General features: G+C 57.7%; 108 protein-coding genes, 3 tRNA genes and 1 riboswitch (2 of these 112 cut by a window edge). Of the genes, 59 read left to right on the top strand and 52 right to left on the bottom strand.

The features are described 5' to 3' along the window. The 3 genes in view from GS632_RS01985 to mutT are tightly spaced (at most 6 nt apart) and all read left to right on the top strand, a layout consistent with a single transcriptional unit that may run on beyond the window. Positions 1-398, top strand: the final stretch of a protein-coding gene (locus GS632_RS01985; protein ID WP_171721596.1) for a peptidylprolyl isomerase. It extends 451 nt beyond the left edge of the window; 398 of the gene's 849 nt are visible here — the last part of the coding sequence; the start codon falls outside the window, past its left edge; it ends in the stop codon at positions 396-398. A 6-nt stretch (positions 399-404) separates the two neighbouring features. Then, positions 405-1,631 carry a bifunctional glutamate N-acetyltransferase/amino-acid acetyltransferase ArgJ gene (gene argJ / locus GS632_RS01980; protein ID WP_171721597.1) on the top strand — a complete coding sequence of 409 codons (1,227 nt, stop codon included), beginning with the start codon at positions 405-407 and terminating at the stop codon, positions 1,629-1,631. Further along, positions 1,628-2,026: an 8-oxo-dGTP diphosphatase MutT gene (gene mutT / locus GS632_RS01975; RefSeq protein WP_171721598.1), complete on the top strand. Its 399-nt coding sequence runs from the start codon at positions 1,628-1,630 to the stop codon at positions 2,024-2,026. Before argJ ends, mutT begins: the two co-directional genes overlap by 4 nt. Before the next feature lie 101 nt (positions 2,027-2,127). On the opposite strand, the gene GS632_RS01970 is transcribed toward mutT, so the two are convergent. Beyond that, positions 2,128-2,493, bottom strand: coding sequence for a cupin (locus tag GS632_RS01970; RefSeq protein ID WP_171721599.1), 366 nt, complete (start codon positions 2,491-2,493; stop codon positions 2,128-2,130). A gap of 344 nt (positions 2,494-2,837) precedes the next feature. Between GS632_RS01970 and GS632_RS01965 the strand changes: the two genes are divergently transcribed. The 10 genes from GS632_RS01965 to GS632_RS01920 all read left to right on the top strand — a co-directional run bounded on the left by GS632_RS01965 (position 2,838) and on the right by GS632_RS01920 (position 13,762). Continuing rightward, entirely contained in the window at positions 2,838-4,781 is a 1,944-nt protein-coding gene (locus tag GS632_RS01965) for an AMP-binding protein (protein WP_171721713.1), read from the top strand. Positions 4,782-4,833: 52 nt separating this feature from the next. Then, positions 4,834-5,652, top strand: coding sequence for an ABC transporter ATP-binding protein (locus tag GS632_RS01960; protein WP_171092927.1), 819 nt, complete (start codon positions 4,834-4,836; stop codon positions 5,650-5,652). Between the two features lie 29 nt (positions 5,653-5,681). After that, positions 5,682-6,668: a branched-chain amino acid ABC transporter permease gene (locus GS632_RS01955; RefSeq protein WP_171721600.1), complete on the top strand. Its 987-nt coding sequence runs from the start codon at positions 5,682-5,684 to the stop codon at positions 6,666-6,668. 3 nt (positions 6,669-6,671) lie between these two features. Then, the gene (locus GS632_RS01950; RefSeq protein ID WP_171178538.1) at positions 6,672-6,929 is read left to right on the top strand and encodes a hypothetical protein; all 258 of its coding nucleotides are present in this window, start codon (positions 6,672-6,674) and stop codon (positions 6,927-6,929) included. 3 nt (positions 6,930-6,932) lie between these two features. Continuing rightward, complete coding sequence (locus GS632_RS01945) at positions 6,933-8,009, top strand: branched-chain amino acid ABC transporter permease (RefSeq protein ID WP_171178536.1); 1,077 nt, start codon at positions 6,933-6,935, stop codon at positions 8,007-8,009. Between the two features lie 76 nt (positions 8,010-8,085). Then, the gene (locus GS632_RS01940) at positions 8,086-9,369 is read left to right on the top strand and encodes an ABC transporter substrate-binding protein (protein WP_171178534.1); all 1,284 of its coding nucleotides are present in this window, start codon (positions 8,086-8,088) and stop codon (positions 9,367-9,369) included. A gap of 111 nt (positions 9,370-9,480) precedes the next feature. After that, positions 9,481-10,314 carry an ABC transporter ATP-binding protein gene (locus tag GS632_RS01935; RefSeq protein ID WP_171620361.1) on the top strand — a complete coding sequence of 278 codons (834 nt, stop codon included), beginning with the start codon at positions 9,481-9,483 and terminating at the stop codon, positions 10,312-10,314. A 19-nt stretch (positions 10,315-10,333) separates the two neighbouring features. Then, the gene (locus GS632_RS01930) at positions 10,334-11,551 is read left to right on the top strand and encodes a phenylacetate--CoA ligase family protein (RefSeq protein WP_171721601.1); all 1,218 of its coding nucleotides are present in this window, start codon (positions 10,334-10,336) and stop codon (positions 11,549-11,551) included. 122 nt (positions 11,552-11,673) lie between these two features. Then, positions 11,674-13,338, top strand: coding sequence for an iron ABC transporter permease (locus tag GS632_RS01925; protein WP_171178530.1), 1,665 nt, complete (start codon positions 11,674-11,676; stop codon positions 13,336-13,338). Positions 13,339-13,411: 73 nt separating this feature from the next. Continuing rightward, on the top strand, positions 13,412-13,762 hold the full coding sequence (locus tag GS632_RS01920; RefSeq protein WP_171178528.1) for a DUF2794 domain-containing protein: 351 nt from the start codon (positions 13,412-13,414) through the stop codon (positions 13,760-13,762). Here the strand turns inward: GS632_RS01920 and GS632_RS01915 are convergent. The 3 genes from GS632_RS01915 to GS632_RS01905 form a co-directional block, all read right to left on the bottom strand. Next, on the bottom strand, positions 13,759-14,496 hold the full coding sequence (locus tag GS632_RS01915; RefSeq protein ID WP_171178525.1) for a C40 family peptidase: 738 nt from the start codon (positions 14,494-14,496) through the stop codon (positions 13,759-13,761). The genes GS632_RS01920 and GS632_RS01915 overlap by 4 nt on opposite strands. Further along, on the bottom strand, positions 14,493-15,875 hold the full coding sequence (locus GS632_RS01910) for a M17 family metallopeptidase (RefSeq protein ID WP_171721602.1): 1,383 nt from the start codon (positions 15,873-15,875) through the stop codon (positions 14,493-14,495). The genes GS632_RS01915 and GS632_RS01910 overlap by 4 nt, the downstream gene beginning before the upstream one ends. A gap of 63 nt (positions 15,876-15,938) precedes the next feature. Then, a complete protein-coding gene (locus tag GS632_RS01905) occupies positions 15,939-16,328 on the bottom strand; it encodes a hypothetical protein (protein WP_171178855.1) in 390 nt (129 codons plus the stop codon). Between the two features lie 145 nt (positions 16,329-16,473). Between GS632_RS01905 and GS632_RS01900 the strand changes: the two genes are divergently transcribed. Then, positions 16,474-17,124, top strand: a complete 651-nt coding sequence (locus GS632_RS01900; RefSeq protein ID WP_171620355.1) for a carbonic anhydrase — start codon at positions 16,474-16,476, stop codon at positions 17,122-17,124. Between the two features lie 93 nt (positions 17,125-17,217). Here the strand turns inward: GS632_RS01900 and GS632_RS01895 are convergent, their stop codons facing one another. The 5 genes from GS632_RS01895 to GS632_RS01875 form a co-directional block, all read right to left on the bottom strand. After that, entirely contained in the window at positions 17,218-18,135 is a 918-nt protein-coding gene (locus GS632_RS01895; RefSeq protein WP_171721603.1) for an endonuclease/exonuclease/phosphatase family protein, read from the bottom strand. 264 nt (positions 18,136-18,399) lie between these two features. Next, positions 18,400-19,068, bottom strand: a complete 669-nt coding sequence (locus tag GS632_RS01890) for a hypothetical protein (RefSeq protein ID WP_171721604.1) — start codon at positions 19,066-19,068, stop codon at positions 18,400-18,402. Positions 19,069-19,724: 656 nt separating this feature from the next. Next, a complete protein-coding gene (locus tag GS632_RS01885; RefSeq protein ID WP_171721605.1) occupies positions 19,725-20,747 on the bottom strand; it encodes an aspartate-semialdehyde dehydrogenase in 1,023 nt (340 codons plus the stop codon). A 103-nt stretch (positions 20,748-20,850) separates the two neighbouring features. After that, on the bottom strand, positions 20,851-21,882 hold the full coding sequence (locus tag GS632_RS01880; RefSeq protein WP_171721606.1) for a glycosyltransferase family 4 protein: 1,032 nt from the start codon (positions 21,880-21,882) through the stop codon (positions 20,851-20,853). Between the two features lie 21 nt (positions 21,883-21,903). Next, positions 21,904-23,076, bottom strand: a complete 1,173-nt coding sequence (locus GS632_RS01875; RefSeq protein WP_171721607.1) for an MFS transporter — start codon at positions 23,074-23,076, stop codon at positions 21,904-21,906. Between the two features lie 141 nt (positions 23,077-23,217). On the opposite strand from GS632_RS01875, the gene GS632_RS01870 reads away from it, so the two are divergent. Next, complete coding sequence (locus GS632_RS01870; RefSeq protein ID WP_171721608.1) at positions 23,218-24,360, top strand: DUF3095 domain-containing protein; 1,143 nt, start codon at positions 23,218-23,220, stop codon at positions 24,358-24,360. Positions 24,361-24,364: 4 nt separating this feature from the next. On the opposite strand, the gene GS632_RS01865 is transcribed toward GS632_RS01870, so the two are convergent. Next, complete coding sequence (locus GS632_RS01865) at positions 24,365-25,135, bottom strand: HpcH/HpaI aldolase/citrate lyase family protein (protein ID WP_171721609.1); 771 nt, start codon at positions 25,133-25,135, stop codon at positions 24,365-24,367. 222 nt (positions 25,136-25,357) lie between these two features. On the opposite strand from GS632_RS01865, the gene hpaR reads away from it, so the two are divergent. Then, positions 25,358-25,792: a homoprotocatechuate degradation operon regulator HpaR gene (gene hpaR / locus GS632_RS01860; protein ID WP_171178497.1), complete on the top strand. Its 435-nt coding sequence runs from the start codon at positions 25,358-25,360 to the stop codon at positions 25,790-25,792. A 589-nt stretch (positions 25,793-26,381) separates the two neighbouring features. Next, on the top strand, positions 26,382-27,080 hold the full coding sequence (locus GS632_RS01855) for a fumarylacetoacetate hydrolase family protein (protein ID WP_171237910.1): 699 nt from the start codon (positions 26,382-26,384) through the stop codon (positions 27,078-27,080). A gap of 3 nt (positions 27,081-27,083) precedes the next feature. On the opposite strand, the gene GS632_RS01850 is transcribed toward GS632_RS01855, so the two are convergent. Further along, a complete protein-coding gene (locus GS632_RS01850; protein ID WP_171721610.1) occupies positions 27,084-28,304 on the bottom strand; it encodes a winged helix-turn-helix domain-containing protein in 1,221 nt (406 codons plus the stop codon). Continuing rightward, entirely contained in the window at positions 28,301-29,326 is a 1,026-nt protein-coding gene (locus GS632_RS01845; protein WP_171092978.1) for a LacI family DNA-binding transcriptional regulator, read from the bottom strand. The genes GS632_RS01850 and GS632_RS01845 overlap by 4 nt, the downstream gene beginning before the upstream one ends. Positions 29,327-29,441: 115 nt before the next feature. Between GS632_RS01845 and GS632_RS01840 the strand changes: the two genes are divergently transcribed. From GS632_RS01840 to GS632_RS01825, 4 genes are all read left to right on the top strand, one after another. Next, positions 29,442-29,518, top strand: a tRNA-Arg gene (locus GS632_RS01840). A gap of 216 nt (positions 29,519-29,734) precedes the next feature. Beyond that, positions 29,735-30,538, top strand: a complete 804-nt coding sequence (locus GS632_RS01835; protein WP_253284410.1) for an AraC family transcriptional regulator — start codon at positions 29,735-29,737, stop codon at positions 30,536-30,538. A gap of 113 nt (positions 30,539-30,651) precedes the next feature. Further along, on the top strand, positions 30,652-31,605 hold the full coding sequence (locus GS632_RS01830) for an alpha/beta hydrolase (protein ID WP_171234694.1): 954 nt from the start codon (positions 30,652-30,654) through the stop codon (positions 31,603-31,605). 59 nt (positions 31,606-31,664) lie between these two features. After that, positions 31,665-32,174 (top strand): nuclear transport factor 2 family protein, encoded by a 510-nt coding sequence (locus tag GS632_RS01825; RefSeq protein WP_171721612.1) that lies wholly within the window; start codon positions 31,665-31,667, stop codon positions 32,172-32,174. A 28-nt stretch (positions 32,175-32,202) separates the two neighbouring features. Here GS632_RS01825 and arsB read toward each other — a convergent pair whose 3' ends face one another. The 4 genes from arsB to GS632_RS01805 are packed head-to-tail and all read right to left on the bottom strand — an operon-like array spanning position 32,203 to position 36,312. Then, positions 32,203-33,225 (bottom strand): ACR3 family arsenite efflux transporter, encoded by a 1,023-nt coding sequence (arsB, locus tag GS632_RS01820; RefSeq protein ID WP_171178485.1) that lies wholly within the window; start codon positions 33,223-33,225, stop codon positions 32,203-32,205. Continuing rightward, positions 33,222-34,487 (bottom strand): organoarsenical effux MFS transporter ArsJ, encoded by a 1,266-nt coding sequence (gene arsJ, locus GS632_RS01815; RefSeq protein ID WP_171178483.1) that lies wholly within the window; start codon positions 34,485-34,487, stop codon positions 33,222-33,224. Before arsJ ends, arsB begins: the two co-directional genes overlap by 4 nt. After that, positions 34,484-35,482 carry an ArsJ-associated glyceraldehyde-3-phosphate dehydrogenase gene (locus GS632_RS01810; protein ID WP_171721613.1) on the bottom strand — a complete coding sequence of 333 codons (999 nt, stop codon included), beginning with the start codon at positions 35,480-35,482 and terminating at the stop codon, positions 34,484-34,486. Before GS632_RS01810 ends, arsJ begins: the two co-directional genes overlap by 4 nt. Next, positions 35,479-36,312 carry a MarR family transcriptional regulator gene (locus GS632_RS01805; RefSeq protein ID WP_171721614.1) on the bottom strand — a complete coding sequence of 278 codons (834 nt, stop codon included), beginning with the start codon at positions 36,310-36,312 and terminating at the stop codon, positions 35,479-35,481. Before GS632_RS01805 ends, GS632_RS01810 begins: the two co-directional genes overlap by 4 nt. A gap of 226 nt (positions 36,313-36,538) precedes the next feature. Here GS632_RS01805 and GS632_RS01800 point away from each other — a divergent pair. Both GS632_RS01800 and GS632_RS01795 read left to right on the top strand, forming a co-directional pair. Beyond that, positions 36,539-36,613, top strand: a tRNA-Thr gene (locus GS632_RS01800). A 274-nt stretch (positions 36,614-36,887) separates the two neighbouring features. Then, entirely contained in the window at positions 36,888-37,706 is an 819-nt protein-coding gene (locus GS632_RS01795) for a DUF2189 domain-containing protein (RefSeq protein ID WP_171721615.1), read from the top strand. 257 nt (positions 37,707-37,963) lie between these two features. On the opposite strand, the gene dxs is transcribed toward GS632_RS01795, so the two are convergent. The 6 genes from dxs to GS632_RS01765 form a co-directional block, all read right to left on the bottom strand. Beyond that, positions 37,964-39,892 (bottom strand): 1-deoxy-D-xylulose-5-phosphate synthase, encoded by a 1,929-nt coding sequence (gene dxs, locus GS632_RS01790; RefSeq protein WP_171721616.1) that lies wholly within the window; start codon positions 39,890-39,892, stop codon positions 37,964-37,966. Positions 39,893-39,905: 13 nt separating this feature from the next. Further along, complete coding sequence (locus GS632_RS01785; RefSeq protein WP_171721617.1) at positions 39,906-40,772, bottom strand: polyprenyl synthetase family protein; 867 nt, start codon at positions 40,770-40,772, stop codon at positions 39,906-39,908. Then, a complete protein-coding gene (locus GS632_RS01780; protein WP_171178469.1) occupies positions 40,773-41,015 on the bottom strand; it encodes an exodeoxyribonuclease VII small subunit in 243 nt (80 codons plus the stop codon). Beyond that, the gene (locus GS632_RS01775) at positions 41,012-41,938 is read right to left on the bottom strand and encodes a histone deacetylase family protein (protein WP_171620337.1); all 927 of its coding nucleotides are present in this window, start codon (positions 41,936-41,938) and stop codon (positions 41,012-41,014) included. Before GS632_RS01775 ends, GS632_RS01780 begins: the two co-directional genes overlap by 4 nt. 69 nt (positions 41,939-42,007) lie before the next feature. After that, entirely contained in the window at positions 42,008-42,709 is a 702-nt protein-coding gene (locus GS632_RS01770) for a response regulator (protein ID WP_171721618.1), read from the bottom strand. Then, complete coding sequence (locus GS632_RS01765) at positions 42,706-43,218, bottom strand: MarR family winged helix-turn-helix transcriptional regulator (RefSeq protein ID WP_171178463.1); 513 nt, start codon at positions 43,216-43,218, stop codon at positions 42,706-42,708. The genes GS632_RS01770 and GS632_RS01765 overlap by 4 nt, the downstream gene beginning before the upstream one ends. Positions 43,219-43,376: 158 nt before the next feature. Here GS632_RS01765 and GS632_RS01760 point away from each other — a divergent pair, with 158 nt between their 5' ends. From GS632_RS01760 to GS632_RS01740, 5 genes are all read left to right on the top strand, one after another. Continuing rightward, positions 43,377-44,243: a branched-chain amino acid aminotransferase gene (locus GS632_RS01760; RefSeq protein ID WP_171178461.1), complete on the top strand. Its 867-nt coding sequence runs from the start codon at positions 43,377-43,379 to the stop codon at positions 44,241-44,243. 108 nt (positions 44,244-44,351) lie between these two features. Beyond that, positions 44,352-45,302 (top strand): AraC family transcriptional regulator, encoded by a 951-nt coding sequence (locus tag GS632_RS01755; protein ID WP_171178460.1) that lies wholly within the window; start codon positions 44,352-44,354, stop codon positions 45,300-45,302. Between the two features lie 111 nt (positions 45,303-45,413). Further along, positions 45,414-45,779, top strand: a complete 366-nt coding sequence (locus GS632_RS01750; protein ID WP_171178458.1) for a hypothetical protein — start codon at positions 45,414-45,416, stop codon at positions 45,777-45,779. 137 nt (positions 45,780-45,916) lie between these two features. Next, on the top strand, positions 45,917-47,485 hold the full coding sequence (locus GS632_RS01745) for an alkaline phosphatase (RefSeq protein ID WP_171721619.1): 1,569 nt from the start codon (positions 45,917-45,919) through the stop codon (positions 47,483-47,485). A gap of 208 nt (positions 47,486-47,693) precedes the next feature. Next, positions 47,694-47,912: a hypothetical protein gene (locus tag GS632_RS01740; RefSeq protein WP_171178454.1), complete on the top strand. Its 219-nt coding sequence runs from the start codon at positions 47,694-47,696 to the stop codon at positions 47,910-47,912. 35 nt (positions 47,913-47,947) lie between these two features. Here the strand turns inward: GS632_RS01740 and cobO are convergent, their stop codons facing one another. The 5 genes from cobO to GS632_RS01715 form a co-directional block, all read right to left on the bottom strand. Continuing rightward, entirely contained in the window at positions 47,948-48,547 is a 600-nt protein-coding gene (gene cobO / locus GS632_RS01735; RefSeq protein ID WP_171178452.1) for a cob(I)yrinic acid a,c-diamide adenosyltransferase, read from the bottom strand. A 56-nt stretch (positions 48,548-48,603) separates the two neighbouring features. Further along, positions 48,604-49,539 carry a DMT family transporter gene (locus tag GS632_RS01730; RefSeq protein ID WP_171721620.1) on the bottom strand — a complete coding sequence of 312 codons (936 nt, stop codon included), beginning with the start codon at positions 49,537-49,539 and terminating at the stop codon, positions 48,604-48,606. 45 nt (positions 49,540-49,584) lie between these two features. Continuing rightward, positions 49,585-50,247, bottom strand: a complete 663-nt coding sequence (locus tag GS632_RS01725; RefSeq protein WP_171178448.1) for an HD domain-containing protein — start codon at positions 50,245-50,247, stop codon at positions 49,585-49,587. Continuing rightward, positions 50,231-51,331: a chorismate synthase gene (gene aroC / locus GS632_RS01720; RefSeq protein ID WP_171721621.1), complete on the bottom strand. Its 1,101-nt coding sequence runs from the start codon at positions 51,329-51,331 to the stop codon at positions 50,231-50,233. The genes GS632_RS01725 and aroC overlap by 17 nt, the downstream gene beginning before the upstream one ends. A gap of 148 nt (positions 51,332-51,479) precedes the next feature. Further along, positions 51,480-51,920, bottom strand: coding sequence for a 6,7-dimethyl-8-ribityllumazine synthase (locus GS632_RS01715; protein WP_171721622.1), 441 nt, complete (start codon positions 51,918-51,920; stop codon positions 51,480-51,482). A 73-nt stretch (positions 51,921-51,993) separates the two neighbouring features. Next, positions 51,994-52,194: riboswitch (FMN riboswitch) on the bottom strand. A gap of 54 nt (positions 52,195-52,248) precedes the next feature. Here GS632_RS01715 and GS632_RS01710 point away from each other — a divergent pair. After that, positions 52,249-52,863 carry an FMN-binding negative transcriptional regulator gene (locus GS632_RS01710; protein ID WP_171721623.1) on the top strand — a complete coding sequence of 205 codons (615 nt, stop codon included), beginning with the start codon at positions 52,249-52,251 and terminating at the stop codon, positions 52,861-52,863. A 70-nt stretch (positions 52,864-52,933) separates the two neighbouring features. Further along, on the top strand, positions 52,934-53,542 hold the full coding sequence (locus tag GS632_RS01705; protein WP_171093023.1) for a glutathione S-transferase: 609 nt from the start codon (positions 52,934-52,936) through the stop codon (positions 53,540-53,542). Between the two features lie 22 nt (positions 53,543-53,564). Here GS632_RS01705 and GS632_RS01700 read toward each other — a convergent pair whose 3' ends face one another. Then, a complete protein-coding gene (locus tag GS632_RS01700; protein ID WP_171178439.1) occupies positions 53,565-54,008 on the bottom strand; it encodes a cytochrome c family protein in 444 nt (147 codons plus the stop codon). Between the two features lie 464 nt (positions 54,009-54,472). On the opposite strand from GS632_RS01700, the gene petA reads away from it, so the two are divergent. Genes petA through GS632_RS01685 form a run of 3 tightly spaced genes read left to right on the top strand, consistent with a single transcriptional unit; the run spans position 54,473 to position 57,213 of the window. Further along, entirely contained in the window at positions 54,473-55,057 is a 585-nt protein-coding gene (gene petA, locus GS632_RS01695) for a ubiquinol-cytochrome c reductase iron-sulfur subunit (RefSeq protein WP_171178437.1), read from the top strand. Positions 55,058-55,071: 14 nt separating this feature from the next. Continuing rightward, positions 55,072-56,403, top strand: a complete 1,332-nt coding sequence (gene petB, locus GS632_RS01690) for a cytochrome b (protein WP_171093028.1) — start codon at positions 55,072-55,074, stop codon at positions 56,401-56,403. Positions 56,404-56,421: 18 nt separating this feature from the next. After that, positions 56,422-57,213, top strand: coding sequence for a cytochrome c1 (locus GS632_RS01685; RefSeq protein ID WP_171721624.1), 792 nt, complete (start codon positions 56,422-56,424; stop codon positions 57,211-57,213). A gap of 144 nt (positions 57,214-57,357) precedes the next feature. On the opposite strand, the gene mtaB is transcribed toward GS632_RS01685, so the two are convergent. Further along, on the bottom strand, positions 57,358-58,614 hold the full coding sequence (gene mtaB / locus GS632_RS01680) for a tRNA (N(6)-L-threonylcarbamoyladenosine(37)-C(2))-methylthiotransferase MtaB (protein ID WP_171721625.1): 1,257 nt from the start codon (positions 58,612-58,614) through the stop codon (positions 57,358-57,360). Next, positions 58,611-59,444: a diaminopimelate epimerase gene (gene dapF, locus GS632_RS01675; protein ID WP_171721626.1), complete on the bottom strand. Its 834-nt coding sequence runs from the start codon at positions 59,442-59,444 to the stop codon at positions 58,611-58,613. The genes mtaB and dapF overlap by 4 nt, the downstream gene beginning before the upstream one ends. 221 nt (positions 59,445-59,665) lie before the next feature. On the opposite strand from dapF, the gene GS632_RS01670 reads away from it, so the two are divergent. Further along, positions 59,666-59,741 (top strand) — tRNA-Lys (locus GS632_RS01670). A gap of 418 nt (positions 59,742-60,159) precedes the next feature. After that, on the top strand, positions 60,160-60,384 hold the full coding sequence (locus GS632_RS01665) for a hypothetical protein (RefSeq protein WP_171721627.1): 225 nt from the start codon (positions 60,160-60,162) through the stop codon (positions 60,382-60,384). Positions 60,385-60,413: 29 nt separating this feature from the next. Here GS632_RS01665 and GS632_RS01660 read toward each other — a convergent pair whose 3' ends face one another. The 5 genes from GS632_RS01660 to GS632_RS01640 are packed head-to-tail and all read right to left on the bottom strand — an operon-like array spanning position 60,414 to position 64,620. Then, positions 60,414-60,956 (bottom strand): DUF3833 family protein, encoded by a 543-nt coding sequence (locus tag GS632_RS01660; RefSeq protein ID WP_171721628.1) that lies wholly within the window; start codon positions 60,954-60,956, stop codon positions 60,414-60,416. After that, positions 60,953-61,570, bottom strand: a complete 618-nt coding sequence (locus GS632_RS01655) for a DUF3833 domain-containing protein (protein ID WP_171620284.1) — start codon at positions 61,568-61,570, stop codon at positions 60,953-60,955. The genes GS632_RS01660 and GS632_RS01655 overlap by 4 nt, the downstream gene beginning before the upstream one ends. Further along, entirely contained in the window at positions 61,567-62,790 is a 1,224-nt protein-coding gene (locus GS632_RS01650) for an MFS transporter (protein ID WP_171178414.1), read from the bottom strand. Before GS632_RS01650 ends, GS632_RS01655 begins: the two co-directional genes overlap by 4 nt. Beyond that, positions 62,790-63,335, bottom strand: a complete 546-nt coding sequence (locus GS632_RS01645; RefSeq protein WP_171721629.1) for a hypothetical protein — start codon at positions 63,333-63,335, stop codon at positions 62,790-62,792. The genes GS632_RS01650 and GS632_RS01645 overlap by 1 nt, the downstream gene beginning before the upstream one ends. Then, positions 63,289-64,620 (bottom strand): NAD(P)/FAD-dependent oxidoreductase, encoded by a 1,332-nt coding sequence (locus GS632_RS01640; RefSeq protein ID WP_171721630.1) that lies wholly within the window; start codon positions 64,618-64,620, stop codon positions 63,289-63,291. The genes GS632_RS01645 and GS632_RS01640 overlap by 47 nt, the downstream gene beginning before the upstream one ends. 192 nt (positions 64,621-64,812) lie before the next feature. Between GS632_RS01640 and GS632_RS01635 the strand changes: the two genes are divergently transcribed. Beyond that, positions 64,813-65,538, top strand: a complete 726-nt coding sequence (locus GS632_RS01635; protein ID WP_171721631.1) for an SDR family oxidoreductase — start codon at positions 64,813-64,815, stop codon at positions 65,536-65,538. Between the two features lie 3 nt (positions 65,539-65,541). Here the strand turns inward: GS632_RS01635 and GS632_RS01630 are convergent, their stop codons facing one another. Together GS632_RS01630 and GS632_RS01625 are read right to left on the bottom strand one after the other, a co-directional pair. Further along, complete coding sequence (locus GS632_RS01630; protein ID WP_171721632.1) at positions 65,542-67,194, bottom strand: DUF6504 family protein; 1,653 nt, start codon at positions 67,192-67,194, stop codon at positions 65,542-65,544. A 61-nt stretch (positions 67,195-67,255) separates the two neighbouring features. Beyond that, positions 67,256-67,543, bottom strand: a complete 288-nt coding sequence (locus GS632_RS01625; protein WP_171721633.1) for an I78 family peptidase inhibitor — start codon at positions 67,541-67,543, stop codon at positions 67,256-67,258. 129 nt (positions 67,544-67,672) lie between these two features. Between GS632_RS01625 and GS632_RS01620 the strand changes: the two genes are divergently transcribed. Together GS632_RS01620 and GS632_RS01615 are read left to right on the top strand one after the other, a co-directional pair. Continuing rightward, a complete protein-coding gene (locus tag GS632_RS01620) occupies positions 67,673-68,785 on the top strand; it encodes an S-(hydroxymethyl)glutathione dehydrogenase/class III alcohol dehydrogenase (protein ID WP_171093067.1) in 1,113 nt (370 codons plus the stop codon). Between the two features lie 109 nt (positions 68,786-68,894). Further along, positions 68,895-69,608: an NYN domain-containing protein gene (locus tag GS632_RS01615; protein ID WP_171620475.1), complete on the top strand. Its 714-nt coding sequence runs from the start codon at positions 68,895-68,897 to the stop codon at positions 69,606-69,608. A gap of 9 nt (positions 69,609-69,617) precedes the next feature. Here GS632_RS01615 and GS632_RS01610 read toward each other — a convergent pair whose 3' ends face one another. The 3 genes from GS632_RS01610 to GS632_RS01600 all read right to left on the bottom strand — a co-directional run bounded on the left by GS632_RS01610 (position 69,618) and on the right by GS632_RS01600 (position 74,081). Next, on the bottom strand, positions 69,618-70,556 hold the full coding sequence (locus tag GS632_RS01610; RefSeq protein ID WP_171721634.1) for a DMT family transporter: 939 nt from the start codon (positions 70,554-70,556) through the stop codon (positions 69,618-69,620). Between the two features lie 144 nt (positions 70,557-70,700). Continuing rightward, entirely contained in the window at positions 70,701-71,114 is a 414-nt protein-coding gene (locus GS632_RS01605) for a group III truncated hemoglobin (RefSeq protein ID WP_171721635.1), read from the bottom strand. A gap of 48 nt (positions 71,115-71,162) precedes the next feature. Next, the gene (locus GS632_RS01600) at positions 71,163-74,081 is read right to left on the bottom strand and encodes an error-prone DNA polymerase (RefSeq protein WP_171721636.1); all 2,919 of its coding nucleotides are present in this window, start codon (positions 74,079-74,081) and stop codon (positions 71,163-71,165) included. Between the two features lie 110 nt (positions 74,082-74,191). Between GS632_RS01600 and GS632_RS01595 the strand changes: the two genes are divergently transcribed. Further along, positions 74,192-74,656 (top strand): DUF1203 domain-containing protein, encoded by a 465-nt coding sequence (locus tag GS632_RS01595; RefSeq protein ID WP_171234736.1) that lies wholly within the window; start codon positions 74,192-74,194, stop codon positions 74,654-74,656. Here GS632_RS01595 and GS632_RS01590 read toward each other — a convergent pair. Further along, on the bottom strand, positions 74,653-75,642 hold the full coding sequence (locus tag GS632_RS01590) for an ABC transporter ATP-binding protein (protein ID WP_171721714.1): 990 nt from the start codon (positions 75,640-75,642) through the stop codon (positions 74,653-74,655). The genes GS632_RS01595 and GS632_RS01590 overlap by 4 nt on opposite strands. Before the next feature lie 87 nt (positions 75,643-75,729). Between GS632_RS01590 and GS632_RS01585 the strand changes: the two genes are divergently transcribed. The 3 genes from GS632_RS01585 to polA all read left to right on the top strand — a co-directional run bounded on the left by GS632_RS01585 (position 75,730) and on the right by polA (position 79,328). Next, positions 75,730-75,906 (top strand): zinc-finger domain-containing protein, encoded by a 177-nt coding sequence (locus GS632_RS01585; RefSeq protein WP_170533977.1) that lies wholly within the window; start codon positions 75,730-75,732, stop codon positions 75,904-75,906. 82 nt (positions 75,907-75,988) lie between these two features. Continuing rightward, the gene (locus tag GS632_RS01580; RefSeq protein ID WP_171178392.1) at positions 75,989-76,459 is read left to right on the top strand and encodes a hypothetical protein; all 471 of its coding nucleotides are present in this window, start codon (positions 75,989-75,991) and stop codon (positions 76,457-76,459) included. 70 nt (positions 76,460-76,529) lie between these two features. Continuing rightward, the gene (gene polA, locus GS632_RS01575) at positions 76,530-79,328 is read left to right on the top strand and encodes a DNA polymerase I (protein ID WP_216601688.1); all 2,799 of its coding nucleotides are present in this window, start codon (positions 76,530-76,532) and stop codon (positions 79,326-79,328) included. A 42-nt stretch (positions 79,329-79,370) separates the two neighbouring features. Here polA and GS632_RS01570 read toward each other — a convergent pair whose 3' ends face one another. Together GS632_RS01570 and GS632_RS01565 are read right to left on the bottom strand one after the other, a co-directional pair. Further along, complete coding sequence (locus GS632_RS01570) at positions 79,371-79,601, bottom strand: DUF2798 domain-containing protein (protein WP_171178849.1); 231 nt, start codon at positions 79,599-79,601, stop codon at positions 79,371-79,373. Positions 79,602-79,663: 62 nt separating this feature from the next. Then, complete coding sequence (locus tag GS632_RS01565) at positions 79,664-80,419, bottom strand: hydroxypyruvate isomerase family protein (protein WP_171721638.1); 756 nt, start codon at positions 80,417-80,419, stop codon at positions 79,664-79,666. A 172-nt stretch (positions 80,420-80,591) separates the two neighbouring features. On the opposite strand from GS632_RS01565, the gene GS632_RS01560 reads away from it, so the two are divergent. Then, complete coding sequence (locus GS632_RS01560; protein WP_171721639.1) at positions 80,592-81,554, top strand: EamA family transporter; 963 nt, start codon at positions 80,592-80,594, stop codon at positions 81,552-81,554. On the opposite strand, the gene GS632_RS01555 is transcribed toward GS632_RS01560, so the two are convergent. Then, positions 81,537-82,112 carry a DUF1285 domain-containing protein gene (locus GS632_RS01555; RefSeq protein ID WP_245222881.1) on the bottom strand — a complete coding sequence of 192 codons (576 nt, stop codon included), beginning with the start codon at positions 82,110-82,112 and terminating at the stop codon, positions 81,537-81,539. The genes GS632_RS01560 and GS632_RS01555 overlap by 18 nt on opposite strands. 64 nt (positions 82,113-82,176) lie before the next feature. Between GS632_RS01555 and GS632_RS01550 the strand changes: the two genes are divergently transcribed. The 4 genes from GS632_RS01550 to GS632_RS01535 are packed head-to-tail and all read left to right on the top strand — an operon-like array spanning position 82,177 to position 88,854. Next, complete coding sequence (locus GS632_RS01550; protein WP_171721640.1) at positions 82,177-83,184, top strand: MoxR family ATPase; 1,008 nt, start codon at positions 82,177-82,179, stop codon at positions 83,182-83,184. After that, entirely contained in the window at positions 83,181-84,056 is an 876-nt protein-coding gene (locus tag GS632_RS01545; protein WP_171721641.1) for a DUF58 domain-containing protein, read from the top strand. Before GS632_RS01550 ends, GS632_RS01545 begins: the two co-directional genes overlap by 4 nt. Next, positions 84,053-86,815 (top strand): DUF4159 domain-containing protein, encoded by a 2,763-nt coding sequence (locus tag GS632_RS01540; protein WP_171721642.1) that lies wholly within the window; start codon positions 84,053-84,055, stop codon positions 86,813-86,815. The genes GS632_RS01545 and GS632_RS01540 overlap by 4 nt, the downstream gene beginning before the upstream one ends. Beyond that, positions 86,812-88,854 carry a hypothetical protein gene (locus tag GS632_RS01535; RefSeq protein WP_171721643.1) on the top strand — a complete coding sequence of 681 codons (2,043 nt, stop codon included), beginning with the start codon at positions 86,812-86,814 and terminating at the stop codon, positions 88,852-88,854. Before GS632_RS01540 ends, GS632_RS01535 begins: the two co-directional genes overlap by 4 nt. On the opposite strand, the gene pbpC is transcribed toward GS632_RS01535, so the two are convergent. Together pbpC and GS632_RS01525 are read right to left on the bottom strand one after the other, a co-directional pair. Further along, a complete protein-coding gene (gene pbpC / locus GS632_RS01530; RefSeq protein ID WP_371809978.1) occupies positions 88,851-90,887 on the bottom strand; it encodes a penicillin-binding protein 1C in 2,037 nt (678 codons plus the stop codon). The genes GS632_RS01535 and pbpC overlap by 4 nt on opposite strands. 36 nt (positions 90,888-90,923) lie before the next feature. Then, positions 90,924-96,350, bottom strand: a complete 5,427-nt coding sequence (locus GS632_RS01525) for an alpha-2-macroglobulin family protein (protein ID WP_171721644.1) — start codon at positions 96,348-96,350, stop codon at positions 90,924-90,926. 116 nt (positions 96,351-96,466) lie between these two features. On the opposite strand from GS632_RS01525, the gene GS632_RS01520 reads away from it, so the two are divergent. Beyond that, entirely contained in the window at positions 96,467-98,725 is a 2,259-nt protein-coding gene (locus GS632_RS01520) for a response regulator (RefSeq protein WP_171721645.1), read from the top strand. Positions 98,726-98,804: 79 nt separating this feature from the next. Here GS632_RS01520 and yaaA read toward each other — a convergent pair whose 3' ends face one another. The 3 genes from yaaA to GS632_RS01505 all read right to left on the bottom strand — a co-directional run bounded on the left by yaaA (position 98,805) and on the right by GS632_RS01505 (position 102,114). Continuing rightward, complete coding sequence (gene yaaA, locus GS632_RS01515; RefSeq protein WP_171721646.1) at positions 98,805-99,575, bottom strand: peroxide stress protein YaaA; 771 nt, start codon at positions 99,573-99,575, stop codon at positions 98,805-98,807. 133 nt (positions 99,576-99,708) lie between these two features. Next, entirely contained in the window at positions 99,709-101,748 is a 2,040-nt protein-coding gene (gene recQ, locus GS632_RS01510) for a DNA helicase RecQ (protein ID WP_171721647.1), read from the bottom strand. 78 nt (positions 101,749-101,826) lie between these two features. Next, positions 101,827-102,114, bottom strand: coding sequence for a YggT family protein (locus GS632_RS01505; RefSeq protein WP_171178365.1), 288 nt, complete (start codon positions 102,112-102,114; stop codon positions 101,827-101,829). A gap of 127 nt (positions 102,115-102,241) precedes the next feature. On the opposite strand from GS632_RS01505, the gene GS632_RS01500 reads away from it, so the two are divergent. From GS632_RS01500 to smpB, 10 genes are all read left to right on the top strand, one after another. Further along, entirely contained in the window at positions 102,242-103,609 is a 1,368-nt protein-coding gene (locus tag GS632_RS01500; protein ID WP_171721648.1) for an MFS transporter, read from the top strand. Next, positions 103,606-104,469, top strand: coding sequence for a penicillin-insensitive murein endopeptidase (mepA, locus tag GS632_RS01495; RefSeq protein WP_171620259.1), 864 nt, complete (start codon positions 103,606-103,608; stop codon positions 104,467-104,469). The genes GS632_RS01500 and mepA overlap by 4 nt, the downstream gene beginning before the upstream one ends. After that, positions 104,442-105,326, top strand: coding sequence for an esterase-like activity of phytase family protein (locus GS632_RS01490; RefSeq protein WP_171721649.1), 885 nt, complete (start codon positions 104,442-104,444; stop codon positions 105,324-105,326). The genes mepA and GS632_RS01490 overlap by 28 nt, the downstream gene beginning before the upstream one ends. Positions 105,327-105,417: 91 nt before the next feature. After that, positions 105,418-106,065 (top strand): queuosine precursor transporter, encoded by a 648-nt coding sequence (locus GS632_RS01485; RefSeq protein WP_171721650.1) that lies wholly within the window; start codon positions 105,418-105,420, stop codon positions 106,063-106,065. Between the two features lie 263 nt (positions 106,066-106,328). Next, positions 106,329-106,748 (top strand): alternative ribosome rescue aminoacyl-tRNA hydrolase ArfB, encoded by a 420-nt coding sequence (arfB, locus tag GS632_RS01480; RefSeq protein ID WP_171721651.1) that lies wholly within the window; start codon positions 106,329-106,331, stop codon positions 106,746-106,748. Positions 106,749-106,805: 57 nt separating this feature from the next. Beyond that, positions 106,806-107,552 (top strand): SDR family oxidoreductase, encoded by a 747-nt coding sequence (locus tag GS632_RS01475; RefSeq protein ID WP_171721652.1) that lies wholly within the window; start codon positions 106,806-106,808, stop codon positions 107,550-107,552. Between the two features lie 81 nt (positions 107,553-107,633). Continuing rightward, complete coding sequence (locus GS632_RS01470; protein ID WP_171721653.1) at positions 107,634-108,650, top strand: P1 family peptidase; 1,017 nt, start codon at positions 107,634-107,636, stop codon at positions 108,648-108,650. Between the two features lie 113 nt (positions 108,651-108,763). Further along, the gene (locus GS632_RS01465) at positions 108,764-109,177 is read left to right on the top strand and encodes a cytochrome c family protein (protein ID WP_171093120.1); all 414 of its coding nucleotides are present in this window, start codon (positions 108,764-108,766) and stop codon (positions 109,175-109,177) included. 198 nt (positions 109,178-109,375) lie between these two features. After that, positions 109,376-109,918 carry an isopentenyl-diphosphate Delta-isomerase gene (gene idi / locus GS632_RS01460; RefSeq protein ID WP_171234754.1) on the top strand — a complete coding sequence of 181 codons (543 nt, stop codon included), beginning with the start codon at positions 109,376-109,378 and terminating at the stop codon, positions 109,916-109,918. Between the two features lie 58 nt (positions 109,919-109,976). Next, the gene (gene smpB, locus GS632_RS01455) at positions 109,977-110,453 is read left to right on the top strand and encodes an SsrA-binding protein SmpB (protein ID WP_171178347.1); all 477 of its coding nucleotides are present in this window, start codon (positions 109,977-109,979) and stop codon (positions 110,451-110,453) included. Here smpB and glpK read toward each other — a convergent pair. The 3 genes from glpK to panB all read right to left on the bottom strand — a co-directional run bounded on the left by glpK (position 110,450) and on the right by panB (position 113,685). Then, a complete protein-coding gene (glpK, locus tag GS632_RS01450) occupies positions 110,450-111,928 on the bottom strand; it encodes a glycerol kinase GlpK (protein WP_171721654.1) in 1,479 nt (492 codons plus the stop codon). The two genes, smpB and glpK, sit on opposite strands and share 4 nt — an antisense overlap. 69 nt (positions 111,929-111,997) lie before the next feature. Further along, on the bottom strand, positions 111,998-112,849 hold the full coding sequence (gene panC / locus GS632_RS01445; RefSeq protein WP_171721655.1) for a pantoate--beta-alanine ligase: 852 nt from the start codon (positions 112,847-112,849) through the stop codon (positions 111,998-112,000). Beyond that, complete coding sequence (gene panB, locus GS632_RS01440; RefSeq protein ID WP_171721656.1) at positions 112,846-113,685, bottom strand: 3-methyl-2-oxobutanoate hydroxymethyltransferase; 840 nt, start codon at positions 113,683-113,685, stop codon at positions 112,846-112,848. The genes panC and panB overlap by 4 nt, the downstream gene beginning before the upstream one ends. Before the next feature lie 170 nt (positions 113,686-113,855). On the opposite strand from panB, the gene GS632_RS01435 reads away from it, so the two are divergent. Next, positions 113,856-114,975, top strand: the 5' portion of a protein-coding gene (locus GS632_RS01435) for an ABC transporter substrate-binding protein (RefSeq protein ID WP_171721657.1). It continues 368 nt past the right edge of the window; the window shows 1,120 of its 1,488 coding nt (coding positions 1-1,120); it begins with the start codon at positions 113,856-113,858; the stop codon falls past the right edge of the window.

Genomic DNA, 114,975 nt, shown 5'->3' with positions numbered 1-114,975 from the left:
AAGAGCTTAAGGTGCAGCTGGATGAAGGTGCCGACTTTGCCGAGCTTGCGCGCGAAAACTCGACTGGGCCGTCCGGCCCCAAAGGGGGTGCGCTGGGTTGGTTTGGCAAGGGCCAAATGGTGCCCGAATTCGAGGGCGCCGTGATCGCGCTTGAAAAAGGGCAGGTCTCGGATCCGGTTCAGACCCAATTTGGCTGGCATCTGGTCAAGCTGAATGACAAGCGCAAGACCGAAGCGCCTGAATTGGACGTTGTGCGCGAAGAACTTGTGCAGACGATCCAGCAGGACGTCATTCAGGCCCGTATTGATGAGCTTACGCAACAGGCACAGATCGAGCGTCCCGCGCTGGATGGTGCAGGCCACGAAATGATGCGCCAACTGGACCTGATTCAGGAGTAAAGACCCGTGGCCAAGATTACCAAGGTTTCACCGCTGGCCCCAGCGTCATTCCCTGACCTGCCCGCGATTGACGGTGTGCGTTTCGCAACTGTCGAGGCCGGCGTGCGTTATCAGGGCCGTACCGACGTCATGCTGGCGGTTCTGGACCCGGGCACTTCGGTGGCCGGGGTCTTTACCCGCTCGGCCACACGGGCTGCGCCGGTGCTGGACTGTCAGGACAAGATCGGTGGATCCAGTGATGGGCCCGCGGCGATCCTGGTGAACTCGGGCAATGCCAATGCCTTTACCGGTCACTATGGCCAGACCTCGGTGGCCGAGGTGACGCAAGCCGTATCCAAGGCCACCGGCGTTCCGGAAGAACGCGTCTTTACCTCGTCCACCGGGGTGATTGGTGAACCGTTGCCCCATGACCGTATCGTTTCGCAGCTTGAGACGTTGAAATCCGGCCTGAGCCGCCATGCTATCGAGGATGCAGCACGGGCCATCATGACCACCGACACCTTCCCGAAAGGGGCGTCTGCTCAGGTCGAGATTGGCGGAAAAACAGTCTCTATTGCTGGGATTGCGAAGGGGTCCGGCATGATCGCGCCCGATATGGCGACAATGCTGGTCTATATTTTCACAGACGCGCAGGTTGAACAATCCGCGCTGCAATCCATGCTAAGCGCACAGACCGACCGGACCTTCAACTGCATTACCGTGGACAGCGATACGTCGACCTCGGACAGCCTGCTTCTGTGCGCCACCGGGGCATCTGGCGTGAACGCCACTGGCAATGCCGCCTTTGCCGAAGCGCTGGAAACCGTGATGCTGGACCTCGCGCAACAGGTCGTGCGTGACGGGGAAGGGGCCACAAAATTTGTGGAAATTCGTGTGACCGGAGCCGCCAAGGACGCCGACGCCAAAACCCACGGGCTGGCCATCGCCAACTCTCCGCTGGTCAAAACCGCCATCGCGGGCGAGGACCCCAACTGGGGTCGTATCGTCATGGCCATTGGCAAATCTGGCGCGGCGGCGGATCGTGACCTGCTGAGCATCTCTTTCGGTGACATTCTGGTGGCGGAAAAAGGTTGGGTCAGCCCTGACTACCGTGAGGACGATGCGGCCGAATATATGAAGGGTCAAGACCTTGTGATCGCGGTCGATCTGGGACTTGGCGAAGGCAAATCCACCGTTTGGACCTGCGACCTGACCCATGGCTACATCGAGATCAACGCGGATTACCGTTCATGAAGACAGTGTTAGTGTCTGCTGTTGCCCTGATCGACATCGAGGGCCGTGTCCTGCTGGCTCAACGTCCCGAGGGCAAATCCATGGCCGGTCTCTGGGAATTTCCCGGCGGCAAGATCGAACCCGGCGAAACCCCCGAAGCCGCGCTGATCCGCGAATTGCACGAGGAACTGGGCATCGACACCTGGGCCTCGTGCCTCGCGCCGCTGACCTTTGCCAGCCACAGCTATGATGATTTCCACTTGTTGATGCCTTTGTTTGCTTGTCGCAAGTGGGAGGGGATACCGCAATCGAAAGAAGGTCAGGCGCTGAAATGGGTGCGCGCGAAGGACCTACGGAATTATCCGATGCCCGCGGCGGATGTGCCTTTGATCCCGATTTTGAGGGACTGGCTATAGGTTCGAGCAGCGTTTTTGTACCTAAAGAAGCGTATCCGACTTAGACCTAACGCGGATTATTTTATGATTTGTCCTGATCACGACGATCGCGCGGGCCAGGATCATTCATATTGAATAACCACCGCTTCAAAATCGCCTCGGCTGATCACCTCTGTGTGATGGCCTTTCCCGTGTTTGTCTTCCATGTGCCAAACGTCACCTGGCCAGATTTCCCGAGCTTCACCATCGCTTGCGGTAACTTTCACCGCGCCCTTCAAGCAGATGAGTCTTTGTTTGACAGGTGTAGGATGAATTGGCTCGTTCCACCCCGCCCTCAACCTGAGAAATAGAACTTGTCGGGTGGGCTCTGGTTCCGAAATCTCGATCTCTCGGGCCGGTGGGGCAAAGCTGCGTTCGTTCAGAATCACGGGCACATCTTCCCAATGGCTTTCACCTTTGTGATCAGAGAAAAGTCTGAAAAAATGCACAAGTTGATCCCTTCAAATTTAGTAATTGCTGACCACATGATAGGAGAAAATCCGTGCTGCAGATCAAGAGATCAAACCTGATTTTTCCGCCAAAAAACGCCAACCGCCAATGAATTCTGGCAGGTTGCACAGCTTGTACAGCTCGAAACACCGTGCATCCAACCCTGTTACAATTCGTAAGAATTGAGAAAACATCAGGCAAAACTTGACGTTGATCTTTCCTGCGTCCCTTATCGGGACATCGACACCCGGGGCGTGTTCCCGATCTGTCGTTTCCGGCTCGGAGGAGGGGCCGGATGGGGAGGAGAAAAAGATTGGCTCAGACGCAGTCGGGCGCTGAAGGGATGCAGTCTCTTCCGGCGCTGCTACACCGCAATGTGACCCAGTTCGGGGATGCCCCGGCCTATCGGGAAAAAGAATTCGGAATCTGGCAATGCTGGTCCTGGGCAGAGGCCGCCAAAGAGATTCGAGCGATTGCGCTTGGGTTTCTGGAATTGGGCGTTGAGAAAGGCGACCATATTGCTGTCATAGGTCGCAACCGCCCTGCGCATTACTGGTCGATGGTTGCCGCGCAGATGGTTGGCGCGGTTCCGGTGCCGCTGTATCAGGATTCGGTGGTCGAAGAGATGGCTTACGTGCTTGAACACTGCGGCGCGAATTACGTCGTATGCGGCGATCAAGAACAGGTCGACAAGGTCATCGAGATTCAGGAAAACCTGCATCAAGTCAAACATATCCTCTACACCGATAAGCGCGGGATGCGGAAGTATGACCACAGCCAGATGAACGCCCTTGATGACATCATGGCCGAGGGCAGTGCCGGTCATGCACGGTTTGACGCGGAACTGGACAAGCGCATCGCAGCGATCACCTATGACGATACCTGCGTGATGCTTTATACCTCGGGCACCACAGGCAAACCCAAGGGTGTGGTGCTGTCGAACCGCAATGTCATTGAAAGCGCAAAGAATTCTGCTGAATTTGATCACCTGACACGGAACGAGGACATTCTGTCTTATCTGCCAATGGCTTGGGTGGGTGACTTCATTTTCTCGATCGGTCAGGCCTATTGGTGCGGCTTCTGCGTGAACTGCCCAGAAAGCGCCGATACCATGATGACCGACCTGCGCGAGATCGGGCCGACCTATTTCTTTGCACCGCCGCGTGTGTTCGAAACCCAGCTGACCAACGTGATGATCCGGATGGAGGATGCCGGCAAGTTGAAGCAAGGGATGTTCCATCACTTCATGGCGCATGCCAAGAAGGTCGGCGGTCTGTTGCTGGATGGCAAACCAGTGGGACTTGGTGACAAGCTGAAATACGCGTTGGGCAATCTGCTGGTCTACGGCCCGCTCAAGGATACGTTGGGCTATGGCCGTTTTCGCGTCGGCTATACGGCGGGTGAGGCGATTGGGCCGGAAATCTTTGATTTCTATCGCTCTTTGGGCATCAACCTGAAACAGCTTTACGGTCAGACCGAGGCAACCGTCTTCATCACCGTACAGCCGGATGGCGAGGTGCGTGCCGATACAGTTGGCGTTCCCGCGCCGGATGTGGAGTTGAAGATCGACGATAAGGGTGAGATTCACTATCGCTCGCCTGGCGTGTTTGTTGAGTACTACAACAATCCCGATTCGACGGCCTCGACAAAGGATGCCGAGGGGTGGGTGGCCACCGGGGATGCGGGGTTCATTGAAGAGACCTCGGGTCACTTGCGGATCATCGATCGTGCAAAGGATGTGGGCAAAATGGCCGACGGGTCGATGTTTGCGCCGAAATATGTCGAGAACAAACTGAAATTCTATCCCGATATCCTTGAAGTTGTCCTGTTCGGAAACGGCAAGGATCGCTGTGTCGCCTTCATCAACATCGACCTGACGGCCGTTGGGAACTGGGCTGAACGCAACAACGTGGCCTATGCGTCCTATCAAGAACTGGCGGGTCATCCCCGCGTGTTAGAGACGATTCGTGGCCATGTGGAAGAGGTCAACAAATCGGTCGCGGCAGATGAAATGCTGTCGGGCTGCCAGGTGCATCGCTTTGTGGTTCTGCACAAGGAACTGGATGCCGATGATGGCGAGATGACCCGGACCCGCAAAGTGCGCCGCGGCTTTGTCGAGGACAAGTTCCACGACATCATTGCCGCGCTATATGACGGGTCCGAGAGCGTTTCGACCACCACCGAAGTGACCTATGAGGATGGCCGCAAGGGCTCGATTTCTGCAACTCTGGAGATCGTAGACGCACCGGTTGTGCCGGTCGCGCAGCACAAGGTTGCGGCGGAATGAGCGCCGCTCGACCTGCCGCCCATCTTCTCGTTTTCGTGTCAGGGAGTAACTGATGCTGGATAATTCCGAAGGATATGTCACCGAAGACGGCCGCCAGATTGGCGGTGTGGTGATGGAAATGAAGAACATCACGCTGCGTTTTGGTGGTGTGGTGGCGATCAAGGATATCTCGTTCGACATTCGCGAAGGTGAGATCCGCGCGATCATTGGGCCGAACGGGGCGGGTAAGTCCTCGATGCTGAACGTGATCTCGGGCTTTTACGTCCCGCAAGAGGGCGAAGTTTGGTTCCACGGATCAAAGCGCCCGCCAATGCGGCCTTATGAGGTTGCGCAACAAGGCATCGCACGGACTTTTCAGAACATTGCTCTGTTCGAAGGTATGAGCGTTCTGGACAATGTCATGACCGGGCGGCTGAGCTTTATGAAAACCAACATGTTTCAGCAGGCTTGGTGGAAGGGCAAGGCCGAGGCGGAAGAGACGGAGAACCGTGAGGCGGTCGAGAAGATTATCGATTTCCTTGAGATTCAGCACATCCGCAAAACACCGGTGTCCCGACTGCCTTATGGTTTGAAAAAACGCGTCGAACTGGCGCGAGCGCTGGCTGCGGAACCCAAGCTGCTGCTGCTGGATGAACCCATGGCAGGCATGAACGTTGAAGAGAAAGAGGACATGAGCCGCTTTATCCTCGACGTGAATGATGAGTTTGGCACAACGATTGCCCTGATCGAACATGACATGGGCGTTGTGATGGACCTGAGCGATCGGGTGGTCGTGATGGATTATGGCAAGAAGATCGGGGACGGCACACCGGACGAGGTGCGCAACAATCAAGAGGTCATCGACGCCTATCTGGGGGTCAGCCATGATTGATATCCAGACAGAAATTTGGGGAGGCGCAAATGCCTGAACAACTCGTATTTGCGATGGAGGTCATCCTCAACGGTCTCATGGCCGGGGTGCTCTATGCTCTGGTCGCGCTGGGCTTTGTGCTGATCTACAAGGCTTCGGGGATTTTCAATTATGCGCAGGGGGTTATGGCCCTGTTCGCTGCGATGACGCTGGTTGGGATCATGAAAGGTCAGGTGCCGTTTGCGCATCTGATCAACGCTATATTCGGCACTCATATTCATTACTTCGGCTGGAACGTGCCTGCGCTGGTGGCGATCATTCTGACGATGGCGATCATGGTGCTGTTGGCCTGGGCGGTGCAGCGCTTCGTGATGCGCCATCTGGTCGGGCAAGAGCCGATCATTCTGTTCATGGCGACCATCGGTCTGGCCTATTTCCTTGAGGGCGTGGCCGACCTGATGTGGGGGTCCGAGATCAAGACGCTTGATGTTGGTCTGCCACAAGGGATCAACCTGTGGATCGACGAGACGACCTTTAACATATTCGATTACGGCTTCTTCATCGACAATCTGGACATTGTAGCCACAGTGATTGCCGCACTGTTGGTGGCTGCGCTGGTGGCGTTCAGCCAGTACACCAAACAGGGCCGTGCGATGCGCGCGGTGGCGGATGACCACCAGGCGGCACTGTCGGTCGGGATCTCACTGAACTTCATCTGGATCATGGTCTGGTCGGTGGCAGGCTTCGTCGCTCTGGTCGCAGGGATCATGTGGGGCACCAAATCAGGCGTTCAGTTCTCGCTTTCGCTCATCGCGCTCAAGGCCCTGCCGGTGCTGATGCTGGGCGGTTTCACCTCGATCCCCGGTGCCATTGTGGGCGGGCTGATCATCGGTGTGGGCGAAAAACTGTTCGAATTCGCGCTTGGCCCGGCGCTGGGCGGCGCGACCGAGAACTGGTTCGCCTATGTTCTTGCACTGATCTTCCTGGTGTTTCGACCGCAAGGCCTGTTCGGCGAGAAGATCATTGAGAGGGTGTAGGGCATGACCAAGCTGATCGCCATCATCAACGTGATCGCATGGGCCGGGTTCTGGGCCTTCGGGTACATCGCCCTCACATCAGACGACCTGACAGAAGGCCAGCTGACCATCGCCGCGATCCTAGCCTTTGCGGGCCTGATCATGGGGGTTCTGGCCTACTTGAAACTGGTGCGCGCCTCAGAGGCGAGCGGATATGCCAAAGGATCCAACCAATTGGATGCCGCAGCCCGTAACCGGGCACAGGAAGAATGGGGAAAGTAAGACATGTTCTATCGTGAAGCCGGGGATTTCAAAACCTCGTACATTGATGACAGCCAGACCTTCCCGATCAAGTTCGACCGGTACCGGTATTACGTCGTCCTGGCGGTGGCTTTTGGTATTATTCCCTTCATCATCAACGACTATTGGGCCAACGCGCTGCTGCTGCCGTTCCTGATCTATGCGATTGCCGCGATCGGGCTGAACATTCTGGTGGGCTATTGCGGACAGGTCAGCCTGGGCACCGGTGGTTTCATGGCGGTCGGGGCCTATGCCTGCTACAAGCTGATGACCGCTTTCCCCGATGTGAGCATGTTCATCCACGTGATCCTTGCCGGGGGCATAACAGCCTTTGTGGGCGTTTTGTTCGGCTTACCGTCACTGCGAATCAAAGGGTTTTATCTGGCCGTGGCCACGTTGGCGGCACAGTTCTTTCTGGTTTGGCTCTTCAACCGAGTGCCGTGGTTCTACAACTATTCGGCATCAGGTCAGATCAACGCGCCCGAGCGGGACGTGTTCGGCATCATCATCACCGGTCCGAATGCGCCGGCCTGGGCCACATACCTGTTCTGCCTGATCTTCCTGACAGTCTGCGCCATAATTGCGCGTAACCTGACCCGTGGAACAACGGGTCGGACCTGGATGGCGATCCGCGACATGGACATCGCAGCCGAAATCATTGGAGTGAACCCGCTCAAGGCCAAGCTCACTGCATTTGCCGTCAGTTCGTTCTTTGTCGGCATCTCGGGCGCGCTGTTCTTTGCGGTTTACCTGGGTGCGGTCGAAGTGGGTGAGGTCTTTGGTATCCAGAAATCATTCCTGGTGCTGTTCATGGTGATTATTGGCGGGTTAGGCTCGATCTTTGGGTCATTCGCCGGGGCGGCCTTCCTGGTTTTGCTGCCTGTGGTTCTAAAACTGCTTGGCGTCGACCTGCTTGGCTGGCCGACAGATATCGTGGCGCACCTTAACCTCGTGATTGTGGGTGCACTGATCATCATGTTCCTGATCCTCGAACCACACGGGCTGGCCCAATTGTGGCGCGTGGCCAAAGAGAAACTCAGACTCTGGCCGTTCCCGCATTGAGGGGCCGGCCCAACGAAAAGACGGGTGCAACAAGCCCGAAAACCAACATCGGATTAATCAAGGGAGGAGACACCCGATGAACAAGAAACTGGCAACCCTGGCGCTGGGCGCCGTGATGGCCGCAGGTCCGGTCATGGCCGACCTTGTGTTCCCGTCGCTCAGCTACCGGACTGGCCCTTATGCTGCAGGCGGTATCCCGTTTGCTGACGGTTATGCCGACTATTTCACCCTGCTGAACGAACGCGATGGCGGCATCGGTGGCGTTCCCGCCCGCGTGCTGGAATGCGAAACCGGGTACAACACCGAAAAAGGTGTGGAATGCTATGAATCGACCAAGGGCGAAGGCGCGCTGGTGTATCAGCCGTTGTCGACCGGCATCACGTATCAGCTGATCCCAAAAGTGACGGCTGATGGCATTCCTCTGCACACGATGGGATATGGCCGAACCTCAGCGGCGAACGGTAAAGTGTTCAGCCACGTGTTCAACTATCCTGCCAACTACTGGAACGGTGCATCCGGCGCGATCAACTATCTGTTGGACAGCAATGGCGGAGACCTGAGCGGCAAGAAGATTGCGCTGGTCTATCACAACTCGGCTTACGGCAAAGAGCCGATCCGCACGCTCGAGACACTGGCCGAAAAGCATGGCTATGACCTGACTTTGCTGCCGGTCGATCACCCCGGTCAGGAGCAGAAGTCGCAATGGCTGCAAATTCGCCGTGAAAAGCCTGACTTTGTCATCATGTGGGGCTGGGGTGTCATGAACCAAGTTGCGGTTCAGGAAGCTGCCAACATCCGTTTCCCGATGGAAAACTTCATCGGTGTCTGGTGGTCTGGTGCTGAATTCGACGTGCAACCCGCAGGTGAAAAGGCCACCGGCTACAAGGCGCTGACCTTCACCGGTCTGGGTGACGACTACCCGGTTTATGAGGACCTGCAGAAATACGTTGTCGATTCTGGCAAGGCCGCAGGTGCAGGCGATCAGCTGGGCACGGTGCAGTATAATCGCGGTCTCTATGCGGCGATGCTGGCAGCCGAGGCGGTCAAAACTGCACAAGAGATGCATGGCACAGCAGATATCGACGCGTCGATGATGCGCGATGGCATGGAAGCGCTTGAAATCACCAACGCCAAGATGGAAGCGCTGGGCATGGCAGGGTTCGGGCCCGAGTTCTCGGTCTCATGTGACAATCACGGCGGTCCGGGTCTTGTTGGTGTTGTTCAGTGGGATGCAGCCGCTGGAACATGGAACCCTGTTCAGGATTTCAAGCCAACTGACGTCGAGGTCATCAACGCGCTGATCGAGGAAGACTCGGCAGCCTATGCGGCCGAAAACAACATCTCGCAGCGCTGCGAGTAAACCAACCCAGTGTCCCGGAACCTATCCGGGGCACCCTAACATTCGGAGTGGCGGTTTCGCTGCCGCTCCTTACAGACGCCCCAAGCTGGGCAGGCATGAGGACACGCGCTGATGCTGGATGCGGCAAATACCACTGACGTGCAGGCGGAAACCCTGCTTGAAGTCAACAATATCGAGGTGATCTACAATCACGTAATCCTCGTGCTGAAGGGCGTCAGCCTGACTGTTCCAAAAGGGGGCATCACGGCATTGCTGGGCGGCAATGGCGCTGGCAAGACGACAACGCTCAAGGCTGTGTCGAACCTGCTGCATTCGGAACGCGGAGAGGTCACGAAAGGGTCGATCAAGTATCGCGGTGTAAGCGTGCATGAAAGCGATCCGGCTGACCTGGTGGAAAAAGGCGTCATCCAGGTGATGGAAGGCCGCCACTGTTTTGAACACCTGACTGTTGAAGAAAACCTGCTGACGGGGGCCTATACCCGCAAAGATGGGTCCGCAGCGGTTCAGCAGGATCTGGAACTGGTCTATAATTATTTCCCGCGCCTCAAAGAACGTCGCAAGTCGCAAGCGGGCTATACCTCGGGCGGTGAGCAACAGATGGTCGCGATGGGTCGGGCCTTGATGTCGCGACCTGAAACGATCCTGCTGGACGAGCCCTCGATGGGTCTTGCGCCGCAGCTGGTCGAAGAGATTTTCGGCATTGTGAAGGACCTGAACGAAAAAGAAGGCGTGTCCTTCCTTTTGGCAGAACAGAATACAAACGTGGCTCTGCGGTTTGCACATTACGGATACATTTTGGAATCCGGGCGCGTGGTGATGGATGGCCCTGCTTCCGAGCTGCGCGAAAACCCAGATGTGAAAGAATTCTACCTCGGCATGTCAGATGAAGGCCGCAAAAGCTTCCGCGACGTGCGATCTTATCGCCGCCGCAAGAGGTGGCTGTGAGCGGATGGAGGATATGGCGATGACCTATTTCGATGCACTCGAAACGCGCTCGGTAGACCAACGCGCCTCAGATCAGGCGGCAGCGCTTGTGGAACAGATCAAGCGCGTGTCATCCGCGCCCGGGTTCGCGGCGCACCTGTCGGATTCAGACACTAATAAAGTAGTTTCAACGGAAGATTTGCCGCTTTTGCCGGTGTTGCGAAAGTCGGACCTGACCCGCGCGCAAGCCGAACGGCCGCCCTTTGGTGGGTTTACGGTGAAGCCCGCGCGGCATTTTCATCATGTATTCCAGTCGCCGGGCCCAATTTATGAACCGGGCAGCACGGATCACGACTGGTGGCGCATGGGTCGCTTCCTGAATGCTGCAGGTGTGGGCGTTGGAGATATCGTGCAGAACTGCTTTGGCTATCACCTGACCCCGGCGGGCATGATCTTTGAAAATGGTGCACGCGCGGTTGGCGCAGCCGTTTTGCCTGCGGGCACTGGACAGACGGAATTGCAGGTGACAGCGGCGCGGGATGTCGGTTGTACGGCCTACGCAGGAACGCCGGATTATCTGAAAGTCATTCTGGACAAAGCCGATGAGATGGGCGTTTCGCTGAACTTCTCAAAGGCCGCCGTTGGTGGCGGGGCGCTGTTTCCGTCACTGCGTCAGGAATATGCTGATCGCGGGATTTCGTGCCTGCAATGTTATGCGACAGCCGATCTGGGCAACATTGCATATGAAAGCCCAGCGATGGAGGGAATGATCATCGATGAACATGTGATCGTCGAGATTGTCACCCCCGGAACTGGTACTCCGGTCGCTCCGGGTGAAGTGGGCGAGGTTGTTGTGACCTCTTTGAACCCCGATTACCCGTTGATCCGCTTTGCAACAGGTGATTTGTCGGCGGTGATGCCGGGCGTTTCGCCTTGCGGCCGCACCAACACAAGGATCAAGGGCTGGATGGGCCGCGCGGACCAGACCACCAAGATCAAGGGTATGTTCGTTCGCCCAGAGCAAGTGGCGGCGCTGGTCGACAAGCATGACGAGATTGTCAAAGCCCGCGTCATCGCGATGCGTCAGGGTGAGATGGACACGATGACCGTCCAAATCGAAAGCGCGGGCGGCGAAAACCCCGCCTACGCCAAGTCAGTTGCCGAAGTGCTGAAGCTGAAAGGCGCGATCGAGGTCGTGGCCCCGGGTTCGCTTCCCAAAGATGGCTTGGTCATCGAGGACCAGCGGGTTTACGAATAGCCTTAGAAAATGGGTCTGCGGCATTTAATGCCGCAGATTTATTGGCCTACGTACTGGTGTTTCCGAGCTTTTTGGTCGATTAAAGGCGGACCCTTCGCCTTTGTCAGTTAACAGCCGGGATGATGGCCGAAATCGAATACTCACAAAACGGATCGCGCAATCGTGGCGTACGCGGAACCCGGCTGTTGGCGGGGATCGCGTATATCGTGGCGGGGGCTTGCCTGTTGCCCATGCTTGCCGTGGTATTGGCAGCAGTGACGGGTGGGACGGATACGATCTCGCATCTGATGCAAACGGTGTTGCCGAGTTATACGGTCACGACCCTGATCCTTGTTGTACTGGTTGCAGCAGGTACCTTTAGTATCGGCACCGGAGCCGCTTGGCTGGTTACGATGACCCGCTTCCCCGGCGTACGCTTTTTGGAAATCGCACTTGTGCTGCCACTGGCCTTTCCCGCCTATGTTTTGGCTTATGCCTACACGTTCATTCTGGACCACCCGGGGATCGTTCAAAGCACATTGCGGGACGTGACAGGCTGGGGGCCGCGCGACTATTGGTTCCCGGAAATACGCTCGACCGAGGGCGCGGCGGTGATGCTGATCCTTGTGCTTTACCCCTATGTCTATCTGCTGGCACGGGCGGCCTTTCTGCAGCAAAGCGCAACGGCGTTTTTGGCGGCCCGGGCGTTGGGCAACAACCCGTGGCTGGCGTTTCGGCGCGTTTCGCTGCCAATGGCACGGCCGGCAATTGCGGGCGGCGTTCTGCTGGCGGTGATGGAGACCATCGCGGATTTTGGCACCGTTTCGTATTTCGGCGTGCAGACCTTTGCGACCGGTATCTACACCAGTTGGTTTTCCATGGCGGACCGTGCGGCGGCGGCGCAATTGGCGCTGTGCCTGCTGGTTTTTGCTCTGGTGATGGCCGTGGCCGAGCGCACGCAACGCGGCAAGGCGAAATATTATCAGGCCGGTAAACAACATGTCGCGCAACCGGCAGCCGACCTGACGGGCCTGCGCGCCTTAGGGGCCTTTCTGCTATGTGCGATACCGGTTCTGTTCGGGTTCTTATTGCCTGTGATCATTCTGGTTGAGATGGGGCTGGAGTCGGAACAAAACCTGCTGTCGCGGCGCTATATCGGTTTCATCCAGAACTCGCTGACTCTGGCCGGGACGGCAGCGGTCATCACCGTCTTTGCGGCGATCAGCATCGGGTTCTTCCAACGTCTCAGGCCCGGGCGGGCATCCTCAGCGACGGCTTATCTGGCGCGGTTGGGATATGCTGTGCCTGGGGGCGTGATTGCGGTGGGTCTGATCGTACCATTCGCCGGGTTCGACAACGCGCTGGATGCCTGGATGCGTAAGACCTTCGATGTGTCCACCGGATTGCTGGTCACAGGTTCGATCTGGTTGCTTGTCGCTGCCTATATGGTGCGGTTCCTGGCAGCTGCTCTCAGCGCCTATGAAGGTGGGCAAAGTACGGTGCACGCCAATATGGATGCCGCTGCGCGGTCACTGGGTCAGTCACCGCTGGGGACCTTGCGGCGTGTTCATTTGCCTATTCTGACGCCTTCCCTGTTGACGGCGCTGTTGATCGTATTCGTGGACGTGATGAAAGAATTGCCCGCCACGCTGATCATGCGTCCGTTCAACTTCGACACATTGGCGGTGCAAGCCTACAGACTGGCCTCGGACGAGAGGTTGGAGGGCGCAGCCGTGCCATCTCTGGTCATTCTAGCCGTTGGTCTACTGCCTGTGATCCTGATTTGCCGTCAGGTTGGTCGCCGGTAACACTTCCGCCTGAATTCTTGGGTCATAACGCATCAGGCTTGATTCAAACGCGATTTCCGGCAAGGCTGGAGGTATGAATATGCAGCCTCCCAGCCGGTTTTCGGCAAGTGCAGCGCAGATGCCCGTCGCCTTTGACCGGCATGAGATGTCCCAAATCCTGTCCGTATATGGCCGGATGGTCGCCGCCGGAGAATGGCGGGACTATGGTATCTCGAACCTGCGCGACATGGCAGTGTTCTCGATCTTCCGGCGCACTGCTGAACATCCGATCTATCGCGTCGAAAAGCACCCGCGGCTTAGGTCCCGGCAGGGGATGTATTCTGTGGTCGGAATGGACGGTCGCATCCTGAAACGCGGCCACGATTTGCGCGCGGTGCTTAGAGTGTTGGAACGCAAGTTGATCCGGGCGGTCAACCTTGATTAGAGCCTTTTGTGAGCTGTGATCGGACCATCGCCCTGCGCCTGAATACGCTCAATGGCCTGATCCATAGGTTCAAACACAACCGCCATATGGCTGGCGTTGGCATGCAAAATCATGTTTTCTCCGGATACCCAGGCCACATGACCTTTCCAAAACAACAAATCGCCCCTTTGTGCGGCTGACCCGTCGGCGAGTGTCGTGCCCAAAGCACGTTCCTGATCACCGCTGTCTCCGGGACAGGGAATGCCGCAGGCCAGCAACGCAGCTTGGACAAGCCCAGAGCAATCGATACCAAACCGGCTGTTTCCACCCCACAAATAAGGCGTCCCCAGGAACAATTCGGCCACAGCAACCGGGTCGTGTGGCGTATCTGAGATTGGTGCGGTGTGTACCTTTGGAACAAAGCCCCACTCGGTTTCCAGATAGCGATCTGTTTCCGCCAAAACATGGATCTTGCTTCCAAAGCTGAGCGATACCAGATCGCGGCTTTTGAAGTTTGCGCTTTCATATGCATGCGTCGCCGGTGCTTTGATCCAACGGGTGGCGGGGATGTCATGGGTCAATTGATCCGTTTGCAGCCAGCCAGTGTACCCGTCTTTGTCGGCGATGACCCGGCTCCAGCCGTCCTTTTCTTCTGCGACTTGAACCGTATCACCGAAAAGCACCTGCCTGTCGCGAGGCCCTTCAGGGTCGCGCAAAAGATCGACCACAGGTTTGGATATGCGCAGGCGAGTCATAGGCCCAACATCTCGGGCAAAGCGTTCAGAATCGCGCGCGGCCCTTGACCCAGCCCACCCTTGCTGCGCCCGGGTTCCTTGCTGGGCTGCCACGCATAGATGTCGAAATGAATATAGCGGCGCGATCCCACGAACCTGCGCAGAAACAAGGCGGCGGTGATCGAACCTGCGAACCCGCCCGAAGGCGCATTGTCCAGATCGGCGATGCCGGGTTCGATCATCGCCTCGTAAGGTGTGTGAAACGGCATACGCCAGACCGGATCAGCCGAAACAACTGCGGCGTTGGACAGCGCCAACGCGCAAGTTTCATCATCCGTATAGAACGGAGCCAGATCGGGGCCCACGGCGACGCGCGCCGCGCCTGTGAGCGTGGCCATCGAGATCACCAGATCGGGCTCACCCTCATCCGCCAACGTCAGGGCATCGGCCAGGACCAGACGCCCTTCGGCGTCGGTGTTGTTGATCTCAACCGTCAGGCCCTTGCGTGAGGTCAAAATGTCACCGGGCCGGAACGCGTTGCCCGCAACCGCGTTTTCAACAGCGGGGATCAGGACACGCAGCTGCACCGGCAAATCCAGCGCCATGATCATGCGAGCCAATCCAAGCACATTGGCGGCCCCGCCCATGTCTTTTTTCATCAGCCCCATCGAGGCACCCGGTTTCAGGTTCAGCCCGCCTGTGTCGAAGCATACACCTTTGCCCACGAGCGTCAGTTTTGGGCCGCTGTTGCCCCAGTTCAGCTCGATCAATCGCGGGGCCTGTTCCGCGGCCCGCCCAACCGTGTGGATCATCGGGAAGTTCTGATCCAGCAGCGCATCACCAAGGATTGCGTCGCAAGTGGCCCCAAACTCTGCGGCCAAAGCCTCGACCGCCTGATGCAGCTGTGCTGGTCCCATATCCGACGCGGGTGTGTTGACCAGATCGCGTGTCAAAGCCTCGGCCTGCGCCATTGCTTCGATACGAGCTGCATCCACCCCATCCGGTGCGACCAGTTCCGCTGACCCACCGGTTTGGGAGGCATAGTGATCAAACGCATAACCGGCCAACAGCCAGCCGAGGCATTCAACCTCTAACTGGTCCGCGGGCACGCCGGATGCGATGTGATAGGTTCCTTCTGGCAAAGACAGAGCGGCAGCGGCCAGCGGGAACCGTTTGCGCGTGCGTTTTTCTTCGGTTCCGTAGCCTGCCAGCGTCATCGCTGCTGCGCCATTTGCGCTTGGTACCAACAAAGTCTGACCCAGGGCCGCCGAAAACCCGTTCACAGCGACCCAAGATTGCACGTGCTGCGATTGCTTTTGCAACCAGCTTTCCAGGTCCGGCTGAGCAATCACATGCAACGGAAAAGAGGTGTCAGAGGGTAGAGCGAAGGACAGGGTCATGGGCGTCTCGGCGTTAGAATTCCACGCACAGACTAGCTGCGCCTGATCCACCTGCAACCCCCGTCAGACGGAAAGATCCTGCTGGTCCCATACGGCGGTCAATGAACGTTCGCCCACTCTGATCAGCCGCCCCAAGGTCGCAGCAGCCGCCACCGCATCACCGGCATCGACGGTTTGGGCCACATCAGCGGCTACGCGCGCCAGCGCCGTCATCCCGACCTGTTCAGAGATTGCAACCAGCGATTTGGCACATTTGCGCAGATCGGCCCATTCGCGGTGCCGCCAAAACCGTTCACAGTTTGAAAGACGCACGGCCAGTTCCTCAACCGTGCGGCACAGCACGTCCAACGCGTTCTTGTCCCCCAATTGGCTATACAGCCCGCCGAGTTGATCCGGGTCCAGCCGGACGGATTCCTTGTGTTCAAGCGCGATTATCTTTTCCACCACATTCACCCTTAATTTTGACGCCCCCACGGCGTTGTTTTGATATTGGCGGGAAATTCCTTTGCAAAACCTTGCAGTGAAACTGGATAATGGCTCGAATTTTTCTTGAATTCGGTTTAGAGCGTCCTGAAGCGAGAAGAACTGGGACAACACAATGGACTTTGCCAAGCCTTTGCCGACCTATCTGGTCAAGCGCTATCACGGGTGGAAAGCCACGACATATTCCGAGAACCAGGTTTGGTACAAACGGTTGGCAGAAGAGGGGCAGCGCCCTCGTGCGATGGTAATATCCTGCTGCGACAGCCGGGTGCATGTGACTTCCATGTTCGGGGCCGATCAGGGCGATTTCTTTATTCACCGCAACATTGCCAATCTGGTGCCGCCATACGCGCCGGACGGTGATCATCACGGCACCAGCGCGGCAATCGAATACGCCGTCACGGCGCTGAAGGTCGCGCATCTGATCGTGTTGGGTCATTCGCAATGTGGCGGTGTTCAGGGGTGCATCGACATGTGCAAAGGGGAAGCACCCCAATTGGAGGTCAAGGAAAGCTTTGTGGGCCGGTGGATGGACATCCTCAAACCCAAATACGAGCTGGTTGCCGATATCGAAGACCGTGTTGATCAGGCGCGGCAGTTCGAACGCCATGCGGTTGTGGCGTCTCTGGAAAACCTGATGACCTTTCCGTTCATCTCGGAGGCGGTCGGGCAAGGCGCGCTGAGCCTGCATGGCTTGTGGACAGATATCGGTGCAGGCGGACTGGAATGCTTTGATCCCTATCAGAAGAAGTTTGTTCCCGTCTGAAGCGGCTCTTTTTTGATTTGGGCCTGCGGTGGACGGCACAATCTCTGTCGAAAACCACACCTGTTTAGCGTGTGAGCGCCCAGCCCGCGTACGTCACTCTATTCGAATCCTGGCAAGCTTTCCCAGATGGTCCGATCCCATGAAAGGGCGCAATTCGACCGTTCCGATTGTGCCTTTGGGGAAGAGTAGGTTGTCTATCGGCAGCGGCAACTTCCAACTGCCAAGATGATGCGTATTCAGGGCGGTTCCAAAGCTTTGATTGTCCGCCGCCGCAGCGATCCGCTGAACGCTTGCCCCCCATGGTACCATGTTGAAATCGCCGGCAATCAGGACAGGGCCGTCCAAATCCGCAATGCGATCAGCGATAACCTGACTTTGCTGCGCTTGATCATAAGGAAACGGCCAATTCAGGTGAATCGATACAATCCAGACTGAAGTACCGTCAGGGGCCTCGACCTGAATGCCAACCAGCCCCGAGCCTTTCAGACAGAACTCAGAGTTTTCCACGATGGGCAGGGTTGTCAGGATGGCAACGCTTTGTTCGGGTCGAAAGCCGCAAACAGTCTTGGACGGGTAGTGTTCGAACAGGTTGCTCATGTATTTCTGGTTGTGGCTGGACACTTCCTGCAATGTCACAACCTGGGCGTCGGATGCGACAATGTCGTCCGCCAATGAATAGCGCGGCCAAGCTTTGCTCATCAGGTTTTTCTGATAAAGCGTCAGGCAAGTGCCGTTGCAATCGGCAGAGGGTGCAGCATAGCTGGTGGCGATCGAACCAAGGGCCATCGCGGCAACGGCAAAAGTTGTCAAAGCGAGATACCTGGCGCGCAGGTACAGCAACAGCGCTGAATAGAGTACCAGCAAAATACCAGCTTGCGGGCGTAAAAGGGCAATCGAGTCCCCAACGGCAAAGATTTGCCCGGTAAAGCCAATGAAGACAAGCGCCATCAGAACACTCGCGCATCCGATGGTCAGAGTTCTGCCAATTCTGCGTTTGGTCGAAACCTGCATGCTCTGCCTCAGCCGCCTTGCGCGGGACACCGCCTGAGGTGTGATTGGTCACATCTGCCGCGATCAAGGTTTGTTATTTAGGTGGCAAGCCAGCCCGTCTTTGTCAACAGACCGGGCAAATTTACCTCATTGAGGGCCGCCTCGCGCCCACAGCGGTTACTTGCACGCGTTGCGTAAGGATTGTCATGGGTTAAGATCTCAACGTTATCCGGTGCGTGCACTAAGGAGGCGAGTCCCAAACCCCAAAATTCGGTATTCAAGTGGTCAAGGTAGAGGTGTGATAGCCACCTTTGTGACCGGGTTAAGGTCGCCATTTGGGTCTGTCAGGATTCCCTCTGGGAAGGATACCGAGATGGGCTGGTCTTTTGTATCCATACAGAGCATGTGGTTGTTGTCTCCATCGCCTAAGTTTGCCAGCTCTGCTGGCTTCACCTCGCGCCGGGTCCCATCCGCCGCTTCGACGGTGATCGCGTAGAGATCGCGCTCAGCCTCGCCGGGCTCGGTACCGTCTTCCAGCGTCACGCCGCCCTCCCACACAACACGGACCGCCTGAACGATGCCCTCTGTTTGGCAGAGGCTGCCCCTGACCCGAGGTGGGCCCAGCGTGCCAACAAGTGTCCAGTCTTCCACAACCTCAGCCCATGCGATCGATGGCCCGTCTTCAAGGGGTATTACTGGCGTACTGGCTCCGCGAAAATCCATCGACCCGTCGATCGAATGCAGATGACCCACGATTTCAACGCTGACTGGTGGGTCAGTGTCCGAAGGGCCCAACCGCCCGATCAAGAGTACGGTACGCAGCTCTCCCGGATCAGTGGCGGGAAGAACAGACACGCAGTGCATGATCCCAATTTCGCCAGACCTAGTCCTGACCTGAAAGTCACCCGCCTGCATCGTGGCGACGTCTATCTCGGTCGAGAAGATAACAGGCATCCCAGAATAACCCTTTGAACCTTTGCAAATCACATTGGAAAGCCGCGGCAAAGCGTCAAGCCCGTGAAAGGCCGATAGAAGATTGGCAGATTGCCCGTTTGCCTGTCTCGGCAGGCTAGCATTGGCGGTCGTATCGGAAAGTTTGCGATTGGAGATGTTACCAGTCCAAGTCCCAGGTCCATAAAGTATGAACCAAGTGACGCCTACGCCGATTACGGCTGCCACGGCAACCAATACGCCTATTGTAGTACGCTTCGAGATGCCTTTGAGCATGTCAGAAACCCCAGCACGATTTTTTAAGTATTACTGCGAACGTCATTTGCCCTAAAGTAAGTTGAGGGAGGTGCCGAACAATAAAAATGAACACATGGGAGTGAAAGGTTGTGCATCTCGAACTTCGAATGGTTCGAACCGTCGCCGATTGTGTAAACTGCGACGGGGGAATTGGGCACTGTATGAAAGACTGCTTCGTCCGCTTATGACTAATCAGGTCGGGGTGCAGTATTTGGAAGGGCAGTTCTGTGGCCTCAATGTCCTGTCCAAGAAACTGTATGCGCGACTAGAGCCCGTTTGGTTTGCAATCTAGGCTGACTGAAACAAAAAAACCCGCTGACCAAACAGCGGGTTTCTTCTTGGTGTTTATTGGGGCCGGAACGTCAGCCCTTTTTCAGAACCTCACGGCCCAGCAGTTCAGCGATCTGTACCGCGTTCAGGGCCGCGCCCTTGCGCAGGTTGTCCGAGACGCACCACAGGTTGATGCCATTTTCCACGGTCGAATCCTGACGGATACGGCTGATGAACGTAGCAAAGTCACCCGCGCATTCGATGGGCGAGACGTAGCCACCGGCTTCGCGCTTGTCGATCACCATGATGCCCGGTGCCTCGCGCAGGATGTCGCGGGCTTCGTCTTCGTCCAGGAATTCCTCGAACTCGATATTCACGGCCTCGGAATGGCCGACGAAAACCGGAACGCGGACACAGGTGGCTGTAACCTTGATCGACGGATCGACGATCTTCTTGGTCTCGACCACCATCTTCCACTCTTCCTTGGTCGAACCGTCTTCCATGAAGACGTCGATTTGAGGAATGACGTTGAACGCGATCTGCTTTTGAAACTTCTTCGGCTCAACTTCGGTTGTCGGGTTGTAGATCGCCTTGGTCTGATCCCAAAGTTCGTCCATGCCTTCTTTACCGGCACCCGACACCGACTGATAGGTCGACACCACAACGCGTTTGATCTTGGCGCGGTCATGCAGCGGTTTCAGCGCGACAACCATCTGCGCGGTCGAGCAGTTGGGGTTCGCGATGATGTTCTTGTTCTTATAGTCGTGGATCGCCTCGGGGTTACACTCCGGCACGATCAGAGGAATGTCAGGGTCATAGCGATAGAGCGACGAGTTATCGATCACCACGCAGCCCGCAGCTGCGGCCTTAGGGGCATAGGTCTTGGTGGCGTCCGAGCCGATGGCGAACAACGCCATGTCCCAGCCGGTGAAGTCGAACGTGTCGATGTCCTGGGTCGTCAGTGTCTTGTCGCCAAAGCTTACCTCTGTGCCCAAGGAACGACGGCTTGCCAGAGCAGCAAGTTCATCGACCGGGAACTGGCGTTCCGCCAGGATGTTCAGCATTTCGCGGCCCACGTTACCTGTGGCGCCGGCGACAACGACGCGATAGCCCATTTCATGTCTCCAAAGTTAAGGACGCGCGTTCATAGCTGCGTTGCGGCGAAGAAAAAAGGGCTTTTGGCGTGGAATCGAACGTTTGACGTCGAATTGAGGTGCTTCAAGCGCTCAGAAGACGCTGGTAGAGCGCAACCAACGTCTCTGCCTCACCGTGAATATCGAAATTCTGTTCGACATGGGTGCGGGCGGCCTGACCGGCCTTCGACAGGGAATCACGGTTTTCCAGCATCTCCGCCGCCGCGTCTGCCAGCGCGGGAATGTCGTCGGGTGCCACCACCCGGCCCAGCGAGGGGTCGGTCACGATCTCGGAAAACGCGCCAACATCTGTTGCCACAACCGGCGCACCGCAAGCCATGGCTTCTAGGGGGGTGAGCCCGAACCCCTCCCACCGTTGGGGCGCGATGAACAGGTCCAGAACCTGATACCATTCGGCAATCTGATCGACCGTGACCTCGGGCATGAACAGGATGCGATCAGACAAGCCTGCTTTAGCAACCTTGTCTTTCAGCTCGGCCAGAAATGCGGTGTGCTTCTCGGTGGCCCGGCCCATGACGATACCTGAAACGGTGTCGAACCGCCCACACAGATCAATCATCGCGTCAACAAAGGCATCTGTACCTTTTTGGTGCCGGATGCGGCCGTAGCATCCCAACAGCAATCCGTCCGGCAGCCGCAGTTTTGCCCGAACGGCGGCCTTGTCCTGTGGGGGCGTAAAGTCCTCAAGGTTGATGCCGTGCATGACAACCTGCGCGTCGCGCTCAAGATACCCGGCAGTTTTTTGCGACGTCGCTACAATCGCGTCCATCTTGCCGATCAACCATTTGGTATAGCCCGTGTGGGGGCGTTGGGATGCGCTGGTGAACAGCAGTTTGAGTTTCAGGCGGAACACGTTCCGCAGGATCAAGCCCAGAAGCATCTCGGTGTTGCGGCGGGCGTGCCAAACGCGTGTTGGACGGCGTGACAGAAAGGGCAGGCGACCCAGTGGGATATGCGGGATGTCGGCGGGCAGGCCCGGACCCGTGGCGGCGATGTCGATTGATTTTGCCTGAAGCGGAACCAGCCTTGCGATGGTTGCGGTCACGCCCGAAAGCCTGCGTTTCAGATTTGGGGCTATGACGACGGGGTCTTTCACCGGGCTCTCCTGATGGCTGCTTCAGTCGACACTATCCCGGCTGAATAGATAGATCACGCAACCAATGGCAAGCGATATGGCAAAAAACCCGAATATCGCCGTGTAAGGCGCGGTTGACCCAGTCTGAACGGTGGCAGCATGAATCCGACCGGTGACGAACTGGGCAACGCCGACGCCACCGATGCCGAACAGGTTCAAAAGGGTCACGCCGCGGCCAACCAGGTGCGGTGGTACAAAGGCCCGACCATGGGCCATGATGACCGGAAAGCTGGCCCCGGCAAAGCCTATGACGGCCAGCAGCAGAACAGACAGCCAGATTGCGTTGTCAATCCACAGGCACAGCAAGGTCAGCGCCACTGCCCCCAGCGCATTGCCCGCAAAAACAACCCACTTTCGGGTACCAAAAACGCGATCCAATGGCCCGTAGACAAAAGTGCCAGCAATCATTGCGGTCCCCATGATCAGGGTCGCGGTGCCGATTTGCGTCGTGCTTAACCCGAAAACATCGTTCAGATATGGCCCGGCCCAAAGGCCCCGCAAAGCGCCAGAAGGCGCGTATGCGACCAACATCAGTGGCAGGATCAACCAGAGGGCGGGCTCCTTCACAAGGTCCAACAATGACCCCTTTTGGTCCGTCTCAACCTTTTTCGGATCATGCACAGTCAGCAAAAGGCCAAGAGAAATTGCAGCCGAAATCACGGCCAGCCCAACCATCGTTACGCGCCATCCCATCCACTCGACCGCGAGTGCGGTGGGGTAGGATGCCACGAGGTTGCCAACAGACCCCACGCCAAGCATCACAGCCGCCAAAGTGGCAAACCGCGCCGGAGGGTATTCTCGGGCAAAGATAAAATATGAGGCCATCAGGACCGGCGAGCAGCCAACGCCAATCAGACCCATTGCAATGCTGATATGCATTGGCGAAGACGCAGCGGCAAAAAGCGCCGCCCCTCCTGCACCACCAATCAGCAGCAGCACCGCTGCGGTCAGGCGGGGGCCAACCCGATCCAGCGCCCAGCCTACCGGGATTTGCATCGCAGCAAAAACCAGGAACCAAAGGCCCGAGGCAAACGCCAGATCCTCGGGTGTTGCGCCAATATCCTGTTCCAGGTCGAGGCTGAGAACAGCCAGAAACGCGCGGAAAAACTGGCTGAGTACGTAGCCCAGGCATAAAACTACCAAACCTGCCTGCATAACTTGCCCCTTATTTTGCGCGCTTTAGGGAAAGGCTTGGCATGTCATGATGCAACGCACAAGCGTGTGTAGTATATTTCAGATACGGGACTTGGACTTACGCCCGCCTAATTTAAGCTCAACATAGATTAGAGGGGGACCATGAAAGACCTCCATTCCGAGTTTTATGAAAACCTCCCTCTTTTGCGGGAGTTTACTTTGGTGGCGGACCCGACGCAGTTTTCAGCTGTGCCGGATGAATGGGTCGTCGGCGTTGCCGACATAGTTGATTCAACCGGAGAAATCGCTCGGGGCCGATACAAAACCGTTAACACGGTTGGGGCGGCTGTGATTTCAGCCATGATCAACGCCATGAACGGTAAGCTGTTTCCCTATGTTTTTGGTGGCGACGGTGCTGGCTTTGCAGTTCCGCCCAGTCAGGTCGAAGCCGCGCGTGATGCATTGGCTGCTTTGCGACGCTGGGCAGAAGAGGAGTTTTCCATGCCTCTGCGTGCGGCCATGGTATCGATGGCCGAAGTCCGAGCCGCCGGTCGGGATGTGCGCGTGGCCCGCTATGCACCATCTACCGGCGTGGACTATGCCATGTTCTCGGGGGGTGGGCTGGCCTGGGCCGAAGCCGAGATGAAGGCTGGCCGCAACATGGTTGATCAAGCAGATCCGGGCGCACAGCCGAATCTGACAGGCCTGTCGTGTAGATGGTCCAACAGTACGGCTCGGCATGGCCAGATCGTCTCGCTGGTTGTTGAGCCCACTGCATCAGCGTCAGAGGGTGATTTTGCCGATCTGGTGCAATCCGTTCTGTCCATGTCGGAAAAGCTGGAGCGTGCAGGGCACCCCGTGCCCGAGAACGGCCCGCCCATGAAATGGCCGCCGCCTGGCTTGGACATTGACGCGCATGTGTCACGCAATGGACGGAACATGATATTGCAAAAGACTGTTCTGCTGTTCCAGAATCTGTTGATCGCAGCCCTGTTTAAACTGGGCAAACGCCTGGGTCAGTTCGAGCCGGACCACTACAAGAAGATGGTCAGCGGCAACGCGGACTTTCGCAAGTTTGATGACGGTCTGAAGATGACGCTGGATTGTGATGCGTCCACGTTGAAACGGATCGAACACATGCTGGAGCAAGCGCGGTCGCGTGGAAAGATACGTTATGGTTTGCACGCACAAAACGAAGCGATGATGACATGCATTGTCCCGTCGGCCACCCGGGATGATCATGTGCATTTTGTTGATGGCGCGTCGGGCGGGTATGCTCAGGCCGCTGCGGCCATGCGCGCGTGAAAGGTCAAGACACCTTCCACTGCTCCGAAAGCGAACGGGCCGCCTGCGCCAATAGCATCACGTCGATACCTACGGCCAAAAACTGCGCGCCCATGTCTTTATAGGCTTGCCGGGCCTCGTCATTGGTCGCAAGGATGCCCGGCGCTTTGCCAGACGCTTTGATCCGCGCCAGCGCGTCAGCGATCACCTCGCGCATTTCAGGGGCGGCGCTGTTGCCCTGATAGCCCATGTCGGTCGACAGGTCGGCGGGGCCGATGAAAACTCCATCAACGCCCTCGACTTGTAAAATATCATCCAGGGCATCCAATCCAGCGCGGGTTTCAACCTGCAGCAACAGGCAGATTCCCTGATCCGCTGTTTGAATATACGCGTCGACAGCCCCATACATCGTGGCCCGTGCCGCCATCGCACCCACGCCGCGCGCTCCGGTCGGAGGATAGCGACACGCACGAACCAGTTCGCGCGCTTGCTCGGCGCTTTCGACGATTGGAACCAGCACGGTCTGCGCCCCTGCATCCAGAACCATTTTGATCAACCAGGTTTCGCCAATTGGGACGCGCACCACCGGATGCGATGGGCTGGCGGCCAAAGCCATGAGTTGATCCCGGATCGAACGGATGTCATTTGGGGCGTGTTCCCCGTCAATTACCAACCAATCGAAACCCGCTGTGCCCATGACCTCGGCGGTGACAGATTCAGCAAAGCTCATCCAGCACCCAATCTGGGTTTTTCCCTCATTTAGAGCCTTTTTGAAGGTGTTTTCCGGGGCAGCCATCAGATCTCTCTTGCTTTTGCAAACCATGATTATAAAAGACCCGGTGCCGGGTCCTTTCTGCATCTTCTCTTAAGACAGTGAATTGTCCAGTCTGAATGCAGCCTTTCTGACGGGGCATAATCGACGCTGGCGGCGCCTTGCCTCCGCATGATGATAACTAGCGCCTTGACAGAACCGGGAGGATTGCTTGCGAAAAAGCCGAAATTCGGTGATAATTTTCCTATGACTGACGACCTGCCTCTGACGTCGCGATCTTTACCCATAGCGCTGTTGCGGGCGCGGGAAAAGGTTATGGGACCCATCCGTGCAATGCTGGCTGACGCTGGTGTCACCGAACAGCAGTGGCGGGTTTTGCGGGTTTTGAACGAAGAAGGCCCACAGGAACCGACACACATCGCTGATCGCGCCTGCCTGTTGTTGCCCAGCCTGACGCGGATTTTGCAGAAGCTGGAACAAAGCGGTTTGATCTCGCGGCGCTCTCATCCGGCAGATCGCCGTCGCCAGATCATTGAGATCACCACAAACGGTACCCAGATCATTCGCGCCAATTTGCCCGTAAGTATCGCCCAAGCAGAACGCATTCGGTCTCAGCTGGGGCAGGAAAAGCACGAGTTGTTGCTGGATCTTCTCAATGACCTGAAAAATCTCGAAGCCTGACAAGTGGCTAAAGCGAAGACGCTTCTTAGAAACCCCGCCGGAGAGTTTAGGGGGTATTCTCCAGCGGGGCGGCCAGACTCGTACTGGATCATTGCCTGGCCCGAGGCCGGTTGCGTCATGTGTAGTCTGATGGTCCGACCTGCAATTCGGAGTGTGCGCCGAGTCAAAACAGACTCTAATTAAAGCGTTGCTCCCGGGGACGGGCACATGCCTTTGCTCTCCGAAATAGATGTTGGTAACTGCCAACCGATGGATTGTCTTGCAAATGGGACCTCTGAAGTCGCATCGGCTAGGTAATTTGCCAAGTGTGTGCATCTGGCTTCAGTTCGGCCATATTGTCGGCTGCAACATCTGTAATTGAGGACATAACTCAACTTAAGCCCGAGCCAAGTCACGTTTGTTCTTCCTTTGACAAGGTCATAAAGGCGGAAGTGACATTGCTGTGAAACGGTCATTGCACTGCATACCGGAATTGGGCGGGTTTGCGCTGAAACACCAACAAAGCTTTGGCGAAATTCGGCGTGTTTTCTTGTATTGCTGATCGGACTGGCGGTCGTAAGATGAACCAGCACAATAGTCCGAGAGCACCATGTCAAATAGTCTGTTTTCCCTTCCCGACCCGGTTACTATCCCTGTTGTTGGGGCCTCAGCAGAGTATCCTGTGGGGCGTATTTTCTGCGTCGGTCGGAATTACGCGGCCCATGCGGCCGAAATGGGGAATGAGGTCGATCGCGAAGCACCGTTCTATTTCACCAAATCTGCAGCCAACGCGGTTCTGTCCGGGGCTATGGTTCCGTACCCGGCAGGGACCGAGAATTATCATCATGAAATGGAGTTGGTGCTGGCGATCGGAAAACCTGTATTCCGTGCCACCTCTGCGCAGGCTTGGGATGCAGTTTATGCTTATGGCTGCGCCCTCGACATGACCCGTCGCGACCTGCAGATTCGCGAACGAAACAAGCAACGGCCCTGGGATCTGGGCAAGGATGTCGAAAACGGTGCGGTATTTGCCCCGCTGACACCGGCAGGCAAATGGTCGCCGGACGCAGACAAGCATATCCGTCTGCGCGTCAATGATGAACTGCGACAAGACGCAACGCTTGAGGAGCTGATCTGGAAAATCGACGAAATCATCTGCCACTTGTCCGGCTTCTATCACCTGCGTCCCGGGGATCTGATTCTGACCGGCACACCAGCGGGTGTTGGACCGGTTGTGGCAGGTGATGTTCTGAGCGGTGAGATAGACGGGCTCGCGCCGATTGAATTGACCCTGACGGATGCAAAGTAGACCCTATTTAGGGTCTTTTAGCCAATCGTTGGCAAATTCGATTTGTGTGACTCCCGCCAGTCGTCGCACGCGATCCAGCTCGGCGTTCAGGCGTCGGGTGCGGGCGTCAGACCAGCGCACTCCGCGCTCGGGCCAAAGGGCTTTGACGCGTAACATGTCGCGGTCGCGATGCGCTTTCATGTCAATCCGGCCAACTAAACGGTTACCTTCCAGCAGTGGAAACACGTAGTAACCATAATTGCGCTTGGGTTCCGGCACGAAGACCTCGATCCGATAGTGAAAGCCGAACAACCGTTCTGCGCGATTGCGGTCACGCAGCATTGGATCAAACGGGCTGAGCACGCGGATGCGCCCGGGTGGCTGGGGCAGGTCCAAACTCTGGTCCGCCAGGTTTGAGCGGGCAAAGACCTTGCGGTGCCGCCCATCAGCGCAGGTGATCTCGATCTCTTCTATATCGCCTTTGGCCAGCGCCCTTGCGCACCAGCTTTTGGCTTCTGCTGCGCTGACCGTGTCCCAGAACGCAGCCAATTCGCCCGATGTTGCAAATCCAAGTCGGTCCAGTGCTGCGTTGCACAGCCAATCCACAGTCGCTTCTGCATCGCAATGCATGTTTCCCGGACAAAGTTGGGTTTCAATAACTCGCTCTGTCAGGTCATAGCGTTTCTGAAACCCCTCGCGGCCAACAACTGTAAGCGCGCCAGACCGCCACAAAAACTCCAAGGCGGTTTTTGACGGGTGCCAATCCCACCATCCGCCCGAGCCTTTCTTTTCTTCCTTGCCAATGTCCGAAGAGGATACTGGCCCATTGTCTCGGATGTGCTGCAACACCGTTTCAAACTGTTGTTCGAACCCATCCCGCCGCCAGTTCTTCCACCGTGCCTTCAGCAAATCAGCATCGCGCTGAAAGCGTAGATGCCAGTGGGGGTAGAACTCCATCGGGATCACGGCCGCATCATGCGTCCAATGTTCGAACAGCTCTTTTTCCCTTTCATAGAGCCTTTTCAGGTGCGCGCCGCGATAACTGGGCCTGCGCGAAAACAGGATTAAGTCATGGGCGCGTGCAACTGTGTTGATACTGTCGAGCTGCACAAACCCCAACCGCTGGATCAGATTCAGAAGCGCACCGCCCTTGGCCTCACCCGATGGCAGTTCCGCCAGCGCGTGGCGATCCATGAAAACGGCCCGCGCTGTTTGGTTGTCGAGCCGTTTGAGGGGTGCCGTCATCGCCGCTTCAGGGTGTCGCCAAAGCTGATCTTGGGAGTCAGTGTCGCGCGCGTTTCAATCTCGGAGTCGGGATCTTTCAAACGCTCGGCGATGATTTGGGCGGCATGACGACCAATCTCAAGCCGACAGGCATCCATCGTCGCAAGTTTGCGCGGCAGACCCTGCAACAGTTCGACATTGTTGAAGCCGGCCAACCCGATTTGCCCTGGAATGTCGATGCCTTGCTCCAGCAGGTACAACAAGCCACCCGCACCGATCATGTCATTGGAGTAATACAGAAAATCCAGATCGGGAGAACGTTCCAGCATCGCCTGCGTCATCTCGCGCCCCTTCGCAAGGGCCGAGCCGCCGGAATAAAACTCGCGGTCTTCGATTTCGATCCCGTGCTTGCCCAATACCTCGGTGAAGCCTTCGAAACGCTTCCGGGCGCGGTGATCCAGAGGCATCTTGGTGCCCATGAAGCCAATATGCTGATACCCGGCCTTCAGGATCGCCTGCGCCATCTCGCGCCCGGCGCGGCGGTGCGAGATGCCGACCATCGCATCCACAGGCTTGCCGTCGGTATCCATGATCTCGACCACAGGAATGCCCGCTGAATCCAGCATGGCGCGTGCGGCTTCAGTATGTTCCAGCCCTGCAATGATCACGCCTGAAGGCCGCCACGAGAGCATCTCGTACAGGACCTTCTCTTCTTTTTCGGGCAGGTAGTCGGTCACGCCCACAACAGGCTGCAATTCGGTGTCTTCCAGCACCTGATTGATACCTGTCAGAACCTCAGGAAAAACCATGTTCGACAGCGACGGGATAATGACCGCGACCAGATTGACCCGGCTGGACGCCAGAGCGCCCGCGATCTTGTTGGGCACATAGCCAAGCTCTTTTGCGGCGGCCAGAACGCGGGTGCGGGTGGCATCTGACACATCCCCCCGGTTCCGCAAAACCCGGCTTACCGTCATTTCGGAAACTCCAGAAGCCTCGGACACATCGCGAAGGGTAAGCGGGCGTTTGGATTCACTGTTCACGGGAGGCACCTGTGTTGTTGTTTTGCCCGATGGTAGCGTGAACAGGTCTGCGTGTACAACAATTGTGCAAAGCCGATGACAACCCGGAAAATCCCGGTTACAGAAGGCCACACACGGCCCCGTGGCTCAACTGGATAGAGCAGCCCCCTCCTAAGGGGCAGGTTGCAGGTTCGAATCCTGCCGGGGTCGCCAATTTCTCATGGTCTTCCGTCAATCGACGCGCGCTGAAACGCGGCAAGATTGGTCCCTGAATGCGCATCAAATACGTTGTTCGATCCACATTTACCTGCAAAAATTGGGCAAACTTTCCATGGGACCATCCGAGTGCCGCTCAGATACGCAGACATTTACCCCTCTGAACCACTGCTCAACAGCGACTCGGTGGAGCGTCCTTCGGCAGCGGCACTGATGTCTGTACGATATTTTCAGGCGGAACCGGACGAAATGCCCGAGGACGTGTTCGCGGAACACCACGTATTGCTAAATTTGCAGGACAGTCCGCATCGCGTTCAAAATTGGCGTGACGGCACATTGCGGGATTTCACCTTCTGCAAGGACGAGGTCATTGTAACGCCCGCTGGCGTGCGGTCAGGTTGGCGGTGGTTCGCGCCGTCTGACGTGATCGTCATTACCCTAGAACCGCACAAGGTGGACCGTTTCGCGCAGTCTGAGCTTGGGATGTTACTCGATCCCCAACAATTTAAGGACTTGCCGCAGTTTTCCGACCCTGACCTTTGCGCGGCCGGTGTCATCTTGCGGGATGTGCTGGAGACTGAAGACATGTCCTCGGCCGTTATGTTCGAGGCCATGAGTCGGGTTTTTCTGGTCAAGCTGCTGCAGAAATACGGAAAGCGGCGCGCCGAAGATGCTGAATTGTCATCGCGGTTCACCTCTCGCCATTACCAACGTGTCCTGGCCTATGTACAAAAGCGCCTGGATCGCACGATCACCGTTGACCAACTGGCGTCCGAGGCTGGAATGAGCGCGTCGCATTTTGCCCGTGTCTTCAAGGAAACGCTTGGTTCAACGCCTATGCAATATGTCATGTCGTTTCGGATCGAGCAGGCGATGAAGATGATCGAAGATCCAAGGCGGCCCTTAGGGGACATTGCTTTGGCTTGCGGGTTTTCCGATCAGGGGCATTTCACCCGCAGCTTCAAGCAAGTGACCGGTCAGACCCCACGTGCTTTTCGCGTTGCGCTGAACGGTTGAAGCAGAATCTTTCAAAAACCGGGCAGCATGGTGCAATTATCGCAGGCGCTGACTTCGTATCTTTCATGTCATCGGGCCTGTGCCCAAACTGACAGATTTTGGGAGATACCTCCATGAAAACCCTCGCTTTGAACACCGCCGCTGCGCTAATGGCATCGACTGCCGCGATAGCTCAGGTCGAAACCCGCACCGTGACCTTTGAAAATGAAGGCACCATCATGTCCGGCACGCTGTATTTGCCGGAAGAACGCGGTGACGCGCCTTTGCCCACGGTTGTTGTCACCGGTGCCTGGACCTCGGTGCAGGAACAGATGCCCGCTAACTATGCACATGAAATGGCGGCACGCGGATTTGCTGCATTCACCTTCGATTTTCGCGGTTGGGGCAAGTCGGGCGATTTGCCTGACAATGTACGTTTTGTCGAAAGCCCAAAGGCCAAGACGTCGGACATCAAAGCCGCGTTCGAATATGTCGCAACCCTGCCTGAAGTGGATGCCGATCACATCAACGGGCTGGGTATCTGCGCTTCGGCCGGTTACATGGTCGACGCTGTTTCCGGAAATCCGCTGGTGCAACGTGTTGGGCTTGTCGCCCCCTGGCTTCAAAATGAAGAGATCGTCGAGGCCGTTTATGGCGGCAAGGATGGCGTTGCCGGGCTGATCGAAGTGTCCCATGCTGCCGAAGCCGCGGGTGGGCAAATCATCCCTGCGGCAGGGCCGGAAGGTGCCGAAGGCGTTCTGATGCCGATCGGTGGGTACTATTACGAGGCCGACCGTGGCGCGATCCCCGAGTATGACGACAAGTGGAACAATGCGGGCTGGGAAGGCTGGCTGACCTATCACCCTGCGGACAACCCGCAGCGTTTGGACAAGCCGCTCGCCATTGTTCACTCGGAAAGTGCGGCCATACCTCAGGGTGTGCAGACCTTTCTCGCAGGGTTTGCAGGCGAAGCGACAGCCCAATGGCTGGAAGATGTCACGCAGTTCGATTTCTACGACAATCCCGAAGACGTGACCCGAGCAGCGGATACCGTGGCTGACCATTTCAGTGCTGGCCTAGACAGCTGAATTCTAGATCAGGCGTCGAAGTTGTCTTCAGCGCCTGCCCCTTACCCTGGAGTAAACCGATGCCCAAGAACCTTACCGCCACACTTGCAGCCGTCACAATGATTGGCAGCGCGGCGTTTGCCGAGCAACACACCAATATCTCGACAGCAATCACCGATATCGCAGCGGGAGTTGACCGCCATGACTGGACTCGTGTGCGCGGCGCTTTTGCCGATACGGTGACAACCGATTACACCAGCCTTTGGGGCGGTGACCCAGTAACGCAACCGGCTGACGACCTGATAGCAGGTTGGTCCGCATTCCTGCCTGGGTTTGAAAGCACACATCACATGGTCACCAACCATACCGTCAGATCGCTGTCCGAAACCCAGGCCACAGCGCAGGCTGATTTCACTGCTACCCACCGTATCGCGGATGGCTTGTGGGTGCTGGGCGGCCGATATGACTATATCCTTGAGAAATCCGAGGATAGTTGGGTTGTAACATCACTGACCATGACAGCGCTTTGGGAAACCGGTGATCGTGGTTTTGTGGCAATCGCGGCCGAGCGCGCGCAACAGTCCAATTGAACCAAGTGGTGAGCCGAGGTCGCCAAGTCTACCTTGTTCCTGGTTCTGGAAAACGCGTGCGTGTGCGGTTGGCGAAAGCAACAAGGGACAGCATCACTGGGACTTCGACCAGAACGCCTACAACGGTCGCCAACGCCGCGCCGGAGTTCAGACCAAACAAGCTGATAGCAACGGCCACAGCCAGTTCGAAGAAGTTTGATGTTCCGATCATGGCACACGGGGCTGCGATCCGATGGGGTACTTTCAGTGCATAGGCAGCGCCATACGCTATAGCAAAAATTCCGTAGCTTTGGATGAGGATAGGCACCGCGATCAGCACGATAACCATTGGCTTGGACAAAATGGTCTGACCCTGCAGTCCGAACAGAATAACCACAGTTGAAATCAACCCCATAACCGACCAAGGTTTTACGCGGGTAGAAAACGCCTCAACTGCCTGTTTAGAGCCTAGTTTGTTACGGGTGATCAACCCGGCAATCAGCGGCAACACCACGTAAAGAACCGTGGCCAGAACCAGCGTCTGCCAGGGCACTTCAATATCGGTGACACCCAGCAAAAAGGCGACGATCGGGGCAAATGCCACGACCATGATCAGATCGTTGACCGAGACTTGAACTAGCGTATAGGTCGCGTCGCCTTTGGTGAGTTGCGACCACACAAACACCATGGCGGTGCAGGGGGCTGCCCCCAACAAAATTAGCCCAGCTGTGTATTGGGCAGCGTCTTCGGGTGCAATCCAGGGTGCAAAGATATAGTCAAAGAATAATACGGCGAGCAGCGCCATGGTGAAGGGCTTGATCAACCAATTCACCACCAGCGTCACGATCAGACCGCGTGGCTGGCGGGCAACCCCGGCGACTGCGCGGAAATCGACGTTGACCATCATCGGATAGACCATCGCCCAGATCAGTACGGCTACAACCAGATTGACGCTGGCGATTTCGGCCCCTGCAACCAGTTGAACCAGTCCTGGCGCGGCTTGTCCGATCAGAACACCGCCAATCATGGCGAGCGCGATCCAAATTGTGAGATATCGTTCGAAAATGCTCATGAAAGCGCCTCGGAAGTCTGATCTGTGAGTTTACCAGAGGTCAGTGCGGCGAGGGCAACCATAGCGGACGCGGTACCGAGGACCATCGGCAATCCCCCGACCTGATAGGTGAGGCCAGACAAAACGGTGCCGACCAGCCGACCTGCTGCATTCGCCATGTAGTAAAACCCGACATCCATCGTCACACGCTCGGACTTGGTGAAGGCCAGGATAAGATAGGAATGCAGTGCCGAATTGACGGCAAAGACCGCTCCAAAGACCAGCAAGCCAGCAACGAGTGTCGTGGTCAGCCAGGTCTCAGGCTCGTTTGACAGCCAAGTGGCCAATGTTAGAGCCGCAGGAATGCAGAAAAGGATCACTGCCCAGCTGCGCGCAGCACGGATCAGATCACCTTCGGTTCGATCCGAGGCGCGAAGTATCCTTGGCGCGTTGGCTTGCACCACACCATAGAGGATGATCCACACCGCCATGAAAGTTCCTATCATGAAGAACGCAGATCGGTTGCCCGCCTCGGTACCGTCTGAGAGCACGGCGTAGAAATAGATTGGGATGCCGACCACAAACCAGACATCACGGGCGCCGAACAGAAAGACACGCGCTGCTGACAGCCAGTTTACATTGGCGGACTTCGAAAAAACTTCGGAGAACTTCGCCCCTTTGCGTCCCTTCGGCAAGCCTGCTGGCATGAACAGGATAACTGCAAACAGGATCACCGCCAGTACGGCTGCCATGACCAGAATTGCTGTCATAAAGCCCATTGTGGCCAGCATGGTCGCGCCCAGCAAAAAGCCCAGACCTTTGACTGCGTTTTTCGACCCCGTTAGCAGGGCCACCCAACGAAACAACCCGCCGCCCTCGGCAGGGGCCAGAAGTTTGACCGACGATTTCGAAGACATTTTGGCCAGATCCTTGGCCACTCCGCTGGCGCCTTGCACCATCATCACGAATGTGACCGACGCTGCGACGGTCCAGTTCGGGTCAAGCTGCGTCATGGCAAGCAACGCAATAACTTGCAGCCCCAGCCCTGCATAAAGGGTCGAGGTCAATCCGAACCGCGCTGCGATCCAGCCTGCGGTCAGGTTGGTGACAATTCCTGCGATCTCATAGAGCACAAAAAGATAAGCTAACTGAACCGGCGAGAAGCCCATGGTGTGAAAGTGCAACAGCACCAACATCCTGAGCGCCCCGTCGGTCAGCATGAAGGCCCAATAGGCCGCCGTAACCGCGATATAGGCCGACAATCCTTCGGGCCGTTGGGTCACAGCGACGATCCGACCATCAAAGCCACATCCACCAACCGATGCGCATAGCCCATCTCGTTATCATACCAGGCATAGATTTTAACTTGCGTCCCGTTCACCACCATGGTCGACGGCGCATCGACAATCGAAGAGCGTTCGTCATTGGTGTAATCGGTCGAAACCAGCGGGCGAGTCTCATAGCCAAGAATGCCCTTCAACTCACCCTCGGCAGCAGCTTTGAAAAAGCCGTTGACCTCTTCGGCGGAGGTTTCGCGCTGAACCTCGAATACGCAGTCAGTCAGCGATGCGTTCAGCAGAGGCACCCGCACCGCATGACCATTCAGACGTCCCTTAAGTTCGGGATAGATCAAAGTGATCGCCGTAGCCGAGCCAGTGGTGGTCGGGATCAAGGAATTCAGGGCCGAACGCGCGCGACGCAGATCCTTGGCGGGGCGGTCCACGATGGTTTGCGTATTGGTCACATCATGGATTGTGGTCATCGACCCGTGGCGAATGCCCAGATTTTCGTGAATGACTTTGACCACCGGTGCCAGACAGTTGGTGGTGCAGGAGGCCGCTGTCACAATGTTATGGGTCGCGGGGTCATAAGTATCATCGTTCACACCCACAACGATGTTGGCGGTCGGGCCGTCTTTGACGGGGGCGGAGACAACAACCTTTTTAACGCCTGCTTCGAAATAGGGTGCCAGTTTGGCTTCGGTCTTGAAGACGCCAGTACAGTCGATCACTACATCGACACCGTCCAACGGCAGAGTTGAAAGGTCTTTTGTCCCAACAAAGGGGAGGCGCGTGCCACTCACAGTGATGCTGTCGGCATCGTGGCTGAACTTTGCATCCCAACGTCCGTGCACTGTGTCAAATTCCAGCAGATGCGCGTGCATTTCGGGATCACCAACAGCGTCGTTGATCCATGCAATTTTTGCGCCCCGTTCCAGCAAGGGTTTCAGCGCAAGTTTTCCCATCCGGCCAAGGCCGTTCAGAGCGTAGGTCGTCATTTCGTGTCCTCAAAAGATGCTCGCCCGATGTCATCGACAGCGGATTGCAGTGCGATCCGGTCAAGACTTTCGACCGGCAGCGACGTAAAGGCTTGGATCCGACGCTTCAGCGCGCCGTAAACGCTTTGAAACGCAAGGATTTTTTCTGCGTCGGTGCCTTCTGTCTTGACCGGGTCAACCATACCCCAGTGACCACTGATCGGTTGACCTTCCCAGGCTGGGCATTCTTCGTTTGCAGCCTGGTTGCAGACCGTAAAAACAAAATCCAGGTCAGGCGCATCCGGCCCCGAAAACTCGGACACATTCTTTGACCGCAGGACTGACGTTTCATGGCCCTTGTCTTGCAAAACCTGCATCGCAAACGGGTTCAGTTCGGAAAACGGCCGTGTTCCTGCCGAATAGACATTGAACCGATCGCCGCCAATCTCGCGCAGCAGAGATTCAGCAAAGATCGAGCGGGCGGAATTGCCCACGCAAATGAACAACACATTGAACTTCCGGTCAGTCATGGTGTCACTTCCTTTGGTTGAAGGCATGCAAAGATCAGGTCGGCCACGGCAGCAGTCCACAATAAGGAAATCGAGCATTTGCTGCACGTTCTTCATTTCAATCGAATAGAGAAGAGACGTCCCGGATCGCTCCTGCTTGACCAGCCCTGACCGCTGCAACGCATTCAGATAGTTCGACATTGTGCTGGGTTTGATACCTAACTCTGCCGCCAGCTCGCCTGCGGGAACAGTGTCAGGAAACCGTCGCATTAACATGCGAAACACGGTGATGCGTTGCGGGTGACCCAGAATGGCCAGCTGGTCGATTACTTCTTCTATCATATTTCATGAAATATTGAATTAATGACCGGGAGTCAATTTCAACCCGTTGGCGTTACAAAAAATTCACATACGGAAGCTGCCGCAGGCAGAGTCGGTTGCCGGCTCAAAAGAAGACCCCATTCAGGCAGGTCGGCCGCAAAAAGCTCAACTGGGCTTGCAGGCAACAGACCGACAGTTTAAACGATCCATCGCACCCAGATAGAACCAGTTCTGGCTGCCATAAGTTGCCTCAATAGCTCAGCTGGTAGAGCAGGTCCTTCGTAAGGACAAGGTCGGGGGTTCGAGTCCCTCTTGAGCACCACACATCTCGCTTTTCTGATAAAATTCGCGTTGAATTCGAATGTACATTCAAATTTTAAGTGTGCCCGTTGCAATGGCGCCGACTTGACGTTCTTTCCAACAAGACACATTTCGCAATGCCCAAAGGCGGTTCGCACGCGGGTGTCGACCGTATCCCGACCTTGCCCCAATGCCTTGCCTGAGGCATGCTTGCTTCCGCAGGAAGAGTATCTGTTCACCGTCGGGTTTGTCGGTCAACGGATCAGCGCGGCGCCATGCTTTGGGAGGAGTTTGTCATGACATCCAAGACCGCAGGTTCCACACCACCAGACAACCTGACACCGCCACAACAGGCCGTGCCCAAGGTCAACAAAGTGACAGCGGATGATATCACCGCCGCACTAAAGGCTGGGTTTTCCGATTTTCTGGCGCGCCCCGTCATGAGCGGTTTTTTCGGCCTGTTCTATGCGGTTTTCGGAATACTGTTGGTTTGGGCCTTGGTTTGGCTCGGCAAGATCTGGATGATCATTCCTGCCATCGTAGGATTCCCGCTGGTCGCACCTTTCGCCGCCGCCGGGCTTTATGAAATGTCGCGTCGCTTGCAAAAAGGGGAGAGTTTTGGGTGGTCCGAGATCCTCACCGTCATGGCCAACCAACGCAAGCGGGAAATGGGCTGGATGGCCTTTGTGACCTTGTTCATTTTCTGGGTGTGGGTTTATCAGGTGCGGCTTTGGCTGGCGATCATCCTGCAGAATGCATCCTTTTCCGATTTCGACGGGTTCTTGAACACCGTGCTATTTACGCCCCAAGGCTGGACGTTCCTGGCTATTGGCACGTGCGTCGGCGCTTTTCTGTCAGCAGCCCTGTTCACAGTAACCGTTGTCGCCATGCCTATGTTGCTGGACCGGGAAACCAATTTCGTTTCCGCGATGCTCACCTCTGTCCACGTTGTCAGGGAAAGCCCTGTGGTCATGCTCACTTGGGCGGCAATCATCTCGTTTACCATGCTGATATCGCTGGTTCCCGCATTTTTGGGCCTGATCTTTACTCTACCGATCCTTGGTCACACCACGTGGCATCTTTACCAGCGGGCGGTGCCGCCGGACGAGGTGTGATTTAACGGTAAGGCGTCTGCGATAGTCGAACGGCGGCACACATTTTTTGTACTGACAACGAAGAGGATAAAGCTGCTTTTCTAGCGCCTGTATCCGATATGGTACGGCTTAGGTTTGTTTTTGTGCAGCAAAGCAATTTCGGCTGTCGAAACGGGAACGCCCATACTCCTTCCACTAAGAACATTTAAAGCGAACAAAATCCTCATCACAGGCATCCCAAGTGCGCCGGAGGAAGTCACCAGACCGATGCGCGCAGCTCAGGCGCGCTTTTCCCCTATTGATGCAACGCCCAGAACGTCCAAAACTTTGGCTTCGATCTGTTCGGCGTTCATGCCGGCCACGGCATACATGTCCGTTGGGCTGGCCTGATCGATGAACGTATCGGGCAAGACCATCGAACGGTATTTCAGCCCTTGATCAAAAACGCCTTCCTCGGCCAAAAACTGTGCGACATGGCTGCCAAAACCGCCAATCGCGCCTTCTTCGATGGTGATCAGAGCCTCGTGGTTTGCTGCCAGGTCCAGGATCAGGTCGCGGTCCAAAGGTTTGGCAAAGCGGGCGTCGGCAATGGTTGGATTGATGCCTTTGTCCGCAAGGGATTCGGCGGCTTTCTGCACCTCAGACAATCGGGTACCGAACGAAAGTAGTGCCACGCGCGCGCCCTTCTGGATCACGCGGCCTTTGCCGATCTCAAGCACCTCACCGCGTTCCGGCAAGTCGACGCCAACGCCTTCACCACGCGGGTAGCGGAACGCAATCGGCCCTTCGTCATGTGCAACAGCGGTTGCCACCATGTGCATCAGTTCAGCTTCGTCTGCGGCGGCCATGACAACCATGCCCGGCAGGTTGGCCAAATACGCAATATCGAACGATCCGGCATGGGTGGCTCCGTCGGCACCCACCAGACCTGCGCGGTCAATCGCGAAGCGGACGGGCAGACGCTGGATCGCGACATCGTGCACCACCTGATCATACCCGCGCTGAAGGAAGGTTGAATACATGGCGCAGAACGGTTTCATCCCACCCGCAGCAAGCGCGGCAGAAAACGTCACCCCGTGCTGCTCGGCGATCGCAACATCGAAACAGCGCGACGGGTAGCGTTCGGCAAACAGGTTCAGGCCGGTACCGTCCGGCATGGCGGCGGTCACGGCAACGATCTTGTCGTCTCGCGCGGCTTCGTCGACCAGCGTTTTGCCAAAGACCGAGGTGTAAGAAGGCGCGTTGGAAGGTGCTTTCTTCTGTTCGCCTGTCACGACGTCGAACTTGGCTGTTGCGTGTCCTTTGTCTCGGGCTTGCTCTGCGGGTGCATAGCCTTTGCCCTTCTTGGTCAGAACGTGAATCAGGATCGGGCCGGTCGCTCGTGCCTTGACGGTCCGCAACACCGGCAGCAACTGGTCCAGATCATGTCCGTCTATGGGGCCTAGGTAAGAAAAACCAAGCTCTTCGAACAGCGTGCCGCCGACGGCCATACCTTTCAGCATTTCCTTGGCGCGTTTGGCCCCTTCGCGGAAGGGCTCGGGCAGCAGCGAAACCGCGCCTTTTGCGGCGGCTTTAAGATCGTGGAACGGCTCTTCCGCATAGATACGGGACAGATAGTTGGACAAGGCGCCCACCGGTGGCGCAATGCTCATCTCGTTGTCGTTCAGAATGACGATCAATCGCTTGCCCAGATGGCCCGCATTGTTCATCGCTTCAAATGCCATGCCTGCAGACATTGAGCCATCGCCGATCACAGCAATCGCATCGCCCAAACCCTCGGGTGTGACACCACCCAGATCGCGCGCCACGGCAAAACCAAGTGCTGCACTGATCGAGGTACTGGAATGAGCTGCGCCGAACGGATCATAGGGGCTTTCGCTGCGTTTCGTAAAACCACTCAAACCATCCTTCATCCGCAATGTGCGAATACGATCGCGCCGCTCGGTCAGGATCTTGTGCGGATAGCACTGATGACCCACGTCCCAGATGATCTTGTCGCGTGGCGTGTCAAACACGGCATGCAGCGCCGTGGTCAGCTCGACCACACCCAGACCAGCCCCAAGGTGCCCGCCCGTCACGGACACGGCCGATATTGTCTCGGAACGCAATTCCTGTGCCACCTGATGCAGCTGCGCGTCCGAAAACTGCTTGAGATCCGCAGGGCGGTTCACAAGGTCCAGCAGGGGCGTGTTCGGGCGGTCAGACATTGGAATTCCTGGCTTAGCTGTCCCGGGCAATAACGAAGCGGGCGGCGTCCTTCAAGGTTTCTGCTGACGCACCGTACCCGTCCAACGCAGCACAGGCCGTTTCAACCAGATCTGTCGCGCGGGTTTTGGCCGCCTCGAGTCCCAAAAGCGAAACAAAGGTTGCCTTGCCCGCATCTGCGTCTTTCTGCAGCCGTTTTCCTGCCTTTTCTACATCGCCTTCTACATCCAAGATGTCATCAGCAATTTGAAAGGCAAGCCCAAGAGCCTGCGCATAATCGCGCAGAGGGGTAGGATCGGCTTGCGCCAGCCGCGCACCCGCACAAGCAGACCATTCGATCAACGCACCTGTCTTGCCCGCCTGCAACCGGGTGATTTGTTCCAGTGTCAAAGGCGTGGCCGCTGTTTCGGCTGCGACATCCAGCGCCTGACCCAGAACCATGCCTTGCGCCCCGCTGGCTTGGGCCAGAGTCAGAGCCAATTCTGCACGCGTTTGGGCATCGCCAACTTCGGGCCGAGTGCACAGTTCAAATGCTAAGGTCTGCAACGCATCACCGGCCAACACCCCGGTCCCTTCGTTCCATTTCACATGAACGGTGGGTCGCCCTCGGCGCAAATCATCATCATCCATGCAGGGCAGGTCATCATGGACCAAAGAATAAGCGTGCAGCGCTTCGATCCCCGTTGCGGGCCAGATCGAGCGGGCCTCATCCACGTCATGCAAGCGCGCGCTTTCCCGCACCAAAAACCCGCGCAACCGTTTACCACCTTGCGTGGCATAGGCCATGGCCCGCGTTACGTCGACATCGTCCAGTGCGCCTAGAACCAGGTCAAAATGCGCCTGAATGCGCGCTGCATCCTGCGCCAGTCTTTCGCGAAACATTTACTGACCGTCGACAGATGTGGTCCCGGTGGGTTGCCCTGTGGCATCCAGAGTGATCGCGGCCACTTTCTCTTCAGCCCGCTTCAACTCGTCCTCGCACCGTTTCTTCAGGGCCGCACCGCGTTCATACAGCGCGATCGATTGATCCAATGCCACGTCGCCGCGTTCAAGCTGGCCCACAACGGCTTCAAGCTCTTTCATGGCCTGCTCGAATGTCATCTGCTCAACTGGGGTATCGGTCATGGTGCTGCCTTCATCAATTCTTCCACATGGGCGCGTGTGGCCGCGGCCAATGCGTTCAGATCATACCCGCCTTCCAGAGTCGAGACGATACGACCGTCACAAACCTCATCGGCGATTTTGCACAGCTCGGCTGTGATCCAGGCAAAGTCGCCAGTGGACCAGTTCAGATTGGCCAGCGGGTCGTCCTGATGGGCGTCAAACCCGGCGGAAATGATGATCAGATCGGGGTTGAACGCCCGCAGGCGCGGAAACGCCTGGGACTCGTACGCTGCGCGCATGTCAGCCCCACCGCTGCCCGGAGCCAGCGGGATATTAAGAACCGTGTCGTGAACCCCTGTCTCATCCGGGCGTCCCGAACCGGGCCAAAGGGGCATCTGCTGGCTGGTGATCACCAGGGCACGCGCTTCGTCCCACAGCAAATCCTGTGTTCCATTGCCGTGATGAACGTCAAAATCAACAACGGCAACGCGGCTAAGCCCGTGATGGTCCAGCGCATGTTTCGCCGCCAAGGCCGCATTGCCAAACAGGCAAAACCCCATTGCAGTGTCTGTTTCCGCATGATGCCCCGGCGGGCGAATGGCGCAGAACGCATTCGTTACGTCTCCGCTCAGTACCAGATCGACCGCTCGCACCACTGCGCCTGCGGCTCGATAGGCTGCGTCCACCGAGCCCGGCGACATGAACGTATCCCCGTCAATCTGCGCAAACCCATCTGACGGGCGCGTGGATCGAATATCGCGAATGTAACCTTCCGGATGCACCCGAAGCAGATCGTCATCAGCCGCCAACGGAGCGGTCATCCGTTTCAGTTCCAACCCTTCCAGGGCGTGCAGAACATGCTCCAACCGCGCCACCCGTTCGGGGTGACCCTCAGGCGTGATATGGCCCAGGCAATCAGCATGGGTCAAAAGGGCAGTTGTCATCGGGATCCCCTGTTCATCTGGCTACAAATACCTTCGCCGAAGGCACAAAACCGCCGCGCAGCGGCACGCTTAATCCGGTGCCAGCATATAGCCTGCGCCGCGGACGGTTTGCAGATATCTGGGCTGTTTCGGGTCTTGCTCGATCTTGCGCCGCAGGCGCGTGATCTGCACGTCCACTGCACGTTCCTGCGCTTGGCCTTTGTCGCGCCCAAGATCCTCTACCAGTTTTGCGCGGCTGATCGGTTCGCCGGGCTGGGCCGAGAAGATCTTCATCAACTGGCTTTCCGTTGCGGTCAGGCGCACGGGATCTTCGCCCTGCCACATCTCTCCCCGCTCGATGTCATATCGGATCGGGCCGAGGTACAGGATCTTCGCGGCTGTTTCCTCGGCTGGCGTTTCCGGCATCCTGCGTAGAATTGCGTTGATCCGCAGCAGCAGCTCTTTTGGCTCGAAGGGTTTCGCCAGATAGTCATCTGCCCCGGCCTCAAGCCCTGCAATCCGGTGTTCGGTTTCCCCTTTGGCGGTTAGAAGCAGGATGGGAGTGCTGTGCGTCTCACGCAGCGATTTTGTCAGACTGACACCATCTTCGCCCGGCATCATGACATCCATGACAATCATGTCGAAATCCAGCCCTGACAAGACCCGCCGCGCATGGGCAGCATCCCGAGCTGCAGTGACCAAGAACCCGTTTCGCATCAGGAATTTCTTGAGCAGATCGCGAATGCGTTCGTCATCGTCAACAATCAGCAGATGGGCGTCCACATCGCTCATGAGGTCGTATCCCGAAGTTTCGTATAAGCATGACGCATATCAGCATCCATCATTGCTTCAAGCACTTTGCGAAATCCGGCCACAGCTTCGGGACCGGCATCCTTGTAAGCGGCGCGCATCCTAGAGCGTTGCGCATCTGACAACGTCGTCTCCAGAGCTTGCCCCTTCTCAGTCAGAAATAGGTGGCGTTCGCGTTTGTCCACCGTGCCGACACGGCTTTCCACCAGCCCATCCTCGATCAAGGTTCGTAAAACCCTGTTTAGAGACTGTTTTGTGACACCAAGGATCGCTAACAAGTTGTTGACCGTAGTCCCCGGTGCACGGTTGATGAAATGGATTGCCCGATGGTGGGCGCGGCCATATGCCATTTCGGTTAGGATGCGATCAGGGTCCGCAGTAAAGCCGCGATAGGCGAAAAACATGGCCTCAATCCCCTGCCGTAATTGCTCATCGGTCAAAAACAACAGGCTTTCGCCCCCATAACGCGGGGCCGGGCGGATGTCGGACATGGTGCGCCTCATTCGTTACTCGGGGCCTAGTTTATGTCAGCGTTATTGACATTCCAAGGGTAGAGCGGTATCGAATCGCAGTTTTTGCGCAATAATATGTTCGCATCGGACCTAATTGGCGCAATAATCGAAAATTCACCCGGTTCAGGAGGTTTCGCATGGCGGGGTATGATGATCGTGATGGTACCATTTGGATGGATGGCAAGCTGGTGCCCTGGCGTGAGGCCAATGTCCATATTCTGACCCACGCCATGCACTATGCCTCGTCCGTGTTTGAAGGCGAGCGCGCATATAACGGCAAGATCTTCAAAAGCCGGGAGCACTCCGAGCGACTGATCGCATCGGCCGAGGCGCTGGATATGCCGATGCCCTATTCGGTCGACGAAATTGAAGCTGCGAAGGAAGAGGCGCTGAAAGCCAGCGGCCTGCAAGACGCCTATGTGCGTGCTCTGGTCTGGCGCGGCTCGGGCGAAGATATGGGCGTGGCGTCCGCCAAGAATCCGGTGCGCATGGCCGTCGCGGTCTGGCCCTGGGGTGCTTATTACGGCGACGCGAAAATGCAGGGCGCTAAGCTGGACATTGCCGAATGGAAACGCCCCAGCCCTGAAACCATCCCGGTTCACGCCAAGGCCGCAGGCCTTTACATGATCTGCACCATCTCGAAACACAAAGCCGAAGCCAAAGGCTGCTCGGATGCCTTGTTCATGGACTGGCGTGGATATGTGGCTGAAGCGACCGGCGCGAATGTCTTTTTCGTCAAAGATGGAGAGGTTCACACGCCGCTGGCCGATTGCTTTTTGAACGGCATCACGCGCCAGACGGTGATCCAGATGTTGAAAGACAAAGGCATCACCGTGCATGAGCGCCGTATTAAGCCCGAGGAAATGGCCGATTTCGAACAATGCTGGCTGACCGGTACCGCAGCTGAGGTTACTCCGGTCGGGCAGATTGGGGAGTACACATTCGAGGTGGGCGACCTGACCCGCGAGATTGCGGAAGACTACGAAAAGCTGGTCCGCTCGTAAGCTTCAGCCCCCCGCTCCGGCGGGGGTTTTTCATTGCAGAAAGTGCAAATATCCATGCAATGCGTCCAGCAATCTGGACGGCTTGTATGGAAAGCGTATTTTTGGCGCATGTTAGATCTTCTCAGCGATATTCTCACGCGCCTGTCCCTGCGTGGCACATTCTACTTTCGCACATCGTTCACACCGCCCTTCGGCATTCAGGTGCCGGGCTATGAAAACGTCGCGCGGTTTCATTTTGTGCAGCGTGGTGAGCTTAAGGTGCATGTCTCAACGACTGGCGAGACACTGAGGCTGCGACAGGGTGACTTGATCCTGATTCCCCACGGTGCGCCGCACGCGTTGCTCTGTGCCGAGGTCAAGCCTTTGGATGCGTTGCCTTTGGAAGAGGTGCTTGAGGTGGCTGGCTACACAGGCGACGGTGTGCTGGTATACGGTGGCTCTGACGAAGACCGAGATACGCAGCTGATCTGCGGTCACTTTTCTTTCACAGGTCCTGCCGGGCGGAAGGGCACTGGGCACATGCTGATCGACCGTCTGCCGCCCTACATCCTTATCGAAAACTACGGCGAAGAAGCCGGGGCCTGGATGGAATCGACTCTGCGTATGATTGGTTCCGAGGTTTCTGGCGCGAAAATTGGCGGCGACCTGATCGCGATGAAATTGTCCGAAGTTCTGTTCGCGCAGGCAATCCGGGCCTATCTGGAACGCCAGAGTCCGCAGGATTCGGCTTTGGCCGGGTTTGCCGATTTGCGCATTTCGCGGGCGCTGACCGCGTTCCATCAAGCCCCGGCTGAGGATTGGAGCGTCGCATCTTTGGCGCGAGAGGCCGGTATGTCTCGCACTGCCTTTGCTCAGCTTTTTGCCGAGAAAATGGGAACGACGCCGATGCAATACCTCACAGACTGGAGGATGCAGATCGCCTGCCATGGTCTGACCGAGGCGCGCTGGAACGTGGCGGACGCGGCAGCCGAAGTCGGATACGCCTCGGAAGCCGCGTTCTCGCGTGTATTCAAAAAACAGGTTGGCCTGTCACCGGCTGCGTACAGGGCGATGCACTGATACTCCGCTAATTTTGAACGATCTGCATTATATCGTAAACGCTCAGGAATTCAGCGTCCGGGATCACCAGATTAACTTCCTTTCATCACTGGTTGAGGAAAGGAAAACCTTATGTCCCTGCGTTTTGTAACCCGCTCTGTCCACGCCTATCTGGATTACCCGGTCGCCGTTGCCCTGATGACCTTGCCGTTCCTTCTGGGGCTGGGTCATTCCAATCCGCTGGCCCTGTGGTTGTCTGTTGCGACCGGGGTGGCCGCCTTTGTTCTGACGGTTCTGACCGATCACCATCTGGGGATCTGGCGGGTTTTGCCCTACAAGGTTCACCTGGCCGTAGACTTGTTGGTCGGCATCACCTTTCTGTTTGCACCCAGCATTCTGGGGTTCTCGGGGTTGGATGCGGCGTTCTACTGGCTGAATGGCGCGGCTGTGGTGCTGGTCATCTCGCTCAGCGCGCCCGAGCAGGAAGTCGCAGCCTGACGGCGTTACCCACATCTGTCATGGTATCATCATGATACTGTCAAGAAACTGAGCCGCGGGTTTTACAAACTGGCGGCTCATATCGGCGCACCAATCGCGTGGTCGGAGAATCGATCACCAGACAGGAGAGCCTCACAATGACCAAGATCTTACGCCCAAACCGTCGTTCGTTTCTGGCAGGCAGCACTGCCTTTGCCGCTTCGCTGGCCATGCCAGCCATCAGCCGCGCCGGATCGCGCCCCGTGTTCACACATGGCGTTCAGTCCGGTGACGTCGATACGACATCGGGCATGATCTGGACGCGCACGGATCGTCCCTCTCGCGTGATGATGGAAGTATCGACCACAGAAAGCTTCGCAGACGCCCGCACACTCCCGCCGATGGATGCCATCCCCAACAGCGATTTTGCAGTGAAACGTCTGGTCGAGGGGCTGCCATCGGATCAAGACATCTTCTACCGATTCGTCGCCGCTGATCTGAGTGACATCAACACCGTATCAGAGCCTATTACTGGGCAATTTCGCACCGCACCGACCTCGCGTCGTAACATTCGGTTTGCCTGGTCAGGTGATACGGCCGGTCAGGGATGGGGTATTGATGACGAAGGTATGCGCACCTACGCGACCATGGCGCAGCACAAGCCTGACTTCTTCATACATTCCGGTGACACCGTCTATGCCGACGGTCCTATGCAGGATGAGGTCGAGAAAGACGGCCAATTGATCTGGAAGAACACAACTCTGATCGACGAGAAACGCAAGGTGGCCGAAACACTGGACGAGTTCCGCGCCCAGTGGAAATACAACATGATGGACGAGCATGTGCGGGCCATGAACGCCGTTTGTCCGACCTTTTTCCAGTGGGATGACCATGAGGTTGTGAACAACTGGTCCGACGCAAAAGACCTGATTTCAGACGACCGGTATACCGAGAAGTCGGTGCATGTTCTTCAGTCACGCGCCGGACGTGCTTTCCATGAGATGACACCGTTGCGCATTACGCCGGCAGAGCCAGGGCGTGTGTATCGCAAGATTTCCTATGGTCCGATGCTGGACGTCTTCTTCCTGGACCTGCGCAGTTATCGTGGACCGAACGGCCCGTCGATGGAGGATGAAATCACGGATCAATCCCGCATTCTGGGCGCGGAACAACTGGCATGGCTCAAGCAAGAGCTGGCAGGATCTCAAGCGACCTGGAAAGTGATTGCCTCGGACATGCCGATCGGATTGATCGTCTGGGACAACTGGAAGGAACAGGCCGGAGCAGAGGCGATCTCGAACGGCGATAGCGGTCCGGCCAAGGGGCGTGAGTTGGAGATCGCGGACCTGCTGCGTTTCATCAAAACGGCTGGCATTACCAACACGGTCTGGTTCACAGCGGATGTCCACTACACAGCCGCGCACTACTATGACCCTAACAAAGCACAATTTCAGGATTTTGACCCGTTTTGGGAGTTTGTTTCGGGTCCGCTGCACGCAGGGACATTTGGTCCAAACGCGTTGGATGGGACCTTTGGTCCTGAGGTCAAGTTCGTCAAAGCACCCGCCGAGGGGCAAGGGGTGAACTTGCCTCCAAGTGAAGGGCTGCAGTTCTTTGGTCTGGTGGACATTGACGGAGCGACCGAACAGATGACGGTTCGGCTGATGGATCGGGCAGATACCGAACTCTGGTCGGTTACGTTGGACCCGCAGGATCGCGCGCTCTGATTTCTTGTAACGACGTGTTTGCACCCCGAGCAACCCTCGGGGTGTTTTAGGGCTTGAAAATCCCGACTTAAATAGTCAGATTATTCGCAACGCCAGATGTTGTACCATCAAGCTCATGGTTTCGAGGCGGTTTGCAGGTTTAGCATGACTTTGGTGATAGCTTGCCGCCGCTCCGGAAACGAACCTGTCTAAACAGAACGAGGCCGAAATGAGCGAGTCGCTAGATGAAATTATGGCACGCCATGACGCGCTGGCTGTGTGTGGATGCACCTGTTGCGACAGTGACTATTGCGCCTATGTCGATTGCCAAAAGCCGCGGCGCAAACAAACCGAAGCGATGCCGCCTGTAAGATCAAAACCTGACGATCTTACCCCACGCGCCTCGCTTCGAGAGATTGTTGAAGCGACCCTGAGCCGTTTTGGCTGAGTGACGTAGGCCGTGAGGCCTACGTCAGCCAATTGTCAAAAATCCACGCCGCGCTGCGCCTTGATCCCCGCTTGGAACGGGTGCTTTTCCTCAGTCATCTCAGTAACCAAGTCGGCGTAATCACGCAGCGCTTGGGGCGCGTCGCGGCCGGTCAGGAACACGCTGGTCTTGTCCGAACGCGCGTTCAGGCCGTCGATGACCTGCTCAACAGACAGATACTCGTACCGCAGCGCGATGTTGATCTCGTCCAGCACGACCAGATCGTACTCGCCGCTGGACATCAGGGCGCGCGCCTTGTCGAAGGCGGCGTTTGCGGCAGCGATGTCGCGTTCGCGATCCTGCGTGTCCCAGGTGAAACCTTCGCCCATCGTGTGCCATGTCACCAGATCACGTTCTTCAAAAAAACGGCGCTCGCCTGTTTTCCACTTGCCCTTGATGAACTGAACCACGGCGACTTTCTGGCCCCAGCCCAGCGCGCGGATAACCACGCCAAAAGCGGCGGATGACTTGCCTTTGCCCTTGCCGGTGTTGATTAGAACCAGACCGCGACCGGGGTCCACCGCCTCGGACACTTTCTTGCGGTGCTTGGCTTGCACCTGCTGCATCTTTTCCTTGTGATCCTGCGCGTCGCTCATGGGGGAACCTCTTTGATTGTCCGGCCCAACCTAGGGGAAGATTACAAAAGGTAAAGTCACGCTTTGGGGTCTGTGACTGACCGGGCTTTGCCACGCTCGAGCCCCAACTGGTGTTCGCGCCAGATCACAACAACATTGCCTGCGATGACCAAAGCGGCCCCAATCAGGATTGCAAGCGTTGGCAGTTCGTCGAACCAGACATAGCCAATCACAATCGCAAACAGCATGGTCGCGTAATCATAAGGTGCAAGCATCGAAGCCTGACCAAAGCGATAAGAAGACGTCACCAATATCTGCGCAAACCCGCCGATCAGGCCCATCATGATCAGTATTAGAGCCTGATTCCACGTCGGCATCGTCCATCCCCAGGACGCGGTCAGCGCCGACAGTAAGGTTGCGGTCATCGAGAAATAGAAGACGATCGCAGCCGGGTGATCGACTTTGACAAGCTGCCGGATATGAATCTGCACAAAGGCGCGCGCGATGGTGGCCCCCAAAACGCACAGAGCGCCGATGGTTGCGGCGACCTCCATCTGGGTGCTGCCCAAGCGTGGCCAAATCATGATCAGGACCCCCAACAGACCAAGAGCCACCGCGCCGATACGGATCAGACGAATGCGTTCGCCCAGCATCACGGCGGCCAGAATCAGGGTGAAGATCGGTGTGGCGTAGCCAATTGCCGTCACTTCGGGCAGGGGCAGCAAGCTGAGGCCGGTAAAGGTAAGCCCCATGGCGCTGGTGCCCAGGACGCCGCGCCAGAAATGGCCCATGGGTTTTTTGACCACAAAGCCCTTGGATAATTCCCCGCGCGCGATGAGCCAAAGAATGATGACGGGAATCGCGAACAGGGACCGGAAGAAAACCAATTGGCCCGGCGGGAATTCATCCGATAAAGCTTTGACCAAGGCGGACATCGACGTGAACAGGAACAGCGCGCCCAGTTTCAGCGTCACTGCCAGCATAGGTCGATGCGATGTTAAGGGTTTTGTCATCGGCGCGAACCTGCGCCTTTGGAGGACAAAGATCAACGGGTGGGTTTAGTCATTCACCCAGGATTGAGGCAGAGAATTGCCGATTTCCTCGCCGAATTCTTCAAGAAAGCGGATCATACGCGTGGTGCGTTGTTCCGCAATCTGTCTGCCGGTCTGGGTCAGCATGTCGCCCGGCAGCCCCAGCAGTTTGACTTTCCAATGGTCGAGCGAGAAATGCAGGTCGTCCAATGGCCGGTTTTGGGCAAAGGGATCTGCCGCGTCATAAAGAGTACGCCCCAGTGCTCCGGAAACAGAAAAGTTGCGCGCAATACCAATGGCACCCAAAGCATCAAGCCGATCTGCATCGCGTAGGACACGCGCCTCGGCTGTTTTCGGAGTAATGTCGGCCGAGAAGCTATGGGCTTCGATTGCATGCTGGATGGCTCGGATCTGGTTCGAGTTATACCCCAAATCCTGCAGAATAGGCTCTGATTCCACTGCGGATTTGCGAGATGCCAGATGCCGATCAGGATCATCCTTGGGTAGATTTACCAGATCATGCAGATAACTTGCGGCCAGCAGCACGGACATATCGGTTTGATCATCTGCGATGGCCTGAGCGTTGGTCCAGACCCGATCCAGATGGGCCAGATCATGGGCTGGATCCGTTTCCATGCGATGCGCGACCACCGCACGTAGGCGCGTGCGCAGATCAGCCGATCCGTCCACGGTTCTCTCCGATCTGACCGCGATGCAGAAGCAGGTGGTCGAGGATCACGCAGGCCATCATCGCTTCGCCAACCGGAACCGCGCGGATGCCGACGCAGGGGTCGTGGCGGCCTTTGGTGATGATCTCGGTCTCTTCACCCGACTTGGTGATCGTTTTGCGTGTGGTCAAGATCGATGACGTAGGCTTCACGGCAAAGCGTACCACAATGTCCTGTCCGGTTGAGATACCGCCCAGAATGCCACCGGCGTGATTCGAGCTGTATTGCGGGCCGTTCTGGCCCATGAAGATCTCATCCGCATTGGCTTCGCCGGTCAGTTCCGCGGCCGCCATGCCTTCGCCAATTTCTACACCTTTGACGGCATTGATGGACATCATCGAAGCGGCCAGATCAGTGTCTAACTTGGCGTATACGGGCGCTCCGATTCCTGCTGGAACACCGCGCGCGACGACTTCGACCACAGCGCCGACCGAGTTGCCGGACTTGCGCAGATCATCCAGATACGCGGCCCAGTCCTCGGCCGCTTGCGCATCGGGTGTCCAGAACGGGTTCTGTTCGATCTGGGACCAGTCGAAATTTGCACGGTCGATTTTGTGCGGTCCAATTTGCGTCATGTAGCCTGTGATCTGCACATTCGGCGCGATCTGTTTGATCGCTTCACGCGCCAGCCCTCCGGCGGCAACACGTGACGCGGTTTCCCGCGCCGAGCTGCGCCCGCCTCCGCGATAGTCGCGGATGCCGTATTTCTGCCAATAGGTGATATCGGCGTGGCCCGGACGGAACTTTTCCATGATATCGCCGTAGTCTTTTGACCGCTGATCGGTATTCTCGATCATCAACTGCACCGGTGTACCGGTGGTCTGGCCTTCGAACACGCCGGACAGGACTTTCACCTGATCGGGTTCGCGCCGTTGGGTTGTGAACTTGTTTTGACCCGGTTTACGCTTGTCCAGCCAGTGCTGGATCATGGCTTCGTCGATTTGAACACCCGGAGGGCAGCCGTCGACCGTAGCGCCCAAAGCGGGACCATGGCTCTCGCCCCAGGTGGTGACGCGGAAGAGGTGTCCAAAACTGTTCATCGACATGGGGCGTGCTCCTTTGCGGGTCGTGATTAGCGGGCGCGGGTCCTGGCCTCAAGCGGAATTGCGTTTTGGAGGTGGTGGAGGGGACGTCGTCCCCTCTTGAGCCTGCGGCTCAATTCACCCCTGCCGTATTTGGGACAAGAAGAAGCGATCAGGCTGCGCTTGCGATTTTTGTGCGGATCTGGGTGATGCCGAGCGCGGCTTGAGCGGCTTCGCGGCCCTTTTGCACGAAGTGGTCGCGGTAGATGGCGTTGTGGTGCTCGGTCTCTTGATACTGGTGCGGCGTCAGCGAAACAGACAGGACAGGAACGCCGGTATCCATTCCTGCTCGCATTAGGCCATCGACCACTGCCTGCGCGACGAAGTCGTGCCGGTAAATTCCACCGTCCACCACAAAGGCGGCACAGGCAACGGCCGTGTACTTGCCGGTTTGCGCCAGATCGCGCGCCAGCAGAGGCATTTCGAACGCGCCGGGGACGTCGAAGACATCGACCTGCTCGGCGGGGATGAGTTCGAGGAAACCGTCAAGTGCACGGTCGACGATATCGGAATGCCAGTTGGCTTTGACAAAAGCATAGCGGGTGTGTGTCATCGTGATCTCCTTTCGTAACAGACACGTCACCCAAGGCGATCACGAACAAGCACACCGCTGGGCGGCGCTACTCGCACGTTCTCTTTCATCCGGACTGTAACCGTCGGCTCTGGCTTCTCACCAGATCTGCTTGACACCCATTTGTTGTTCCGAAACTTTTCCGAAAACGGGTTCCCGCTTTTCGGATCGTGGACACTTTTGGGCCGCTCGCGGGCTTACGGGTCGTCGCCCGCATACCGCCGGTGGGGAATTTCGCCCCGCCCTGAGAACAAGACGGACCTTGCATATCTTGGGTCTGGTCTGCAAGAGATTTGGCAGGAGGACCGCCATGCACCCGAACCCCGCCTTTCGCGCCGAGGACCGCACGCGCCATATTGCGTTTGCACGTGACCGAGGATTCGGTGTTTTGACCTTGTCGACAGATGGTGCCCCGCTGTTGAGCCATGTGCCGATTCTTCTGTCGGACGACGGCAGGGTGGCTGAACTGCATCTTGTCCGCTCAAATCCCATCGTGCGCGCCTTGGAAACGCCGAAAGCGGTGAAGATCGCGGTGCAGGGGGCGGATGGGTATATCTCGCCGGATTGGTACGAGGTGGAGGATCAGGTGCCAACCTGGAACTACGTGGCTGTGCATCTGACCGGACAGCTGGAGTTGCGCCCGCAGGAGGAGCTGTTGGATCTGTTGAACCGGCAATCGGCCTTCTATGAACAGCGCCTGCAACCTAAACCTCCATGGGCCGCAGGAAAGATGTCAGATGAGGCTTTGACCAAAATGATGCGGATGATCGTGCCGTGCCGAATACAGGTCGAGGATGTTCAGGGCACATGGAAGTTAAGCCAGAACAAACCTGATGATGTGCGCTTGCGGGCGTCTGAACAGGTTGCGTCGTCGGGGATCGGGTCCGAATTGAGTGTTCTGCAAGAGTTGATGCTCAAGGCTTAGCTGTCAGTGAAGTGTGGGCTTTCGTTTTTGTGGACCTCCTGTAAGGTCGGCGCAAACAGGGAGCCTGCCGATGAAACTCTACCACAGTCTGACCTCGCCCTATGTGCGCAAAGTCATGGTATTGCTGCATGAAACAGATCAGCTTGAAGATGTTGAGCTGGAGACCGTGGCCGGAACACCGATCTCACCGGCTGAGCCACTGGTTAGCAAAGCACCGTTGACAAAAGTTCCAGCGCTGGAGCGCCCGGACGGGCCTACCTTGTTCGACAGCCGGGTAATCTGTGCGTTTCTGGATGCCCGTGCTGGTGGAAAGTTATATCCCGAGGGCGCAGGTCGCTGGGATGTTCTGACACTCGAAGCGCTTGCTGACGGCATTCTGGATGCAGCCCTTTTGATGACTTACGAAGACCGCCTGCGTCCCGACGACAAAAAGTGGGATGCCTGGATTGAATCGCAGTGGGTCAAGATTGACCGGGCCTGTGCTGTACTGAACCAACGGTGGATGGCGCATTTGTCCGGCCCGTTGGATATGGGGCAGGTCGCCGTCGGCTGTGCGCTGGGTTATCTGGATCTGCGCCATGACGCGCGGGGGTGGCGCAAGGGTAATGACGCACTTGCCAAGTGGTTTGCGGAGTTTGGCGAGCGACCCAGCATGGTGGCCACCCGCCCTCAGGGCTAAGGCATCCTCAGCCGCATCTGCGTTACTGGCTGAACGTCGCCAGATAAGCAGCGATATCTTCCGCACCTTTCTTGAGCTTGACGCTCATGTTCGGGCGGGCGGTGTCATCGTCGAGATAATCCTTGATGAACCCGATGGGGTCTTTGGAATAGGCGGCGATGTTTTCTTCGGTCCAGACCAGACCTTCTTCACCGGCGCGGATCATGTCGTCGGTGAACATTCCGATGGGTAGGCGCTCGCTGCCATAACGGTAATCGTTCTCGGACCCGGCGACTCGTCCGATGACACCATAAAGATTCGGTCCGGTGATTCCGCCTTTGACCAGAACTTTTCCGTCTTTGATGATCGCGTGGCATGACGAGCAGCGGTTATAGATCGCCTTTCCCTTTTCGGGGTCACCTGCGGCAAGGGTCTGAGTGGACAGCGCCAGTGTAAGTAAAGCTGTGGTCAACAGGGTTTTTGACATAGGGGGTCTCCTGACAGGAGTTCGCGCGTTTTGCCCGCTGTCCTGTATTCGCGCAAAAAGTGCAACGGGGTAAACCTGCACAATTTGCAATTTAAATCATCTATTTGGGGAATATGATTTTGCAGAAAACAATCCCGTTCCCGCCGGTTGGATTGTGAACATTCAAGGCGCAATTCAGCGTTACATGGCTGGAACGCCCCGCGCCTGCTGGGCGTCGTCTTTGGTGTCTGCTGGCAATCGAATCAAAGCAGCCTGATTCGACCTGATCAACAAAGTTGAGCGCAAGATTCACCAAAAAAACGGCCTCGTTCCCTAAATGAAGCGGCACATGCGGCGTATTGCGCGTTTATGAACGCTGGACGAACACTATTCTCCCCGATAGTAAGCGCGTTTAAGACGCCGCTTTCACGCGGTGCGCGAGCTTTTTGCCCGTCCGCGGGCGCCAGACAATCGGAGATAACCTCGTGTCCCACGCAGAAGACCACGAAGGCACCCGCAGAGATTTCCTGTATTACGTCGCTGGCGGCGCAGGTGTCGTTGCGACGGGTGCAGCCGTATGGCCCCTGATCAACCAAATGAACCCGTCAGCAGACGTGCAGGCGCTTTCGTCGATCCGCACGGATGTGAGCGGGGTCGAGCCGGGTACACAGCTGACCGTCAAGTGGCTGGGAAAACCCGTCTTTATCCGTCACCGCACTGGTGCTGAGATTGCCGAAGCGCAGCAGCAGGATGAGGAAGCCATTGGCAGCCTGCCTGATCCGTTGGCACGGAACTTCAACCTGAACGCGGATGCGCCCGCGACTGATGCAAACCGTGTTATGCCGTCGCCCGAAGGCGAGGCAGAGGGCGCGTGGATTGTTCAGATGGGCGTTTGCACCCACTTGGGCTGTGTCCCCTTGGGCGACGCTGGCGATTTCGGCGGTTGGTTCTGCCCCTGCCACGGTTCGCACTACGACCTTGCTGGCCGGATCCGCAAAGGCCCCGCTCCTGAGAACCTGCCTGTTCCACCCGCAGAGTGGGTCGACGCAACAACCATCAAACTCGGCTAAGGGAGACCCAGTTTATGTCCGGAATTCCCCACGATCATTACGAGCCGAAGTCAGACGGCGAAAAGTGGCTGAACAGCCGCCTTCCCATCGTCGGCCTGCTGTATGACACCCTGATGATCCCGACCCCCAAGAACCTGAACTGGTGGTGGATCTGGGGCATCGTCCTGGCGTTCTGCCTGGCGCTGCAAATCGTTACCGGCATCATCCTGGTGATGCACTACACCCCGCATGTCGATCTGGCCTTTGCCAGCGTCGAGCACATCATGCGTAACGTGAATGGCGGCTACTTCATCCGTTATCTGCATATGAACGGCGCATCGCTGTTCTTTGTTGCGGTCTACATTCACATGTTCCGCGGCCTGTATTACGGCTCGTACAAAGCCCCGCGTGAAATCACGTGGATCATCGGTATGCTCATCTACCTGATGATGATGGGTACCGCGTTCATGGGCTACGTTCTGCCTTGGGGCCAGATGTCCTTCTGGGGCGCGACAGTGATTACCGGCCTGTTTGGTGCGATCCCGTTTGTGGGTGAAGCGATCCAGACTTGGCTGTTGGGCGGACCCGCCGTGGACAACGCCACGCTGAACCGCTTCTTCTCGCTGCACTACCTGCTGCCGTTCATCATCGCGGCGCTGGTCATCGTGCATATCTGGGCTTTCCACACCACCGGCAACAACAACCCCACGGGCGTTGAAGTGCGCCGTGGTTCAAAAGCCGAGGCCGAGAAAGACACATTGCCGTTCTGGCCCTACTTCGTGATCAAGGACCTGTTTGCGCTGGCCGTAATCCTGGTCGTGTTCTGGGCAATCGTCGGCTTTATGCCGAACTACCTGGGCCACCCGGACAACTACATCGAAGCCAACCCGCTGGTCACACCTGCGCACATCGTTCCGGAATGGTATTTCCTACCGTTCTACGCGATCCTGCGTGCCTTCACCGGTGAGGTCTGGGTTGTTCAGTTCGCCAGCTTTATCACCGGTGGCATCATCGACGCCAAGTTCTTCGGTGTGATTGCGATGTTTGGTGCGATCCTGGCCATGGCGCTGGCGCCCTGGCTGGACACATCGAGCGTGCGTTCGGGTAAATACCGTCCGATGTTCAAATGGTGGTTCTACCTGCTGATCATCGACTTCTTTGCCCTGATGTGGCTGGGTGCGATGCCCGCGGAAGAGCCCTATGCGACCTTCTCGCTGATCGCGTCTGCCTACTGGTTCGCCTATTTCTTCGTTATCTTGCCGATCCTGGGTGTTATCGAAAAACCGCTGACCCCACCGGAGACCATCGAAGAAGACTTCAACGCGCATTATGGCAAGGCTGACGCCGAAGCCACGCCGGCCGAGTAAGAAGAGGGACCGGATACCATGTTCAAGAAACTTGCAATCGGCGCTGCGTTTGCTCTGGCCCTGACCCCTGCTGCATCTTTTGCGGCAGGTGGTGGCGATCAGCATATCGAAGATTTCGCCTTTTCGTTCGAAGGTCCGTTTGGCACCTGGGATCAAAACCAGCTGCAACGCGGTCTGCAAATCTATACCGAGGTTTGCGCAGCCTGCCACGGCCTGCAATATGTTCCCCTGCGTGATCTGGAAGCGCTGGGTTACAACGAAGAGCAGGTCATCACCTATGCGGCGGACAATTTTGAAGTTTTCGATCCTGAATTGGACGACTTCCGCCCGGCGATCCCGACCGATCACTTCCCGGCCAATACTGCCGTCGGCGCACCGGACCTAAGCCTGATGGCCAAAGCCCGCGCGGGTTTCCACGGCCCTTACGGGTTGGGCATCAACCAGCTGGTCAAAGGCATGGGCGGCGCGGAATACATCGCCTCGCTGCTGGACGGCTATACTGGCAAGGAAAAGGAAGAGGCAGGCACCATCCTGTACGAAAACACCGCTTTCCCGGGCGGCTGGATTTCGATGGGCCCGCCACTGGCAGATGAACAGGTTGAGTTTGCTGATGGTCACTCGAACTCGGTCGAGCATATGTCGGAAGACGTTGCGGCCTTCCTGATGTGGGCGGCTGAGCCCAAGATGATGGATCGCAAGAACGCCGGTTTTGTTGGCGTAATCTTCCTGTCTATTCTGTCAGTTCTGCTGTATCTGGTGAACAAGCGCCTCTGGGCACCACACAAGGGCAAGCTCCGTCCAGAGGATTGATCCTTTTTCGGAATTAGAAATCGAAACCCCCGCGCCCACCCGGTTGCGGGGGTTTTCTTTGCGAACTAGCTAAAAAGGGGCCAGCCCCTTCTTGGCCTTTGGCCAATTCATCCCCGAGGTATTTTGAGCCAGATGAAGGGCGGATCAGACGATGAGTTGATCTGCAGTTTTTCCAGTGATCGCAGCCGTTACGATCTGACCTTCGGACTGAGGCGTGGCGAAGGACACTTCGGTGAATTGCTCGGTCCGGCCCATATGGGGGTTTTCCATCAGGATGTGATGGGTTTTGCCGATCTGTTCCGATAGGTGCTTTGAGACCTGAGCATCCCCGGCCGCGCGCAGTCGGGCCGCGCGGTCTTTGATCACCGCTCCATTGATTTGCTGCGGGATTCGTGCGGCAGGCGTGCCGTCACGCTTGGAGTATGGGAAGACGTGCAGCCAGGTGAGATTGCAGTCTTTGACCAGCCTGAGCGAGTTTTCGAAATGCTCTTCGGATTCCGTAGGAAACCCCGCGATAATATCGGCACCAAACGTCATGTCAGGGCGCAGCTTTCGGGCGTCTTCGGTAAATCGGATCGCGTCGTCGCGCAGGTGGCGGCGTTTCATCCGTTTCAGAATCAGGTCGTCCCCATGCTGAAGCGAGAGGTGCAGGTGTGGCATCAGGCGCGGCTCGGTCGCGATGGCTTGCATCAGGTTTTCGTCGACCTCGATCGAATCGATTGAACTGATCCGAAGGCGCGGCAGGTCTGGCACCAGTGTGAGGATGCGCATCACTAGATCGCCAAGCCTGGGTTCTGCGGGCAGGTCGGCCCCCCACGAGGTGAGATCGACCCCAGTCAGAACCACTTCGTTGTAGCCCTTGTCAACAAGCCGCTTGATCTGATCCACAACAACGCCCGCAGGGACGCTGCGAGAGTTGCCGCGGCCATAGGGGATGATGCAGAAGGTGCAGCGGTGATCACAGCCGTTTTGAACCTGCACATAGGCGCGTGAGCGTGTGCCAAAGCCGTCGATCAGGTGGCCCGCCGTTTCGGTCACGGACATGATGTCATCAACCTGAACGGACTCGGTCTCGCCAATGAAATCGGCGGCCATGCCTTTCCAGGTTGCGGGTTGCATTTTCTCGGTATTGCCGATGACCGCATCGACCTCGTCCATTTGGGCAAAGGTCTCTGGTTCAGTTTGGGCGGCGCATCCGGTGACGATCAGACGGGCGTTGGGGTTTTCGCGCCGCAATTTGCGGATCTCTTGCCGGGCTTTGCGGACAGCCTCAGCCGTCACCGCGCATGTGTTCACCACCACAGCATCGGTCAGACCTGCCTGCTGTGACAGCTCTTTCATTGCCTCGGTCTCATAGGCGTTCAGGCGGCAGCCCAAAGTGGTGAACTTGGGCGGGTTCATCCCAAAGACCCCAAGAACTCAGGGGTGAGGGTGCCCGAGAAGACATGCGCTGTCGGGCCGGTCATCCAGACTCCATCCTCGCGCCAGTCGATCCAGATCGTGCCGCCATCCAACTCGATCTGAACTTTGCGCCCCGTGAGACCGCGTCTTGCGGCTGCAACCGCCGTCGCGCAGGAGGATGAGCCAGATGCCAATGTGATCCCGGCACCACGCTCCCAAACGCGCATACGGATATTGTCCGGGCCAATCACCTGTGCGACCTGAACGTTGGTGCGCTCTGGGTAGAGTGGATGGTGTTCGTAACGCGCGCCAAACTCGTTCAGCGGAATTGCCTCGGCGTCTTCGACAAAGAAGGTGCAATGCGGATTGCCCATGCCGGTTGCCGTAGGCGCACCTTCGATCGGCAACTCCAGCGTGTCCATCTCCTCCGCCAGCGGTATGTCCTGCCAGTCCAGTTGAGGCTGTCCCATATTCACCGAGGTCAGACCATTGCCGACATCTTTTGCAAAGAGGGCACCGCGTTCGGTTGTCAGGGCCAATTCGGACTTCCCGGTCTCATCCATCAGAAACCGCGCGATGCAGCGTGTTGCATTGCCACATGCGGCCGAGGTAGATCCGTCTGAATTGTAGAAGACCAGATGTGCGTCCGCCTGGCCGTTTTCGATTACAGCCAATTGGTCGAAACCCACCCCAAACTGCCGATGGCCGATTCCCTTTGCGAGAGCCGGTGTGATCTGGGAATCGCGCCCGCGCGCATCCACGATGACAAAGTCATTTCCCAGCCCGTGCATCTTCATGAAGGGCAAACCGGTATCGAGTCTCTGTTGCATGGCGGCGATATAACCCCGGTCCGAACATGAATCCACCCTGTTGCGCAGAATCGTGAAAAAAGGGGTTGACCCCCCTGCGACACCTGCCTAATTAGGCCGCCTATCGGGTCGCCGGAAACACAAGATGTGATGGCGAAACGAGGCGTAAAATAAGGGCTTGAACCTGATCAGGGAATTGCCTTAAAGAGCGCCACGGATCGAAGAGATCCAACAAAAAGAGTGGGCCGTTAGCTCAGTTGGTAGAGCAACTGACTTTTAATCAGTGGGTCGCAGGTTCGAATCCTGCACGGCTCACCACTTTTTTAAAATTAAGGCGTTCAGTAAGCGGGTTTGGTGCGAAGACGACCGGGCCTATATGTATGGCTCACCAAGCTGCGTGTGCGACTTGGGCGTGATTTGAGTCTCTTGAAAGCGGGTCAGGCGCGATCGTTAAGCCTTTGCGGGTCGTGCGCGAATTTCGTACAGCCACGAACCTATTACTAATGCGGTTTTGCGCCATCGGTCCATCGCTGCGTGAGGCCTCCAACCTTCGGTAGACCCCGTTGGGCTCCCATGTAAGGACAAAAACAAATGGTCCTTTAAATGGTGCTTTCGTACCAGGACCACGTCGGAGAGGCCGCCGGGCGCTATTTTGCCTATGTAAAATTGCTTTTAACTTACAAACCCGATAGGTTTTTGGAAAAGGTGGTCAACACCGGGGGCAGTGAGAGCGCAAATGCGACAGGCGAAAAAACGTGTTGTGCGGGCGAGTGTGCCTGCAGGTATGGTGGGCAAACGGGATGGTCTGTTTTTCCTTTGGGGCCAGATTGAGCGGGCGCGTCTTAATTTGGAGAACACAGTTCCTCCTGACGGAACCGTTCCGGATGGGTCAGGCATGAACAGGAACGGCAGTACAAATCGAAAAGTGCAAGCCCCGGTAGACGAGTTTATTTTCTACTGATTCCGGAAGACCAGTTGATCCAGCTTCGGCTATCGCTTTTCGAAGAAGAGGATCACTTCGCCCAGACGTACGCCATAGCGTGAGACGTAAGCGCGATTAAGAAGCCGATCATCATCCAACAACCACATCCAATCGTCGAATTTGACGCGCATCGTCCCGTCCTTGATCGGCAGGTCGATCTTGTATTTCCAATTGAACGTATCTCCGCGCTCAATCCCGCTGGCGGTGCCCAACACACCGGGGGCTGTACCGGTCCAGGTATCCTCACCGGTTTTCGTCAGCGTCCAGATACGCTGTTCGGTGGCGCCATCGTCATAAGCGAAATCTTCGACTAGCGTCAGGGTTTCACCATCCCATGTCCCGTCGATATCGACGGTGAATCTACGGGGGATATTGCCCAAAATGTCCTGAAACTGACCATAAGCCACCGTTTTGCCTTCGAAAAATTCTTCGAGGTTCAGTTGCCGGTCGGACAAGAAGGTCTTGGGCACCTTCGGCTTGCTGGAACAGGCCGCCAAAAGCGCAAGGCTTGCTATGGCAAGAAAGGTGAGAAGGGTACGGAACACACTCATTGCAATGGTTTCCCTTCGGATGTCGCATCATACCCGTTTGCACCTGGCACGTGCGTGGTTTTCACATCGGGAGCAGGGCGCATCGTAGCGACCAGTTCAGCAACCTTGAGGCCGAACTTGCGCATCTCGGATCGGTTCATGATGACGCCGTGTTCCGTCAGATACATCCAGTCTGTGACGTCCAAAGTGTGCCCCCCCGCATCTTCGGGCAGGATGATCCGATAGGTCAGTTTGACGGTTGAGCCTGAGATGACGCCCTGACCCTCACCGACGATATCGTCCGCCGTTGCGGTGAACGTGTTGCCGGTGCCCAGTGTCAGATACCACTTTCGGTTCATCTGTTTGCCGTTGGAATAGGTGAAGTATTCCGACAGCGTGCCCGAATTTCCGCTCCATTCGCCGACCATGCGCGCGACAAAGCTGTTCGACATCTTCCCATTGGGGCCATAAATCAGCCCTTCGGACAGGATTTCTCCGTTAAGATGCTCTTTCAGTGAAAAGGCAGGTCCGGTTCCCGAGTAGTCGGATGGAGATTGCGCGCGAAAGCTCAGCAGACGGGCGCGGATGAAAACTGCGATCAAAAGGACCAGCAGGATGATGGCGATAGCGTTCATTTGCTTGTGACCTCGGTGGGCAGGGTCAAGACCATTCCAAACGCGCCGAGCTTGAGGATGCAGGGCAGCACCGCATAAGCAAGGTTGAGTGTCTCTAGCGCGACAGCAGAATTGGCTTGACCGGGGGTGAAGCCGCTGCGTTCCAGCAGTGGCAAGGTGAAAAAGGCAGCCAGGGCGAGGCCAAGCTTGCCTGCGAAAGACCAGATGCCAAACGCCGCAGAGGCGTTCAGCCCGGCCCGGGTCAAGACGACCGAGAACATAGCGGGCAGCACGACCATATCCGCACCTAAGGCAGCGCCCGAGGCAAGGCAGATCACGGCAAACCCGGTTAGATTCCCAGCGCTCAGGGTGGCGGCACCGATAAACCCTGCGATTGAGAGGGGCATGGCAATCATCAGAGTCTGTTTCGGGCCAATCCGGTTGGAGAGTTTGGCCCAAAGCGGCACGCTTGCGCCCGCGCTGAGGAAGAACAGGATCAACAGCGGGCCTGCTTTGCCCGGCAGTTGCAACCGATCTTCAACAAAAAACAAAAACAGCGTCGAGGTGATGGCTACGGGCAGGCTGTTAACCAGGGCAAGCGCCAGCAGGCGCAACCCTCCGGCCTGACCCAGCCCTGCAAAAGACAGACCGGTGCCGGTGATCGGCGTACGCCTCCAGATCGGAATAGTCAGCAGCAGGGTCAGAACGGACAGCAGCCCCAGAAACACTCCAAAAGCAGGATAGCCTTGGGCTTGCGCGCCGAAAGCAACCAAAAGAGCTGGAGCGCTGGCAGCGATGACCACGCCGGTCAGTTGCCCGCCTTCGCGAAAGGCGGCCAAGGTCATCAGTTCTTGCGGGTCTGGACGTTTCGCCAAAGTTGCGCTGCGACCATACAAAAGGATGGTTCCCAGGCTGTAAGCCGAGAAAAGCAGGATCAAAACCGCGATCAGCGCGGCGACACTGACACCCTGCGGCAAGCTAAAGAGCAAAGGGAAACCGACCGCCAACCCCAACGCCGCTAGAGAGGCAAATACAAGCTGGCCCTTTGGCCACTTGTCGATTGCCCAGCCAATCAACGGGTCCTGAACCAAATCAACAAGGCGGATCACCAGAAGAACAGTTCCAATTACACCCAGGCCAATACCTAAATTCACCGCCGCAAAGCGCGGCAGGTGGATATAAAGCGGGATGCCCGCCGCAGCGAGCATCAGCGCATACAGGCTGACCCGAGGATAAAGCATCAGCGCCCCTGCAGTTTCTGCGTGAACGACGCCGATCGCGTGTTGTCCCCCAGAAACACGGACATGAAACTACGCTTGATGCCCGGATAGGACATAGTGCAGGTTTTTTGCCCGTTCAGCCAGAAGCTTACGTTATCCGGCCCGTTGGACACCGCGAGAAAGCTGTCCCCCTTGGTCACGGCTTTGAAGCACTGGTCCAATTGGTTGCGTACCGGGGCAGAGCGTCCGATCCGGTCCATCTCGTCCAGGGTCGAGTTGACCAGCGCTTTCTTCTTGAAGTTCTTGCGGTAGGTCAGTTGCAGGCCGATGTCTTCGCTCCAACTAAACGGAGCGCCGCCGGGGGTATAGAGTTTGGCGTCATAGAGCGGCAGACCCAGATATCGAAAAGTCGCTGAGCCACGCAGTTGCGCGTCCTTTAACTCTTCAGTCACAGGTGATGCCAGCACTGCTGATGGGGCCAGCAGCGCCACGGTCAGTAGCGCTGCGCGCAAAATTCCCTTATTCGGCCGCCACAGGGATGGCCGGGTCGTTCCCAGAAATGCCATTGTCAGCTCCGATGGTTTGCGGGGTGCCATTAATTTGCGCAACGACATGCATCGCGCTGGCAATCCCGTCTTCGTGAAATCCGTGCCGGTTATAAGCACCGGCAAACCAAGTTCGGTTCTGTCCCTGCATCTCGCGGATTTGCCCTTGTGCCTTCAGGGCGGCTTTGTCGAATACCGGATGGGCAAATTCGACCTGATCATAGATTTTGTCCGCGGGAATTTCTGATGAGGCGTTCAGCGTCACAAACAGGGGATCGCTGTCCGGGATGTTCTGAAGCCGGTTCATCCAATAGGTCACGCCCACATTTCCGGCTTGCGAGCGATAGGTCCAACTGGACCAACACGCGCGCCGCTTGGGCATTTGGCGTTGGTCGCAGTGCAGTATGGCGGTGTTGGGTTGATAGCGGATCGCGCCCAAAGCTGCGGCCTCGGCCGGGGTTGCGCCTTCGCCCAAAATGGCGAGGGACTGGTCCGAGTGGGTCGCCAGGATGATCTCGTCGAATTGATCCGTATGCCCCTGGCTGGTGACGCTGACGCCCATGTCGTCGCGATGAACGTGTTGAACCGGGGCGGCCAGTCGGATGTCGCAGCCACGTGCGCGCAGAGCGGCGTCTATGCGGCGGACGTATTCGATGCTACCGCCGTTGACTGTATACCATTGATGCTGATTGGCACGCCCACTCGCCAGCAACGCATGGTTGCGGAAGAACTGCACAAGCGAACGGGCCGGGAACTGATCTACGAACTCAACCGGCGTGGACCAGATCGCGCCGCACATGGGCATCAGATAGTTGTGCCGGAACCAGTGACCCAGACGCAGTTGATCGACCAGTTCACCAATCGTTGTGTCGTCGTCCTTGGCGGCCTCGGGCGCTTCTTTGCCGAAGCGTATGATGTCTGCAATCATCTTGTAATAGGCAGGGCGCGCCAGATTGCGTTTCTGCGCCGTCAGCGTGCGCAGATTGTTCAACCCGTATTCGATGCGGCCATTGTCGATGGTCGCGCCAAAGCTCATTTCGCTTTTGGTGACGGGTACGTTCAGCTCGTCAAAAAGCTGCGTCAGGTAAGGGTAGGTTGCGTAATTGAAAACGATAAAGCCGGTGTCGACCGGCTGGTCGCCGTTTTTGCCAGCCATCACCGTGCGGGCATGACCACCCAGCCTGGGTTCGGCTTCATACACCGTCACGTCGTTGTTTTCTGAAAGGTAATACGCGGCAGAGAGACCCGAAACGCCTGCACCTACAATCGCAATTTTCTTCCGTACACCCCGGGTTTCGTCGAACATTCCAGCCTCGTTATGTGACATTTTACAATGAGATACGCAGGGTATGCCGTGCTGGATCAATCCGGATAGAAGTTTTTAACAGATGCACTATCTTGTGACTTCGGGTTTCAGCGCCCGCTTCCTTGCGTCACCCTATGATCCACTGCGGGTGCAGGGCCGTAAAAAGGGTAACTTCAACGAAACGGCGCGGGTATGAGCAGCTTTGACGGAAAAACCTATTGGATCATCGGCGCAAGCGAAGGCTTGGGCCGTGCCTTGGCCGAGGCACTGAGCGGTAAGGGCGTGCATCTGATATTGTCTGCACGCAACGCCGCGCGTTTGAATGAAATCTGTTCTAAGCTTCCAAATGCACGCGCGATTCCGTGTGATGTGACCGATTTAGACTCTGTACGCAATGCCGTGGCCGAGGCAGGTCAAATCGACGGTCTGGTTTACAATGCAGGTGCTTACGAGCCCATGCGCTCGGGCGATTGGGATACCGAGGCGTCGCTCAGGATCAGCGATGTGAACTATTCGGGTGCGTTACGGGTATTGGGTGAAACGGTTCCGGGCTTTGTTCAGGCGCGTCAAGGAGAGATCACTCTGATCGGGTCACTGGCCGGATATCACGGTTTGCCTGCCGCTATCGGATATGGGGCCAGCAAGGCGGCGCTGATTTCGCTGGCCGAAACGATGCGGCATGATCTGGCGGGCACCGGTGTGACGGTGCGCATTGTCAATCCCGGCTTCATCAAAACCCGCCTGACCGACAAGAACAGTTTCAAGATGCCGATGCTGATGACGGCTGAGGACGCGGCAGAGCGCGTGGTCAAAGCGATGTCGCGCCGCCGGTTGCGTACCGATTTCCCGGCACCATTCTCGTGGTTTATTCGTTTGATTGACTACCTGCCGGATCTGCTGGTGTATCGCGGAAAATAGACTCTAACAAAACTGTCCCTGACAGAACCAGCCTGCAGACATGGTGCCTCCGTGCCCGTAGAACAGCCATAGGCGTTCGCCCTGTTCCGTCACCACCACCCAGTAATCGCGCACGCCGCTGCGCCAGTTGGGGTCATCCAGCCACCATTCCGGTGCGATCCGTTCCGGGCCGGTGGCCTGAGCCAGTTGCCAGTCGCGTCCGCGCCAGCGGAAGGCGGTTGGGACATCTGGGGTTTCCGGTGCCATCACCGGCTCGGGCTGCCACATCTGCAAGGGCCGGGGGCGCGGTGGTGCAGGCCAGTCGCGCGCGGGTTCCGACCATGCAGCCGCCAGCGTCTGTGCCGTTTTCTCGGGGATATGAGAGGCGGCCGGGTGCCGTCTTGTGATCGCCTCCAGCCCAACACGCGCACCCAGCTTGCCGATCAGGTCATCCACGGCTGTATTGCCCTCAAGCCGGTTACGAGCCACGCGGCGTGCCTCGGCATGACCGGCGATGGTGCGGGCGTGGATGGGCTCGGTCTGGATCGCTTCAAGCCGCAGCATGTCGATGCCATAGCCTGCATCGATCTTGTCGATTTTCATCTCTAACAAAGGTCGAATACGATGTTTGTCATAGGTCGGGCGGGCCAGGCCGACCTCGATGATCTCGGCGGCTTGATCAGCACGGTGCGCCTCAAGCCGTAATGTCCGCACCCCGCGCCCTTTCTCCTCCAGCTTGGCGCAGAGCGTGGGCAGCACCCGATCAACCGCAGCCATCACATCCTCGATCAAACCGATCGGATTGGGCAGCGTCATGCGCACCGCGAACTGATGCGGCGGACGCGCGGGCGAGACCGGCTCGGGTGCGCTGCCCATGGCCTGATCCAGCCGCAGCACCAGCCCGCGCCCAAAGCGGCGCGCCAGCGACGCGCGCGGCTGGCCCAGTAGATCGCCGATCCGGCGCAGGCCCAGCCGGTTCAACTGCGTCACAACCGGGTCGTCCAGTCGCAGCGCCGCGATGGGCAGGGGGCTGAGCGCACCATAGGATTGCCCCGGCGCTGCAATACGCGCGCCACCACCCAGGGCCATCACTTGTGGTGCAGCCCCGCCTTTGGTCCAGTGTCGCCGCTTGCCTGCCCGGGCGCGGGTGGCGCGGGCCTCTTGGCTGATGGCGTCGCCATTGCGGTCGGATGTGGCCTTTTGCCCTGCATAGCGCGCCAAAGCCCAGGCTGCGCCCAGCGTGTCGGCAATGCCCATTTGGACGCTGAGGCCCATATCAGCGCAGTCCGTTTCAAGCACACTCAGCAGCGTCTCTTCTCCGCCAAACAGATGCGCACAACCCGACAGATCCACGATCAGCCCATCCGGAGCTTCTTCGGCCACCCAAGGGCTGAACTTGCCGGCCCAGCGGCGCAAGGCAGTCAGAAACGCGGTCTCGGCCGGGGCGTTGCGGTGCCGTGTGATCAGGCTGGCGCACATGGCATGGGCATCGCGCACGGGCTGGCCCACACGCAGCCCGGCGGCCTGCGCCTCGATATTTAGCGAGGTAATGACCTGCATGTTCGACTGCTCAGTGACCACAGCCAACGGCCCGGAATGCAGCCCCCGCGCGGCGCGGATCAGCCGTTCAGCCCCAAGACGGGGAAACCACAGTGAAAGTATTCGGCGTTTTGGCATCGGCAGACATCAAAATGTTCCCATTTTGTTCTTATCCGAGAATCAACGCCCGAGTCCACGCTTACCCGCAGGTCAGGCGCTGAATAACACCGGCCCCGTTTACAAAGACGTTCAGCCTGTCGATCCGGTAATCCTGCGTTGCAATGTCATCGGGCCCCAACACGCGGGTGCGTTCCGGCAAATCGGCCTGAATGGTCGAAACCGGCTGACCTACGGTATCGGCAAATGCTTCGCCCTGACAAAAGGCCAGATCAACCGGCGCGTTCTCGGGCGCAAGCCGCGCTTCTTCGGGGGCAGGGGTCTCGGCGCAGGCGGCCAGAAGGATCAGAATCGGGATAAATCGGTGCATTGGCGTTCCTCATTCCGGCAATGTCGTTTCTGCAATATCAAACAATTAGCAAGTCTGTCATGAAAGCACAGTTGAAAACACCCTGCAATTGACGCAGGGTCGGGTCAAAGAAGACAGGGAGACAGTGATATGCGCACCCGTGCCGCCGTCGCCGTTCAGGCGGGCAAACCTTTGGAAGTGATGGATGTGAACCTCGAAGGCCCCAAGGCGGGCGAGGTACTGGTGGAAATCAAGGCCACCGGCATTTGTCATACAGACGAATTCACCCTGTCGGGTGCCGACCCCGAGGGCCTGTTTCCGGCCATTCTGGGCCATGAAGGCGCAGGCATCGTGGTTGAGGTCGGCCCCGGCGTCACCAGTCTGAAGCCGGGTGACCACGTGATCCCTCTTTACACTCCTGAATGTCGCGAGTGTGAATACTGTCTGCATCCCAAAACCAACCTGTGCCAGGCGATCCGGGAAACCCAAGGCAAAGGCTTGATGCCCGACGGGACCTCGCGATTCTCGACTTTGGATGGTGATCCGATCCTGCATTACATGGGCTGCTCGACCTTCTCGAACCACACGGTTCTGCCCGAGATCGCGCTGGCCAAAGTGCGTGAAGACGCGCCTTTCGACAAGATCTGCTATATCGGCTGCGGCGTCACCACCGGCATCGGCGCTGTGATCAACACCGCCAAGGTCGAAATCGGCAGCCGGGCCATCGTGTTCGGCTTGGGTGGCATTGGCCTGAACGTGATTCAGGGTCTGCGTCTGGCCGGGGCGGATCAGATCGTTGGCGTTGACCTGAACCCATCGAAGGTCGAGATGGCCACGAAATTCGGCATGACCGATTTTGTGAACCCCAAAGAGGTCGAAGGCGACCTGGTTCCCTATCTGGTCAACCTGACCAAGGGCGGCGCGGATTATACCTTTGACGCCACCGGCAACGTCGGCGTGATGCGCGACGCACTGGAATCGGCGCACAAAGGCTGGGGTGAATCGATCATCATCGGCGTGGCGCCTGCTGGGGCCGAGATCTCGACCCGTCCGTTCCAGCTGGTCACCGGCCGGTCATGGCGCGGCACAGCCTTCGGCGGCGCACGTGGTCGGACCGACGTGCCCAAGATCGTCGACTGGTACATGGAAGGCAAAATCGAGATTGACCCGATGATCACCCACACCATGGGTCTGGACGACATCAACCACGGCTTCGACCTGATGCACAAGGGTGAGAGTATCCGGTCGGTTGTAGTGTACTGATAAAACTCAAATAATCTTAAAGGGCGGGCTTTTGCTCGCCCTTTTTTGTTACTACATTCCGCAATGCGAATTAGTTTTGTTTTGAGGAATTACAGTGACAACAGCAGGCATGGATCGCTTGGCGGTCCTTATTGATGCAGAGAATGTACCGGCAAAACACGCGCCGGAGATTTTTGAAGAAATCGCCACTTTGGGCGAGGCAAGCCTAAGGCGGATCTACGGAGATTTTTCGAACGGGTCGCCGCAGGGATGGAGCTCTGGATCATTGGCGGAATACGCAATTGTTCCCCAACAGCAATTTGCCAATGCGTCCAAAAAGAACTCCAGCGATATTGCCTTGGTCATTGATGCTATGGATATCTTGCACAGCAGTCGGTTCAGTGGGTTTGTGTTGGTATCATCCGATAGTGACTTTACCCGCTTGGCCAGCCGCATCCGCGAGCAGGGGTTGAAGGTATTCGGCATTGGTGAAGAACGAAAGGCTCCCAAAGCGTTCGTGAATGCTTGCAACAGGTTTATCTACATTGAAAACATCCACAAGCCGGAGTGCGGAGCAAATACTTCAAAAGAAAACAAAGACGCAAAATCGAAACATGGATTGAACCATGCGTATCAATTGATCCGGAATGTTGTGTTGAACACAAACGAGGCGGACGGGTGGGCCAGTCTTTCCTTTGTGGGTAGCCAACTTGGTAAGATGTATCCGGATTTCGACTCTCGCACTTACGGCCACAAAAGGCTAGGCGATTTGGTCCGCGCCATTGGCCGCTTTGAAGAAGGTGATATCAACGGGGGTCTCAAGATCAGGTGTAAGGACAGTTGAAGCCTTGCTTCAGCCCCCCGGCCTCGTTGCTCCCGTATCCGACCGCGGAGACCGCACTCGCAATACTGGCGTGTTGACCGACGAAGTATTGGCCCGGCTCTCGCGCCACACCACGAACACACCCGATGCAATGATGACACTGGCCCCGACCGCGACCCAGCCGTCCGGGCGTTCACCAAAGAAGATCATGCCAAACAGTGTGGCCCAAATGATCTGACTGTATTGGCTGGGGGCCACGACCCCTGCAGGCGCGGCACGGTAGGCGAGGATGATCAAATGCTGCGCGATGACCGAAAACACGCCGACCAGCGCCATCATTGCCAGATGCAGCAGGGATGGAGGCTGATACACAGCCGGCTGCGCAAGGCTCATGACCAGAATGGCCAGCAGCATCGGGTAGAGGATCAGTACGGCTGAGCGTTCCTCATTCCCGATCTTTCGCACCAGAACAGAGCCAAACGCGCTGCAAAACGCAGCTGCCAAGGCGGTAAGGTGACCGAGGGTGATGTCCGTCGTGCCGGGGCGCAGGACGATCAGAACGCCGATAAGACCAACGACGACGGCGGCCCAGCGTTGGGCGCGGACGACCTCCCCCAATATGGGGATCGACAGAACCGTAACGAACAGGGGGAAAGCAAACAGCAGCGAATAGACCTCGGCCAGTGGCAGCACCGAAAACGAATAGAAGGCGCAGACCATGGATGTGACCATCAGGGCCGAGCGCAGCAGCACCAGCCAGGGATGGTGCGGCAGGAAGTTGCCCGTGGTCCGGTCGGTCAGGATCGTCACCGCCATCGGTACAAAGGAAAACAGCGTGGCGAAGAAAATGATCTGCATCACCGAATACGTCCCGCCCAGCACCTTGATCAGCGCGTCGTGGCTGGCAAAGACCGCGAATCCCGCAAACGCGAAACCAAGGCCCCTGAGGGTGGTGTTTTGAGTGCTCATCGATATGGCCTCGGGCGATGTCGGTGTGGTGGCACTGTGCCGTCGCAGCGCAAAGGGGCTGTCTTGCCCCTGAGTAACCCCATTTTTGCGGTCCGCATAGTCCCTATTTTACCGCTAACATGACAAAGCCGCCATGCAGAGGGATCAACGCAGGATCGGTGGCGCGTCTTTGGGTTGACGGGCCGATTGCACGCCAGCCTTCATCCCCACGCCGATACGTCGGGCCAGCGCGACCCAAGGGACTGCGGTTTCGGGCGGCAAGGTCTGGGTTGCAACCTCTTCGAACAGGTCCAGCCAGTGGGCAAACATCTCGGGTTTCACATCGGGCCGTTCTATATGGACCCGCTGTGGATTGCCGTCGTAGCTGCGTTCAAACAAGATGGCGTTGCGCCAGAACGCGGCGATCTTTTCCTCATGCGCGGGCCAATCATGGACATGTGTGTTGAACACCGGACCCAGCACAGCGTCTTCTCGTACGCGGGCATAGAAGGCGCGAACCTGCGCATTGATCTGGTGGGGTGTCGCCGGAAAGCGCGGCGGCAGGGTGGGTCTGGACATGAGGTCACCAAATTCGACTCTGTCCCGGGGCAATATCCCCTTCAGCTGTCATGCAACAGGCGTGGTTTTGTCGCGCGGCTCGGGCGTCAGGATATGCCGTAGCAAGGCCACCGGATGCGCCCGCAGGCTAAGACGGGTGGCGACGTAATCTTCGACCACCTGCTCACCCAATGTCATTTGCGGCAGATAGGCTTCGGGTTCGTCCAGCGCCTCACCTTCCAGATCTTGCGAGAACAGAGGCAAGGGCTTGGCGGTTGCAATCGCCTTGGCCTGCCACAAGGCCTCGCGCCGGGTCAGGTCGCAGGCGGCAAAGGCATCGGCCTCGGCCAGGCGTTCGATCACTGACGGCCCCAGACCCGCGCGACGCCACACATCGTCGACCTGATGGTAGCCGTTGCCGCGCGCAGCGGTCAGCCAGCTGGCGTCTTCCTCGCTGAGGCCTTTGATCTGACGGAACCCCAACCGCAGGGCCAGCCCACCATGGCCGTCAGGCTCCATCACATTGTCCCAGAAGCTGGCATTGATGCAGACCGGGCGCACCTGCACCCCATGTTCGCGCGCATCGCGTACGATCTGGGCGGGCGCATAGAACCCCATGGGCTGTGAGTTCAGCAGCGCGCAGGCGAAAATCCCGGGATGGTGGCATTTTATCCAGGCCGAGGCATAGACCAGCAAGGCAAAGCTGGCCGCATGGCTTTCAGGGAAGCCATAGGACCCAAACCCTTCGATCTGTGAAAAGCAGCGCTCGGCAAACTCGTCATCATACCCGTTGCGCTTCATTCCGCGCAGGAATAGCGCGCGAAATTCGCTGACATTGCCATGCTTTTTGAAGGTTGCAAGCGACCGTCGCAGCCGATCGGCCTGTTCCGGGGTGAAACCCGCACCCACAATGGCGATCTGCATCGCCTGTTCCTGAAACAGCGGTACGCCCAGCGTTTTGCCCAGCACCTCGCCCAGTTCGTCCGAGGGGAAGCTGACCTCCTCCTCTCCGTTCCGGCGGCGGATATAGGGGTGAACCATGTCGCCCTGAATGGGGCCGGGGCGGATGATGGCGACCTCGATCACCAGGTCATAGAAATTGCGTGGCCGCATCCGGGGCAGGAAGTTCATCTGCGCACGTGATTCCACCTGAAACACGCCGATACTGTCGGCTTTGCACAGCATGTCATAAATCACCGGATCTTCGGGCGGCAGGGTTGCTAGTGTATAGCTGGTCTGGTGGTGTTGACCGATCAGATCGAATGCCTTGCGGATGCAGGTGAGCATCCCAAGGCTGAGAACATCGACCTTGAGGATGCCAAGCGAGTCGATGTCATCCTTGTCCCAGCAGATGACCGTGCGGTCTTCCATCGTGGCGTTCTCGATGGGAACAAGTTCGTCCAAACGCCCCTCGGTTATGATAAAGCCGCCGACGTGCTGGGATAGATGACGGGGGAAGCCGTCAATTTCATACACCAGCATTAGAGTCTGTTTCAGGCGACGGTCCTCGGGGTCGAGGCCGATCTCGCGCATCCTGTGTGCTTCGAGCCCGGCGGTCGAGAAGAAACCCCAAAGCTGCGAGGACAGCGCCGAGATCGTGTCTTCGGTCAGCCCCATGACGCGGCCCACCTCGCGGATGGCGCGCTTGCCGCGGTAATGCACGACCGTGGCGCACAGCCCCGCGCGTTCGCGGCCATAACGATCATAGATGTGCTGGATCACCTCTTCGCGGCGTTCGTGTTCAAAATCCACGTCAATGTCGGGCGGTTCATCGCGCGCCTCAGAGACAAAGCGTTCGAACACCATCGTACCCATCTCGGGGCTGACTTCGGTGATGCCGAGGCAGAAACAGACCACCGAATTGGCCGCCGAGCCGCGCCCCTGGCACAGGATGCCCCGTGATCGGGCGAAATGGACGATGTCGCGGACGGTAAGGAAATAGGGTTCATATTTCAGTTTGCCGATCAGGGCGAGCTCATGGGCCAACATCTTCTGAGCTTTCTCTGACGCGCCTGCCGGATAGCGCCATTTCAACCCCTCATGTGCCAAACGGTGCAGGCGTTGGGTCGGAGTTTCCTGTTCGCTGCCCTCGCTGGGATATTCATAGCGCAGCTCGTCGAGCGAGAATGTGAGTTGCGTGCTGAGTTCATGGGTGCGGGCAACAGCGCCCTCGTGACCTTTGAAGATGCGCAACATCTCGGTCTCGGAGCGCAGGCGCTGTTCGCCATTGGCCAATGCCTCGCGGCCCAGATCATCCACCTTGCGGCGCAGGCGGATGGCGGTCAGAACGTCGGCCAGCTTACGACGGGCCCCGTGATGCATCATCGGTGTGGCACTGGCGAGTGTGGGGATGCCCAGTTGCTTTGATTCAGTCTCTAACAAAGAGAAATATGAGGCGTCTGCGCCATCGTATCGAGGGTGCATCAGCAGGTTTATCCGCCCGGCAAAGCGGCGCGTCAGTTGTTGCGCGTGTGTCCTCCATGCGCTCGCGCCGCCTTGGGATCGGTCCGCTTGTGGCCAGAGCAGCAGGTGGAGGCCGTCGGAAAACTCCAAAAGGTCGGACAGGTGCAGGATGCAGTCGCCTTTCTCGGCACGCAGGCGGCCAGTGGACAGGATACGGCATAGGTTGCCCCAACCCTGTCGGTTCAGCGGCAAGGCGGTGACGGTAGGTGCGTCGGTAAAGATCAGCCGCGCGGCTGGGATCAGGCGCGGCACTGCGTGAATCGGATACGAGGGCGGTTTGGGGATGTGGTCAGGGCAGGGTGGGCCGATGGAGGTGCTCTGCGCTTCCCACTCCAGCCGTTCGCGGACCTTGCGGGCAATCTCGCGCGCCTGGGTGTGGGCGCGGACAATCCCGGCGACCGAGTTGTCATCGGCAATCGCAATAGCGGGCAGGCCCAGGGTGACGGCACGCTCCATATACTCCTCGGGGTGCGAGGCCCCGGTGAGGAAGGTGAAGTTCGATGTGATCGACAGCTCGGCATACATGGCGAGTCACTATTATATTCACGTTTTGTTCTTTTTCGAGTCCTTTGCGCAGGAAACGGGTCGCTTGAGATCGATCAGATCGGCAGGGTCGGCAAAAAAGGAGGCCCGATATGTTCAAAATTACTGCATTACCCACCAACGAGGTACGCGCCCTTCAGGCCGGTGGTCCGGATGCTTATGGCGCAACGCCCGAACACGCCGTTTCGACTGGTGCAGGCAATCCATGCCGCCACTGCCTGCAGAACATTCCCGAAGGCGAAGAGATGCTGATATTGGCCCATCGCCCCTTTTTAGAGACGCATCCGTATGCGGAAACCGGCCCGATCTTTCTGTGTGCTAAACCGTGCGAGCGGCATGAGGGGGAAGAGATGCCCGAGATTCTGACCACCTCTCCTGACTATTTGATCAAGGGCTATGGTGCGGATGACAGGATCGTCTATGGCACCGGGGCGATCACGCCCATGGAGCAGATCGGCGCAGCGGTGAAGGGCATCTTTGCTAGACCGGATATCGCTTATATCCATGTCCGCTCGGCCAGAAACAACTGCTATCAGGCGCGGATCGACCGCGCCTAAAGCTTAACGCGGTGCATTCCCCGGCGCGGCTGGTCCTGATCGTCTGCAGGTTCCTCGGCGCGCGACGATGTCAGTGCAAGGAACACATCCTCAAGATCGGCTTCCTCGGTACGCACGTCGCGAATGCGGATACCCACGGCATGGACGGCTTCCAGCACGTGCTCAGCGCTGGTTTGATTGCTCTGATATTGCAGCACAAGGCTACCATCGTCGCGCAGCGCGGCTTCGACCCCTTCCGTTGCAGGCAGATTCACCACAGGGTTGTCTGGGACGATCACCATAGTCCGACTGTCCATCCGGCCAAGCAGGTTGGCGGTGCTGTCCTGTGCGATCTTTTCGCCATGGTTGATGATGGCGATCTCGTCACACATCTCTTGCGCCTCTTCCAGGTAGTGCGTGGTCAGGATGATGGTCATGCCCTGTTCATTCAGTTTGCGCACATTGGTCCAGAGCATTTGACGCAGTTCGATATCCACACCTGCCGTGGGTTCATCCAGCACCAGTATCTTAGGGTGGTGCACCAGCGCCTTTGCCAGCAAAAGCCGCCGCCGCATCCCGCCCGACAGCGTGCGGGCATACGCCTCGGCCTTGTCGCTGAGACCCACCAGCTCCAGAATCTCATCGCTGCGGCGCTGCGCCTTGGGCACGCCATAAAGCCCGGCCTGAACCTCCAACGCTCCACGTGGGGAAAAGAACGGGTCCAGGTTCAGCTCTTGCGGCATGACGCCAATGGCGGCACGCGACTGGCGCGGGTTCTGATCCTGATCGAATCCCCAAATTGATACATGACCCGAGGACTTCACAACCAGCCCCGCCAGAATGTTGATTAGGGTCGATTTCCCTGCCCCGTTCGGCCCCAACAGCCCAAAAACCGACCCGCGCGGAACGGTCAGATCAATGCCTTTCAATGCTTGTTTCTCGGGCTGGCCCTTGCCGCCGCGATAGGTTTTGCGCAGCCCTTCGATCCTGATTGCCGCATCGCTCATGTGGCTCTTGCCCCCGGTTTGCTCATCGCTCATAAACGCACCTAGTACATGCCCGCGAGGCCGACAACCGAAGAAGGATCGCCAGCCGTGACCATCGAAGCGCCGGAAACCAAGATCGTCGAAACCACCCGTGTTGCCTGTGACGGCGGCGAAGGTGCGTTGGGGCATCCGCGCGTGTGGCTGCAAATCCCCGAAGATACCGGCTGGGTCGAGTGCCCCTATTGCGACTGCAAATATGTTCTGAAGGGCACAGAGCAGGGCTGATTGCCCCCCTAACCGGGTTTCGCCCAAATCTCGCCGCGATTTTCATGGTAGTGCGTTGGTGCAACCATCATAGGTGAGTGTGATGACCGACATGACTGCCACTGACACGGCCAACCCGGTTTTTGGTTGGATCGGGTTTTTCCTTGCGGCAATGGCTTTGTTCGCCGCGTTGTTTGTGTTCTGGGCCGGTCCTTTCGCGCCGCAACAGTCCACCGGCGTTTCATTGGGTGAACTGGCGGCAGAGCTTGGCAAATCCACCCTGCGCGCCGCAGCCGGGCTGGAGCAGCCTGCACCCGTGGCCCAAACCCGCGACCTTGATGATTACTTGCAAATTGGCGTGGCTATGCTGGGCGGGCTGGCAATTGTTGTCTCGGTGATTGGCATTTTGCGTCATGAACGGATGCGTCCTGCTATTGCGGGTGTCGCAGTCGGCATCGGCGCAATCCTGTTCCAGTTCTTCGCCTTCGCTTTCTTCGCCTTCCTCGGCGTTCTGGTTATCATGGCGCTGCTGAACAGTTTCTCGGACGTTTTCAGCGGTCTCTTTGGTGGGTAACGCACGTTCCTGACTGGTCACTCGCCTGCCCCTGTGGCAGAACCATCCCTGACCGACAGGGAGAGTGCGTATGAGCAATTTCGGAAAAGGGTGTCATCTGCATCTGATCGACGGATCGGCCTTTATTTTCAGGGCTTATCATGCGCTGCCTCCCTTGACACGGAAATCCGATGGTTTGCCGATCGGGGCCGTGTCTGGATTCTGCAACATGCTGCAGAAATATGTCGAGGGAAACGCCGGACCGGATGCTCCAACCCATGTCGCGGTGATCTTCGACAAAGGTTCGCACACCTTCCGGAACGATCTCTACGATCTGTATAAGGCCAACCGCGAGGCGATGCCTGAGGACCTGCGCCCACAGATGCCCCTGACGCGTGAGGCGACAAAGGCTTTCAACATCGCCTGCAAAGAGCTTGAGGGGTACGAGGCTGACGACATCATCGCCACGCTGGCCGCTCAGGCGCGTGAGGCCGGGGGCCGTGTGACTATCGTAAGTTCCGACAAGGACCTGATGCAATTGGTCGGAGATGGCGTTGAGATGCTGGATGCGATGAAAAACAAGCGCATCGACCGGGATGGGGTTATCGAGAAATTCGGTGTTGGGCCGGAACGGGTGGTCGACGTGCAGGCTTTGGCGGGGGATTCAGTGGACAACGTGCCGGGTGCCCCTGGAATTGGCGTGAAAACGGCGGCCCTGCTGATCAATGAATATGGCGATCTGGAAACCTTGTTGGATCGCGCGGAAGAGATCAAACAGCCAAAGCGCCGCCAGACGCTGATGGAAAAACGAGACCAGATCGAGCTGTCCAAAAAGCTGGTGCAATTGGACGAAAACACGCCGCTGGACTTCACCCTCGACGATCTTGAAGTAAAGGACCCCGATGCCGAAACCCTTCTGGGGTTCCTGGCCGAGATGGAGTTTCGCACTCTCACCAAGCGGATCGCAGATAAGCTGGGGGCCGAAGCTCCGGTGATTGTTGACGCGCCTGCCCCTGCGGCGGAAGAAGCCGAGGCAACGCTTATTCCGTTTGATGCGTCGAAATACGAGTGTGTGCGCGACGCCAAGGCCCTGCAAAAGTGGATCGATCAGGCTTATGAACGCGGTTGGGTCGCTGTCGATACCGAAACCACTGGCCTAAATGAGATGATCGCCGATCTGGTCGGCGTCTCGCTATGTGTTGAGGCTGGCGAGGCTTGCTATATCCCGCTGACCCATCGGGACGGTGCGGCGGACGATTTGTTCGGCTCGGATGCATTGGCCGAGGGGCAGATGCCACTGGATCAGGCTCTAACCCAGCTGAAACCGATGCTTGAGGATCCGTCGATCCTCAAGATCGGGCAGAATATGAAATACGATGCCAAGATCTTTGCGCGCCATGGGATCAAAGTTGCGCCGATCGATGACACGATGTTGATGTCTTATGCGATGCATGGCGGCGAGCATGGGCATGGGATGGACACTCTGTCCGAGCGCTACCTGAGCCACACGCCAATCCCGATCAAGCCGCTGCTGGGTTCGGGCAAATCCGCAATCACCTTCGACAAGGTTCCAATTGATGAGGCCACGGCCTATGCCGCCGAAGATGCGGATATCACCTTGCGTCTTTGGCAGCTGTTCAAGCCTCAACTGCATCAGGTCCAAGTGACGACCGTCTATGAGACGCTGGAACGCCCCTTGGTGCCTGTCTTGGCCGAGATGGAGATGCATGGCATCAAGGTGGACCGCGATGTGCTCAGCCGCATGTCCAACGCATTCGCGCAGAAAATGGCCGGGTTAGAGGCTGAAATTCACGAGCTGGCGGGTGAGACTTTCAACGTTGGATCACCTGCGCAGTTGGGTGAGATTCTGTTCGACAAGATGGGTCTTGAGGGCGGAAAGAAGGGGAAGACCGGGAAATATTCGACCGGGGCGGACATTCTGGAAGATCTTGCGACTGAACACGAACTACCGCGCCGGGTGCTGGATTGGCGGCAGCTGTCCAAGCTGAAATCGACCTACACGGACGCGCTGCAGACCCATATCAACCCGGATACCGGGCGGGTGCACACGTCTTATTCCATCACCGGGGCGAATACCGGACGTTTGGCCTCGACCGATCCGAACCTTCAGAACATCCCGGTGCGGACCGAGGAAGGGCGACGCATTCGTGAGGCGTTTATCGCCGAGCCGGGTAATGTCATGGTCAGCCTCGACTACAGTCAGATCGAATTGCGGATTCTGGCGCATATTGCGGATATTCCGGCATTGAAACAGGCATTCTCGGACGGGCTGGACATTCACGCCATGACGGCATCCGAGATGTTCGACGTGCCGCTGGATGAGATGACGCCCGACATTCGCCGTCAGGCCAAGGCGATCAACTTTGGTGTGATATACGGCATCTCGGGTTTTGGTCTGGCGCGGAACCTACGCATTCCGCGGGCCGAAGCGCAGGGCTTCATCGACCGATACTTTGAGCGTTTCCCGGGCATTAGAGCCTATATGGATGACACCGTCGCCTTTGCCAAAGAACATGGCTATGTCCAGACCCTGTTCGGGCGCAAGATTCACACGCCCGAGATTAACGCCAAGGGACCTCACGCCGGGTTCTCAAAGCGGGCGGCGATCAACGCGCCCATTCAGGGTACGGCGGCAGACGTGATCCGACGGGCCATGGTGCGGATGCCGGAGGCGATCAACGGACTGCCGGCCAAAATGCTGTTGCAGGTGCATGACGAATTGCTGTTCGAAGTGGCGGAAGATTCAGTGGATCAGGTGATCCGCGTGGCACGCGACGTGATGGAGGGTGCCTCGGATCCGGCAATCAAGCTGGACGTCAAGCTGAGTGTGGATGCCGGGCAAGGCGCAAATTGGGCCGAGGCGCATTAGCGACGCGCCGCATCCGGCCCGGCGGGCCATCTTCGTCGCGGGTCAGTCTTGTGGCCTGACCATGCGGTTCACCATGCGTTGCACGGTTGGGCCAAACAGAAGAATTACGGTGAAGGCTATCGGCCAGCAAAAAGCCCAGGATGCCAACCAATCTCCGAATGTGCTGGGGCCGAAACCAATGGCTTTCACTGTTGCGATCCCTGTGACGATGCAGGACATGAGGCCGGACATGATCAGGCTGAATACGGCGCGGGCATAGCGGGCTGGAATCATGGCGGGTATCCTGAAGGTCGTATTGCCTTTGATCTGCAGCATTTGCCTGTGAAATGCCAGTGCTAGGGCTGCATCCAATCAACGCTGTCGGAGGTTTTCGATGTCGAAGGTGTGTATTCGGCACTCACCCAACCCGTATATCCCGCGGCATCCATAGCCGAAAACAAGCTTTGGAAATCCGTAGGTCCCCGACCTGGTTCAGACCGATCCGGGGCAGCGCCGATTTGGGCATGGACCACCCTGCGATGAAATCGATCCCAAACGGCCTGCGCGTCGCCGTGGATCATGTGAGCATGAAAGCTGTCATATTGCAGGCCGACATTCGGGCGATTCACACGATCCAGAACCTCAGCTGCCAGATCGTAGTCGTTCAGGAAGTATTCAGGCTGCGACACCGAGTTGAGCGGTTCAATCGTGAACTGCTGTTGAGGCGCAGCATCAGCTGCCCATTGCAGATTTTGAACAAAACACGACAGAGCGTCCGACCCCGAGGCGTACCCTGACATGATGTGAATGAATCCGGGGCGCAGCATGTCCGCATAACGCAGAACGCGGCGGATATCCGACTGAAACCGGGCCTCGCCCCCCGGGACCGCGGCGAAACCGGGTTGGCCGCCCGTGTAATTAGGGGGTGGGGCGTTGATCAGTATCAGTTCCAACCCGTTGGCCAGCAAGGCGCGGCGGGTTTCTTTAGCGGCTATGTCATAGGGGAACAGGATTTCAACAGCAGTGAATCCCGCATCGGCGGCGGCCTGAAACCGGTCGAGATAAGGCAATTCGGTAAAGAGCAACGACAGGTTGGCAGCAAATCTGGGCATGAGAGGTCTTTGGTTGTGACAGCTCGACCCTAACCGTCGAGTGGTTTCCGCGGAAGGGACTGAAAACGACAAGTTGTCGAAAATCGGCCAGATCATGGACAAAGGATCAGGGACAGTCGGGCTGTAGCAGCGAATCATTTTTCACGCTGAACCAACAAAAAGGTCTAAACTCATGGCCATGAGCCCTGAACCCGTGCGCGGGGCGGCAGTTTCTTTGCCTGCTGGCCGTAACTCGGTCCTGTCCGGGAATGGTCTGGCAGTGGCTTCGATGATGACGTGGGCTGCGGGTTTCCCTGCCGCTGAGGTCCTGTTGCAAAGCTGGCCACCTGTCGCACTGCTGGCTGCGCGTCTGGCAATGGCCGTGGCTGTGATGTTGCCGCTTTGGTTCATTCTGGACGGGCCCAGCCGCGTACTGAGGGCCAAATGGGGTCGGGCAATGATCATCGGCGGGTTCGGTTTCGGGATCGGTATGTTCCTGTTGATCCTTGCACAGAAACTGACAGATCCCGTTACCGTTGCAATCATTGCGTCCTGCGCTCCGCTGGCGGCAACATTGCTGGAACTTGCCGCTGGCACGCGCCGTTTAAAGTGGAACTTTGCCCTTGGTGTCTTGGTGTCGATTGTAGGTGGATTGATAGCAACAAGCGCCGGTTCACCGGCACAACTGGGGCTGGGCGCGGTCTGCGCAATCGCTTCAACCGGTCTGTATTGCTGGGCCAGCATGGCGACGGCACGGGACTTTCCCGAGCTCAGCCAGATCGGCCGCACAACGATCACGTTTACCGGCGGATTGCTGATGGCCAGTGCTCTGTGTTTTGTTTCTGCGCAAATGGGTATGGACGTGATGCCGCGTGCGTCAGTTGATGCGCAGCAAGTTGGGATGCTTGTGATCTATGCACTGATTGCCATGGGGCTCAGCCAGGTTCTGTTCATCGCTTCGGTTGGTAAACTGGGCGTTGCATTGGCGTCGTTCCACATCAACATCGCACCGTTCTACGTGATGCTGATCATGCTGATGCTGGGGGATGACTGGAACTGGACCCGCGCGCTGGGCGCGGGTGTTGTTGCTGTGGCCGTTGTTTTAGCGCAGGATCGTGCGCCTCGACAGTCCCGAGGATCAGCCAAGGTCGGTTGACGGGATCAGCCCAAAGAATTCCTGGCCTGACCAAACGCCAAACCAGCCGTCATGGTGGGTGCCAATCTCGACCAGGCGGTAGAAACTTTTGCGATCTATGCGTGCTTCAAGATCGGAACGGATCATGATGTAGGGTGAAGGTTCGCTTGTCACCGGGTCAATAACGATCCGGATCGGATGATCTGAACCTGCAACAGCATGATCGCCTACATGAGTTGTAAAGGTCAGGTTTTGCTGCTCGCCTTCGCCCTCACGATCAAAATCCACGGCGACAAATGGGGCGTCTTCAACAGTGATTCCCACCTTCTCGACCGGTGTGACGAGGTAGTATTTCCCATCTTCTTTCTTAAGAATTGAGGAAAATAGCTTCACCAACTCGAAACGGTTGATAGGCGAGCCTAAATAACTCCAGGTGCCATCTTTTGCGATATGGATGTCCAGATCGCCGCAAAACGGGGGATTCCAAAGGTGAACGGGCGGTAAACCCTTGGTTTTGGCCGCTTTGACTGATGCAGCCAGACCATCCGGCGACGGTTTCACAGGTTTTTGTCCGCTCATTGCTTTTGCCATTTCCTCGTAGCGCGATACACTTCAATCATATTAGTCCACGGAAGGGAAAGTCATGACCGAACCTGCCGACCTCGTAGCCGAGATCGAAGCGCTGGAAAACAAGCTGCAAGAGGCCAAGGCCTCGATCACCCGTCGCTTCATCGGGCAGGAAAGGGTTGTGGATCTGACCCTGACCGCGCTGTTGTGTGGCGGTCATGCCCTGCTGATCGGTTTGCCGGGGCTGGGAAAAACGCGTTTGGTCGAAACGCTGTCGACCGTGATGGGCCTGAACGGCAACCGCATCCAGTTCACGCCCGACCTGATGCCCGCAGATATTCTTGGCTCCGAGGTTCTGGATACTGCCGATGACGGTTCACGGCATTTCCGTTTTATCTCCGGCCCGATCTTCTGCCAATTGTTGATGGCGGACGAAATCAACCGCGCCAGCCCGCGAACACAGTCTGCTTTGCTGCAAGCGATGCAGGAACGCACGGTAACTGTGGCGGGTGAAGATCGATCACTCGGGACGCCTTTCCACGTTTTGGCCACGCAAAACCCGATTGAACAGGAAGGCACCTATCCACTGCCCGAGGCGCAGCTGGACCGCTTTTTGGTTCAAATCGACGTCGAATACCCGGATCGGCAGACCGAGCGCGATATTCTGCTGGCCACAACCGGTGTGGAAGAGGAAGAGGCGCATCAGATTTTCAGCAAAGAAGACCTGTTGGCGGCCCAAGTCCTGTTGCGCCGGATGCCGGTGGGTGAATCGGTAGTCGAATTGATCCTTGATCTGGTCCGCGCGTTCCGCCCTGAGGAAGCAGGCGTGTCCGAACGCGTTTCAGAAACCGTGGCCTGGGGCCCCGGACCCCGCGCGGCGCAGGCACTTATGATGACGGTGCGGGCACGTGCCATGTTGCAGGGGCGGTTGGCTCCGAATGCCGAGGATGTTCTGGACATGGCGCGCCCGGTGCTGAGCCACCGGATGGCATTGAACTTTGCGGCGCGGGCGCGCGGTGACAGCCTTGCCGAGCTGATTGGCTCGACGGCTGCCGGTCTGATCCGCACCGAGGCCGCGGCGTGAATGCGGCGCTGACCCTTCGCGAAAGATCCGAGGCCGAGGCGTCCCGGCTGCCGCCGCTTTTGGCGCGGGCCGAGCATTTGGCCGGAACCGTCCTGTTGGGCGATCACGGGCGGCGGCGTTCGGGTATGGGCGATGATTTCTGGCAATACCGCCCCGCGCAAATCGGGGACAGTCGCCGGATGATCGACCACCGCCGTTCGGCGCGGGGGGATCAGCAGTTTGTGCGCGAGCGCGAATGGCAGATCGCGCAATCGGTGATGCTCTGGGTCGATCAGGGTGCGTCCATGCGCTTTGCGTCTGACAAATCGCTGCCAACAAAGGTGGATCGCGCCCGGTTGTTGGGCCTGGCAACTTCGATCCTGCTGGTACGCGGCGGAGAACGTGTCGGCCTGACCGGGACAACCCTGCCGCCCCGGCGCGGCAACGCGCAGATCATCCGTTTGGCGCAAGCCTGGTCTGAAGATGACCAAACGGATTACGCCCCGCCTGAACACCGTGCCATGATCCCCCATGCCCGCGCCGTGTTCATCTCGGATTTCCTTGGTCCCATGGATGAGGTTGAATTGGCCCTGACCAAAGCGGCTGACCGCGGCGTGCGCGGTGTGGTGTTGCAAGTACTTGATCCAGGCGAAGAGACATTTCCGTATCGGGGCCGGACGATTTTCGAAAGCGTCGGAGGATCTGTCCGACACGAAACCCTCAAGGCGGCTGAGTTACGGGACCGCTATTTGGAACGTCTTGCACGCCGCAAGGATGCCCTGACGCAGTTGTGCCGTGCAACCGGCTGGCAACTGGGCTTGCACCATACCGGCGATAGCGCACAAGCGGCTCTATTGTGGCTCTATCGGGCCTTGGATGGGGGCACGCGATGACGGTTCTTGCGGGCATAGGCTTTACCGCGCCATGGGTTTTGCTGGGTCTTCTAACCCTGCCGATTCTGTGGCTGATTCTGCGCGCTGTACCGCCCGCACCGATCCGCCGGATGTTCCCGGCAGTCACCCTGTTGTTGGGGTTGAAGGATGACGAAAGTGTTTCCGACCGTACGCCATGGTGGTTGTTGCTGCTTCGGATGCTTGCGGCGGCAGCCATCATCATCGGCCTGGCCGGGCCAGTTCTGAACCCCTCGCGTGATGAGACTGGCACAGGGCCGCTTCTGCTGGTGCTGGATGCCAGTTGGGCCGGTGCCACGCGCTGGTCGGCCACGCTGGATCAGCTTGACACGCAACTGACCGAGGCCGGACGCGCGGGTCGCACGGTTGCCATAATACGTTTGACCGAGCCGGAAACACCTGTTTTTCAAGCGGCGGAAGCATGGCGTGGGCGTCTTCCTGGTCTGACTCCGAACCCTTGGCAACCGACTGCAGATCAGATTTCGCAAGCCATTGCCGCTTTGGATGCAGTTGATGGCGGCTTTGACACTCACTGGTTTAGCGACCGTTTGGACTATACCCATCATACCAGTTTGGTTTCTGCCGTGCAGGCACGTGGTGATGTGACGGTGTATCAGGCGGCATCCAGGCCCATTGCGATCCAGCCCGCGGCCTACCAAGACGGTCTTATCCAACTGACCGTGCAACGCGCGGGACCCGGCCCGGAAGAGCGGGTGACGGTTCTGGCGCAGGGGCGTGATCCGGCAGGCACGGCGCGGGTGCTGCATTCGGTAGACCTGACCTTAGATGCCGGGGAAACCACGGCGCAGATCGAACTGGCACTGCCGTCGGAATTGCGCGCGCGCATCACGCGTTTCGAAATTCAGGGCCAAAGATCCGCCGGGACTGTGACTCTGACCGATGACAGCTTGCGTCGTCGCGAGGTTGCGCTGATTGCCGGAACCCTGAACCGTGAAGGGCTGGAGCTGTTGTCGCCCCTGCATTACCTGACACAAGTTCTGATCCCCACGGCGGATTTTGTCGATGGGGGTCTGCTTGAGGTTCTGCCTGCGAACCCAGATGTGATCGTTCTGTCGGATGTCGCGCAGATGTCGGATACCGAAGAGGCCGGACTGATCGAATGGGTCGAACAGGGCGGCCTGCTGCTACGGTTTGCCGGTCCGCGCATGGCAGCCAGTGATCTGGGACGGGATACCGAAGACACCCTGTTGCCCGCGCGGCTGCGCAGCGGCGGGCGATCTGTCGGTGGAGCGATGAGCTGGGGTGAGGCCAAGACCTTGGCTCCGTTCCCCGAGAATTCACCGTTCTATGGTTTGGACATCCCAGGCGATGTGGTTGTTTCGACTCAGGTAATGGCCCAACCAGACCCTAATCTTGCGGATCGCGTGATTGCTTCGCTGTCAGATGGAACACCTTTGGTGACGCGCAAAGCGCTGGGATTGGGGCAGGTGGTGCTGTTCCACGTGACCGCCGATGCGGAATGGTCCAGCCTGCCGCTTTCGGGTCTGTTTGTCGAAATGCTGGATCGTCTGGCCGTGGCCTCTGCTGCGAAGTCTCGGCAAGAGGCGCAGTTGCAAGGCACCACGTGGGAGCCAGTGCAGATCATGGACGGGTTTGGCACATTGTCAGACGCTGGCACCTTGGCTGGTGTGGACGGTGTGCAGTTGATTTCGGGACAGATCGGGCCGGATTTGCGTCCGGGTCTATATGAAAGTGGCAAACAGAAACTGGCGTTGAACGTTGTTTCCGAGGATACTGAACTTCGTCCGGTGGTCTGGCCTGCCAATGTGCCGATCAAGGGGCAAGAGGCCAGCACTGAAACGCCGCTGTCGGGTCTGCTGCTTAGCCTTGCTTTGATCTTGCTCACAATCGACGTGGTTGCGTCATTGGCTTTGTCTGGTCGATTGGGCTTGGCGCGTGCTGCTGCTGGGGTTCTGGCGGCGTTTCTGCTGGTGCCCGAGGTTCAGGCGCAGACGCCTGAAGATACCGAATTTGCCCTGGCTGCGACGCATGAACTTGTCTTAGCCCATGTGCTGACTGGCGACGCGCAGGCGGACGAGATTGCGCAGGCCGGTCTGCGAGGATTGGCGCAAACCTTGTTTTATCGCACCTCCGTCGAACCGGCCGACCCCATAGGTGTGGACCTTGAACGTGATGAGCTCGCATTCTTCCCGCTGCTCTATTGGCCGATTTCTCCAAGCCAGCCTCAACCTTCTGCTGAAGCTTATGCGAAACTGAATGCCTATCTGCGCTCGGGTGGGATGATCCTGTTTGACACGCGTGATGCGGACATCGCTGGTTTCGGCGCGTCCAGCCCGAATGGCCGCAAGCTGCAGCAACTGGCTGCACCGCTGAATATCCCTGCATTAGAGCCGATTCCACGGGATCACGTTCTGACCAGAACGTTCTATCTGTTGCAGGATTTCCCGGGCCGTTACTCTGGCACAGAAGTCTGGGTGGAAGCTGCGCCACTGGATGCGGAACAGATCGAAGGGATGCCGTTCCGCAACCTCAATGACAACGTGACCCCGGTCGTCATCGGCGGGAATGACTGGGCCGGGGCCTGGGCAGTGGATCGCAACGGGCAGGCCCTGCTGCCTGTCGGGCGCGGTTACGCTGGGGAACGGCAGCGAGAATTGGCCAATCGTTTTGGCGTCAATCTGGTGATGCACGTGCTGACCGGGAATTACAAATCCGATCAGGTCCACGTGCCCGCCCTTCTGGACAGGCTAGGACAATGACCGGAACCGTCATATTCGACCCACTGATCCCGTGGCCCATTCTGGCGGCTGTGGGTGCGATTGCCGTGGCTGGGGTTGTGTTGGCCCTGCGGCGTGGCCTGTCGGGCTGGGCGCTACGTGGGTTGGCGGCTCTGGTGGTTCTGGCGGCTCTGTCCGGTCCGGTTTATCAGATCGAAGATCGCGCACCGCTGACAGATATCGTTCTGATGATCGAGGATGAAAGCGCCAGCCAGACGCTTTCGGACAGGGCGGAACAAACCGCACAGGCTGCCGAGGAACTCGCCGCCGAGATTGAGGGGCGCAACAACACGGAACTGCGCCGCATTCAGGTTGGCGACGGGGACGGGGATGAAGGCACGCAGGTTATGGCCGCCCTGAATGAGGCGTTGGCCGAAGAACCCCGTGCGCGGATCGCTGGTATCCTGGTGGTGTCGGACGGGATTGTGCACGATGTCGATCAGGCCCCGGACCTGCCCGCACCGATGCACCTTCTGCAAACCGGGCGTGAAAGTGATTGGGATCGCAGGCTTATCGTCCGCAATGCGCCGGCCTTTGCCATTATTGGCGAGCCGGTCACATTGACCCTTCGGGTGGAAGACAGTGGTGCGGCACCTGCGGGCGCGGCGACTGCGCCACTAGAGATTTCGGTCGATGGCGGCGCGCCGGAGCAGTTCAGTGTTCCCATTGGTCGTGATGTAGAACTGCCCATCACGCTGCCCCATGGCGGGCGCAACGTGATCCAATTTTCTGTGCCGCAGGCCGACGGTGAATTGACCGACCGAAACAACACTGCGCTGATCCAGATGAATGGCGTTCGGGATCGTCTGCGCGTTCTACTGGTCTCGGGGGAGCCGCATCCCGGTGGACGCACATGGCGCAACCTGTTGAAATCTGACAGTTCGGTCGATTTGGTACATTTCACCATTCTGCGCCCGCCTGAGAAACAGGATGGCGTGCCTGTCGATGAGCTGTCCTTGATCGCCTTTCCAACGCGTGAACTGTTTCTGGAAAAGATCAACGATTTCGATCTGATCATCTTCGACCGCTACAAGCGGCGTGGCATCTTACCTGCGATCTATCTGGACAATGTCACAAGTTACATCAATGACGGGGGCGCGGTTCTGATCGCCGCTGGTCCCGATTTCGCCAGTGCCGACAGTATCTTCCGATCTCCTTTAGCACCGATCTTGCCGGCGCAGCCTTCGGCACGGGTGTTCGAGGAACGGTATGTACCGATGGTCAGCGACTTGGGGCAACGGCATCCGGTAACAACCAATCTGGGCGATTCCGAGGATTGGGGGGCTTGGTTGCGCCAGATCGACGTGAACCACCGCTCGGGCGAGGTTCTGATGACTGGCATCGAAGAACGGCCACTGCTGGTTCTGGACCGTGTTGGCGAGGGGCGCGTTGCGATGCTGGCATCCGACCACGCTTGGTTGTGGAGTCGCGGCTTTGAAGGTGGCGGTCCGCAGCTGGAGCTGCTGCGCAGGTTGGCTCATTGGATGATGAAGGAACCCGAATTGGAGGAAGAAGCGTTATGGGCCGAGGCGAACGGTCAATCCATGCGCATCATTCGCCAGACGCTGGAAGACGAGGTTGGGCCGGTTACGGTAACGCGTCCAAACGGTGAGACACTAGAGATCACTTTGCAAGAGGTCTCTCCGGGCCGGTTCGAAGCACAATACTATGGGCCTGAGATCGGTCTGTACCGGTTGCAGGAAGGCGACCATATGGCCGTGATTGGCCTTGGCCCCGCCGCACCCAAAGAGTTTGAACGCACCATCGCAACCGGTGATGTTTTGGAACCGATCTTGGCCAATATGCGGGGTGGCGTGATCCGTTTGGAAGACGGTTTGCCATCAATCCGCAACGTACGCGCAGGGCGTCCTGCGGCTGGTCGGGGCTGGATCGGTCTGACCCCGCGCGATGCCTACGAGACGCGGGATGTTACGCAGGCCGGTCTGTTGCCCCCTTGGCTGGTTTTGCTACTGGCAGGAGGGTTCCTGCTGGGCGGTTGGCTGCGCGAGGGGCGGCGCTAATCAATCTTGATTGCTGCCCGATCCGAAAGACCTTGCGCATCCACCACAACAAGCGAGGTGAAACCGGCCCCCGGGTTGGGCATCTCGAACTCTCGCTGTCGCTGTCCGGTCAGCACGGGCACGCCATCCGCCAGCACTGAAAATGGCCCGACCCCCCCGCGCAGTTTGACCGTTAGGGGCGCTCCAAATGTCTCTAACACAGCATTATCGGGCGGAAACAGCAGATCCGGAGCGGAAGAATCATTTTGGAAAGCCGCCGTGCGAGGTCGGAAACGTTGCAAGGGTTGGGGCAATTGAGCAGCGCCCACCAGCAAGGTCGAAGGCGGCGGCGGGCGCAGCGGGGTAAGCTCGGATTTCAGCAGACTGAAGGCTTCGGCCAGAAGCGGCGCGGCAAGATCGCCTCCGAACGCGCCGGGAACGGGCGTTCCATCTGCACGACCTAACCAGACCCCAATGACGTGCTGACCGTCAAAGCCGATGGCCCAGGCATCGCGGTGGCCATAAGATGTGCCGGTTTTGTAGGCCAGCGCTCCTGTCGCACCGCCTGCTGGGGGTGAAAGCCCTGCCAGAATGTCGGCAACCTGCCAGGCAGAAGTTTTTGACAAAACGCGCGGAGTTTGCCGCGTATCCGCCAGAGCGTCATGATGCAGGATCGGGCCTTGCCCGCCGGCTGCAAGAGTGGCGTAAATCTGTACCAGATCGCGCAGGCTCAACCCCACACCGCCCAATGAGATCGCCAAGCCGGGCGTGCCACCGTTCAGGCGCGGTTCTGATCCGGCCAAGCGTAATGCCGCCATGATACGCGCTGGCCCCAGCGCGTTTGTCAGACGCACGACCGGAATGTTGAGCGACAATTGCAGGGCGTCCCGTACCCGGACATCGCCACGGAATGCCCCATCAAAATTGCGCGGGGCGTAGCGGCCAAACATTACGGGGCTGTCGCTGATCAGAGTTTCGGGATGGGCCAGTCCCTGATCGAAGGCCAGCCCGTAAACCAGAGGTTTCAGGGTCGATCCAGGCGACCGCAGTGCTTGTGTCATATCCACAAACCCCTGTCGGGCATCCTGATACCCGGCGGACCCGACTGAGGCCAGAACCTCGCCACTGCGATGATCGGCCACGATCAGAGCGCCAGACACGCGTGGTCCGGCGCGCGTGGCGGCCTGCATGACTATAGCTTCCAACCGGGCCTGTAACCCGGCATCAAGGGTTAGATCAAAGGCGCTTGTTTCGGGTGTTTGCCGCTTTACACGATCGGTCAGATGCGGTGCCAGGCGCGGAAATGGTTTCATCCGATCCGGCAGGGGCTCCGTCAGAGCTGCGCGTGTTTCAGCGGCTGTCAGGACGCCATGACGTTCAAGCCTGCGCAGAACCCGGTCACGTGCTTCTCGGGCTGCGTGTAGCTGGCGATCCGGGCGTCGAGCCTCTGGAGATTGCGGCAGAGCAACCAACAGCGCTGCTTGCGCCGGGGTCAACCGGGCTGCCTCTTTGCCAAACCACGCACGGGTGCCGGCGCGGATACCTTCCAGATTACCGCCGTAAGGCGCATGTGTCAGATAGAGGCTTAGGATTTGCTGTTTGGTCAGTTGCCGCTCCAACGCCAATGCGACCCTAACCTGACGGATTTTACCGCTCCAACGTCCCGTCGGCCCGTCCTCAATCAGCCGCGCGACCTGCATGGTCAGCGTAGACCCACCCGATACCTTACGCCCATTCCACAGGCTTTGCCCTGCTGCCCGCAGCATCGCTATCAGGTCCACACCGTGGTGACTCCGAAACCGCTTATCCTCGTACCGGATCAGCATGGAGGTGAAATTTGGATCGACTGTGCCTGGCTGCAGTCTCCAGATGCCATCCTCAACCGGGAACGCACGAAGGAGGTCTCCGTTCCGATCTCGTATCTCAACCGAGGTTTCGGCCAGAACAGGTGGTAAAACGGTGGCGTCGACCCATTGGTCAACGCCATCCCGTGCCAGCGCCGTCAAATAGAGGGCACCGACCAGTGCAAGCAGCAGACGCGACGGCCTAGGCACGACAGCCACCCGGGCATTGATATGTTGCAAAGCTGATCAATGAACCTCAACCCGACCGGTCGCTGTGCGTGCCCGATTCTGCGGGCGATACATATCCTCAACTGAGGCCGCAGGATGATGGAAGATACCCGGCGTAACAGCGCGCGCCACGTAGGCCAGCGTTACCGTTTCACCGCCGGACAGATCAACCGCAGCAAGGAAACGGTCAGAACGGAACTCGGTATGAGTTGCCTCAGACAGGTCCAGCCAGTCAAGCGAACGCACATCGCCTGAACGCAGCAGACTGGGGTTGTCGATTTCGATCCCGGCGGCAAGTGGATCATCGACCATCAGGCGCGCCCCGGCGCTTTCGAACGGGGTCACTGTCAGAACCGTGACAAACCTTTCGCCGGTTTCAAAGCTGTTGGCGTCAATCGGATCGCCATCCATCGAGTAATATTGTCGTTCGATCGAATAACTGGTGCCGCCCGCTTCGGGCGGAACCTCAGGGATCCCGGTGACTGTCAGGGTGATGTCCGTGGCTTGGCCGTCACTTGCCGTGATGTTGACCTCATCCGCCTGACCAGACTGCAGCACCTGCACAAACGGACCAGACACCTGAGAGCCGTTGACGGTCAAGCCCGATCCAGTCGGATCAGACACCAGCGCATGGGCGGCCAAAAGCGACCACGTTGCCTCTTGCGTGGACAACGGGGCGCGACTGGCGCTGACACGTTGGATCAGTGCGTCGCGATTGACGGCCTCACTGCCCGCGCCCACGGCAAGAGTCAACAGACCTGCCGCATCCCGCAGGTGCGTGCCAAAATCCGCGCGCCAGTAATTTTCCTGCTCATCCGGAACTTGTTCCAACATGCGAGCGGCGCGGTTGAACATCGCGTCCGCCCGGGTCTGATCGCCGTAAGATGCAAGTGCTGCGCCCAATTGTGCGGCCGCCAATGGGGTGTCGAACGCATCCCCTTTGACATCTGCATAGTAGCGCAGATCACCCATCGATGCCGCGCCTTCTCGTGCCAAAACCATCAGGGCATAGGCAATATCCTGACCGCCTTCGTCGAAATCTGGCGCGTAATTGACCCTATTTCGTAGGTTATCCATGGCCTGGGCAAAGGCGCGATCCGGCACAGGGTATCCCTGTGCGCGCGCACGGGACAGGAAGTCCGTCACGTAAGCGTCCAGCCAGAAATCCCCACTGTCTGCACGCCAAAGGCCAAAGGCACCATTGGCTGCCTGACGGGTCAGGATGCTGCGAATGGACTCTGCGATGCGCTGATCCACCACCGGACCGTCCCCCAGCCCCGAGGCCTGCGCGACGGATGACAGATAAAGCAGCGGCAGGGCTTTGCTGGTGATCTGTTCCGTGCAGCCATAGGGGTAACGGTTCAACTGATCCAACAGACCGGGCGTGTCGAACTTTGCCAAAATTCCGGCAGATAGGATGGCCTTGGCCGAACCGGGCTGGAACCCGTCAAATACGTCCTGCGAAAACAGGAAACTGTCGCCGGCCCCCAACGCGAAACGTCGTGTCTGTGTAATCACCGGATCGTTGGCACGTACGGGCATGCGCAGGGTTTGAGACAGGTCGCGCCCGTCCGGTGTGGTGATCGAGACACTGATTTCGGGATCGCCAACAACGCTGGCTGTGACGGGGATGTCAAAGATCGCCTTGCCACCGTTCTCCAACACAAAGTTGGTCGGTGCCTCACCCAGTTTCAATCCACCGGAAGCCGTCAGACCAAGTACCATGTCCCCGGGTGTGCCATCGGCATGAACGATCTCAAGCCGCATTCGGCTTTGATCGCCGGGGGCAAGGAAACGGGGCAGGCTGGCGGTGACGACCACCGGATCGCGGACGATCATATCGGCTTCGGCCTGCCCGACCGCTTTGGGTGACCACGCGACAGCCATCAATCGGACAGTGCCGTTGAAGGCGGGTAGGGGAATGTCCACCTCAACCTCTCCGTCCGGGCCGACTTGAACCGGGCCGCTGAACACAGCCATCAAGTCTTGCGTCGGAGGCGGGGATTGGCGGCGCATGCCGTTGTCGGAGTCACCACCGGAACGGACGGTGCCCATCGCTCCGGTCATGCCGTCGATCAGGCGCCCGTAAACGTCGCGCAGATCCACGCCAAGACGACGTTGCCCAAAGTAATATTCCTGTGGATCCGGGCTTTCGAATCCAGTCAGGTTCAGAATGCCCACATCCACTGCAGCCAGTGTTAGCCAGACCGGGTCATTCTCCGAGGTATTCTCGACCCTAACACGGGCTTTTTGCGTTTGCCGTGGAGATGTGACCTCGGGCACATCAATAACGACTTCCAGCTTGCGATCTGCTGGATCAATGGTGGCATGTGCCACGCCCATCGCACGCGCCGGGTTTTGACCTGCTGCGACGTTCATCGGGCGGATGACCGTGGCGGTGACATAAGCCCCCGCGCCCCAATCTTCGGTCACTTCGATCGGGATTACGGTTTCACCTTCCGGCACGTCCACCATTTGGCGATGGATCAGCCGGTTCGACAGGATTTCGATCTGGGCGACGCCCGCCATGCGCGGGACGATCCGTAACTGCGCGGTATCGCCTGCGCGATAGCTGTCACGGTCCAGCGACATCTCAAGCCGGTCTGGTGTGGTTGACGCATCCGCGGCCTGATACCAGCCCGCATAGAAATCGACAGCGGTTTCGGCATATGTGCCGTCGATGCGCTGGACGACCAGTTCATAACGGCCCCAATCCACGGGCTGCGCCAGTGTCAAAGGATCTGTCGAGATGTCAACTTCGCCGGTGGCAATGCGTGTGCGGCGGGTTGTCGGTTCCCAATTCCAGTTGCCGTACAGCTGATACCACTGATACCGCGTCTCGACCCGGTTCAGAGTCCAACGCAGACGCATCGGACTCGGGCTCAGATCAGGGGCGAGCGCGACGATCTGAAACGCCGCTTCGGTACTTTCGGGAACAACCTGTTCGAACAAAGGTTTGACACCGATCACCGGCTGCGGTGGCAGAACCGGAGCAGACAGGCGACGTTCAACCGGACGGCCAGAGCCATCGGTCAATCGTGCGATGATTTCAGCCTCAATGGGCTTTCCTTCAGTCTCTAACACTGGAATTTCGACGGCCACGGTGGCCTGTCCCGCCGCATCCGTGCGCGTGTTTCCGAAATAAGTGCTTTTGATCACGGCCTCAGCATCGTAGCGGCCAAAGCGGTAACCTTCGTACCCCGGAACGGTGTCCGCGGCGCGCGCGATGACCTGTCCGTCAATGCTCAGGTCAGATCCCGGCGCACCAAACAGATAGCGCGAATCTATGGAAAGCGGTGGGCTATCGCCGGGCCGCAAGGGCGCGTCGGGTAGGGTCAGATCGAAATCGATACGTTCAGGCAGAAAATCCTCGACCAGTACCGTCTGACGCGCCAGTGCCTCGCCTTTGGGATCAGATTTAATCTCAATCTTCCATGCTCCACGCGGTACGTCGATGGCGACAGGCAAAGCAAAGACATGCCCCCCGGCAATGCCCCCGTCCGAGACAGACCGACGGTATTCCACCCCGTCCGGACGATACAGGATCGCGGTCAGTGGCAACGCTTCAATGGCCTGTGCTTCACCATCTCGGGACAGCGCGGTGACATGGATGACCTCTCCGGCACGATAGGCACCCCGATCCGTGGTCAGGAAGACATCAACCGGCCCCGCAGGCGCGCGCCCTTCAACGCCGCGATCCGACAGATCAAAGGCGGGATCGGTGAGGGACAAAAAGCTGAAATCGCTGTCCCCGGCAGAGGCCATCACCAAGGCAGGCGCACTGGCCCCTTTTCCGCGGATCAGGCCTGGATCGAATCTGGCATAGCCCGTTTCATCGGTCCGCGCGGTTGCAATGACCGCGTTCGCATTTGTGACCAGCGAAACCTCGACGTCCTGACGCGGTGCCGCATCGCTGAGGCCGCGCACCGTTACGTGCAGCCCATCGGTGCCAAGCGCGGTGCTGATCCCCAGATCAGACAACACAAACCACTGCGTCGCGCCGGGGTCGTCATAAGGATCAGCCCCCGGAACACGGGCTGTCAGCGCATAGATGCCTGCAGACTGACCAGCGATGGCCTCTGCCATAGGAAGGCGCGCCGTCATGGTTTGGTTCAACTGATTGGATACCTCGGCAGTGCCTGTCCAGATATCCTCGGCAATTTGGTCCGAGAATTCCTCTTCCTGCCATTCGCTGAGCGGACGGCCAAAGAAGTCCTGTTGCACGGCTCGCAACAGGTTCCGGTCGCTGATCCGCCGCAGGATCAGATCCAGCTCGGTGACGTTGACCGTTTCGACCGGCAAAGCCGCATCCGCGGATTTCGGGAGGACATAGCTGCGCCCGGGAAAGCGAACCGAAGGCGTTCGGTCGCGCACGTAATGGGTCAGTTCAACGTTTCGGTTCAGTACTTCACCCGAGGCAGCTGGCAACCCTTGCCGCAGTGTCACGCGATATCGCTGGCCATGCGCGACCCCGTCGACGCAAAGCTGTTTATCCTCAGCCTGTACGACCAACCCGACATCGCCACGCTGCACAAACGGATCATAGTCCACGCCGGCCTTGACCAGGGGTTCGGAAAACTCAACACAGATCCGGGGGGCGGCAGCATCGCTTTCGACCGAGCTATCGACAACGCGGAAGCCATATTTTGCAATGGCATCATCGAGTGCGGCCAACACATCCTCGCGCGGTTGCACTTGCTCGGCCAGGCGCAGCACTGGAACCATGTCACGCCCGCGCTCAACTTCTTCCAGCGCGTTTGCCATAGTCATCAGAGCCATAATCTGGGTGCCCGGGGTCTCGGCGCGCAGATAGCCATTGATCGCAGCGTTCAATGCACGATTGCGCAAATCCCGTCGTTCGCTCCAGCCCGAGGGGTTCATAATCAGCAATAGTCGCGCGTATTCCACCCACAGGTCCGGCGCATCGCTGAGAGACACGGCAACGCCGGTCCATTGCATCGCTTGCGTCGCACTGCCCGCGCTACGCGCTGCGTCCAACACAGCTTTCAGGTCGTAACCGCCGGCAGGATGCAGGAATCCCAGGTTGCGCGCCTGATCTGTCGCCCGCTTCAAATCAGCAGAACCCAGAACGCTCAACGCTGCCGCACGGGTTTTGCCCAATTTCAGAGCCTGTTCTGAGGTCGTTACCTTTTGCGCGGAAAGCGCCCCTTGATACGCCTCCTGCCGGGTCACCCCGTCCTTGGGAAAGCAGGCATCGGATCGCGTGTTATAGGTGAAAGCAGTGCAGCGATCATTGGCCGAGCATGCCCGAATGCATGATTTCAGATCTGTGTCGAACAGAGCATCCAGATCTGACCCATAAAAGTCCGTGTCCCGGGTGGTTATGTAGCGGAAGTCAGGCACGGCGTTCTGCGCCAGAGCGGTGACGGGCAGGATCAAGAGTGAAAAGATATAAGTTATTGAAATAAAAACAAAGCGGTGCATGTTGCCCTCCTCTTTGTGCTCAACCTTGCATGGCGCGTACCTGTCACGCAACGGCTTAAACAGTTTTTCATTCTCTGCCGCGATGGTGGGACCGGAACGTCCCGGAATCGATTACCATGAGTCTTGCACACAAACTGGCACAGGAACGGCGCGCACGTCTGGCGGCCGAACGTATGCTGGCCTTGAAACAGGCCGAGCTTTCGGCGGCCAACCGTAAACTGGGCCAGCATGCGATGGCATTGACCAAACGCATTGGTGAGACTCAGGCCGAGGTTGAAACCGTCCGCGACGAGAATGAGAAGGTCAAATCCGACCTGACCGTCGCGAATGCCAAGATCGAGGTGGCTGAACGCCGTTTGTGGCATTCTATCCAAACCATTCAGGACGGGTTTGCCTTTTTCGACGGCGATGGCAGATTGATCGGAGCCAACACCGCTTATCTAAGTGTTTTTGACGGTTTGGATGAGGTGGTGCCTGGGATAACATATCCCCGCATTCTAGAATTGTTGACAACCGAAGGCATTGTCGACATCGGCGATGACACGGCTGATGCGTGGCGCGCCAGGATGCAGGCACGCTGGAAACGCGCTAATCCTCCGCCCATCGTACTGCAACTGTGGAACGGGCAATACATCCGCCTGATTGACCAGCGGGGAAATGGTGGTGACGTGGTTAGTCTTGCGCTCAACATCACGGCGTCGGTTCGGCATGAGACCGAACTGACAGCCGCGCGCGAGCGTGCCGAGGCGGCCAACCGCGCAAAGTCAGCATTTCTGGCCAACATGAGTCATGAAATCCGCACGCCGATGAATGGTATCGTCGGGATGAGTGAGCTGTTGGACGAAACCCCTTTGAACGAAGAACAGCGTCTGTACGTCAACACCATCCGCAATTCGGGTGAAGCCTTGCTGGTCATCATCAATGACGTGTTGGACTACTCGAAGATCGAAGCGGACAAGCTTGTTCTTCATCCCGAACATTTCGATCTGGAACGCTGCATTCTCGAGGTTGCGATGCTCTTGCAACCCAGTGTGCGCGACAAGGGCCTGACACTACTGGTGGATTACGACCTGTTCCTGCCCACTCTGTTTGTTGGTGATCCCGGACGGATACGACAGGTTCTGACCAATTTGGTTGGCAACGCGGTCAAATTCACGTCCGAAGGGCATGTTCTAATCCGGGTCACGGGTGTGCCCCACCCGGATAAACAGACCTGCGACATCCATGTTGCCATCGAAGATACAGGCATCGGTATCGAGGCTGAAAAAATCAGTCACATCTTTGGCGAGTTCAATCAAGTTGAAGACGAGCGCAACCGTCAATTCGAAGGTACAGGGCTGGGCTCGGCTATCACAAAACGGCTGATTTCAATGATGGGCGGCACTGTTTGGGTGGAAAGCGAACTGGAGCTTGGGTCCTGTTTCGGGTTTCGCATCTCTCTGCCCACCGCCGAAGGCAAGCAACCCGAGCCGCCGAATTTGGCAGATTGCGTCAAACACGTGATGGTGGTCGAAGATCTGGCCGTAAACCGGGCAATTCTGGCGAAACAGCTAGGCCAGCTGGGTGCTGAAGTGACTGTCTGCGCGTCGGGCAGAGAGGCGCTGTCCTTGATGAATGATCAGATAGAATTGGTGCTGAGTGACCATGATCTGCCTGACATGGATGGGCTGGACCTTGCGACCTCACTCAAGGATCGGGGATGGGGTGACTTGCCGATCATTGTGATGTCCGCAAATCCCGCATTGATCCACGCCCATCCGGCGCGCGACCTCGTAAGTGGCGTTCTTCAGAAACCCATTCCCCGATCAGAGCTGTATGCCAGGTTGATGACTCTGAAAGCCTCACCGCAATCTGATCGAGCGCCGCAGCAGACAAAGTCAGAGTCTAATAAAAAGGATTCCGGATCAAAAACGCTCCGGCGAATGAAGATTCTTGCAGCCGAAGACAACCGCACTAATCAATTGATCCTGAAAAAGATGCTCAAGACTTTGAACATTGACCTACGATTTGCATCTCATGGGTTTGAGGCGGTTGATATCTATCAGAAGTTCGAGCCTGACTTGATTTTCATGGATATTTCAATGCCCAAGATGGACGGCAAACAAGCCACTGCCGAAATCCGTAGGCTCGAAGTTGAAACCGGCCGACACGTCCCGATCGTTGCCCTGACCGCGCACGCGATGGCTGGGGACGATGAGGGGATATTATCGGCAGGACTCGACCACTATTTGACCAAACCGCTGCACAAAACCCTCATTCATCAGATGATCTTGAACCACCAACCCAGTAACGTGAGACCTGTTGATAAATCCGAACCCGAAGAGTTCATCACAAACCGCTGCGATCAAAAACAGGATCCTGCTTCATCTGGCTAAAAATACCTCGGGGAGCGCGAGGGGCTGGCCCCTCGCTTCCTTCCGTGGCCGCAACCGCGACCAGGTGTTTCAATGATGTTCAGGCTGTATAGGGCCTGACAAAGACCGGTTTGTCCTCTTCAGACAGGTCAGGACGGTATTCATACCCACCAGTGTCAAATTCCAGCAGGGCCTTTGGGTCGGTCAGACGGTGCTGAACGATATATCGCGCCATGGCACCGCGAGCCTTTTTGGCAAAGAAACTTACGATCTTCGGGGTCCCGTTCTTGTCTTCCATAAACACCGGTGTGATGACCCGCAGTTTCAGCGCTTTCAAGTCAACCGCGCCAAAATACTCCAGACTGGCGCAGTTGATCAGAAAGTCACTTCCAATCTCTGCTCCTTGGGTATTCAGCGTTTTGCTGAGTTGGTTGCCCCAGTATTCATACAGGTTCTTGCCGCGCCGAGTTTTCAGCTTGCTGCCCATCTCCAGCCGGTACGGCTGAATCGCATCCAATGGGCGCAGCACACCGTACAGCCCTGACAGAATGCGCAAGTGGTCCTGGGCCCACGCCAGTTCCTCGGCATCCAGAGAACTGGCCTCAAGCCCTTGGTAAGTGTCGCCAGCAAAAGCAAGCGCGGCAGGGCGCGTGGCCTCGGCCTCGGGCGTATCCGAAAAGGTGCGATAGCGGTCGCGGTTCAGGCGTGCCAGATCGTCGCTCAGGTTCATCAACTTTTTCAGATCGCCAAGTGTCAGGTTGCGGGCTGTTTTAGATAACCGGATCGCGTCATCCTGAAAGTCGGGTTGTGTGACCGCGACATCCCGCTCTGCCCAGTCCAGCCGCTTGGCCGGGGAAATCACTACCAGCATATCCGCCCTCTTTCCTTACCTGCTTTGGTGTATCTAGGTCGTTTTGCGTTTTACCAAAAGAGCATTTGTCGAAAGGCGCGGTCGACCAAAGGGAGCGGCAGCGTCTTTTGACACGATTGAAACGTAAAACGAACTAGCCCGCCTCACGCAGCACGTCCAGAAAGGCAGCGCCAAACCTTTCGTGACGTCGATCACCCAGCACTGTCTCGATCCCGCGCGGGTCATCGGGCCGCATCTGCGCCACCTTTGCCAGTTGCGAGGCAGAACAGGTCAGTGGCTTGTCAATCCCCTCGGGACCACGCGATAACCGAGACTGCACTTCGAGTAAACGGTCATAGATCTCACCCTGATCGCGCCCGGCCAGTTTGCGCCGCGCAGGGTGAACGGCCTCGACCGCGCCTGCAATGACTTCAAGGAAAGTGTCGCCATAGCGTTCCAACTTCTTGGCACCAACGCCGCCAATTCGAGCCATGTCATCCAGCGTCGTTGGGCGATTTTCAGCCATTTCGATCAGTGTGCGGTCTGGAAAGATTACATAGGCCGGCACGCGCGCAGACTCAGCCAGTGCTCGGCGTTTCGCTTTAAGTGCCGACAGCAGCGGAGCGTCTTCTTCGGATACCATGGCTTTCACTGCGGGTCGGCGCGTGGCCTTTCGGATCGTATCTTTGCGCAGATTAATCTGCGCCTCTCCCTTCAGAATAGATTTGGCCGCCTCGGTCATGCGCAATGCGCCGTGTCGCTCGGGGTCGGGGCGGACCAAGTCATGCCCCATCATCTGCCGAAAGATCGCCTGCCATTGCGGTTGGGACCATGCCTTACCGATGCCATAGGTTGACAGGTCATCGTGGCGGCGGGCGCGGATTTTGTCGGTCTCGTTCCCCAAAAGAATGTCGATCAGGTGACCTGCGCCAAACCATTCGTCCGTACGCAGGATCGCGGACAGTGCCATGCGGACAGGCGTTGTTCCGTCGAAAACCTCGGGCGGCGTATCGCACAGGTCGCATTTGCCACAGGGCGCAGCCTGTTCGCCAAAATAGTCCAGTAAGGTTTGACGACGGCATTCCAGCGCTTCGGCCAAGCCCAACAAAGCATTCAGCCTGGCATGATCTGCCATGCGACGCTCGGGCGGGGCCAGCCCCTCATCAATCTGCGATCGCCGAAGGCGGATATCGTCAGGGCCGAACAGGGTAAGCGTTTCGGCAGGGCCTCCGTCACGGCCCGCGCGCCCGATTTCCTGATAATAGGCCTCGATGGATTTGGGCAGGTCAGCATGGGCCACCCAACGGATATCGGGTTTGTCGATGCCCATGCCAAAGGCCACGGTGGCCACAACTATCAGACCGTCCTCGCGGGCGAAGCGGGTTTCGACGATGCGACGATCCTCGGGGTCCATGCCACCGTGATAGTGGCAGGCTGTGTGCCCTTCGTCGCGCAGAGCCTTAGCCAACACTTCGGTCTTGTTGCGGGTGCCGCAATAGACGATGCCGGATTGGGTTTTGCGTGCGGCTGCAAAATCGAGGATTTGTTTGCGCGGCCCGTCCTTGGCTGCAAAGGCCAGATGGATGTTAGGCCGATCAAAACCCCGCAGAAACTTGCGCGGTTCGATGCCGTCAAACAGTTTTTCGACAATCTCGTCTTGCGTCTCTGAATCCGCCGTGGCGGTGAAGGCTGCAAGAGGAACGTTCAGCGCGCGCCGAAGTTCACCGATCCGCAGGTAATCTGGACGAAAATCGTGACCCCATTGGCTGACGCAATGCGCCTCGTCCACGGCGATCAGGCTGACATTGATCCGGCGCAGCATGCCCAACGCCGACCCGGCGGCCAGACGTTCAGGCGCCATGTAAAGCAGTTTAAGCCGCCCAGCTTCCAGGGCTTCCCACACCGCGTCGGTCTCTTCGGGTGTGTTGCCCGAGGTCAGTGCCCCGGCTTCAACCCCGGCTTCCTGCAGTCCGCGCACCTGATCACGCATCAAGGCGATCAGTGGTGAAATCACCACCGTCACCCCGTCGCGCAGCAAGGCAGGAAGTTGATAACACAGGGATTTCCCGCCCCCGGTCGGCATGATCGCAAGCACGTTTTCGCCGGCGGTCACGGAATCGACAATCTCTTCCTGTCCGGGGCGGAAGTCATCGAATCCAAAGACATCTCGCAGCAGGGGTGCGGAGTCGAACATCTGCGGGGTTGCCCTGTTTTAAGGTTTGTCTGCTCTTAAGACAGGACAATCACATACTAAGATTTGGTGAACAAGAGGTCAGTAGAAATAGGGTGCATTGTTGATCAGGATGATCCGCAGCGCATAGACCCCGATCAGGACCACCAAAGGTGTTAGATCCAGCCCGCCCATATTGGGCAGGATGCGACGGATGGGGCCGTAAATAGGCTCTAATATGCGGTTCAACCCGTACCAGATTTGCGCAACCAGTTGCTGGTGCAAGTTGAGCACCTGAAAGTTTATCAGCCAGCTCATGATCACATGGGCCAGAATGATGAACCAGACAACGTCCAGGATCAGCAGCAGGATTTGGATCAGCGACAGCATGGGTTCTCCGTTTTCTTGTTCGCCGAGACCTAAGCACCACAGCGGCAAAGAGCAAGTGCCTGACACTCAACGCTTGCGAATTGAACCAAACCCCCGTCTTATAAACACAACAATAACAGAGGCAGAAATGGCAGAGATTTCCAAACGCAAGCGCATCTGGGGCTGGTGGTTCTTTGACTGGGCCAGCCAGCCGTATCACACGCTGTTGGTCACCTTTGTCTTTGGCCCATATTTTGCCGGGGTGGCAGCCGGGTATTACGCGAAAAGTGGGCTGAATGCCGAAGCCGCAGCCGCGCAGGCACAGACGGTCTGGGCGAACTGTTTGACGATCACAGGGTTGATCATTGCCTTTGGCGCGCCTTTGCTGGGGGCGATGGCGGATGTGTCAGGACGGCGCATTCCGTGGATCTTTGCGTTTTCGGTTATGTACGCGGTTGGATCCGGTGCGTTGTGGTACACGATGCCCGATGGCTCGAACATGTGGCTGATGCTGTCGGCCTTTGGGCTGGGTTTCGTGGGCGCGGAATATGCGCTGATCTTTATCAATTCCCAGCTACCTGATCTGGGCGATGACAGTGAAGTGGGCGAGATTTCGGGCTCGGGCTTTGCGTTTGGCTATTTTGGCGGCCTGATCTCGTTGGCGATCATGTTGGCTCTGTTTGTTGAACAGGCGAACGGGAAGACACTGATCGGGATGGAGCCAGCCTTGGGTCTTGATACGGCGACCCGAGAAGGCACACGTTTTGTCGGCCCGTTTACGGCTGCTTGGTTCATTCTGTTTATGGTGCCCTACTTCCTGTGGGTGCGCGATGACGCACCAAGTGACAAAACGGGCAGTGTGGGTGAAGCGCTGCGGCTACTGGCGAAATCAGTGTCTAACCTGCGTCATCGCGTCAGTCTGGCCAGCTATCTTGGCTCGTCGATGTTCTACCGCGATGCGCTGAACGGGCTTTACAGTTTTGGCGGTGTTTATGCGCGGCTCGTGCTTGAGTGGGATTTGATCAAGATCGGCGTCTTCGGGATTGTCAGCGTTTTGGCAGCGGCGGCATTTTCCTGGGTCGGCGGCAAGCTGGACAAGAAATACGGCCCCAAACCCGTGATCATCGTTGCGATCTGGGTTCTGATATTCGTATGCGCCACTGTGGTCATGATGGATCGGACGCAAATCTACGGCATCCAGCTCGAAGAAGGGTCAAGCTTGCCGGATATCGTTTTCTTCGGCTGCGGTGTGTTGATCGGTGGTATGGGCGGTATTCTGCAATCGGCCAGTCGCTCGATGATGGTACGCCACACGGATCCGGAGACGCCGGTCGAAAGCTTTGGTCTCTATGGCCTGTCAGGGCGCGCGACTGCTTTTGCTGCACCGTTGATGATCGGGATTGCAACAACCGCAACCGGCAGTGCGCGTCTGGGGGTGTCACCGATCATTCTGTTGTTTATTCTAGGGCTATTCCTGATGCGCTGGGTCAGACCGGAAGGGGATCAGAGCAGATGATTATACAGCGTTTTTTGATAATTTTGGCCGCGCTTACTATTGCGAGCACAGCGGCGGCAGAGCCTCTGGCAAAGCAGTTGTTTGGGGCACAAAAGGTCAGTTCACAACAAAAAGCAGCAGCCTTCGGCAGTTATTCGCGCGGATGCGCTGCCGGGTCGGTGCAATTGCCGGAAACCGGACCAACGTGGCAGGCCATGCGCCTGTCTCGGAACCGCAATTGGGGGCACCCAGAGGCGATTGATTACGTGAAGGACCTCAGCAAGTTTGCGGCGCGACAGCCGGGTTGGAATGGTCTCTATATCGGGGATATCAGCCAGCCACGGGGTGGTCCGATGACGTCGGGCCATCGGTCTCATCAGTTGGGTCTGGATATCGATATCTGGATGCTGCCGGGGAACAACTTGCGCCTCAGCCGCAAAGCGCGCGAGAATATCTCGTCCATTTCGTTGCGACGCGCGAACGGTGCCTTTGTAAACGGGAACTGGACGAAACAGCACCATGCAGTTTTGCGAGAAGCCGCAAAAGACAAGCGCGTTGCGCGCATCTTCGTGTTTCCCGGTGCCAAGGTGCAGATGTGCAACGACGAAAAAGGCAACCGTGCCTACCTGCGCAAGATCAGACCATGGTGGGGGCATCATTATCATTTTCACGTCCGTCTGAAATGCCCCCGTGGATCGAAAGGCTGCGTCAATCAGGACCCGCCTCCCAAGGGCGATGGCTGCGCACAGGCGCAAGAATGGGTAAACAACATCCTCAATCCGCCGCCACCTGATCCAAACGCCCCAGCCCCCAAGAAACGCCGGGAGTATGTTCTGGCCGATTTACCACAACAATGCGCAGCTGTTTTGCAATCCAACTAACCGCCTTTCTGTTTGTGGCTACGGCAGTCGCCGCGGTCGAGATCAAGTCAGCCACTTATCTGCACAGCTTCGAGTGGCGTGATCCGGCAACCTGGTTCGGGGGGTTCTCGGCATTGCAGGTTTCGGATGATGGTCAGCAAATTCTGGTGCTGAGCGACCGGGCCAGGATGGCGACCGCGCAAATAGAACGGGACAGTGATCGGATCACCAACATTCGTGTTTTGGATCAGTGGCGGATCTTATCCAGCCAAGGGCACATCATGAAGGGTGGTGTCGGCGACTCCGAAGGGCTCGCATTGGCGCCAAGTGGTGGAGTTTACATCTCGTTCGAAGGGGTGCACCGGGTCGCGTATTATGCAGCACGGGGGGCAAGGTCGCGAGTTTTGCCTCGGTTGCCCGAGTTTGACGACCTCGCCGACAACGGGTCGTTCGAAGGTCTTGCCATTGATGCACGCGGCTGGCTTTACACGATCCCGGAAAAAGACCGTACCGCTGACGGGGACATCCCGGTTTACCGTTGGAATGGCGATGCATGGTCGATCCCATTTGTATTGCCACAACGCGAGGGTTTCAAACCAGTCGGCGCTGATTTCGGCCCGGACGGGAAGTTCTACCTGCTGGAGCGTAAGCTTGGATTCATCGGGTTCCGCTCTCGGCTGCGTCGATGGGAGGTGACGGATGACGTTCTCAGCGCCGAAGAAACCCTGTTCGAAACCGCAGCAGGCATACATGACAATCTCGAAGGGGTGTCAGTCTGGCGCGACGGTCAAGGCCGTTTGCGGGCTACGATGATCTCGGATGACAACTTTCTGGCCCTGCAGCGGACCGAATTGGTGGAATATCTGCTGCCCGATTGACTCGGCCCCCCCAAAGGTCTAAACGCACGGCTTGCCTTGGGACGGTCCCTTGGCCAAGTCGCCGCTACCTTGTCAAAACGGGCATCAAAACATGCAACGCGCTTACATTCCCGGCATCATTGCCATGGCCACCATTGTTGTGGCCTCAAACATCCTGGTCCAGTTTCTGATCCTTGACGGTCTGTTGACCTGGGGTGCTTTCACCTATCCGCTGGCTTTTCTGGTCACGGACATCATGAACCGCGTCTATGGCGTCGGACCAGCCCGCAAAGTCGTGTTCGCCGGGTTTGTCACCGGCATCATTTGTTCGCTGATCGGCAGCCAGATCATGCTGCAAGGCGACGGGTTTGAATACGCCGCCGTTCCACTGCGGATCGCAGTCGCCTCGGGCACAGCCTTCCTGATCGCGCAACTGACCGACGTCACAGTGTTCAACGCCATGCGCGGTGGCCGCTGGTGGCGCGCGCCTTTGGTATCAACACTGGTGGGCTCGGCGCTCGATACCGCCATCTTCTTCACTATCGCATTCTCGGCCTCGGTCACCTTCTTCGGAGCCAACGCCGACGCCGCAATCAACTGGGCGTGGGAGCCTGTGCCGTTCATGTTGTCCGGCCCAATGGCCCCGTTATGGGTGACGTTGGCTTTTGCGGACTGGTTGGTGAAGCTGTCGCTGGCGCTGATTGCTTTGATCCCGTTCAAAGTCATTGTTGCCCGGCTGACCGCCGTACAGGCTGCGTAAAAAAGTGCTTTGAGAATGGCGCATCTTGTGTCAGGCTCAAAGTTAACCGCAACAGATAGAAAAGGAGGTGATCCAGTGTCAAGAAAGAGATTGGAGAGAGGTGTCGGAACAACCGGGGGGAAAGCCTGCTAGGGCAGCCCTTGGCGGAGCGCTCGCTCCGGCTGGTCGATTGATCTAACCGACCCGACCTCCTGAACTTTCGAAGGGCCGTCCCAAAGGGGCGGCCCTTTCTGTTTCCATCCGTGCCCTGTAAGGTCCGGCCCATGTTGCGCATCACCGACGATATCATCCTGCAAGACTGGGAAATGACCGAAAGCTTCGTACGCTCTTCCGGTCCCGGTGGGCAGAACGTCAACAAAGTCTCGACCGCAGTTGAACTGCGGTTCGAAGCCGCGCGCTCTCCCTCTTTGCCGGATCCGGTCAAGAGCAGGCTGAAACGGTTGGCCGGGCGGCGCTGGACCAAAGAGGGCGCAATCATTATCCAATGTGAAGAAACCCGTTCTCAGGCGCGTAACCGTGAAATTGCCCGCGCACGGCTGGCCGAACTGATCACCCGCGCGCTGGTTAAACCCAAACGGCGCATCGCAACCAAGCCGACCTATGGGTCGGTCAAGCGCAGGTTGGCGGCCAAGAAGGCGCGCGGCGACGTTAAAGCGCTGCGGGGCAAGGTCTCGGAAGAATGATCTGGCATCTTTTCGATGCGTTGTTACTCTGCCCTTGACAGGCAGGAGGATAACGCCATGAGGCTGGAGGGAAAAACCGCGATCGTAACCGGTGGTGCATCCGGGTTCGGCGCTGGGATCGTGCAAAAATTCCTCGAAGAAGGCGCGCGCGTCATGATTGCGGATATCAATGGCGAAGCGGCGCTGGATCTTGCAAACACACTCGGAGAACGGGCAATCGGACACCAGGTTGACGTTGCAGACGGCGCGTCGATTCAAGCCCTGGCAGATACCGCACAGCGTCAGTTCGAGAATCTGGACATTCTGGTGAACAATGCAGGTGTCACGCATTTGCCGACCCCGCTCGAAGATGTCGCCGAAGACGATTTCGACCGAGTGTTCAATGTAAACATGAAATCGGTCTATCTCACCGCCCGCGCGTTTGTCCCGGCGATGAAAGCGCGCGGGGCAGGTGCGATTCTGAACGTGGCCTCAACGGCTGGGTTATCCCCGCGTCCCAACCTGAACTGGTACAACGCCTCAAAAGGCTGGATGATCACGGCAACCAAGACCATGGCCGTGGAACTCGCCCCGACCGGTGTGCGTGTAAACGCGATCTGTCCTGTGGCCGGAGAAACACCGCTGTTGAAATCCTTCATGGGCGAAGACACGCCCGAGATGCGCGCCAAGTTCCTGTCGACCATTCCACTGGGCCGCTTTTCCACACCAGAAGACATGGCCAATGCCGCCTGTTTCCTCTGCTCGGACGAGGCCAGCATGATCACCGGCACAGCGCTTGAGGTTGACGGTGGCCGCTGTATCTGATCCGCTCTTCATCTGGCCAAAAATACCTCCGCCGGAGGCAGCGCGCTTGCGCGCTTTGCGGCCTCAACCTTAAGGCCAAGCATGACCCCCGGACCCAAAAACCTGATCACCGATATCCCCGGCCTGATGGTCGGCAACGCGCAGGACGACACGCTGAAATCCGGCGCGACAGTCTTGACGGCGCAGGCTCCGTTTGTGGCTTCGGTCCACGTGATGGGCGGCGCGCCCGGAACGCGCGAAACCGATCTTCTTGCATCAGACAAAGCTGTGACACATGTGGATGCGATTGTGCTGTCTGGCGGCTCTGCCTTTGGCCTGGACGCCTGCTCCGGCGTCTCGGACGGACTACGCAAAATGGGACGAGGGTTTCCAGTAGGTGACGTTAATGTTCCCATTGTTCCCGGGGCGATCTTGTTTGACCTGCTCAACGGTGGTGACAAAAACTGGGAGGACAACCCCTATCGTGCCCTGGGTCGCACAGCGTTCGAGGTGGCTTCGGACCGCTTCGATCTCGGTTCAGTAGGTGCGGGAACCGGAGCTTTGGCTGCGATGCAAAAGGGCGGGCTGGGCTCTGCTTCGTTAATTCTGGACAGTGGCATCACTGTTGGCGCGCTGGTTGCAGCCAATCCGTTGGGCAGTGTGACCACACCGGGTGATCAACATTTCTGGGCGGCACCTTTTGAAATCGGCAACGAATTTGGCGGTTTAGGGCCTGATACCAATGCCGCTCTTGGTACTCCGCAAGCAAGCCTCAAGGCGCAGGCGATGAAATCTGCAGACCCGGCTAAGACAAATACGACCATTGCCATCGTCGCAACCGATGCAGCCTTGACCAAGCCCCAATGTCAGAGGATGGCCTTTGCCGCCCATGACGGCATTGCGCGTGCGATTGTGCCCGCCCACACACCGGGCGACGGCGATCTGGTTTTTGCCGCCAGCACCGGTGTTCGACCCTTATCAACCGAAGCTGAACTGGGGCGCATCGGTCATGCAGGTTCGGTTTGTCTGGCGCGGGCTATTGCGCGGGCGGTGTACCTGGCGACTCCGGCAGCGGGCGACCTTTTGCCGTGCTGGTCCGAGGTACATGACATAAGTTAAGGACATCCCTTTTGTCGCAGTGGCACAGTAAGCCCGCGCGGCAATCTGCGCGTTGACTCTTTTTTGCGCCGAAGGTCCATTCGGTGCAGCCATTTTGTATCGGAGCACAAGCTATGAATCGCATCCTCGCTACCGCAATTGTCGGCCTTCTGGCACTGCCCGCCTATGCTGAAGGCGATGCCGAAGCCGGCAAGAAAGCCTTCAACAAATGCAAGTCCTGCCACCTGATCGCTGACCCGGAAGGTGAAGTGATTGTCAAAGGCGGTAAGACTGGGCCCAACCTGTATGGAATCGCGGGCCGCACGGCTGGGACATATGAAGGCTTCAAATACGGTGACAGCATCGTTGCCGCAGGGGAAAAAGGCCTGGTTTGGGACGAGACGACCTTTGTCGAATACTCGCAAGATCCCAAAGCATTCCTGAAATCTTATCTGGATGACACTGCTGCCAAGTCGAAAATGACCTTCAAGCTGAAAAAAGGTGCTGAAGACGTCTATGCCTATATCGTCAGCGTTTCAGGCGAATAAGCCTTAACGCACGGTGCTAAAGCACATGGACTAAAGGCCGCAGCCCCTGCGGCCTTTGGTGCGATTGATACCCAAGTGAATAGAAGCCACTTTGGTACTGACGGGAGATGTCAAATCGCGTCGTACAGCCAGCCTGTTCAGATGGCAGCTAAATTCAAACCAGCGCCGGGCAGACGGATTGGCAACGGGAGAGGACAGATGGGAATTATGATCCCGGCCTGGGTCGATGGCCAATTGACCCCTGTGGACAAGCTCGAAGCGCACGAAAAAGGGCTCAAGCACAAGGCTGTGTCCGTGTTTGTTGTTCGCGGAACGGAAATTCTGCTGCAACGTCGCGCAATGGGCAAATACCACACGCCCGGCCTTTGGGCGAACACCTGCTGCACGCATCCGGATTGGGATGAAAGCTCGTCAACCTGTGCCGTGCGACGTCTGCGCGAAGAACTTGGGATAACGGGTCTTTATCCAGAATACCGGCACCGTCTGGAGTACCATGCAGATGTGGGCAACAACATGGTCGAGAACGAAGTTGTCGACGTCTTTCTGGCCCATGTTCGCGGCCCACTGAAAATCGAGCCTAACCCGGACGAAGTCATGGACATTCGCTGGATCGATTATCACGATCTTCTGGCCGAAGTGGCCCGCCATCCGGATCGTTTCACGCCATGGCTCAAGATCTATCTGCACAAATATGCTGACACGATTTTTGGCCCTGATCTGATCATTTCTGCCAAATCGTGACGCAGTTGGGAAAACCCTGCCTTGCAAGGTCGGCGCAAGCCGCCTAAATCAACGCGTCATGGCCAAACAGAAGACAGACCCGAATTATAAGATAATCGCCGAAAACCGGCGCGCTCGCTTCGATTACGCGATCGAAGAGGATATCGAGTGCGGTATCGTCCTGGAAGGGTCCGAGGTCAAATCCCTGCGCGCAGGCGGGTCGAACATCGCCGAAAGCTACGCTTCGGTCGATGATGGAGAACTGTGGCTGATCAACAGCTACATCGCGCCCTACGAACAGGCCAAAGTGTTTAAGCACGAAGAACGCCGACGCCGCAAGCTGCTGGTGTCACGCAAGGAATTGTCGAACCTGTGGAATGCGACCCAGCGCAAAGGAATGACGCTGGTGCCGCTGGTTCTGTACTTCAACCACAAGGGCCGGGCCAAGCTGAAGATCGGGATCGCCAAGGGCAAGAAGATTCACGACAAGCGGGAAACTCAGGCCAAGCGGGATTGGTCACGTCAGAAACAGCGCTTGTTGAAAGACCACAGCTAGAACGCCATTGCGGCCTGTACGGCACGTTGCCAGCGGCCGTAAGTTGCGTCGCGTTCGTCTTGCGCTTGCGTCGGTTCAAAGCGACGGTCCAGCGCCCATGTTTCGGCAAAACCGGCCTGATCCGGAAAAATTCCGGCTTTCATCCCGGCCAGCCATGCAGCACCCAGCGCAGTTGTTTCCTGCATCACCGGACGGTCCACTGGTGCGCCCAGGCAGTTGGACAGACCTTGCATGGTCCAGTCAGAAGCGCTCATCCCGCCATCGACACGCAGAGTCACGTTGGTTTCGGCACCCCAGTCGCCTTGCATTGCATGCCACAAATCTCGTGTTTGAAAGGCAATGCTTTCCAGCGTGGCGCGGGCGATCTCGGCCCGACCCGAGTTGCGGGTCAGACCAAACATCGCACCACGGCAATCGGGTTTCCAATAGGGTGCACCCAGCCCAGTGAAGGCAGGCACCAGAATTACGTGTTGGTTCGGGTCCGCCCGCGTTGCCAGATCCCCGCTTTGAGGGGCCGACTCGATGATCTGTAGCGCGTCACGCAACCACTGCACCGCCGCCCCCGCGATAAAGATCGACCCTTCCAGCGCATAGGTGCGCTGACCGTCCAACTGATAGGCAATTGTCGTCAGCAGGCGATTTTTCGATTCAACTGGCTGTGCACCCGTGTTCAGAAGCGCAAAGCAGCCCGTGCCATAGGTCGATTTCATCATGCCGGGTTGGAAACATGCCTGCCCGATGGTGGCGGCTTGCTGGTCACCCGCAACGCCCAGAATGGGTATTTCGCCACCGAACTCCGCAGTGGAGCCAAAGTCCGAGGCGCAATCCCGCACTTCGGGCAAAAGGTTCAGCGGCACATCCAGCAGATCGCAGATCTCGGTACTCCATGTGCCTTTATGAATGTCAAACAACAGGGTGCGCGCGGCGTTGGTGGCGTCGGTGGCATGAACACGGCCCTGGGTCAGGCGCCAGATCAGGAAACTGTCGACCGTGCCGAACAGCAAATCCCCGGCTTCGGCCTTGTCGCGGGCGCCAGAGACGTTATCCAGCAACCATTTGACCTTCGTCCCCGAGAAATAGGGGTCCAGCAACAAGCCGGTTTGGGCCGTGACGTCATCCTCGCATCCGGCTTGTTTGTAGCGGGCGCAGATGTCGGCGGTGCGGCGGTCCTGCCAGACGATGGCGTTGTGGATCGCTTTGCCGGTGTGTTTGTCCCAGACGACGGTCGTCTCACGCTGGTTGGTGATCCCGATCCCGGCGATCTGTTTGGCGGAAATGCCGGTGGTCTCCATCACCTCGCGGCACACATGCAAAACGCTGGACCAGATATCCTCGGGGTCATGTTCAACCCAACCTTCCTGTGGGAAGTGTTGGGGAAACTCTTGTTGTGCGGTGCCTACCGGCTGCATTTGTGCGTCAAAAAGAATGGCGCGCGAGGATGTCGTGCCCTGATCGATTGCCAGAATATAGGTCATGTCCGCTCTCCCCCGGTCTCGTTTCGCGGGACTTTAGCGCAAACAACGGCGTAGGGGCCAGAGCAGAAATCAGGCTGAATCGACCGGGATATTGTCAATCAGACGGACGCCATCCGCCCATGCAGTGACGAACAGGCGGGCTGGCCTGTTGGCATTGGGCAGGCTTTCCAGCGTCTCGGCGCAGCGGAGATCAATGTATTCAACCTCGGAAAATCCGGCGGCCAGCAAGCGCGCTTTGGCATCTTGCGCCAAGGTTGCGAAATCACCGCCCTCCGCCAGGTTTTGGGCGACTTGTCGCATGACCTTGTGCATATGTTCCGCGATCTTCAACCCGTCAGATGAGAGCAGAAGGTTACGGGAAGACATTGCCAACCCTGAGGGTTCGCGCACGGTCGGGCAGCCAAAAACCTCAACGGGGATGTCCAAATCGCGCGCCATGCGGCGGACAACTAAAAGCTGCTGGTAGTCTTTTTCCCCGAAATAGGCTCGATCCGCTTGGGTTTGCAGAAACAGCTTGGCAACAACCGTGGCCACGCCCTCAAAGTGCCCCGGTCGGAAGGGGCCTTCCATCATGTCGGTCAGGCCAGAGACAGAAACCGTGGTGGAAAAGCCTTCAGGATAGACTTCCTGCGGGTCCGGCACATAGATCGCGTCCACCTCGTAGGGAGCCAGTTTTTTGGCGTCTTCATGTTCAGTGCGGGGGTAATTTGCCAGATCCTCGGGTTTGTTGAACTGCTTGGGGTTCACAAAGATCGTCACGATGACCCGGTCGCAGCCTTCTTTCGCGGCCTGTGCCAGCGATAAATGCCCCTCGTGCAGCGCACCCATGGTGGGAACCACGCCGATCATTTCGTCATCGCGGTGCCATTCGGTGGTTTTGGTGCGCAGTTCGGCCAGAGACCGCAAAATCGGTGCTGTCATGCCTTAGGTCCTTTGGTCGGAGCCTGGTCGGAAAAGACATGTTCGTCTGCCGGGAAGGTCCTTGCACGCACGTCGGCGGCGTATTCTGCTATGGCAGCTTCGGCCAGTGGGCCGAGCTCGGCATAGCGTTTGACGAACTTGGGTTTGAAGGCGGTGAAAAAGCCAACCATGTCGTCCACGACCAGAATTTGCCCGTCACATCCAGCCGAGGCACCGATGCCGATGGTCGGAATCGCAACCTCTTCGGTGATTTGGTCGGCCAACTTTTGTGGAACTTTCTCTAGAACGACTGAAAACGCACCAGCCGAGGCCACGGCATGGGCATCGGCCATGACTGCTTCTGCCTGTCCGTCACGGCCCTGTACCTTGTAGCCACCCAGCGTGTTGATCGATTGCGGGGTCAGACCGATATGGGCCATCACCGGAATACCACGCTTGACCAGAAATCGGATGGTTTCTGCCATTTCAACACCACCTTCCAGCTTCACGGCCCCAGCACCTGTTTCTGCCATAAGGCGCGCGGCATTGCGGAAGGCATCGGCTGGAGAATGCTCATAGCTGCCAAAGGGCATGTCTATGACCATCATGGCCTTGTCCAGACCGCGCGCGACGGCCTGCCCATGCAGGATCATCATCTCCATCGTGACGCCAAGGGTAGAGTCCAGGCCGTGCAGCACCATGCCAACGCTGTCACCCACCAGAACAAAGTCGCAATGCGCATCCATCAGACGTGCCATGGGCGTGGTATAGGCGGTCAGCGAGACCAGAGGCGCGCCACCTTTTCGGGCGCGAATATCCTCGGCATTCGGGGCTTTCTTGCGGGCGGTGGCGCTCATGTGTCGCTCCTGCAGGTATTATGTTGCAGTGCGGCATAGCAGACCGGATAGGTCCAAAGAAACCCCGGTTGCGCGAACATTCCCTTGATTGACCTCAGGTTTACAGGAAAACTGTTGATAAAACGGCCCTGAAATCAAGGGCACAACCAGTTTCAGTAGGGAGAGTTCACATGACAAAATTCATGTTCAGGACGTTTGCGTCGACCCTGGCGGTGGGCGTTGGTCTGCTTGCCACGCAGGCTTTTGCCAAATCGGACATCACCATCGCGATGCAGCTTGAACCCCCGCATCTGGACCCCACCAGCGCGGCGGCGCAGGCCATTGACTCGGTGGTCTATACAAACATTTTCGAAGGACTGACCCGGTTCATGGGCGATGGCTCGGTCGTGCCCGGCCTAGCTGAAAGCTGGGAGATTTCTGACGATGGTATGGTTTATACCTTCAGACTGCGCGATGGTGTGACCTTCCATGACGGCACAACTATGGACGCCGAGGACGTCAAGTTCACCCTTGATCGCGCCACCGCCGAAGACAGCGCGAACGCCCAGAAGGCGCTGTTTGCGGGGATTGAAAGCGTTGAAGTTGTCGATCCGCTGACCGTTAAAGTCACTCTTTCGGAACCGAACGGCAATTTCCTGTTCAACTTGGCTTGGGGGGATGCGGTCATTGTCGCGCCCGACAGCATCGAAAACATCAAGACCAACCCAGTTGGCACCGGGGCCTACACCTTTGGCAACTGGGTTCAGGGCGACAGCATCACGCTGAACCGCAACCCCGACTATTGGGGCGATCAGCCCGCGTTAGAGACTGCTACATTCAAGTTTATCTCGGATCCAACCGCCGCTTTTGCGGCCATGATGGCCGAGGATGTGGACGTATTTGACAACTTCCCTGCGCCGGAAAACCTGCCGCAATTCGACGCCGATCCGCGCTTTCAGGTTCTGGTTGGTACAACCGAGGGTGAGACGATCCTGTCCACCAACAACAAACAGCCGCCGTTTGACGACATTCTTGTCCGGCAGGCCATGGCTCATGCCATCGACCGGCAGGCGATTATCGATGGTGCGATGTTCGGCTATGGCACGCCGATTGGAACCCATTTTGCACCGCATCATCCGGCCTATGTCGATTTGACTGGTGAGTCTGCCTATGACCCGGAACAGGCAAAGGCGCTGCTTGCCGAGGCCGGTTTTGAGAATGGGTTCGAAACTACGCTTCACCTGCCGCCGCCGTCTTATGCACGCCGGGGCGGTGAGATCGTTGCCGCGCAACTGGCCGAGGTCGGCATTA

The sequence above is a fragment of the Ruegeria sp. HKCCD7296 genome, assembly GCF_013110775.1.
In the GTDB taxonomy this organism is placed as follows: Bacteria; Pseudomonadota; Alphaproteobacteria; order Rhodobacterales; family Rhodobacteraceae; genus Ruegeria.
This window is presented reverse-complemented; position numbering and strand designations above follow the sequence as displayed.

Coding starts and splice junctions, on each gene's coding strand:
- GS632_RS01700 (WP_171178439.1), bottom strand. CDS start 54,008: ATGTCAAAAACCCTGTTGACCACAGCTTTACTTACACTGGCGCTGTCC.
- mtaB (WP_171721625.1), bottom strand. CDS start 58,614: ATGAACCCGCCCAAGTTCACCACTTTGGGCTGCCGCCTGAACGCCTAT.
- GS632_RS01955 (WP_171721600.1), top strand. CDS start 5,682: ATGCCTGAACAACTCGTATTTGCGATGGAGGTCATCCTCAACGGTCTC.
- panB (WP_171721656.1), bottom strand. CDS start 113,685: ATGAGCGCCACCGCCCGCAAGAAAGCCCCGAATGCCGAGGATATTCGC.
- dxs (WP_171721616.1), bottom strand. CDS start 39,892: ATGTCTGACCGCCCGAACACGCCCCTGCTGGACCTTGTGAACCGCCCT.
- GS632_RS01580 (WP_171178392.1), top strand. CDS start 75,989: ATGACCGACATGACTGCCACTGACACGGCCAACCCGGTTTTTGGTTGG.
- GS632_RS01770 (WP_171721618.1), bottom strand. CDS start 42,709: ATGAGCGATGTGGACGCCCATCTGCTGATTGTTGACGATGACGAACGC.
- GS632_RS01865 (WP_171721609.1), bottom strand. CDS start 25,135: ATGGCTGCCCCGGAAAACACCTTCAAAAAGGCTCTAAATGAGGGAAAA.
- GS632_RS01795 (WP_171721615.1), top strand. CDS start 36,888: ATGACATCCAAGACCGCAGGTTCCACACCACCAGACAACCTGACACCG.
- GS632_RS01535 (WP_171721643.1), top strand. CDS start 86,812: ATGACCGGAACCGTCATATTCGACCCACTGATCCCGTGGCCCATTCTG.
- arfB (WP_171721651.1), top strand. CDS start 106,329: ATGTTGCGCATCACCGACGATATCATCCTGCAAGACTGGGAAATGACC.
- GS632_RS01830 (WP_171234694.1), top strand. CDS start 30,652: ATGAAAACCCTCGCTTTGAACACCGCCGCTGCGCTAATGGCATCGACT.
- GS632_RS01930 (WP_171721601.1), top strand. CDS start 10,334: ATGACCTATTTCGATGCACTCGAAACGCGCTCGGTAGACCAACGCGCC.
- GS632_RS01710 (WP_171721623.1), top strand. CDS start 52,249: ATGCACCCGAACCCCGCCTTTCGCGCCGAGGACCGCACGCGCCATATT.
- GS632_RS01890 (WP_171721604.1), bottom strand. CDS start 19,068: ATGCCTGTTATCTTCTCGACCGAGATAGACGTCGCCACGATGCAGGCG.
- GS632_RS01940 (WP_171178534.1), top strand. CDS start 8,086: ATGAACAAGAAACTGGCAACCCTGGCGCTGGGCGCCGTGATGGCCGCA.
- GS632_RS01640 (WP_171721630.1), bottom strand. CDS start 64,620: ATGTTCGACGAAACCCGGGGTGTACGGAAGAAAATTGCGATTGTAGGT.
- GS632_RS01760 (WP_171178461.1), top strand. CDS start 43,377: ATGGCGGGGTATGATGATCGTGATGGTACCATTTGGATGGATGGCAAG.
- petB (WP_171093028.1), top strand. CDS start 55,072: ATGTCCGGAATTCCCCACGATCATTACGAGCCGAAGTCAGACGGCGAA.
- GS632_RS01685 (WP_171721624.1), top strand. CDS start 56,422: ATGTTCAAGAAACTTGCAATCGGCGCTGCGTTTGCTCTGGCCCTGACC.
- GS632_RS01870 (WP_171721608.1), top strand. CDS start 23,218: ATGAAAGACCTCCATTCCGAGTTTTATGAAAACCTCCCTCTTTTGCGG.
- GS632_RS01625 (WP_171721633.1), bottom strand. CDS start 67,543: ATGCACCGATTTATCCCGATTCTGATCCTTCTGGCCGCCTGCGCCGAG.
- dapF (WP_171721626.1), bottom strand. CDS start 59,444: ATGCAACAGAGACTCGATACCGGTTTGCCCTTCATGAAGATGCACGGG.
- GS632_RS01740 (WP_171178454.1), top strand. CDS start 47,694: ATGAGCGAGTCGCTAGATGAAATTATGGCACGCCATGACGCGCTGGCT.
- smpB (WP_171178347.1), top strand. CDS start 109,977: ATGGCCAAACAGAAGACAGACCCGAATTATAAGATAATCGCCGAAAAC.
- GS632_RS01540 (WP_171721642.1), top strand. CDS start 84,053: ATGACGGTTCTTGCGGGCATAGGCTTTACCGCGCCATGGGTTTTGCTG.
- GS632_RS01895 (WP_171721603.1), bottom strand. CDS start 18,135: ATGCAGGTTTCGACCAAACGCAGAATTGGCAGAACTCTGACCATCGGA.
- GS632_RS01875 (WP_171721607.1), bottom strand. CDS start 23,076: ATGCAGGCAGGTTTGGTAGTTTTATGCCTGGGCTACGTACTCAGCCAG.
- GS632_RS01750 (WP_171178458.1), top strand. CDS start 45,414: ATGTCCCTGCGTTTTGTAACCCGCTCTGTCCACGCCTATCTGGATTAC.
- GS632_RS01615 (WP_171620475.1), top strand. CDS start 68,895: ATGGATCGCTTGGCGGTCCTTATTGATGCAGAGAATGTACCGGCAAAA.
- GS632_RS01610 (WP_171721634.1), bottom strand. CDS start 70,556: ATGAGCACTCAAAACACCACCCTCAGGGGCCTTGGTTTCGCGTTTGCG.
- GS632_RS01570 (WP_171178849.1), bottom strand. CDS start 79,601: ATGATTCCAGCCCGCTATGCCCGCGCCGTATTCAGCCTGATCATGTCC.
- GS632_RS01965 (WP_171721713.1), top strand. CDS start 2,838: ATGCAGTCTCTTCCGGCGCTGCTACACCGCAATGTGACCCAGTTCGGG.
- GS632_RS01660 (WP_171721628.1), bottom strand. CDS start 60,956: ATGAGTGTGTTCCGTACCCTTCTCACCTTTCTTGCCATAGCAAGCCTT.
- GS632_RS01765 (WP_171178463.1), bottom strand. CDS start 43,218: ATGTCCGACATCCGCCCGGCCCCGCGTTATGGGGGCGAAAGCCTGTTG.
- cobO (WP_171178452.1), bottom strand. CDS start 48,547: ATGAGCGACGCGCAGGATCACAAGGAAAAGATGCAGCAGGTGCAAGCC.
- GS632_RS01645 (WP_171721629.1), bottom strand. CDS start 63,335: ATGGCATTTCTGGGAACGACCCGGCCATCCCTGTGGCGGCCGAATAAG.
- GS632_RS01470 (WP_171721653.1), top strand. CDS start 107,634: ATGACCCCCGGACCCAAAAACCTGATCACCGATATCCCCGGCCTGATG.
- GS632_RS01475 (WP_171721652.1), top strand. CDS start 106,806: ATGAGGCTGGAGGGAAAAACCGCGATCGTAACCGGTGGTGCATCCGGG.
- GS632_RS01900 (WP_171620355.1), top strand. CDS start 16,474: ATGGACTTTGCCAAGCCTTTGCCGACCTATCTGGTCAAGCGCTATCAC.
- GS632_RS01935 (WP_171620361.1), top strand. CDS start 9,481: ATGCTGGATGCGGCAAATACCACTGACGTGCAGGCGGAAACCCTGCTT.
- GS632_RS01920 (WP_171178528.1), top strand. CDS start 13,412: ATGAATATGCAGCCTCCCAGCCGGTTTTCGGCAAGTGCAGCGCAGATG.
- GS632_RS01595 (WP_171234736.1), top strand. CDS start 74,192: ATGTTCAAAATTACTGCATTACCCACCAACGAGGTACGCGCCCTTCAG.
- hpaR (WP_171178497.1), top strand. CDS start 25,358: ATGACTGACGACCTGCCTCTGACGTCGCGATCTTTACCCATAGCGCTG.
- GS632_RS01605 (WP_171721635.1), bottom strand. CDS start 71,114: ATGTCCAGACCCACCCTGCCGCCGCGCTTTCCGGCGACACCCCACCAG.
- GS632_RS01780 (WP_171178469.1), bottom strand. CDS start 41,015: ATGACCGATACCCCAGTTGAGCAGATGACATTCGAGCAGGCCATGAAA.
- glpK (WP_171721654.1), bottom strand. CDS start 111,928: ATGACCTATATTCTGGCAATCGATCAGGGCACGACATCCTCGCGCGCC.
- GS632_RS01665 (WP_171721627.1), top strand. CDS start 60,160: ATGCGACAGGCGAAAAAACGTGTTGTGCGGGCGAGTGTGCCTGCAGGT.
- GS632_RS01775 (WP_171620337.1), bottom strand. CDS start 41,938: ATGACAACTGCCCTTTTGACCCATGCTGATTGCCTGGGCCATATCACG.
- GS632_RS01465 (WP_171093120.1), top strand. CDS start 108,764: ATGAATCGCATCCTCGCTACCGCAATTGTCGGCCTTCTGGCACTGCCC.
- GS632_RS01630 (WP_171721632.1), bottom strand. CDS start 67,194: ATGCCAAAACGCCGAATACTTTCACTGTGGTTTCCCCGTCTTGGGGCT.
- mutT (WP_171721598.1), top strand. CDS start 1,628: ATGAAGACAGTGTTAGTGTCTGCTGTTGCCCTGATCGACATCGAGGGC.
- GS632_RS01950 (WP_171178538.1), top strand. CDS start 6,672: ATGACCAAGCTGATCGCCATCATCAACGTGATCGCATGGGCCGGGTTC.
- GS632_RS01565 (WP_171721638.1), bottom strand. CDS start 80,419: ATGCCCAGATTTGCTGCCAACCTGTCGTTGCTCTTTACCGAATTGCCT.
- arsB (WP_171178485.1), bottom strand. CDS start 33,225: ATGAGCATTTTCGAACGATATCTCACAATTTGGATCGCGCTCGCCATG.
- GS632_RS01555 (WP_245222881.1), bottom strand. CDS start 82,112: ATGAGCGGACAAAAACCTGTGAAACCGTCGCCGGATGGTCTGGCTGCA.
- recQ (WP_171721647.1), bottom strand. CDS start 101,748: ATGTTCGACTCCGCACCCCTGCTGCGAGATGTCTTTGGATTCGATGAC.
- GS632_RS01785 (WP_171721617.1), bottom strand. CDS start 40,772: ATGTTTCGCGAAAGACTGGCGCAGGATGCAGCGCGCATTCAGGCGCAT.
- GS632_RS01810 (WP_171721613.1), bottom strand. CDS start 35,482: ATGACGACCTACGCTCTGAACGGCCTTGGCCGGATGGGAAAACTTGCG.
- GS632_RS01960 (WP_171092927.1), top strand. CDS start 4,834: ATGCTGGATAATTCCGAAGGATATGTCACCGAAGACGGCCGCCAGATT.
- GS632_RS01825 (WP_171721612.1), top strand. CDS start 31,665: ATGCCCAAGAACCTTACCGCCACACTTGCAGCCGTCACAATGATTGGC.
- GS632_RS01945 (WP_171178536.1), top strand. CDS start 6,933: ATGTTCTATCGTGAAGCCGGGGATTTCAAAACCTCGTACATTGATGAC.
- GS632_RS01885 (WP_171721605.1), bottom strand. CDS start 20,747: ATGGGCTATCGCGTCGTTGTCGCCGGCGCCACAGGTAACGTGGGCCGC.
- GS632_RS01600 (WP_171721636.1), bottom strand. CDS start 74,081: ATGTATGCCGAGCTGTCGATCACATCGAACTTCACCTTCCTCACCGGG.
- GS632_RS01715 (WP_171721622.1), bottom strand. CDS start 51,920: ATGACACACACCCGCTATGCTTTTGTCAAAGCCAACTGGCATTCCGAT.
- mepA (WP_171620259.1), top strand. CDS start 103,606: ATGATTATACAGCGTTTTTTGATAATTTTGGCCGCGCTTACTATTGCG.
- GS632_RS01550 (WP_171721640.1), top strand. CDS start 82,177: ATGACCGAACCTGCCGACCTCGTAGCCGAGATCGAAGCGCTGGAAAAC.
- idi (WP_171234754.1), top strand. CDS start 109,376: ATGGGAATTATGATCCCGGCCTGGGTCGATGGCCAATTGACCCCTGTG.
- GS632_RS01490 (WP_171721649.1), top strand. CDS start 104,442: ATGCGCAGCTGTTTTGCAATCCAACTAACCGCCTTTCTGTTTGTGGCT.
- GS632_RS01925 (WP_171178530.1), top strand. CDS start 11,674: ATGGCCGAAATCGAATACTCACAAAACGGATCGCGCAATCGTGGCGTA.
- GS632_RS01855 (WP_171237910.1), top strand. CDS start 26,382: ATGTCAAATAGTCTGTTTTCCCTTCCCGACCCGGTTACTATCCCTGTT.
- GS632_RS01650 (WP_171178414.1), bottom strand. CDS start 62,790: ATGCTTTATCCTCGGGTCAGCCTGTATGCGCTGATGCTCGCTGCGGCG.
- yaaA (WP_171721646.1), bottom strand. CDS start 99,575: ATGCTGGTAGTGATTTCCCCGGCCAAGCGGCTGGACTGGGCAGAGCGG.
- GS632_RS01635 (WP_171721631.1), top strand. CDS start 64,813: ATGAGCAGCTTTGACGGAAAAACCTATTGGATCATCGGCGCAAGCGAA.
- polA (WP_216601688.1), top strand. CDS start 76,530: ATGAGCAATTTCGGAAAAGGGTGTCATCTGCATCTGATCGACGGATCG.
- GS632_RS01850 (WP_171721610.1), bottom strand. CDS start 28,304: ATGACGGCACCCCTCAAACGGCTCGACAACCAAACAGCGCGGGCCGTT.
- GS632_RS01755 (WP_171178460.1), top strand. CDS start 44,352: ATGTTAGATCTTCTCAGCGATATTCTCACGCGCCTGTCCCTGCGTGGC.
- panC (WP_171721655.1), bottom strand. CDS start 112,849: ATGACAGCACCGATTTTGCGGTCTCTGGCCGAACTGCGCACCAAAACC.
- aroC (WP_171721621.1), bottom strand. CDS start 51,331: ATGTCGATGAACAGTTTTGGACACCTCTTCCGCGTCACCACCTGGGGC.
- GS632_RS01805 (WP_171721614.1), bottom strand. CDS start 36,312: ATGATAGAAGAAGTAATCGACCAGCTGGCCATTCTGGGTCACCCGCAA.
- GS632_RS01620 (WP_171093067.1), top strand. CDS start 67,673: ATGCGCACCCGTGCCGCCGTCGCCGTTCAGGCGGGCAAACCTTTGGAA.
- GS632_RS01525 (WP_171721644.1), bottom strand. CDS start 96,350: ATGCACCGCTTTGTTTTTATTTCAATAACTTATATCTTTTCACTCTTG.
- GS632_RS01500 (WP_171721648.1), top strand. CDS start 102,242: ATGGCAGAGATTTCCAAACGCAAGCGCATCTGGGGCTGGTGGTTCTTT.
- GS632_RS01730 (WP_171721620.1), bottom strand. CDS start 49,539: ATGACAAAACCCTTAACATCGCATCGACCTATGCTGGCAGTGACGCTG.
- GS632_RS01915 (WP_171178525.1), bottom strand. CDS start 14,496: ATGACTCGCCTGCGCATATCCAAACCTGTGGTCGATCTTTTGCGCGAC.
- GS632_RS01910 (WP_171721602.1), bottom strand. CDS start 15,875: ATGACCCTGTCCTTCGCTCTACCCTCTGACACCTCTTTTCCGTTGCAT.
- GS632_RS01505 (WP_171178365.1), bottom strand. CDS start 102,114: ATGCTGTCGCTGATCCAAATCCTGCTGCTGATCCTGGACGTTGTCTGG.
- GS632_RS01485 (WP_171721650.1), top strand. CDS start 105,418: ATGCAACGCGCTTACATTCCCGGCATCATTGCCATGGCCACCATTGTT.
- GS632_RS01705 (WP_171093023.1), top strand. CDS start 52,934: ATGAAACTCTACCACAGTCTGACCTCGCCCTATGTGCGCAAAGTCATG.
- GS632_RS01655 (WP_171620284.1), bottom strand. CDS start 61,570: ATGAACGCTATCGCCATCATCCTGCTGGTCCTTTTGATCGCAGTTTTC.
- GS632_RS01745 (WP_171721619.1), top strand. CDS start 45,917: ATGACCAAGATCTTACGCCCAAACCGTCGTTCGTTTCTGGCAGGCAGC.
- GS632_RS01590 (WP_171721714.1), bottom strand. CDS start 75,642: ATGAGCGATGCGGCAATCAGGATCGAAGGGCTGCGCAAAACCTATCGC.
- GS632_RS01560 (WP_171721639.1), top strand. CDS start 80,592: ATGGCCATGAGCCCTGAACCCGTGCGCGGGGCGGCAGTTTCTTTGCCT.
- GS632_RS01520 (WP_171721645.1), top strand. CDS start 96,467: ATGAGTCTTGCACACAAACTGGCACAGGAACGGCGCGCACGTCTGGCG.
- GS632_RS01835 (WP_253284410.1), top strand. CDS start 29,735: ATGTCTGTACGATATTTTCAGGCGGAACCGGACGAAATGCCCGAGGAC.